This window comes from Pseudomonas fluorescens (assembly GCF_902497855.1).
GTDB classification, from domain to species: domain Bacteria; phylum Pseudomonadota; class Gammaproteobacteria; order Pseudomonadales; family Pseudomonadaceae; genus Aquipseudomonas; species Aquipseudomonas fluorescens_BI.
Genome location: NZ_CABVHU010000016.1, coordinates 1 through 115,343, shown reverse-complemented (window position 1 = coordinate 115,343; position 115,343 = coordinate 1). Strand labels below are relative to the sequence as shown.

Annotated in this window: 91 protein-coding genes, 1 tRNA gene and 5 pseudogenes (1 of these 97 running past the window's edge); 54 read left to right on the top strand and 43 right to left on the bottom strand. The window is 59.9% G+C overall.

Translation table 11 applies throughout. The features are described 5' to 3' along the window. The 9 genes from pdxA to F8N96_RS27090 form a co-directional block, all read left to right on the top strand. Positions 1-153, top strand: the end of a protein-coding gene (pdxA, locus tag F8N96_RS27130; RefSeq protein ID WP_064680096.1) for a 4-hydroxythreonine-4-phosphate dehydrogenase PdxA. The gene continues 837 nt to the left of window position 1, outside the view; the window shows 153 of its 990 coding nt (coding positions 838-990); its start codon lies beyond the left edge, outside the window; its stop codon occupies positions 151-153. After that, positions 150-968, top strand: coding sequence for a 16S rRNA (adenine(1518)-N(6)/adenine(1519)-N(6))-dimethyltransferase RsmA (gene rsmA / locus F8N96_RS27125; protein ID WP_150800407.1), 819 nt, complete (start codon positions 150-152; stop codon positions 966-968). Before pdxA ends, rsmA begins: the two co-directional genes overlap by 4 nt. Positions 969-1,091: 123 nt before the next feature. After that, on the top strand, positions 1,092-1,472 hold the full coding sequence (gene apaG, locus F8N96_RS27120; protein ID WP_150800406.1) for a Co2+/Mg2+ efflux protein ApaG: 381 nt from the start codon (positions 1,092-1,094) through the stop codon (positions 1,470-1,472). Further along, positions 1,472-2,356, top strand: coding sequence for a symmetrical bis(5'-nucleosyl)-tetraphosphatase (locus F8N96_RS27115; RefSeq protein WP_150800405.1), 885 nt, complete (start codon positions 1,472-1,474; stop codon positions 2,354-2,356). The genes apaG and F8N96_RS27115 overlap by 1 nt, the downstream gene beginning before the upstream one ends. Before the next feature lie 33 nt (positions 2,357-2,389). Continuing rightward, positions 2,390-2,719 carry a thiosulfate sulfurtransferase GlpE gene (glpE, locus tag F8N96_RS27110; RefSeq protein WP_150800404.1) on the top strand — a complete coding sequence of 110 codons (330 nt, stop codon included), beginning with the start codon at positions 2,390-2,392 and terminating at the stop codon, positions 2,717-2,719. Between the two features lie 297 nt (positions 2,720-3,016). Continuing rightward, a complete protein-coding gene (locus tag F8N96_RS27105; protein ID WP_045059965.1) occupies positions 3,017-4,939 on the top strand; it encodes a PrkA family serine protein kinase in 1,923 nt (640 codons plus the stop codon). 204 nt (positions 4,940-5,143) lie between these two features. After that, a complete protein-coding gene (locus F8N96_RS27100; protein ID WP_057713068.1) occupies positions 5,144-6,415 on the top strand; it encodes a YeaH/YhbH family protein in 1,272 nt (423 codons plus the stop codon). After that, on the top strand, positions 6,412-7,974 hold the full coding sequence (locus F8N96_RS27095; RefSeq protein ID WP_150767988.1) for a SpoVR family protein: 1,563 nt from the start codon (positions 6,412-6,414) through the stop codon (positions 7,972-7,974). The genes F8N96_RS27100 and F8N96_RS27095 overlap by 4 nt, the downstream gene beginning before the upstream one ends. 63 nt (positions 7,975-8,037) lie before the next feature. Beyond that, complete coding sequence (locus F8N96_RS27090; protein ID WP_150800403.1) at positions 8,038-9,267, top strand: multifunctional CCA addition/repair protein; 1,230 nt, start codon at positions 8,038-8,040, stop codon at positions 9,265-9,267. 95 nt (positions 9,268-9,362) lie between these two features. On the opposite strand, the gene folK is transcribed toward F8N96_RS27090, so the two are convergent. Together folK and folB are read right to left on the bottom strand one after the other, a co-directional pair. After that, on the bottom strand, positions 9,363-9,881 hold the full coding sequence (folK, locus tag F8N96_RS27085; RefSeq protein WP_150800402.1) for a 2-amino-4-hydroxy-6-hydroxymethyldihydropteridine diphosphokinase: 519 nt from the start codon (positions 9,879-9,881) through the stop codon (positions 9,363-9,365). Continuing rightward, positions 9,872-10,228 carry a dihydroneopterin aldolase gene (gene folB, locus F8N96_RS27080; protein WP_150800401.1) on the bottom strand — a complete coding sequence of 119 codons (357 nt, stop codon included), beginning with the start codon at positions 10,226-10,228 and terminating at the stop codon, positions 9,872-9,874. Before folB ends, folK begins: the two co-directional genes overlap by 10 nt. A gap of 74 nt (positions 10,229-10,302) precedes the next feature. Here folB and plsY point away from each other — a divergent pair, with 74 nt between their 5' ends. Then, on the top strand, positions 10,303-10,872 hold the full coding sequence (gene plsY / locus F8N96_RS27075; RefSeq protein ID WP_150800400.1) for a glycerol-3-phosphate 1-O-acyltransferase PlsY: 570 nt from the start codon (positions 10,303-10,305) through the stop codon (positions 10,870-10,872). Positions 10,873-10,894: 22 nt separating this feature from the next. Here the strand turns inward: plsY and tsaD are convergent, their stop codons facing one another. After that, a complete protein-coding gene (gene tsaD / locus F8N96_RS27070; protein ID WP_150800399.1) occupies positions 10,895-11,920 on the bottom strand; it encodes a tRNA (adenosine(37)-N6)-threonylcarbamoyltransferase complex transferase subunit TsaD in 1,026 nt (341 codons plus the stop codon). Between the two features lie 199 nt (positions 11,921-12,119). Between tsaD and rpsU the strand changes: the two genes are divergently transcribed. The 5 genes from rpsU to F8N96_RS27045 all read left to right on the top strand — a co-directional run bounded on the left by rpsU (position 12,120) and on the right by F8N96_RS27045 (position 20,661). Continuing rightward, the gene (gene rpsU, locus F8N96_RS27065; RefSeq protein WP_002551877.1) at positions 12,120-12,335 is read left to right on the top strand and encodes a 30S ribosomal protein S21; all 216 of its coding nucleotides are present in this window, start codon (positions 12,120-12,122) and stop codon (positions 12,333-12,335) included. Positions 12,336-12,817: 482 nt separating this feature from the next. Continuing rightward, positions 12,818-14,785, top strand: a complete 1,968-nt coding sequence (gene dnaG, locus F8N96_RS27060; RefSeq protein WP_150800398.1) for a DNA primase — start codon at positions 12,818-12,820, stop codon at positions 14,783-14,785. 67 nt (positions 14,786-14,852) lie between these two features. After that, positions 14,853-16,700 (top strand): RNA polymerase sigma factor RpoD, encoded by a 1,848-nt coding sequence (rpoD, locus tag F8N96_RS27055; protein WP_150800397.1) that lies wholly within the window; start codon positions 14,853-14,855, stop codon positions 16,698-16,700. Between the two features lie 122 nt (positions 16,701-16,822). Next, positions 16,823-20,569: a bifunctional diguanylate cyclase/phosphodiesterase gene (locus F8N96_RS27050; RefSeq protein ID WP_150800396.1), complete on the top strand. Its 3,747-nt coding sequence runs from the start codon at positions 16,823-16,825 to the stop codon at positions 20,567-20,569. A 15-nt stretch (positions 20,570-20,584) separates the two neighbouring features. Then, a tRNA-Ile gene (locus F8N96_RS27045) sits at positions 20,585-20,661 on the top strand. A gap of 218 nt (positions 20,662-20,879) precedes the next feature. Here F8N96_RS27045 and F8N96_RS27040 read toward each other — a convergent pair. Next, the gene (locus tag F8N96_RS27040; RefSeq protein ID WP_150800395.1) at positions 20,880-21,425 is read right to left on the bottom strand and encodes a hypothetical protein; all 546 of its coding nucleotides are present in this window, start codon (positions 21,423-21,425) and stop codon (positions 20,880-20,882) included. Between the two features lie 245 nt (positions 21,426-21,670). After that, positions 21,671-21,892 (bottom strand): annotated as a pseudogene (locus F8N96_RS27035) (helix-turn-helix domain-containing protein); the annotation flags it as partial. 640 nt (positions 21,893-22,532) lie between these two features. Between F8N96_RS27035 and F8N96_RS27030 the strand changes: the two are divergent. Next, positions 22,533-22,835: a DUF3077 domain-containing protein gene (locus F8N96_RS27030; RefSeq protein WP_150800394.1), complete on the top strand. Its 303-nt coding sequence runs from the start codon at positions 22,533-22,535 to the stop codon at positions 22,833-22,835. Between the two features lie 324 nt (positions 22,836-23,159). On the opposite strand, the gene F8N96_RS27025 is transcribed toward F8N96_RS27030, so the two are convergent. Further along, complete coding sequence (locus F8N96_RS27025) at positions 23,160-23,807, bottom strand: peptidase M41 (protein WP_150800393.1); 648 nt, start codon at positions 23,805-23,807, stop codon at positions 23,160-23,162. A gap of 147 nt (positions 23,808-23,954) precedes the next feature. Continuing rightward, positions 23,955-26,312 (bottom strand): annotated as a pseudogene (locus tag F8N96_RS27020) (glucose/quinate/shikimate family membrane-bound PQQ-dependent dehydrogenase). A 175-nt stretch (positions 26,313-26,487) separates the two neighbouring features. Between F8N96_RS27020 and F8N96_RS27015 the strand changes: the two are divergent. The 10 genes from F8N96_RS27015 (at position 26,488) to F8N96_RS26970 (ending at position 37,552) form a co-directional block, all read left to right on the top strand. Next, positions 26,488-26,949, top strand: coding sequence for an Lrp/AsnC family transcriptional regulator (locus tag F8N96_RS27015; protein ID WP_150800392.1), 462 nt, complete (start codon positions 26,488-26,490; stop codon positions 26,947-26,949). 236 nt (positions 26,950-27,185) lie between these two features. Further along, positions 27,186-28,868 (top strand): flavin monoamine oxidase family protein, encoded by a 1,683-nt coding sequence (locus F8N96_RS27010; protein ID WP_150800391.1) that lies wholly within the window; start codon positions 27,186-27,188, stop codon positions 28,866-28,868. A gap of 12 nt (positions 28,869-28,880) precedes the next feature. Next, positions 28,881-29,675 carry a carbon-nitrogen hydrolase family protein gene (locus tag F8N96_RS27005; RefSeq protein ID WP_150800390.1) on the top strand — a complete coding sequence of 265 codons (795 nt, stop codon included), beginning with the start codon at positions 28,881-28,883 and terminating at the stop codon, positions 29,673-29,675. A 106-nt stretch (positions 29,676-29,781) separates the two neighbouring features. Continuing rightward, a complete protein-coding gene (gene pqqF, locus F8N96_RS27000) occupies positions 29,782-32,214 on the top strand; it encodes a pyrroloquinoline quinone biosynthesis protein PqqF (RefSeq protein WP_150800389.1) in 2,433 nt (810 codons plus the stop codon). A gap of 156 nt (positions 32,215-32,370) precedes the next feature. Then, on the top strand, positions 32,371-32,445 hold the full coding sequence (pqqA, locus tag F8N96_RS26995) for a pyrroloquinoline quinone precursor peptide PqqA (RefSeq protein ID WP_003177660.1): 75 nt from the start codon (positions 32,371-32,373) through the stop codon (positions 32,443-32,445). Positions 32,446-32,531: 86 nt separating this feature from the next. Beyond that, positions 32,532-33,443: a pyrroloquinoline quinone biosynthesis protein PqqB gene (gene pqqB / locus F8N96_RS26990; protein ID WP_150800388.1), complete on the top strand. Its 912-nt coding sequence runs from the start codon at positions 32,532-32,534 to the stop codon at positions 33,441-33,443. Between the two features lie 148 nt (positions 33,444-33,591). Beyond that, positions 33,592-34,344 carry a pyrroloquinoline-quinone synthase PqqC gene (gene pqqC, locus F8N96_RS26985; protein WP_064680123.1) on the top strand — a complete coding sequence of 251 codons (753 nt, stop codon included), beginning with the start codon at positions 33,592-33,594 and terminating at the stop codon, positions 34,342-34,344. Then, positions 34,341-34,616: a pyrroloquinoline quinone biosynthesis peptide chaperone PqqD gene (gene pqqD / locus F8N96_RS26980; protein WP_150800387.1), complete on the top strand. Its 276-nt coding sequence runs from the start codon at positions 34,341-34,343 to the stop codon at positions 34,614-34,616. The genes pqqC and pqqD overlap by 4 nt, the downstream gene beginning before the upstream one ends. A 4-nt stretch (positions 34,617-34,620) precedes the next feature. After that, positions 34,621-35,763 (top strand): pyrroloquinoline quinone biosynthesis protein PqqE, encoded by a 1,143-nt coding sequence (gene pqqE, locus F8N96_RS26975; RefSeq protein WP_191635388.1) that lies wholly within the window; start codon positions 34,621-34,623, stop codon positions 35,761-35,763. After that, complete coding sequence (locus F8N96_RS26970; protein WP_150800385.1) at positions 35,729-37,552, top strand: alpha/beta hydrolase family protein; 1,824 nt, start codon at positions 35,729-35,731, stop codon at positions 37,550-37,552. The genes pqqE and F8N96_RS26970 overlap by 35 nt, the downstream gene beginning before the upstream one ends. Positions 37,553-37,692: 140 nt before the next feature. Here F8N96_RS26970 and F8N96_RS26965 read toward each other — a convergent pair whose 3' ends face one another. Continuing rightward, positions 37,693-37,851: a YqaE/Pmp3 family membrane protein gene (locus F8N96_RS26965; RefSeq protein ID WP_007904205.1), complete on the bottom strand. Its 159-nt coding sequence runs from the start codon at positions 37,849-37,851 to the stop codon at positions 37,693-37,695. Positions 37,852-38,054: 203 nt separating this feature from the next. Then, entirely contained in the window at positions 38,055-39,338 is a 1,284-nt protein-coding gene (locus F8N96_RS26960; protein WP_150800384.1) for an aspartate aminotransferase family protein, read from the bottom strand. A 169-nt stretch (positions 39,339-39,507) separates the two neighbouring features. Between F8N96_RS26960 and F8N96_RS26955 the strand changes: the two genes are divergently transcribed. Then, the gene (locus F8N96_RS26955) at positions 39,508-40,437 is read left to right on the top strand and encodes a LysR family transcriptional regulator (RefSeq protein ID WP_150800383.1); all 930 of its coding nucleotides are present in this window, start codon (positions 39,508-39,510) and stop codon (positions 40,435-40,437) included. 227 nt (positions 40,438-40,664) lie between these two features. Here F8N96_RS26955 and F8N96_RS26950 read toward each other — a convergent pair whose 3' ends face one another. The 8 genes from F8N96_RS26950 to bioB form a co-directional block, all read right to left on the bottom strand. After that, entirely contained in the window at positions 40,665-42,443 is a 1,779-nt protein-coding gene (locus F8N96_RS26950; protein ID WP_150800382.1) for an acyl-CoA dehydrogenase C-terminal domain-containing protein, read from the bottom strand. A gap of 268 nt (positions 42,444-42,711) precedes the next feature. Further along, on the bottom strand, positions 42,712-44,508 hold the full coding sequence (locus F8N96_RS26945) for an acyl-CoA dehydrogenase C-terminal domain-containing protein (RefSeq protein ID WP_150800381.1): 1,797 nt from the start codon (positions 44,506-44,508) through the stop codon (positions 42,712-42,714). Between the two features lie 265 nt (positions 44,509-44,773). After that, positions 44,774-46,579 (bottom strand): phenylacyl-CoA dehydrogenase, encoded by a 1,806-nt coding sequence (locus F8N96_RS26940; protein ID WP_150800380.1) that lies wholly within the window; start codon positions 46,577-46,579, stop codon positions 44,774-44,776. Positions 46,580-46,870: 291 nt separating this feature from the next. Then, positions 46,871-47,551 carry a dethiobiotin synthase gene (gene bioD, locus F8N96_RS26935; protein WP_150800379.1) on the bottom strand — a complete coding sequence of 227 codons (681 nt, stop codon included), beginning with the start codon at positions 47,549-47,551 and terminating at the stop codon, positions 46,871-46,873. Then, entirely contained in the window at positions 47,548-48,360 is an 813-nt protein-coding gene (gene bioC / locus F8N96_RS26930; protein WP_150800378.1) for a malonyl-ACP O-methyltransferase BioC, read from the bottom strand. The genes bioD and bioC overlap by 4 nt, the downstream gene beginning before the upstream one ends. Further along, on the bottom strand, positions 48,353-49,084 hold the full coding sequence (locus F8N96_RS26925) for an alpha/beta fold hydrolase (protein WP_150800377.1): 732 nt from the start codon (positions 49,082-49,084) through the stop codon (positions 48,353-48,355). The genes bioC and F8N96_RS26925 overlap by 8 nt, the downstream gene beginning before the upstream one ends. Continuing rightward, positions 49,077-50,255, bottom strand: a complete 1,179-nt coding sequence (bioF, locus tag F8N96_RS26920; RefSeq protein WP_150800376.1) for an 8-amino-7-oxononanoate synthase — start codon at positions 50,253-50,255, stop codon at positions 49,077-49,079. Before bioF ends, F8N96_RS26925 begins: the two co-directional genes overlap by 8 nt. Before the next feature lie 172 nt (positions 50,256-50,427). Further along, positions 50,428-51,483 carry a biotin synthase BioB gene (gene bioB, locus F8N96_RS26915; protein ID WP_150800375.1) on the bottom strand — a complete coding sequence of 352 codons (1,056 nt, stop codon included), beginning with the start codon at positions 51,481-51,483 and terminating at the stop codon, positions 50,428-50,430. Between the two features lie 93 nt (positions 51,484-51,576). On the opposite strand from bioB, the gene F8N96_RS26910 reads away from it, so the two are divergent. The 5 genes from F8N96_RS26910 to rarD all read left to right on the top strand — a co-directional run bounded on the left by F8N96_RS26910 (position 51,577) and on the right by rarD (position 57,510). Then, entirely contained in the window at positions 51,577-52,317 is a 741-nt protein-coding gene (locus F8N96_RS26910; RefSeq protein ID WP_150800374.1) for a ComF family protein, read from the top strand. 219 nt (positions 52,318-52,536) lie between these two features. Then, positions 52,537-53,301 (top strand): TOBE domain-containing protein, encoded by a 765-nt coding sequence (locus tag F8N96_RS26905; protein ID WP_150800373.1) that lies wholly within the window; start codon positions 52,537-52,539, stop codon positions 53,299-53,301. A gap of 58 nt (positions 53,302-53,359) precedes the next feature. Continuing rightward, the gene (locus F8N96_RS26900; protein ID WP_150800372.1) at positions 53,360-55,261 is read left to right on the top strand and encodes a PhoX family protein; all 1,902 of its coding nucleotides are present in this window, start codon (positions 53,360-53,362) and stop codon (positions 55,259-55,261) included. A gap of 225 nt (positions 55,262-55,486) precedes the next feature. After that, positions 55,487-56,461, top strand: a complete 975-nt coding sequence (locus F8N96_RS26895) for a serine/threonine protein kinase (protein ID WP_150765288.1) — start codon at positions 55,487-55,489, stop codon at positions 56,459-56,461. Positions 56,462-56,622: 161 nt separating this feature from the next. Next, a complete protein-coding gene (rarD, locus tag F8N96_RS26885) occupies positions 56,623-57,510 on the top strand; it encodes an EamA family transporter RarD (RefSeq protein ID WP_150800370.1) in 888 nt (295 codons plus the stop codon). A gap of 214 nt (positions 57,511-57,724) precedes the next feature. Here the strand turns inward: rarD and F8N96_RS26880 are convergent, their stop codons facing one another. Further along, positions 57,725-58,243 (bottom strand): glycine cleavage system protein R, encoded by a 519-nt coding sequence (locus F8N96_RS26880; protein ID WP_128874022.1) that lies wholly within the window; start codon positions 58,241-58,243, stop codon positions 57,725-57,727. Between the two features lie 559 nt (positions 58,244-58,802). Between F8N96_RS26880 and F8N96_RS26875 the strand changes: the two genes are divergently transcribed. Further along, positions 58,803-60,980 (top strand): malate synthase G, encoded by a 2,178-nt coding sequence (locus F8N96_RS26875; RefSeq protein ID WP_150800369.1) that lies wholly within the window; start codon positions 58,803-58,805, stop codon positions 60,978-60,980. 80 nt (positions 60,981-61,060) lie between these two features. On the opposite strand, the gene F8N96_RS26870 is transcribed toward F8N96_RS26875, so the two are convergent. After that, positions 61,061-61,501, bottom strand: a complete 441-nt coding sequence (locus F8N96_RS26870) for a response regulator (RefSeq protein ID WP_150800368.1) — start codon at positions 61,499-61,501, stop codon at positions 61,061-61,063. Positions 61,502-61,759: 258 nt separating this feature from the next. Between F8N96_RS26870 and F8N96_RS26865 the strand changes: the two genes are divergently transcribed. The 9 genes from F8N96_RS26865 to F8N96_RS26820 all read left to right on the top strand — a co-directional run bounded on the left by F8N96_RS26865 (position 61,760) and on the right by F8N96_RS26820 (position 72,208). Further along, positions 61,760-63,694: a putative nucleotidyltransferase substrate binding domain-containing protein gene (locus F8N96_RS26865; RefSeq protein WP_150800367.1), complete on the top strand. Its 1,935-nt coding sequence runs from the start codon at positions 61,760-61,762 to the stop codon at positions 63,692-63,694. Beyond that, on the top strand, positions 63,691-64,398 hold the full coding sequence (locus tag F8N96_RS26860) for a PolC-type DNA polymerase III (RefSeq protein WP_150800366.1): 708 nt from the start codon (positions 63,691-63,693) through the stop codon (positions 64,396-64,398). The genes F8N96_RS26865 and F8N96_RS26860 overlap by 4 nt, the downstream gene beginning before the upstream one ends. A gap of 252 nt (positions 64,399-64,650) precedes the next feature. After that, positions 64,651-65,169: an RNA polymerase sigma factor gene (locus tag F8N96_RS26855; RefSeq protein WP_150800365.1), complete on the top strand. Its 519-nt coding sequence runs from the start codon at positions 64,651-64,653 to the stop codon at positions 65,167-65,169. Beyond that, positions 65,166-66,137, top strand: a complete 972-nt coding sequence (locus tag F8N96_RS26850; protein ID WP_150800364.1) for a FecR domain-containing protein — start codon at positions 65,166-65,168, stop codon at positions 66,135-66,137. Before F8N96_RS26855 ends, F8N96_RS26850 begins: the two co-directional genes overlap by 4 nt. Before the next feature lie 318 nt (positions 66,138-66,455). Further along, positions 66,456-68,885 carry a TonB-dependent siderophore receptor gene (locus tag F8N96_RS26845; RefSeq protein WP_150800363.1) on the top strand — a complete coding sequence of 810 codons (2,430 nt, stop codon included), beginning with the start codon at positions 66,456-66,458 and terminating at the stop codon, positions 68,883-68,885. A 72-nt stretch (positions 68,886-68,957) separates the two neighbouring features. Next, positions 68,958-70,088: a PepSY-associated TM helix domain-containing protein gene (locus F8N96_RS26840; protein ID WP_150800362.1), complete on the top strand. Its 1,131-nt coding sequence runs from the start codon at positions 68,958-68,960 to the stop codon at positions 70,086-70,088. Then, the gene (locus F8N96_RS26835; protein WP_150800361.1) at positions 70,085-70,264 is read left to right on the top strand and encodes a hypothetical protein; all 180 of its coding nucleotides are present in this window, start codon (positions 70,085-70,087) and stop codon (positions 70,262-70,264) included. Before F8N96_RS26840 ends, F8N96_RS26835 begins: the two co-directional genes overlap by 4 nt. 172 nt (positions 70,265-70,436) lie before the next feature. Then, positions 70,437-71,066: a glutathione S-transferase gene (locus F8N96_RS26825; protein ID WP_150800360.1), complete on the top strand. Its 630-nt coding sequence runs from the start codon at positions 70,437-70,439 to the stop codon at positions 71,064-71,066. 104 nt (positions 71,067-71,170) lie between these two features. Beyond that, complete coding sequence (locus tag F8N96_RS26820; protein ID WP_150800359.1) at positions 71,171-72,208, top strand: RHS repeat-associated core domain-containing protein; 1,038 nt, start codon at positions 71,171-71,173, stop codon at positions 72,206-72,208. Between the two features lie 232 nt (positions 72,209-72,440). Here F8N96_RS26820 and F8N96_RS26815 read toward each other — a convergent pair whose 3' ends face one another. After that, complete coding sequence (locus tag F8N96_RS26815) at positions 72,441-72,803, bottom strand: DUF6124 family protein (RefSeq protein ID WP_150800358.1); 363 nt, start codon at positions 72,801-72,803, stop codon at positions 72,441-72,443. Positions 72,804-73,519: 716 nt separating this feature from the next. On the opposite strand from F8N96_RS26815, the gene F8N96_RS26810 reads away from it, so the two are divergent. Beyond that, the gene (locus F8N96_RS26810; protein WP_150800357.1) at positions 73,520-74,575 is read left to right on the top strand and encodes an RHS repeat-associated core domain-containing protein; all 1,056 of its coding nucleotides are present in this window, start codon (positions 73,520-73,522) and stop codon (positions 74,573-74,575) included. A gap of 178 nt (positions 74,576-74,753) precedes the next feature. Beyond that, complete coding sequence (locus F8N96_RS26805; RefSeq protein WP_150800356.1) at positions 74,754-75,530, top strand: RHS repeat-associated core domain-containing protein; 777 nt, start codon at positions 74,754-74,756, stop codon at positions 75,528-75,530. A 258-nt stretch (positions 75,531-75,788) separates the two neighbouring features. Here the strand turns inward: F8N96_RS26805 and F8N96_RS26800 are convergent, their stop codons facing one another. Then, the gene (locus F8N96_RS26800) at positions 75,789-76,295 is read right to left on the bottom strand and encodes an ATP-dependent zinc protease (RefSeq protein WP_064680154.1); all 507 of its coding nucleotides are present in this window, start codon (positions 76,293-76,295) and stop codon (positions 75,789-75,791) included. Between the two features lie 304 nt (positions 76,296-76,599). Here F8N96_RS26800 and F8N96_RS26795 point away from each other — a divergent pair, with 304 nt between their 5' ends. Next, positions 76,600-77,487 carry an acyltransferase gene (locus tag F8N96_RS26795; protein ID WP_150800355.1) on the top strand — a complete coding sequence of 296 codons (888 nt, stop codon included), beginning with the start codon at positions 76,600-76,602 and terminating at the stop codon, positions 77,485-77,487. A gap of 1 nt (position 77,488) precedes the next feature. Here F8N96_RS26795 and F8N96_RS26790 read toward each other — a convergent pair whose 3' ends face one another. After that, on the bottom strand, positions 77,489-78,049 hold the full coding sequence (locus tag F8N96_RS26790; RefSeq protein WP_150800354.1) for a DUF2780 domain-containing protein: 561 nt from the start codon (positions 78,047-78,049) through the stop codon (positions 77,489-77,491). Positions 78,050-78,307: 258 nt separating this feature from the next. On the opposite strand from F8N96_RS26790, the gene F8N96_RS26785 reads away from it, so the two are divergent. Beyond that, the gene (locus F8N96_RS26785; RefSeq protein WP_150800353.1) at positions 78,308-79,417 is read left to right on the top strand and encodes an RHS repeat-associated core domain-containing protein; all 1,110 of its coding nucleotides are present in this window, start codon (positions 78,308-78,310) and stop codon (positions 79,415-79,417) included. Between the two features lie 78 nt (positions 79,418-79,495). On the opposite strand, the pseudogene F8N96_RS35910 reads toward F8N96_RS26785, so the two are convergent. Next, positions 79,496-79,576, bottom strand: a pseudogene (locus F8N96_RS35910) (hypothetical protein); the annotation flags it as partial. A gap of 168 nt (positions 79,577-79,744) precedes the next feature. Between F8N96_RS35910 and F8N96_RS26780 the strand changes: the two are divergent. Next, positions 79,745-80,767, top strand: coding sequence for an RHS repeat-associated core domain-containing protein (locus F8N96_RS26780; protein WP_150800352.1), 1,023 nt, complete (start codon positions 79,745-79,747; stop codon positions 80,765-80,767). A gap of 42 nt (positions 80,768-80,809) precedes the next feature. On the opposite strand, the gene fdhA is transcribed toward F8N96_RS26780, so the two are convergent. From fdhA to F8N96_RS26740, 8 genes are all read right to left on the bottom strand, one after another. Next, positions 80,810-82,009 (bottom strand): formaldehyde dehydrogenase, glutathione-independent, encoded by a 1,200-nt coding sequence (gene fdhA / locus F8N96_RS26775; protein ID WP_150800351.1) that lies wholly within the window; start codon positions 82,007-82,009, stop codon positions 80,810-80,812. A gap of 240 nt (positions 82,010-82,249) precedes the next feature. Then, complete coding sequence (purU, locus tag F8N96_RS26770) at positions 82,250-83,107, bottom strand: formyltetrahydrofolate deformylase (protein ID WP_064680161.1); 858 nt, start codon at positions 83,105-83,107, stop codon at positions 82,250-82,252. A gap of 126 nt (positions 83,108-83,233) precedes the next feature. Continuing rightward, positions 83,234-83,866: a sarcosine oxidase subunit gamma gene (locus F8N96_RS26765; RefSeq protein WP_150800350.1), complete on the bottom strand. Its 633-nt coding sequence runs from the start codon at positions 83,864-83,866 to the stop codon at positions 83,234-83,236. Between the two features lie 138 nt (positions 83,867-84,004). Next, on the bottom strand, positions 84,005-87,022 hold the full coding sequence (locus F8N96_RS26760) for a sarcosine oxidase subunit alpha (protein ID WP_150800349.1): 3,018 nt from the start codon (positions 87,020-87,022) through the stop codon (positions 84,005-84,007). Further along, positions 87,019-87,348, bottom strand: coding sequence for a sarcosine oxidase subunit delta (locus tag F8N96_RS26755; protein ID WP_046818244.1), 330 nt, complete (start codon positions 87,346-87,348; stop codon positions 87,019-87,021). The genes F8N96_RS26760 and F8N96_RS26755 overlap by 4 nt, the downstream gene beginning before the upstream one ends. A 14-nt stretch (positions 87,349-87,362) precedes the next feature. Next, the gene (locus tag F8N96_RS26750) at positions 87,363-88,613 is read right to left on the bottom strand and encodes a sarcosine oxidase subunit beta (protein WP_038981138.1); all 1,251 of its coding nucleotides are present in this window, start codon (positions 88,611-88,613) and stop codon (positions 87,363-87,365) included. Between the two features lie 23 nt (positions 88,614-88,636). Further along, positions 88,637-89,890, bottom strand: coding sequence for a serine hydroxymethyltransferase (gene glyA / locus F8N96_RS26745; RefSeq protein ID WP_064680165.1), 1,254 nt, complete (start codon positions 89,888-89,890; stop codon positions 88,637-88,639). Between the two features lie 283 nt (positions 89,891-90,173). Continuing rightward, positions 90,174-90,890 carry a TraX family protein gene (locus tag F8N96_RS26740; protein WP_150800348.1) on the bottom strand — a complete coding sequence of 239 codons (717 nt, stop codon included), beginning with the start codon at positions 90,888-90,890 and terminating at the stop codon, positions 90,174-90,176. Between the two features lie 123 nt (positions 90,891-91,013). On the opposite strand from F8N96_RS26740, the gene F8N96_RS26735 reads away from it, so the two are divergent. Further along, positions 91,014-92,054 carry a low specificity L-threonine aldolase gene (locus F8N96_RS26735; protein WP_150800347.1) on the top strand — a complete coding sequence of 347 codons (1,041 nt, stop codon included), beginning with the start codon at positions 91,014-91,016 and terminating at the stop codon, positions 92,052-92,054. 294 nt (positions 92,055-92,348) lie between these two features. Next, complete coding sequence (locus tag F8N96_RS26730; RefSeq protein ID WP_150800346.1) at positions 92,349-92,882, top strand: REP-associated tyrosine transposase; 534 nt, start codon at positions 92,349-92,351, stop codon at positions 92,880-92,882. A 186-nt stretch (positions 92,883-93,068) separates the two neighbouring features. Here the strand turns inward: F8N96_RS26730 and gbcB are convergent, their stop codons facing one another. Next, positions 93,069-94,169: a glycine-betaine demethylase subunit GbcB gene (gene gbcB, locus F8N96_RS26725; protein ID WP_150800345.1), complete on the bottom strand. Its 1,101-nt coding sequence runs from the start codon at positions 94,167-94,169 to the stop codon at positions 93,069-93,071. A gap of 282 nt (positions 94,170-94,451) precedes the next feature. On the opposite strand from gbcB, the gene gbcA reads away from it, so the two are divergent. Then, the gene (gbcA, locus tag F8N96_RS26715) at positions 94,452-95,747 is read left to right on the top strand and encodes a glycine-betaine demethylase subunit GbcA (protein WP_150800433.1); all 1,296 of its coding nucleotides are present in this window, start codon (positions 94,452-94,454) and stop codon (positions 95,745-95,747) included. Positions 95,748-95,867: 120 nt separating this feature from the next. On the opposite strand, the gene F8N96_RS26710 is transcribed toward gbcA, so the two are convergent. The 10 genes from F8N96_RS26710 to F8N96_RS26660 form a co-directional block, all read right to left on the bottom strand. Beyond that, the gene (locus F8N96_RS26710; RefSeq protein WP_150800344.1) at positions 95,868-97,118 is read right to left on the bottom strand and encodes a metallophosphoesterase; all 1,251 of its coding nucleotides are present in this window, start codon (positions 97,116-97,118) and stop codon (positions 95,868-95,870) included. 27 nt (positions 97,119-97,145) lie between these two features. Further along, entirely contained in the window at positions 97,146-99,014 is a 1,869-nt protein-coding gene (locus tag F8N96_RS26705) for a hypothetical protein (RefSeq protein WP_150800343.1), read from the bottom strand. A 159-nt stretch (positions 99,015-99,173) separates the two neighbouring features. After that, positions 99,174-102,626, bottom strand: a complete 3,453-nt coding sequence (locus F8N96_RS26695; protein WP_150800342.1) for a GMC family oxidoreductase N-terminal domain-containing protein — start codon at positions 102,624-102,626, stop codon at positions 99,174-99,176. A 1,084-nt stretch (positions 102,627-103,710) separates the two neighbouring features. Then, complete coding sequence (locus F8N96_RS26690; protein ID WP_150800341.1) at positions 103,711-104,277, bottom strand: GNAT family N-acetyltransferase; 567 nt, start codon at positions 104,275-104,277, stop codon at positions 103,711-103,713. A 124-nt stretch (positions 104,278-104,401) separates the two neighbouring features. Then, entirely contained in the window at positions 104,402-105,172 is a 771-nt protein-coding gene (locus tag F8N96_RS26685) for an electron transfer flavoprotein subunit beta (RefSeq protein WP_150800340.1), read from the bottom strand. Positions 105,173-105,187: 15 nt separating this feature from the next. Further along, a complete protein-coding gene (locus F8N96_RS26680) occupies positions 105,188-106,408 on the bottom strand; it encodes an electron transfer flavoprotein subunit alpha/FixB family protein (RefSeq protein WP_150800339.1) in 1,221 nt (406 codons plus the stop codon). Further along, positions 106,408-108,360: a dimethylglycine demethylation protein DgcB gene (dgcB, locus tag F8N96_RS26675; protein ID WP_150800338.1), complete on the bottom strand. Its 1,953-nt coding sequence runs from the start codon at positions 108,358-108,360 to the stop codon at positions 106,408-106,410. The genes F8N96_RS26680 and dgcB overlap by 1 nt, the downstream gene beginning before the upstream one ends. Before the next feature lie 185 nt (positions 108,361-108,545). Further along, positions 108,546-110,606 carry a dimethylglycine demethylation protein DgcA gene (dgcA, locus tag F8N96_RS26670; protein ID WP_150800337.1) on the bottom strand — a complete coding sequence of 687 codons (2,061 nt, stop codon included), beginning with the start codon at positions 110,604-110,606 and terminating at the stop codon, positions 108,546-108,548. Positions 110,607-110,621: 15 nt separating this feature from the next. Then, positions 110,622-111,152: a DUF5943 domain-containing protein gene (locus F8N96_RS26665; RefSeq protein ID WP_150800336.1), complete on the bottom strand. Its 531-nt coding sequence runs from the start codon at positions 111,150-111,152 to the stop codon at positions 110,622-110,624. A gap of 78 nt (positions 111,153-111,230) precedes the next feature. Further along, positions 111,231-112,208, bottom strand: coding sequence for a dipeptidase (locus F8N96_RS26660; RefSeq protein WP_008033250.1), 978 nt, complete (start codon positions 112,206-112,208; stop codon positions 111,231-111,233). A 224-nt stretch (positions 112,209-112,432) separates the two neighbouring features. Between F8N96_RS26660 and F8N96_RS26650 the strand changes: the two genes are divergently transcribed. The 3 genes and pseudogenes from F8N96_RS26650 to F8N96_RS26640 all read left to right on the top strand — a co-directional run bounded on the left by F8N96_RS26650 (position 112,433) and on the right by F8N96_RS26640 (position 113,524). After that, a complete protein-coding gene (locus tag F8N96_RS26650; protein WP_150800335.1) occupies positions 112,433-112,834 on the top strand; it encodes a lysozyme inhibitor LprI family protein in 402 nt (133 codons plus the stop codon). Between the two features lie 10 nt (positions 112,835-112,844). Then, positions 112,845-113,075 (top strand): annotated as a pseudogene (locus tag F8N96_RS26645) (helix-turn-helix domain-containing protein); the annotation flags it as partial. Positions 113,076-113,107: 32 nt separating this feature from the next. Continuing rightward, on the top strand, positions 113,108-113,524 hold the full coding sequence (locus F8N96_RS26640) for a DUF3010 family protein (protein ID WP_150800333.1): 417 nt from the start codon (positions 113,108-113,110) through the stop codon (positions 113,522-113,524). Positions 113,525-113,756: 232 nt separating this feature from the next. Here the strand turns inward: F8N96_RS26640 and F8N96_RS26635 are convergent, their stop codons facing one another. Continuing rightward, positions 113,757-114,728: a tyrosinase family protein gene (locus F8N96_RS26635; RefSeq protein WP_150800332.1), complete on the bottom strand. Its 972-nt coding sequence runs from the start codon at positions 114,726-114,728 to the stop codon at positions 113,757-113,759. A 243-nt stretch (positions 114,729-114,971) separates the two neighbouring features. Between F8N96_RS26635 and F8N96_RS26630 the strand changes: the two are divergent. Further along, positions 114,972-115,139 (top strand): annotated as a pseudogene (locus F8N96_RS26630) (DUF3010 family protein); the annotation flags it as partial. Positions 115,140-115,343: the final 204 nt, after the last annotated feature.

The following is a 115,343-nucleotide window of genomic DNA, read 5'->3' as shown; positions in this document are numbered from 1 at the left end:
GCGGCAGTCAACGTGACCCTCGGCCTGCCGATCATCCGCACCTCGGTCGACCACGGCACCGCCCTGGATCTGGCCGGCAGCGGCAAGATTGACACCGGCAGCCTGCAAGTCGCCCTGGAAACCGCCTACCAGATGGCCGAGACCCGTTTATGACCGAGCATTACCAACACCGGGCGCGCAAGCGTTTCGGCCAGAACTTCCTGCATGATGCTGGCGTTATCGACCGCATCCTGCGCTCCATCCACGCCAAACCCGAAGACCGCCTGCTGGAAATCGGCCCGGGCCAGGGTGCGCTGACTCAAGGCCTGCTCAGCAGTGGTGCCCAGCTCGACGTGGTGGAACTGGACAAGGATCTGATCCCGATCCTTAACCAGCAATTTGCCGGCAAGAGCAACTTCAACCTGCACCAGGGCGACGCACTGAAGTTCGACTTCAACAGCCTTGGCGCCGTACCGAACAGCCTGCGAGTCGTCGGCAACCTGCCGTACAACATCTCTACGCCGCTGATTTTTCACCTGCTGCATAACGCCAGCCTGATCCGCGACATGCACTTCATGCTGCAAAAGGAAGTGGTCGAGCGCATGGCCGCAGGTCCTGGTGGCGGTGATTGGGGTCGGCTGTCGATCATGGTTCAGTACCACTGCCGGGTCGAGCATCTGTTCAACGTGGGCCCGGGGGCATTCAACCCGCCACCGAAAGTCGACTCGGCCATCGTGCGCCTGGTGCCCCACGCGGTGCTGCCGCACCCGGCCAAGGATCACAAGCTGCTGGAACGCGTCGTGCGTGAAGCCTTCAATCAACGACGCAAGACCCTGCGCAACACCCTCAAGCTGCTGCTGAGCAATGCCGAGATCGAAGCCGCCGGCGTCGATGGCAGCCTGCGCCCCGAGCAGCTCGACCTGGCCGCCTTCGTGCGCCTGGCCGACAAGCTGAGCGAACAAGTCCTAGCCACTCCCAGCGCCGACTGACAAGCGATAAGCATTATCGGGTAGGACACCAGCCTTCATGTCTGGTTTACTATCCGATACTTGGCCTAGACTGAGTTCCATCAGCTACGCCCCGCGTCCCGCTTCGTTTTTAAGGCCTCTTGCATGTCCGATCCTCGTTATCAGGTCGACGTCAGCGTCGTCACTCGCTATCTGGCAGAACAATCGCAACCCGAGCACAACCGTTTTGCCTTCGCCTACACCATTACCGTGCAGAACAATGGCGAGTTACCGGCCAAGCTGCTGTCGCGCCACTGGGTGATCACCGATGGCGACGGACATGTCGAAGAGGTTCGCGGAGCAGGCGTGGTTGGCCAGCAGCCGTTGATCCAAGCGGGCGAAAGCCATACCTACAGTAGCGGCACCGTCATGACCTCCAAGGTCGGTACGATGCAAGGCACTTATGAGATGGTCGCCGCAGACGGCAAACACTTCGACGCCATCATCGCTCCATTCCGCCTGGCGGTGCCCGGAGCCCTGCACTGATGGCGACGTATGCCGTCGGCGATCTGCAAGGCTGCCTTGCAGCCCTGCAATGCCTGCTCAAGCAGGTTGGCTTCGACCCAACGAAGGATCGCCTGTGGCTGGTGGGCGACCTGGTCAACCGCGGCCCTCAATCGCTCGAGACGCTGCGTTTTCTCTATGGCATCCGCGAATCGCTTGTGTGCGTGCTCGGCAACCACGACCTGCACCTGCTGGCCGCCGGGCAGAACATCGAGCGCCTGAAGAAAGCCGACACCCTGCGCGAGATCATCGAAGCACCTGATTGCGCCGAGCTGCTGGACTGGCTGCGCCAGCAAAAAATCATGCATTACGACGAACAACGAAATGTCGCGCTGGTGCACGCCGGCGTCCCGCCGCAATGGTCACTGCGCAAGGCCCTGAAGTGCGCGGCCGAGGTCGAGACCGCCCTGCGCGACGACAACCTGTTTCCAGCCTACCTCGATGGCATGTACGGCAACGATCCGGCGAAATGGGACAACGACCTCAAGGGCATAGCCCGCCTGCGAGTGATCACCAACTATTTCACCCGGATGCGCTTTTGCACCGCCGAGGGCAAGCTTGACCTCAAGAGCAAGGAAGGTCTCGATACTGCGCCGGCAGGGCACAAACCCTGGTTCCAGCACAAGGAACGCAAGACCAAGGGCCTGAGGATCATTTTCGGCCACTGGGCAGCGCTCGAAGGCCAATGCAGCGAGCCGGGGATCTCGGCCCTCGACACCGGCTGTGTCTGGGGCGGAGCCTTGACCCTGATGAATGTCGACAGTGGCGAACGCATTGCCTGCAAATGCGACGCGCAGGGTCATGCCGCCGTGCCGCCAGTCGCCCCACGAATTTCCGAACCATCGTCAGCCAGCGCCCCGCGCTAGACTGCGCTTTCAGCCGAGCCACAGGAGCCCGCCATGAGCGAATTCAAACGTATCCCCCCGGAGCAGGCCCAAGCCCTGCGCGAACAAGGCGCAGTGGTGGTCGACGTTCGCGACCCGGCGACCTTTGCCGCCCTGCACATCAGCGGCTCGAAGCACTTGGACAACCATTCGCTGCATGCCTTCATTCAAGGCGCCGACCTGGACGCACCGACCGTTGTGGTCTGCTATCACGGTAATTCCAGCCAGGGCGCCGCCGCCTACCTGATCAGCCAGGGCTTTTCCGACGTCTACAGCATGGATGGCGGATTCGAATTGTGGCGTACGGTTTATCCTGCGGAAACAGCGCAAGGCACCGGCGAATAATTTTTTTGTAATGCGCAAGGCCCCGGCCCCCGCGGCTTAGCGCGGTGGCAGACGAACGGTCTGCCACAACTAATTACGTATCTCGCCTTTACCTCCCGAATAAGCAACTATCCTTAAGCGCAGGCCATCCAAAACAGGGGAGAGCCGGTACACCGGCGCGCGGGTCATCGGGAGTAGCTTTCGGGGCACTAAGCCTTGAGAGGGTTCTGGGGGGTAAACAGCAACTGCATATCCGGTTGCTGCCAGCATCGACTGACTGATCCGGCGTCGGCTCCACGTATCGAGCGAGGTGACGTCATGAGTATCTTTAGCCACTTCCAACAACGCTTCGAGTCCACACGCCAGGAAGAACTCTCGCTGCAAGAGTATCTTGAACTGTGCAAACAGGACCGCAGTGCCTACGTTTCCGCAGCCGAGCGTCTGTTGCTGGCCATCGGTGAACCGGAACTGCTCGACACCTCGACCAACTCGAGACTGTCGCGAATCTTTTCCAACAAGGTGATCCGCCGCTATCCGGCCTTTGAAGACTTCCACGGGATGGAAGAATGCATCGACCAGATCGTGTCGTATTTCCGCCATGCCGCCCAGGGCCTGGAAGAAAAGAAACAGATCCTCTACCTGCTCGGTCCCGTCGGCGGTGGTAAATCGTCCCTGGCCGAGAAGCTGAAACAGCTGATCGAGAAAGTGCCCTTCTACGCGATCAAGGGCTCGCCGGTATTCGAATCGCCCCTGGGTCTGTTCAACGCCACTGAAGATGGCGCGATCCTCGAGGAAGACTTCGGCATTCCGCGGCGCTACCTCAACACCATCATGTCGCCATGGGCCACCAAGCGCCTGGCCGAATTCGGCGGGGACATCAGCCAGTTCCGCGTGGTGAAACTCTATCCGTCGATCCTGAACCAGATCGCGGTGGCCAAAACCGAACCGGGCGACGAGAACAACCAGGACATTTCTGCGCTGGTAGGCAAGGTCGATATCCGCAAGCTGGAAGAATTCCCGCAGAACGATGCCGACGCCTACAGCTACTCGGGCGCATTGTGCCGGGCCAACCAGGGCCTGATGGAATTCGTCGAAATGTTCAAGGCGCCAATCAAGGTGCTGCACCCATTGCTGACCGCCACCCAGGAAGGCAACTACAACAGTACCGAAGGTCTCGGCGCGATTCCGTTCACCGGTATCCTGCTGGCCCACTCCAACGAATCGGAATGGCATACCTTCCGCAACAACAAGAACAACGAAGCCTTCATCGACCGGATCTACATCGTCAAAGTGCCGTATTGCCTGCGGGTCAGCGACGAAGTGAAGATCTACGACAAGCTCCTGTTCAACAGTTCGTTGGCCAAGGCTCACTGCGCGCCCGACACCCTGAAGATGCTCGCCCAGTTCACCGTGCTCTCGCGCCTCAAGGAGCCGGAAAACTCCAACATCTACTCCAAGATGCGGGTGTATGACGGCGAGAACCTCAAGGACACCGATCCAAAGGCTAAATCGATTCAGGAATACCGCGACAACGCCGGCGTCGACGAAGGCATGAACGGGCTGTCGACCCGCTTCGCCTTCAAGATCCTGTCGAAGGTGTTCAACTTCGATCCGCACGAAATTGCCGCCAACCCGGTACACCTGCTCTACGTACTGGAACAACAGATCGAACAGGAACAGTTCCAGGCCGAAACCCGCGAACGCTACCTGCGCTTCCTCAAGGAGTATCTGGCACCGCGCTACATCGAATTCATCGGCAAGGAGATCCAGACAGCCTATCTCGAGTCTTACAGCGAGTACGGCCAGAACATCTTCGATCGCTACGTGCTGTACGCCGACTTCTGGATCCAGGACCAGGAATACCGCGACCCGGAAACCGGCGAAATCCTCAACCGCGTCGCGCTGAACGAAGAACTGGAAAAAATCGAAAAACCGGCCGGCATCAGCAATCCGAAGGATTTCCGCAACGAAATCGTCAACTTCGTACTGCGCGCCCGGGCCAACAACAATGGCAAGAATCCGACCTGGCTCAGCTACGAAAAACTGCGGGTGGTCATCGAGAAGAAAATGTTCTCCAATACCGAGGACCTCCTGCCAGTCATCAGTTTCAACGCCAAGGCCAGTAAAGAGGATCAGCAGAAGCACAACGACTTCGTCACACGGATGGTCGAGCGGGGCTACACCGACAAACAGGTGCGACTGCTGTCCGAGTGGTACCTGCGGGTCAGAAAATCACAATAACCCGCTGCCGGTCAGACCGGTTGTCGTCAGCCAGAGACCTGTGAGCGCTTTTTCTGTTACACAGGCCTCTGGAAGGTGTTCGAAAGTCGGTAGCGAGTTCAGGCAGCATCCAAAGCGCTTGGGGGAGCGTTCAACATCCCTCGGCTCTCGGTTCGATGCTGTATCACCGCTCGCCCCTTTCAGGACAGCTTCTAAGGAGCAGTCATGAGCTATGTGATCGACCGACGTCTCAATGGCAAGAACAAGAGCACGGTGAACCGCCAGCGGTTTCTGCGGCGCTACCGTGATCACATCAAGAAGGCTGTCGAAGAGGCGGTCAGCCGGCGCTCCATTACCGATATGGAACACGGCGAACAAATCAGCATCCCCGGTCGCGACATCGACGAGCCGGTGCTTCATCACGGCCGCGGTGGCAAGCAAACGGTCGTGCACCCGGGCAACAAGGAATTCACCAGCGGCGAGCATATTGCCCGACCACCGGGAGGTGGCGGCGGCAGAGGCCCCGGCAAGGCCGGCAATTCGGGCGAAGGGATGGACGAGTTCGTCTTCCAGATCACCCAGGAGGAATTCCTCGAATTCATGTTCGAGGACCTCGAGCTGCCGAACCTGGTCAAACGCAACCTGACCGGCACCGATACCTTCAAGACCGTGCGCGCCGGGATCAGCAACGAAGGCAACCCGTCGCGGATCAACATCATCCGCACCCTGCGTTCCGCCCACGCCCGGCGAATCGCCCTGTCCGGCAGCAGCCGGGCAAAACTGCGTGAAGCCAAGGAAGAACTTCTGCGACTCAAGCAGGAAGAACCGGACAATTTCGGCGATATCCAGGAAATCGAAGCAGAAATCGAAAAACTCAGCGCGCGTATTCACCGCATACCGTTTCTCGACACATTCGACCTCAAGTACAACCTGCTCATCAAGCAACCCAACCCCAGTTCCAAGGCCGTGATGTTCTGCCTGATGGACGTGTCCGGCTCGATGACCCAGGCCACCAAGGACATCGCCAAACGCTTTTTTATCCTGCTGTACCTGTTTCTCAAGCGCAACTACGACAAGATCGACGTTGTGTTCATCCGACACCACACCAGCGCCCGCGAAGTGGATGAAGAGGAGTTTTTCTACTCCCGGGAAACCGGCGGCACCATCGTCTCCAGCGCCTTGAAACTGATGCAGGAGATCATGGCCGAGCGCTATCCGAGCAACGAGTGGAACATCTATGCCGCCCAGGCCTCCGACGGTGACAACTGGAACGACGATTCTCCGATCTGCCGCGACATCCTGATCAACCAGATCATGCCGTTCGTGCAGTACTACACTTACGTTGAGATCACCCCACGCGAACACCAGGCCCTGTGGTTCGAATATGAACGCATCGCCGAAGCCTTTTCTGACACTTTTGCCCAGCAACAACTGGTCTCGGCCGGGGATATCTATCCGGTCTTCCGTGAACTCTTCCAGCGCAGGTTAGTGACATGACCGCCAAAGAGCAGAAGCGCCAACCCATTTCCACCGGTTCGGAATGGACGTTCGAGCTGATCCAGGCCTACGACAAGGAAATCAGTCGCCTGGCGGCTCGTTATGCCCTGGATACGTATCCCAACCAGATCGAAGTGATCACCGCCGAGCAGATGATGGACGCCTACGCCTCCGTCGGCATGCCGCTGGGCTATCACCATTGGTCCTACGGCAAACACTTCCTCAGCACTGAGAAATCCTACAGCCGTGGCCAGATGGGGCTGGCTTACGAGATTGTGATCAACTCGGACCCATGCATCGCCTATCTGATGGAAGAAAACACCATCTGCATGCAGGCACTGGTCGTCGCCCATGCCTGCTATGGGCATAACAGCTTCTTCAAGGGCAATTACCTCTTCCGCACCTGGACCGATGCCAGCTCGATCATCGACTACCTGGTGTTCGCCAAGCAATACATCATGCAGTGCGAAGAGCGCCACGGCATCGACGCAGTGGAGGACTTGCTCGATTCCTGCCATGCGCTGATGAACTACGGCGTTGACCGCTACAAACGCCCCTATCCGATTTCGGCCGAGGAAGAACGTCGCCGACAAAAGGATCGGGAAGAACATCTGCAGAAGCAGATCAACGACCTGTGGCGGACCATTCCCAAAGGCGCGGACAAATACAGCGACAAGGACAATGCACGCTTCCCCGCCGAACCTCAGGAAAACATCCTCTATTTCATCGAAAAACACGCACCGCTGCTCGAGCCCTGGCAACGGGAAATCGTGCGGATCGTGCGCAAGATCGCCCAGTATTTCTATCCACAACGCCAGACTCAGGTGATGAACGAGGGGTGGGCCACGTTCTGGCATTACACCCTGATGAACGACCTGTACGACGAAGGCCTGGTGACCGACGGCTTCATGATGGAATTTCTAACGTCCCACACTAGCGTGGTCTATCAGCCCGGTTTCGATAGCCCCTATTACAACGGCATCAACCCCTACACCCTGGGCTTTGCCATGTACCGCGACATCCGGCGCATGTGTGAAAACCCTACCGAGGAGGATTACCGCTGGTTCCCGGAAATTGCCGGCACCGACTGGCTGTCGAGCATCAAGTTCGCCATGAGCAGCTTCAAGGACGAGAGCTTCATCCTGCAGTACCTGTCACCCAAAGTGATCCGCGACCTGAAGCTGTTCAGCATTCTCGATGACGACCAGAAAGAAGACCTGCTGGTCCCGGCGATTCACGACGAAGGAGGTTACCGCATCATCCGGGAAACCCTGGCGGCGCAGTACAACCTGGGCAATCGCGAACCCAACGTGCAGATCTACAGCATCGACCGGCGAGGCGACCGCTCCCTGACCTTGCGCCACCAGCAACACGACCGAAAACCGCTGGGCGAGTCCACGGAGGAAGTCCTCAAGCACCTGCATCGCCTCTGGGGCTTCGACATTCACCTGGAAACCTTGCAAGGCGACCAAGTGATGAAAACCCACCATGTTCCGCCCAGAGGCGAGCACAGCGAGGGAGAATACGGCCGGCTGGATCTGGCGGTCATCCATCTTTGATCCTGTTTCTGCCTCCGGAAGTTCGACGCAAAGGTTATTCTGTCGAGCTAACGGAGGTTTTTTATGCAGATTTATAAAGTCGGTGGCGCCGTTCGCGATCGCCTGCTGGGCAAACCTGTCACCGATATCGATTGGGTCGTGGTGGGCGCGACCACCGAAGAAATGCTCGCCAAGGGCTTTCGCCCGGTGGGCGCGGACTTTCCGGTGTTTCTTCACCCAAAAAGCGGTGAGGAATACGCCCTCGCCCGGACCGAACGCAAAAGCGGGCGCGGTTACGGCGGCTTCACCTTTCACGCCAGCCCTGAAGTCACCCTCGAAGAAGACTTGATCCGTCGCGATTTGACGATCAATGCCATGGCTGAAGACGAGCAACAGCACCTGACGGATCCCTACCATGGCCGGCGCGATCTCGAGGCCCGCCTGCTTCGACACGTTTCCCCCGCGTTTGCCGAAGATCCCCTCAGGGTTCTACGTGTTGCCCGCTTTGCGGCGCGTTACGCCGATTTGGGTTTCACCGTTGCGCCCGAAACACTGGAATTGATGCGCCAACTCAGCGAGTCGGGCGAGTTGCAGGCCTTGACCGCGGAGCGGAGCTGGAAGGAAATTTCTCGCGCACTGCTGGAAGATCGGCCACAGGTGTTCATTGAGGTGCTGCGCGAGTGTGGCGCGCTCAAGGTGCTGATGCCGGAAGTCGATGCACTGTTCGGCGTACCGCAACCGCCAGCCCATCATCCGGAAATCGACACTGGCGTGCATACCCTGAGCGTGCTCGAGCAAGCTGCGCAGTACAAACAACCGCTGACGGTGCGCTGGGCCTGCCTGCTGCACGACCTGGGAAAAGGATTGACGCCCGAGGAAGAATGGCCCCGCCACATTGCCCATGAGCACAAGGGGTTAAAGCTGATCAAGGCGGTCAATCAACGCTTCAAGGCGCCGAGGGACTGCCAGGAACTGGCGATGCTGGTGGGCGAATATCATACTCATGGCCATCGCGCCCTCGAACTGAAGGCGTCGACCTTGCTGGAGCTGCTGCAGAGTTTCGACATCTACCGTCGACCGCAACGGTTCGAGGAATTTATCGCGGCGTGCGAAATGGACGCCCGTGGTCGCAAAGGGCTGGAGCAACGAAGTTATCCACAGGCGGATTATTTACGCGGGGCGGCGAATGCAGCCCGCAGCGTGGCGGTTCAGCCGTTGCTGGAGAAGGGATTCAAAGGGCCGGAGCTGGGCGAGGCGATCAAGCGTGAACGCCTCAAGGCACTGAAGGCTTACAAAGAGATGGCGTCTGTCTGAAAGCTATCGCGGGCAAGCCCGCTCCCACAGGTTTACGCCAACCCTGTGGGAGCGAGCCGGCTCCGGACGCAGATCCGACGAAGACGTCAGTCCGATCACAACAAATTCGAAGGCGTCAGCTGCTGACCACGCCACTCAAACGCCACCGGCGCCAACACCTGATCAATCCGCGCCTCACCCCACAACGTCGCAAAACTTTTGCCGACGCCCGGATGCACGCGATCCGGCGCTATCAACGACAACGGCCACAATACGAAGGCATTCTTCAGGATTTCCGCCCGCGGCAACATCAAACCATCGAAATTGCCCACCAGATCACCAAACAGCAGCACGTCGATGTCCAGCGGCAAACCCTTGCGGTCCGGCGCGTAACGGCCGTTGTCCGCCTCGATGAATTTCAATCGACGGTCCAGCTCCATCAGCGGCAGATCGGTGTAGGCCGAGACCACGAAGTTGAAAAACGGCCCGCTTTTGATCCCCACCGGCTGGCTTTCGAATACCGCCGAGCAGCGTATATCCACCAGAAAACCTGCCAAGGCCTCCAGGCCAGCCTGCAAATGGGATTCACGCTCGATATTGCTGCCGAGCCCGAGATACACCTGAGTCAGCGACATCCGCGCTCGATCTCCACGCCCACACCACCCGTGGCAGCCGGGACCGCACCTGGCTTGGTCAGCTTCAGGCGCATCCAGGTGATGTTGAACTCACCCATCAGGACCTCAACCAGGCGTTCGGCAAACGTCTCGACCAACTGGTACTGCGCCTGCTCGGCAAACGCCTGGATGCGCGAGGAAACGCTCGCGTAATCGAGCGCCAGGGTCAGGTCGTCACCGGCAGCGGCCGGGCGATTATCCCAGGCGAAGCTCAGATCAAGACGCAAGCACTGTCGGATGCCTCGCTCCCAGTCGTAGGCACCAATCACGGTGTCGACTTCCAGGCCCTCGATAAACACTCTGTCCAAGCACTCTTCTCCGCTGCACGACAAGGGCGCAATGCGCCGTTAGAATCAGGGCGTCCTCGCCCGGAATAGTTAGCATGTTTTGGTTACTGGCGACCCTCGCCTACCTGCTCGGCTCTCTGTCCTTTGCCATTTTGCTCAGCCGCCTGACCGGTACCCCCGACCCGCGAATGAGTGGCTCGGGCAATGCCGGTGCCACCAACATGCTGCGCCTGGCCGGCAAAAAGCTCGCCACCCTGACCCTGCTCGGCGACCTCTGCAAGGGCCTGCTGCCGGTGCTGATTGCAGGCGCTGCGGGGCTTTTGCTGCAGGAACAGGCCTGGATCGGCATCTGTGCCGTCATCGGCCACCTGTTCCCATTGTACTTCCGCTTTCGCGGTGGCAAGGGTGTCGCCACCGCTGCCGGAATGTTACTGGGCCTCTATCCGCCTGCAGCACTGCTGGCCGTCTGCGCCTGGCTGCTGACGTTCTACCTGACCCGCACCAGCTCGCTTGCCGCATTGATCGCCACGCCGCTGACCCTGCCATTGCTGGCCTGGCAAGAACCAGCAGCACTGCTGCCCATGAGCGCGCTCACAGGGCTGATCGTCTGGCGTCATCGCGGCAATCTACGCGACCTGCTTGCCGGGCGCGAACGGCATTTTTAATACCGCACGTGAACACCGCTCATCACAGCGCCGTCAATTGCTCCATCGGCCAGCGCGCCTGAACACTGATCGCCAGGCTTTCATGCTGGCCAGCCTGCAAGCGCTGGCAACCGGCAAAGGCAATCATCGCGCCATTATCCGTACAGAACTCCGGACGGGCATAGAACACATCGCCGCGCATGTCCCCGAGCATTTTCTCCAGAGAAGTGCGCAATGCCTTGTTGGCGCTGACGCCCCCAGCGATCACCAGGCGCTTCATACCTGCATGTTTCAGGGCACGCTTGCACTTGATGGTCAAAGTCTCCACCACGGCCTGCTGGAACGCCAGCGAGATGTCGCAACGGGCTTGCTCGCTGTCGTCCCCGGCGCTGACGCATTGCTGCCAAGTGTTCAGGGCGAAGGTTTTCAAGCCGCTGAAGCTGAACGCCAGGCCGGGACGGTCACACATCGGACGCGGAAAAGTGAATCGTCCTGCCACCCCTTGCTCCGCCAGACGCGCGATTTCCGGGCCACCCGGATAATTGAGACCCATCATCTTCGCGGTCTTGTCGAATGCTTCACCGGCAGCATCGTCGAGGGTCTCGCCCAAGAGCGTGTATTGACCGATACCGTCGACCTGAACCAGCTGCGTATGACCGCCCGACACCAACAAAGCGACGAACGGAAATTGCGGCGGTTGCGCCTCCAGCATCGGCGCCAGCAAATGGCCTTCCATGTGGTGCACGCCGAGAGCCGGAATGCCCCAGGCAAAGGCCAGCGCCTGGGCGCAGGAAGCGCCCACCAAAAGCGCACCGACCAGCCCGGGACCCGCGGTATAGGCGATTGCGTCGATTTCGGTCGGCACGCAGTCGGCTTCAGCCAACACCTGACGAATCAAGGGCAGCATGCGCTTGACGTGGTCACGCGAAGCCAGCTCCGGCACCACACCGCCATAGGCACGGTGCAGGTCGATCTGGCTGAACAGCGCGTCGGCCAGCAGGCCGCGTTCACTGTCGTAAAGTGCGACACCGGTTTCGTCGCAGGAGGTTTCTAATCCCAGTACTAGCATGGGTTTGCGCCTTGTTTAGGCTGAATTCGAAGGCGCGCATAATAGTCGCCACGGGATGCCCCGACCAGCGGTTTTCGATCAGAGGCTTTGCATTCCGAGCGATGAGGGGTTAACATCCGCAACCCTTAAAAACCGACGTCTTCAAGTGCTCTTTTGCCACGAGGATGTTGACCCCGGTAATGAATGAAGGTAGCTCTGGATGCCAGCCGTCAAAGTAAAAGAGAACGAACCCTTCGACGTAGCTCTGCGTCGTTTCAAGCGCTCCTGCGAAAAAGCCGGTGTACTGGCTGAAGTTCGTAGCCGCGAATTCTACGAGAAGCCTACTTCTGAGCGTAAGCGTAAAGCAGCAGCCGCTGTTAAGCGTCACGCCAAGAAAGTTCAGCGCGAACAGCGCCGCGCCGTTCGTCTGTACTAATACACAGACGTTCGTAGCAAGCTTCTGCCAAGCCCGGCCCTCAGCCGGGCTAATGGCATTTGCGGAATACGCTTGATGCTTCACCGTCAAAGCCGCAGACGCGACCGAGACAAACCTGCTTCACAGCGTCAGACCTGGCTCTTTTGCCAGCGGTGCACGTCTTTTCTGACGAGCCTTCCAAGGCTACTGACGAGCACACCCACTGATTCCTCTCACGACGATCAGCCCAAGGTACCTTCTTGCGTGCCCGCTTATGAGCGATCCGAGGCCATCGACTGGCCGCAGCGGATTTCAGCGCAATATTTTCAAATAGTCGAATACTGATTGGCACTAACGTCAGTGGATTTTCGGCAGATACACTTCCCGACAACGATTACGCAGACGACACTGGTCGAGCCGTATATTTTGCGCGCCTTCAACAATGACCCGCATTCGGCTGCCCTTTGTTTCGGGCCCATTTCAGCGCAGATGACGAGAACGCCATGGCCGGGCTAATTCCCCAGAGCTTCATTGACGACCTTCTGAACCGCACCGACATCGTCGATGTGGTCAGCTCGCGCCTGCAAATGAAAAAGGCCGGCAAGAACTACACCGCCTGCTGCCCCTTTCACAAAGAAAAAACCCCGTCATTCAGCGTCAGCCCCGACAAACAGTTCTATTACTGCTTCGGCTGCGGCGCTGGCGGCAATGCCCTCGGCTTCATGATGGACCACGACAACCTGGATTTCGTCCAGGCTGTCGAAGAACTGGCCAAAGCCGCCGGCATGGAGATCCCCCGCGAAGAAAGCGGCCGCCCGCACAAACCGCGACAGCCGACCGATTCGCCACTGTACCCGCTGCTCACGGCTGCCGCCGACTTTTACCGTCAGGCTCTCAAAAACCATCCATCGCGCAAAGCCGCTGTGGATTACTTGAAGGGACGCGGGCTAACGGGCGAAATCGCCCGGGACTTCGGCCTCGGCTTCGCCCCGCCCGGCTGGGACAACCTGTTCAAGCATTTGAGCAGCGACACCCTGCAACAAAAAGCCATGGTCGATGCCGGCCTGCTGATCGAAAACGCCGAAACCGGCAAACGCTATGACCGCTTTCGCGATCGCGTGATGTTTCCGATCCGCGACAGCCGCGGGCGCATCATTGCTTTCGGCGGCCGGGTATTGGGCGACGACAAGCCGAAATACCTGAACTCGCCGGAAACCCCGGTATTCCATAAAGGCCAGGAACTCTACGGCCTCTATGAAGCACGCAAGCACAACCGCAACCTCGACGAAATCATCGTCGTCGAAGGCTATATGGACGTTATTGCCCTGGCCCAGCAAGGCCTGCGCAATGCCGTAGCCACCTTGGGCACCGCCACCAGCGAAGAGCATTTGAAGCGCCTGTTTCGCGTCGTGCCCAACGTGCTGTTCTGCTTCGACGGCGACCAGGCGGGCCGTAACGCCGCGTGGCGGGCGCTGGAGGCCACCCTTCCCTGCCTGCAAGACGGGCGCCGGGCGCGCTTCCTGTTCCTGCCTGAGGGCGAGGACCCGGACACTTTGGTCCGCTCCGAAGGCACCGACGCTTTCCGCGCGCGCATCAACCAGCATGCCCAGCCATTGGCGGACTATTTTTTCCAGCAGCTGACAGAAGAATCGGACCCGCGCTCGCTCGAAGGCAAGGCCCACATGGCCACCCTCGCCGCGCCGCTGATCGACAAGGTCCCGGGCGCCAACCTGCGCATCCTCATGCGTCAACGACTGAGCGAAATCACCGGCCTTAGCGGTCAAGCGGTAAGCCAGCTGGTGCAAAGCGCCCCCCAGGAAGCGCCACCGGCGTACGACCCGGGCATCGATTACGACGCCACGCCGGATTACAGCGACTACCATCAGCCGCAGGCACAAGAAATGTATGTGCCGCAGCAGGAATGGACGCCGAAGAAACCCGGCGCCGGCGGAAAAAAATGGGACAAAAAACCCTGGGACAAGAACGGCAAGCGCGGCGGTGATCGCGATCAACCGCGTGCTCCACGGGTGCCGGCCGCCGTAGAACCGCCAACCCTGGCTGCGCTGCGAACGCTGCTGCATCACCCGCAACTGGCCAAAAAAGTCGAAGATGCCGGACACTTTGCCGCCGAAGATCACACCAATACACAATTGCTGGTGGCACTGCTCGAAGCCGTACAGAAGAATCCCAAGCTAAACTCATTTCAGTTGATCGCGCGTTGGCACGGTACCGAGCAAGGACGTTTGCTCAAGGCGCTGGCAGAAAAGGAATGGCTGATTGACGGAGATAACCTTGAACAACAGTTTTTCGACACCATTAATAGCTTGTCAGCCCGCCAACGCGAGCGAAACCTGGAACAACTGCTCAGGAAAGCACGTCAAAGTGAACTGACCAGCGACGAGAAAAATCAACTGCGCGACCTTTTAAGTCGCAATGTTTCCGCATCAAGCCCGACCTCAACTGGCGCGTGAGGTCATAGCTCAGGTATAATCCTCGGCTTGTTTTTTGCCCGCCAAGACCTTCAGTGGATAGGGTGTTATGTCCGGAAAAGCGCAACAGCAGTCTCGTATCAAAGAGTTGATCACACTTGGTCGTGAGCAGGGCTACCTGACTTACGCGGAGGTCAACGACCACCTGCCGGAGGATATTTCAGATCCGGAACAGGTGGAAGACATCATCCGCATGATCAATGACATGGGGATCAACGTATTCGAGGTTGCGCCAGATAAGGATTCCCTTATGCTGGCCGACGCCGATACCGACGAAGCCGCGGCCGAAGAGGCAGCAGCAGCGTTGGCAGCGGTCGAGACCGACATTGGTCGCACCACCGACCCAGTGCGCATGTACATGCGTGAAATGGGTACGGTAGAGCTCCTCACACGTGAAGGCGAAATTGAAATCGCCAAGCGTATTGAAGAGGGCATCCGCGAAGTGATGGGCGCAATCGCGCACTTCCCTGGCACGGTTGACCATATTCTCTCCGAATACACTCGCGTCACCACCGAAGGTGGCCGCCTGTCCGACGTCCTGAGCGGTTATATCGACCCGGACGACGGCATTGCGCCGCCTGCAGCCGAAGTGCCACCGCCTGTCGACCCGAAAGCCGTGAAAGCGGACGACGACACCGACGACGATGATGCCGACGCCACCGATGACGAAGAAGAAGCCGAAAGCGGTCCGGATCCGGTCATCGCCGCACAGCGCTTTGGCGCTGTCGCCGATCAGATGGAAATCACCCGCAAGGCGCTGAAAAAGCACGGTCGTGGCAACAAGCTGGCAATTGCCGAGCTGATTGCCCTGGCTGAGCTGTTCATGCCGATCAAACTGGTGCCGAAGCAATTCGAAGGCCTGGTCGAGCGTGTTCGCAGTGCCCTGGATCGTCTGCGTCAGCAAGAGCGCGCGATCATGCAACTGTGCGTGCGTGATGCCCGCATGCCGCGTGCAGACTTCCTGCGCCAGTTCCCGGGCAATGAAGTCGACGAAAGCTGGTCCGATGCATTGGCCAAAGGCAAAAGCAAATACGCTGAAGCCATTGGTCGCCTGCAACCGGACATCATTCGTTGCCAGCAGAAGCTGACCGCGCTGCAAACCGAAACCGGTTTGACGATCGCCGAGATCAAGGACATCAACCGTCGCATGTCGATCGGTGAGGCCAAGGCCCGCCGCGCGAAGAAAGAGATGGTTGAAGCCAACTTGCGTCTGGTGATCTCCATCGCCAAGAAGTACACCAACCGTGGCCTGCAATTCCTCGATCTGATCCAGGAAGGCAACATTGGCTTGATGAAAGCGGTAGACAAGTTCGAATACCGCCGCGGCTACAAATTCTCGACTTATGCCACCTGGTGGATCCGTCAGGCGATCACTCGCTCGATCGCCGACCAGGCCCGCACTATCCGTATTCCGGTGCACATGATCGAGACGATCAACAAGCTCAACCGCATTTCCCGGCAGATGTTGCAGGAAATGGGTCGCGAACCGACCCCGGAAGAGCTGGGCGAACGCATGGAAATGCCTGAGGACAAAATCCGCAAGGTATTGAAGATCGCTAAAGAGCCGATCTCCATGGAAACCCCGATCGGTGATGACGAAGACTCCCATTTGGGTGACTTCATCGAAGACTCGACCATGCAGTCGCCAATCGATGTCGCCACCGTTGAGAGCCTTAAAGAAGCGACTCGCGAAGTACTGTCCGGCCTCACTGCCCGTGAAGCCAAGGTACTGCGCATGCGCTTCGGTATCGACATGAATACCGACCACACCCTCGAGGAGGTTGGTAAGCAGTTCGACGTGACCCGTGAACGGATTCGTCAGATCGAAGCCAAGGCGCTGCGCAAGCTGCGCCACCCGACGAGAAGCGAGCATCTGCGCTCCTTCCTCGACGAGTGATCAAAAAACCCCCGGCCCAGGCCGGGGGTTTTGCTTTTTGCAGATAAAATTCCCCACGCTTCACTCCCGCCTGATTGCCCGTCTACACTCGACACATTCCCCCGTGCCGCAACGAGATTGTTATGCCCAGACTGCCGACCGTGCTTTTTTTGCTGTCGCTGATAACCTGGACCGCAACGGCTGGCGCGCTGACTCTGACCGACGAAGAACGTAGCTGGCTGGCGGCTCACCCGGACTTGCGCCTGGGCGTCGATGCGTCGTGGCCGCCCTTCGAGTTTCGCGACGATCAGGGCCGCTACCAGGGCCTGGCCGCGGACTACATCAACATGATTCGGCAACGCCTGGCCATCAAGCTCACGCCCATCGAGCCGGTCAGCTGGACGGTTGTCCTCGAGCAGGCCAAACAAGCGAAGCTGGACCTGCTGCCCGGCATCATGTCGACCCCGGAGCGTCAGACTTACCTGTCGTTCACCCGCCCCTACCTGGACTTTCCGATCGTCATTCTTGCCCATGTCGGAGGCCCCCAGCCGCGCAAACTGGCAGACCTGTACGGCCTGAAAATCGCCGTGGTGGACAATTACGCCCCCCATGAGCTGCTGCGTACGCACCACCCTGACCTGAACCTGGTGGCAATGCCCAATGTCAGCTCAGCCTTGCAGGCACTGGCCACCGATGAGGTGGACGCCGTAGTCGGCGATCTCGCCTCCAGCATCTGGAGCCTGCGCCAGCTCAAGCTCGACGGGCTTTATGTCAGCGGCGAGACCCCCTATCGCTATCAACTGGCCATGGGCGTGCCCAAGGACAACAAGATGCTGGTGGGCATCCTGGACAAGGTCCTGGCCGATATGACCCCGGAAGAAATCAGCGCAATCCAGGAGCACTGGGTCGGCAACGTCCTCGATCATCGAACGTTCTGGTCCGATGTACTGGTTTACGGCCTGCCCGGTTTACTGCTGTTGATCAGTGTGCTGGCCGTGGTGATACGGATCAACCGTCGGCTGAGTTCGGAAATCGCCCGCCGGGTCGATCTGGAACAGGAGTTGCGCAGCAGCGAATACCACTACCGCGGACTGGTAGAAAGTCTTTCGGCCATCGCCTGGGAAGCAAGGATCACCGATTTCACCTACAGCTACGTCTCGCCCCATGCCGAGGCCCTGCTAGGCTACCCCCTGTCCCACTGGCTGATTCCGGGCTTCTGGCGCAACATCATTCACCCCGCTGACCTGACCCGCGCCCAGACCTTCTGCGATCAGGAAGTCCTCGCCGGGCGCGATCATTCCCTCGATTACCGGGTCATCACCGCCGACGGCCGTTGTCTGTGGGTGCGTGACATCGTCAGCCTGATCGAGCACGGCCATGAACCGGTGATGCGCGGGCTGATGATCGACATCAGCGATGCCAAGCGCACCGAAGAAGCATTGCGCCTGTCGGAACAGAAGTTCGCCTCGGTATTCCAGCAATGCCCGGACATCCTGGTCATCGCGCGGCTTTCCGACGGCTGTTTGCTGGAGGTCAACAACGCGTTCGAAGAACAGATCGGCCTCAAGGCTGAAGACGTCATCGGCCGGTCCGCCACCGACCTGAACATCTGGGGCATCCCCGGCGTCGGGCCGGGCTTGTTGCAGCGGTTGCAGGCCGGCAGCATTCGTAACCTGGAGATGCCCTTTCGCCGCAACAATGGCCAAGTGTTTACCGGCCTGATTTCCGCCGAACCCTTCGACCTCGACACCACCCCTGCGCTGGTGGTCGTCGTGCGCGACATCAGTCAGCTCAAGGAAACCCAACAACAGCTGCAAACCTCCGAAGAGAAATTCGCCAAGGCTTTCCATGCCTCCCCCGACGGTTTGCTGCTGTCCCGGCAAAGCGACGGCTTGCTGCTGGAGGTCAACGAAGGGTTTAGTCGCATCACCGGCTTCAACAGCGCGATGTCCGTGGATCGCTCGGCGCTCGAGCTGGGGATCTGGGTCAACCTCAACGAACGCAAACAGATGCTCGACCTGCTGCACCGTGACGGTTTCGTCCGCGACTTCAGCTGCCACATCCGCCGCAGCGACGGCCAGATCCGCCTCTGCGAAGTCTCCAGCCGGCCACTGCCGATCGGCGACGAAGATTGCATGCTGACCATCGCCCGAGACATCACCGAGCGGCACTTGATGCAGGAGAAACTGCAACAGGCTGCCACCGTGTTCGAAAGCACGGCCGAAGGGGTGTTGATCACCGACACTCAACAACACATCAGCGCGGTCAATCGCGCGTTTACCGAAATCACCGGCTACAGCGAGAGCGAAGCATTGGGCCACACCCCTCGCCTGCTCGCCTCCGGCCTGCACGACAGCGCGTTCTATGCCGCCATGTGGCACCAACTGACCGCCGAAGGGCATTGGCAGGGCGAGATTTCCAATCGACGCAAGAACGGCGAGCTCTACCCGAGCTGGCTGACCATCAGCGCGGTGCGCAACCGGGACAAATTCATCACCCACTTTGTGGCCGTGTTCGCGGACATTTCCAGCCTCAAGCACGCCCAGGCCAAGCTCGATTACCAGGCGCACCACGACCCGTTGACCGGCCTGCCGAACCGCACCCTGTTCGAAAGCCGGCTGCTGACCGCGCTCAACAACCAACAGGAAAACGGGGGCCAGGGCGCCGTGCTGTTCCTCGACCTGGACCGCTTCAAACACATCAACGACAGCCTGGGGCACCCGGTCGGCGACCTGTTGCTCAAAGGCATCGCCGTGCGCCTCAAGGAACAGTTGCGCGACATCGATACCGTGGCGCGCCTGGGCGGCGACGAATTCATCATCCTGCTCCCCGGCCTGCAGCAATCCAGCGACGCCGACAACATCGCGACCAAGCTGCTCAATTGCTTCAGCGCGCCCTTCCAGGCCGGCGTGCACGAGTTTTTCATCAGTGCCAGCATTGGCACCAGCCTCTACCCCAAGGACGGCTGTGACGTCGCCACCCTGGTCAAGAACGCCGATGCGGCGATGTATCGCTCCAAAGCCAAGGGGCGCAATCGGGTCGAAAGCTACACCCGCGACCTCACCGCCCAAGCCAGCGAGCGCGTCGCGCTGGAGCACGAACTGCGACGCGCCATCGAACGCAATGAACTGTTCCTGCACTATCAGCCCAAGATCAGCCTGGACAACCATCGCCTGGTCGGCGCTGAAGCACTCATTCGCTGGCGTCATCCGACCTTCGGCGATGTGCCGCCGGAGCACTTCATTCCCCTGGCCGAAGAAAACGGCATGATCCTGCAAATCGGCGACTGGGTACTCGAGACCGCCTGCCGGCAGATGTACGAATGGAACCAGGTTTACGAATGCCTCGGCCCACTGTCGGTCAACCTCGCCGGCGCGCAACTGCGCCAGCCGAACCTGCTCGGCCGCATCGAACAATTGCTCAAGGACAACGGCCTGCGCCCTGATTTCCTGCAACTGGAAATCACCGAAAACTTCATCATGAGCCAGGCCGAAGAAGCGCTGGCAGTGCTGCATCAACTCAAACACCTGGGCGTGCAACTGGCGATCGACGACTTCGGCACCGGCTACTCGTCCCTGAGCTACCTCAAACGCCTGCCCCTGGACATCCTCAAGATCGACCAGTCCTTCGTCCGCGGCTTGCCGGACGATCCCCACGATGCAGCCATCGTTCGCGCCATCATCGCCCTGGGCCGCAGCATGCAATTCACCGTGATCGCCGAGGGCGTCGAGACCCTCGCGCAGCAGCAATTCCTCACCGCGGAGGGCTGTGAACAGATCCAGGGCTACATCGTCAGCCTGCCATTGCAACCAGCCGAATTCGCAGCGACGTTTCTTCGTACAGCCAAATTGGATTTTTCGGATAGCACAGCCGGGAAACCATCGCTATAATCCGCGGCCTACTGAGGGCCTATAGCTCAGTTGGTTAGAGCAGAGGACTCATAATCCTTTGGTCCACGGTTCAAGTCCGTGTGGGCCCACCAAACAAGAAAGCCGCGCAATGCGCGGCTTTCGACGAATTAATGATTGACGTGAATATTTACTTTCATTAGATTTGACTCGTCGAAGCGACTGACCGGATGAGATTGAGCGCTTCCCAGCAGCGAAAGCTGTAACCGCGCAAGGCGGTTCGCAAGTGGTGTCCGGATCTGCTTTACCGAATCGAAAAAGACGCCTACGGCGTCTTTTTTCGTTTCAGCCCCTAGCGCTTGGTCGAGCTCGCTTGCCGCAGGTAGACCTTACCGCACAGCAAAATAAACCCCATCTTGCCCAGCAGCCTCGGCGGCTGTTCGGTTTGGTGGTAAGCACTCTCAACTACCAGATTAAGATCCTGCGGCTTTTCCTTGGCGGCACGACGTATCTCAAAGAACACGTGGTAAGGCCCGGCCGGGTCCTGAATCGTCATAGAGTATGCCCAGTTGCGCCGCGCAGCGGTCTCACGGACTTTGGACCGGGGATGGTTTAACCCCTGGATCACCGTCGGCAGTTCCAATGACAACCGGAATCGGATTGCACAGAAAGTGCGCGGTCGTCCGGCACCGTCGAGAATGATCGGCTCCCCGACCGGATGCGTCGCCTGATCGTAACCCTGGCTGAAACAGTGGCTCGAAAAAGTGACGTGCACGCGCAAATCACGCCCGGCCAACTGACTCGCAATCGTGAAGGTGAACGGTTCAAGGTGAGCAAAATCGTAAGTCTGATCACCAATGATCAGCACTGGAAAATAGGCGGTCACTTCGGTCTCCATTCCGCCAACCTCTAGCCAAGGCTCGACGCCACGAAAAAGAACCAATGATCAACAAGAGACCGCCGCCGTGTATGTCAGACGCTTCCGAAAATGATGCCCATCACGCGTCCTGAAATAGATACGCATCTGATTTTTGGACGAGACAAACAAAAAAACCGCTAAATGCGCGGCTTTTTCGTATTTGGCGATTGGGTTTTGCAGATGCTTTTTTATTGCTCAGCTTGCAAAGTTTTCGATCTTTACCTGTCGCGCAGCGTACTGATGTACATGTCGGTACGTCGCTCCATCCTGGAGATCGTAGCCTGGTTGATGTGCAGCGTTTTGGCCAAGGTCTCTTGGCTCAACTCTTGGGCCTTACGCAACTGGTGCAGGGGCATTTCTTTCAGATGCTTTTGGTACTGCTGCTCTACATTAGCTCGAGATTCCGGCGTCATGCGAGCTTGAAGTTCAGCAAATTTCTTAGCCATCATTGCGGCCCTCTTTGCGCAGTGTTTTCAAATATGCATCAGACAATTTATCCGCCAGGCAATATGCCCTTCGAGAATATGATCTCAAGGGAATAACTTTATGAGCTAAAAAGGCCGTCCGACCACCCTCGCTCCGTGCTGAAATTGTTAACGAGAGTTTCGATCGATCCTGAACGTGGCGCCTGGCTCGCAATTGACTGCTGAGCGATGGCAGATCGATGACACGCGCGAAATGCTGTCAAGAAGCTTCAAATACAAGCCGTTTGCATGTTTTGCGTTTAAGTGTTGTTTACTGAAGGTGCCGAAATATCGGATGACGTCCTAGGACCTTGTAGGCAAACTCCGAAAATTGCATTTGGGCACTTTGATGCCTTGTTGGGCTTTTCTTCGGCGGGATACTCTCCGGACGTCGCTGACCATTCAGCGATCGGGCTTGGAAACCCGTCTAGTCAAGTCAAGCGCAACAGTCCCATCACGACTCCAGACGTTTTTACGGCTGCGACTCAGTGTTATGGCAGCTGTGCGTGGGACGTCTTCGGACGTGCCGGTTTCCTTGGCTCCCGGTTTCCAACCTGCGCACAGCTGCCACCCATTCGCTTGGAAACGAACGAGGCAGCTCTTTAAGCCAAGGAGTTACATCATGACAAAAGCAAATCCATCTGATCATTCAGAACTGAAAACCATCGGCTTCACCCCCTTCCTGTATCTCTCGGACCAACCGCTGTTCCACGTCTGCCGCAACGTCCCCATCGCCGACGCCCTGGCCCAAGCCTCCAACCTGCTGTTCCTCGCCAAATCCCTGACCGTCGATGCCGCCTACGCCCAAGACTCCGATCGCCACGCATGGGCCGCGCACTATCTGACAACGATGAGCAAAGCGGTGATTGATGATGTGGTGAAGGTGCTGACGCGGGAGCCGGCTCGGATGGCATCCGAAAAATAACGGTGAATCAAGCAGCGGGAAGAGCCCCGAAACGGTCGGGGCTTTCAAGTCATGATCGGGATTGCGACTGCTGCATCCCACTTCGGCAACGATCTAAATGCAACGCAATGACGCCTGATAGATAGCAAAAAGCCTCGATGCTTTCGCATCAAGGCTTCTTGTGAATCTGAATATCGGCCTCTCCTTTCACGGTTTCCCGCTTATCCCGCTCACTGGCTAGGAGTGGCTTGCGCCACCGAAATCAACACCCCTTGCTTCCAAGGTTCCGGTCTGTGCTGACGACGCAACAATAGCGTTGGTTTCAAACTGGAGCAACCAACGTTTCTACGTCCAAACCTTTAACGCCGGAATAGCCTGCACCGACCGCAGCCGTTCAAGCATTCCCCCCGTCAACACAACCTCATACGTATCCCCCGCCCTTCCCCACTGCTCCACCATGACCATGCCGTCCACCAACGCCAATGCCAATTCGGTAATCGTATCGGCCAACGCCTCCACGATTTCTTGAGTCCGCAGCCACACGCGATTAGTAATCTCTTTAAGCTCCGCCGTTATGCGATCAGACGACGCGAGATCTGTATCGGGGTAGGCGATGTTGCGTAGCAGTTGCTGCAACTCTCTTACTTTTGCGTAATCCTGCTCCGCCCCAAGGCCTCCTTTGAGGATGATTGTGGCTTTCGGCTTATCGACGAGTTTCCTGGGCGAATGTGTTGAAGATAAGGTCTGCCCCATGGCGCCCGCCAAGAGGACCATCATTCGGGCTTGCAAATACTCTTTCATCGCATCTACCGACGAAATTGACCGCGCCAAGGTGATGATAGCGCCCCCTTGATGCCTCAAGTCCATGGTCACTGTCAGGGTCACGCCACCCGTTGCAAACCCCAAGGCACGGGCCATGACGTAGTGCGCCATTTCGTGATGTGCAATCTGCAATGCATGGTCCCGTACAGCGGGAGGCATCTTTTTCGTCATTTGCGTCACCTCGCATCCCTGGATTTCGCATTCGACTACGAGTGACTGTCGCTGTCCATCCTGACGTCCCGTTGATGGCGTCAGGTCAATTCGCACAGCAAAAAAAGCCGCGCAATTGCGCGGCTTTTTCGTACAGGGGCTCAGCCTTTATTTAGGCAAGGCGTAAGCAATCACATAATCCCCACGATCCGGCGACTGCCGCGCACCGCCAACAGTCAGCAGAATGTACTGCTTGCCCGTTTTCGGCGAAACATAGGTCATCGGCCCTGACTGACTCCCCACCGGCAAACGCGACTTCCAGATCTCATTACCATTGCCCGTATCGAAAGCACGCAGGTAGAAATCCTGAGTGCCCGCGAAGAACAACAGACCCGACTGAGTCGCCAAAGAGGCACCCAGGGTCGGCATACCAATCGGAATCGGCAGGTGCATGCGAATACCCAACGGGCCGGTGTCCTGCACGGTACCAACCGGTACCTGCCACATCAGCTTGTGAGTCTTGAGGTCGATGGCGGACATGGTACCAAACGGTGGTTTCTGGCACGGAATGCCGGCCGCCGAGAGGAAGCGTTCGCGCATGGCACCGAACGGTGTGCCTTCCTGCGGCACCACGCCCATTTCGATTCCGCTGGCCCCGGCGGCGATCTTGTCGCGGGGGATCATGTAGTTGGCCAGGCCCAGGCGCATGTCGTTGACGAACATGTAGTTCGTGTTCGGATCCACCGAGACGCTGCCCCAGTTCATGCCACCCAGGGAACCGGGGAACTGCAAGGCGCGGTCCATGCCCGGCGGGGTGTAGACGCCTTCGTGGCGCATGCCTTTGAACTGGATGCGGCACATCAACTGGTCAAACGGCGTGGCGCCCCACATGTCGGATTCGGTCAGGGTCTTGTTGCCGATGGACGGCATGTCCACCGAGAACGGCTGGGTCGGCGAGTAGCGTTCGCCGGGCACGTTGCCTTGCGGGACAGGGCGCTCTTCGACGCGGGCGATCGGCACGCCGGTTTCGCGGTTGAGCAGGAAGATTTCGCCCTGTTTGGTGACTTGCGCCAGGGCTGGCTGGGTGCCGCCCTTGTCGTCAGGCACGTCGTACAGCAGCGGCTGGGCCGGCAGGTCGAAGTCCCACAGGTCGTGGTGCGTGGTCTGGAAGTGCCAGCGCACCTGACCGGTCTTCACGTCGATGGCGACGATGGACGAACTCCACTTGTCGTCAAATTCCGTGCGTTGGCCGGCGAAGAAGTCTGGCGTGGCGTTGCCGGTTGGCAGGTAAACCAGACCGAGACGGGCATCGTAGGACATGGCCGACCAGACGTTCGGGGTGCCACGGGTATAGGTTTCGCCGGCTGGCGGACGTTTGGTGGTGTTCGGGTTACCCGGATCCCAGGCCCATACCAGCTCACCGCTGCGCACGTCGTAGGCACGCACCACACCTGGAGGCTCGCCGATGGAGTAGTTATCGGCCACGCGGCCGCCGATGATCACCACGTCCCCTGCCACCAGCGGGGTCGAGGTCTGCTGGTAATAACCGGGCTTCACTTCGCCCATGTCGGTGGTCAGGTCGACCGTGCCTTTGTTGCCAAACTCTTCACACGGCTGGCCGGTTTCGGCGTTGAGCGCGATCAGGCGGGCATCGCCGGTTGGCAGGAACAGACGTTTGGTACAGGCAGATGGCTGCTCGGCTGCAGGCGCGGCACTCGCGTCGGAGTAACCCAGCCCCCGGCAGCGCTGCCAGTTGGGCGCGGTACCTTGCGGATCGAACTTCCAGCGCTGGGCGCCGGTGTCGGCATCCAGGGCAAAGACTTTGCCGTAGGCGGTGCAGGTGTAGACCGTGTCGCCGATTTGCAGCGGCGTGTTCTGGTCTTCGGCGCCGGCACCGGTGCTTTGCGGAATGTCGCCGGTGCGGAAGGTCCAGGCCACCTGCAGTTTGTCGATGTTGCCTTTGTTGATCTGGTCCAGCGCGGCAAAGCGGTTGCCGGCGGTGGTGTTGCCCCAATGCGCCCAGTCTTTCTGTTCAGTGCCCGCAGCGACCGGCGTCACCGCGGGCTCACTGCTGGCCTTGACCACAGGGGTCGGCACGAACATGTAGGCCAGCGTCGCAACGACACCCACCCCCAGAATGCCAGCCAGGCCGTAGGCGCCACGGCCTGCAGTCGTGCCCGAGGCACGCACCAGGGTCGGGTAGATCAACGCGACAACCAGGCCGATCACCGCGAAGGTCAGCACCCGCGAAACGAGCGGCCAGTATTCGAACCCGGCGTCCTATACGGCCCAGATCGCCGTCAGGATCAGCGCCAGGCCATACAGCCATGCGCCCTGCGGTTTTCGCCGGGCGATCATCAGCCCGGACACCAGCATCGCCAGGCCCATCAGCAGGAAGTACGCGCTGCCGCCGAGCGAAATCAGATAACCACCGCCGCCGGCCAAGCCAAGCCCGATCAAGGCGATCAGGACACCCAGCCCCAATAGCAACCATTTGCTGCCGCCGGCAGCCCCAGAATTATTCATGTCGAAAATTTTCCCCATTTGTGACAAGCGCGGAATAATGTACGAACTAGTTACTTATGGCAAATTGTCGCAGGCAAAAATGGCATGAACGGTATTGAGCCTAGATCAAACATCCGGGTAACGAGATGTGCCTGTAACATGCATGCCCATTGCTTTGTGCCGCTGGAGCCCGCCCTTGCCTGACATCCGTCCGCCCGTCCTTGACGAAATCGACCGCCAATTGATCGCGGCCCTGCAAATCAATGCTCGCGAAAGCGTGGCCACGCTTGCCCGGCAACTGGGCATCGCCCGCACGACCGTGACCTCGCGGCTGGCGCGACTGGAAAAGGCCAAAGTGATCACCGGTTACGGCGTGCGTTTGGGGCAGCGCGTGGTGGATGGCGGATTGCAGGCGTATGTCGGGATCACGGTGCAGCCGCGATCCGGCAAGGAAGTGTTGCGTCGTCTCAGCACCATGGCTCAGGTACAGCAGTTGTGTGCGGTGAGTGGCGAATTTGATTATGTGGCGTGGCTGCGCACTGACTCGCCGGAGCAGCTGGACCAGTTGCTGGATCAGATTGGCAGTGTGGATGGGGTGGAGAAGACGACGACTTCGATCATCTTGAGCAGCAAGATTGATCGAGGGCAGCCGGTTTGAATGGCCGGCCTGCTTTCACGGGTGGTTGAGCTGACGCCTTCGCCGGCAAGCCGGTCTCGCTCCCACAAGGACCGAAGATTGTCAGTCTGCATCGCGCCATCGTCATAATGCGAAAACAACCTGCAAAACGACGACACTTTGCGTCTTATTAACGTGTTCTGCGCTCTCTAGAATGGCTGTCATCTTTTCCTATACTCAGATGCGCATTCCGCGTCGGGTCGCCAGCAAGGTCAGCCATGAACAACAACAATCGCCATCCTGCAGACGGTAAAAAACCAGTCACCATTTTCGGCCCGGACTTTCCTTTCGCTTTCGACGACTGGATTGAGCACCCGGCGGGCCTGGGCAGCATTCCTGCGCACAATCACGGTGCCGAAGTGGCGATTGTCGGTGCCGGTATCGCCGGTCTGGTGGCGGCTTACGAATTGATGAAGCTGGGCCTCAAGCCCGTCGTCTACGAAGCCTCGAAAATGGGCGGTCGCCTGCGCTCCCAGGCCTTCAACGGCGCCGAAGGCATCATCGCCGAACTCGGCGGCATGCGTTTCCCGGTGTCGTCCACCGCGTTTTATCACTACGTCGACAAACTAGGTCTGCAGACCAAACCCTTCCCGAACCCGCTGACCCCTGCTTCGGGCAGCACCGTGATCGATCTGGAAGGCAAAACCCATTACGCCCAGAAACTGTCAGATCTTCCTGCACTGTTCCAGGAAGTGGCCGACGCCTGGGCCGATGCCCTGGAGGCCGGCTCGCAGTTCTCCGATATCCAGCAGGCGATCCGCGACCGCGACGTGCCACGCCTCAAGGAACTGTGGAACACCCTGGTGCCACTCTGGGACGACCGCACCTTCTATGACTTCGTCGCGACCTCCGAAGCGTTCGCCAAACTGTCGTTCCATCACCGTGAAGTATTCGGCCAGGTCGGTTTCGGCACCGGCGGCTGGGATTCGGACTTCCCCAACTCGATGCTGGAAATCTTCCGCGTGGTGATGACCAACTGCGACGATCACCAGCACCTGGTGGTCGGCGGTGTGGAACAAGTGCCGCTGGGCATCTGGCGCCATGTGCCGGAACGCTGCGTGCACTGGCCCGAGGGCACCAGCCTCAGTTCGTTGCACAGGGGCGCGCCGCGTTCCGGCGTGAAGAAAATCGCCCACGCAGCGAACGGCCGTTTTACGGTCACCGACAACTACGGCGACACCCGCGAATACGCGGCAGTGCTGACCACCTGCCAGAGCTGGCTGTTGACCACCCAGATCGAGTGCGACGAAACCCTGTTCTCGCAAAAGATGTGGATGGCCCTGGACCGCACCCGCTACATGCAGTCGTCAAAAACCTTCGTGATGGTCGACCGTCCGTTCTGGAAGGACAAGGACCCGGAAACCGGCCGCGACCTGATGAGCATGACCCTCACCGATCGCCTGACCCGTGGCACCTATCTGTTCGACAACGGCGACGACAAGCCGGGGGTGATTTGCCTGTCGTATTCATGGATGAGCGACGCGCTGAAAATGCTGCCGCACCCCGTGGAAAAACGCGTAAAACTGGCGCTGGATGCCTTGAAGAAGATCTACCCGAAAGTCGACATTGCCGCACGGATCATCGGCGACCCGATCACCGTGTCCTGGGAAGCCGACCCGCATTTCCTCGGTGCTTTCAAAGGTGCCCTGCCCGGCCACTACCGCTACAACCAGCGGATGTATGCGCATTTCATGCAGTCCGACATGCCGGCCGAGCAGCGCGGGATTTTCATCGCCGGCGACGACGTTTCCTGGACGCCGGCCTGGGTCGAGGGCGCGGTGCAGACCTCGCTCAATGCGGTGTGGGGCATCATGAAACACTTCGGCGGTGAAACTCACGCCGAGAACCCGGGTCCAGGAGATGTGTTCAACGAGATCGGTCCGATCGCCCTGCCCGAGTAAGAGGAATCCGAAATGCGCGTAGCTCTTTACCAGTGTCCACCCTTGCCCCTGGACGTTGCAGGCAATTTGCAACGCCTGCATCAACTGGCGCTGGAGGCCAAGGGCGCCGACTTGCTGGTGCTGCCGGAGATGTTCCTGACCGGCTACAACATCGGCCTCGATGCGGTCAATGTGCTGGCGGAGGTGTACAACGGTGAGTCGGCGCAGCAGATCGCGCGCATCGCCAAGACCGCGGGGATTGCCATTCTGTATGGCTATCCCGAGCGCACCGAAGACGGACAGATCTACAACGCCGTGCAGTTGATCGACGCCCATGGCGAACGCCTGTGCAACTACCGCAAGACACATCTGTTCGGCGATCTCGATCGCTCGATGTTCAGCGCAGGCAAGGATGATTTGCCCCTGGTCGAGCTCAACGGCTGGAAGCTCGGCTTTTTGATCTGTTACGACCTGGAATTTCCGGAAAACGCCCGGCGCCTGGCCCTGGCCGGTGCCGAGCTGATTCTGGTGCCCACGGCGAACATGATTCCCTACGACTTCGTTGCCGACGTCACCGTCCGCGCCAGGGCCTTCGAAAACCAGTGTTATGTGGCCTATGCCAACTACTGCGGACAAGAAGGCGACATCCACTACTGCGGCCAGAGCAGTATCGCCGCGCCGGATGGCAGCCGCATTGCCCAGGCCGGCCTCGATGAAGCACTGATCGTCGGCGAGCTGGATCGCCAGTTGATGGTCGATTCCCGCGCCGCCAATCGCTACCTTCTCGATCGCCGCCCCGAGCTCTACGGCGACCTGCACAAGCGCTGATCCACTTGGCGGCGTTCTCGATGAGTTTCCCCGCCGCGGTGTGGAAACTCATTGAGAACGCCCCCTGATCCGCTAGCATTAGCGCTTCTCTGTTCTGGAAGTGCTCATGCCTGCGCTGAATCCCCCCCGCCTTCACACTGAAACCCTGGCCAACGGCCTGCGGGTGACGTTGCGTCATGCTCCCGAGTTGAAGCGTTGCGCTGCGGCGTTGCGCGTCGCCGCGGGCAGCCATGATGTGCCGCTGGCCTGGCCTGGGTTGGCGCACTTTCTTGAACACTTGTTGTTCCTCGGCACCGAGCGCTTTCCTGCAGGCCAAGGCCTGATGGCCTACGTACAAGGTCACGGCGGGCAGGTGAACGCGCAAACCTGTGAACGCACAACCGACTTCTTTTTTGAAGTGCCCCCTCAGGCGTTTGGCGGTGGGCTGCAGCGTCTGTCAGACATGCTCGCTCACCCGCGGATGGATCCGGACGATCAGCGGCGGGAACGGGAAGTGCTGCACGCAGAGTTTGTCGCCTGGTCCCGGGATGCCGCAGCCCGGCAGCAATTTTCGCTGTTTGACGGTGTTTCAGCCGCTCACCCGTTGCGCGCGTTTCATGCGGGCAATCGCTACAGTTTGCCGCTGCCGCAGACCGGGTTCCAGCAAGCGCTGAAGGATTTTCATCAACGATTTTATCAGGCCGGGCAGATGACGTTGAACCTGGCGGGGCCGCAGAGTATCGATGAGTTGAAGTCGATGGCGCAAAGCGTTGGCGCTGTCTTTGTGGCAGGGAAAAAAGTCCCGCAACACCCCCCTGTGCCGCTGATGGCGTCTTCCAGCAAGAGTTATCAACAGGCCGGCGAGGGTCGGCTGGACCTGTTGTTTGCCTTCGAAGCGCTGCCCGCTTCATCGGCCGAAGCCCTGGCATTCCTGTGCCATTGGTTGAACGCGGCTAAACCCGGCGGGCTGCTGGCAGTATTGCGCGCCGGCGGGATGGCCGACAGCCTGAAAGCCGCGCCGCTGTACCGGTTCGCCGGGCAAGCGTTGCTGCACATCGAGTTCACCTTGCCCACCCCTGCAGCCCACACCGGGATCCGCGAGCAGCTACTGGACTGGCTGGGCTTTTTTGCCTCTGGGCAAGACTGGAGCCCATTGCGCGAAGAGTACACTGCCCTGATGCGACGCCAGCAGCAAGTCAGCTCAGCCCTGCAGCTGGCCCGACTGGACAGCGAGCAGCTTGAGAGTGGTTTATCCGACCAGGGTGTCGTCGCCCTGAAGCAGATCCTCCAGCAGATGGGCGCTGTGGATAACTTCAGCGGCCAATGGCAATTGCCGTCAGCCAATCCGTTTTTATGCGCCGAACCTCAAGCACCGAGCGCCGGACTGATCCGCGGCCAGACCAGCAAACACCGCGGTCTGCGAACCTTTGCCCAGGACCGCACGCGCAGTCGCCGCGAACACTCGCCGATGCACTTCAGCCAGGCATTGCCGGATAACACCGCGGAAGGCGCCGTATACCTGCGCTGGCGCCTGGACTCGGCGCCTGGCAGCAAGCTTCAATCCGCACTGGAAAGCCGCCTGCAACCCTTGCGCGACGATGCTCGGCAGGCGGGTGTCGAGTGTTCTCTCAGCGCTTCGGGCAATGAATGGCTGCTGAAAATGACCGGGCTGCAGGAGCCAATGCCGGTAGTCCTCGAGCATGCGCTGAAAGAACTGACAAAGGCTGATATCGCTGTCTCACAAGCAGCATCGACAAGCGCCCCGCTGATGCCGATTCGACAGCTGCTCAAGGCACTGCCTGAGCACTGCCTTGCGCACACCCCCGAATCTGACGACTGGCAGCAGCTGTGGGTGAATGCGCGCTGGGATGGCCTGGCGACCGGTCTGTCCGCCCGGACTCAAGCGGCGATGGGCCTGGTCTTGAGCCGAGTGCCGGGCAGCCCGGACAATCAACTGACGCCACTGTCATCGATCTGCGCACAGCGCCTCTGGCACTGCATCGACACCGGCTCCAGCGAGCATGCGTTATTGCTCTTCTGCCCGAACGCAACCCGGGACATCGCCGACGAAGCCGCCTGGCGCTTGCTCGCTCACCTGTGCCAGACACCCTTCTACCAGCGCCTGCGAGTAGAGCTGCAACTGGGCTATGCCGTATTCAGCGGCCTGCGCCAGGTTCATGGGCAAACCGGGCTGTTATTCGGCGTGCAATCACCCAGCGTGGCGCCTGTGGAGCTGCTGGGGCATATCGAACAATTCCTGAACGCCTTGCCGGGGATGATCGATGGCATCGATGACTTGGCCTTCGCCGCCCAACGCCAGGCCTTGGCCGATCAGTTCCTTAGCAGCGCGCTGCCTGTCGCTCAGGCCGCCGAACTGTTGTGGCAGGGCAAACTGGCCGGCCACTCGTCGGATTATCTGACGCAACTTCCCGAGGCGATTCTGAAGATTGACCGCCCAGCCCTGTTCCACGCCGCCCAGCGACTGAATCAGGCAGACGGTGGCTGGCGCTGCCTGGCCAGCAGTCCGGGGCCGAACGCGCCCTGGCAAGCGGTAAACTGATCATTACCGGTACTGCAATGAGCTTTCTCAAAGATTCGCGGCCAATTATTCTGAAATTTTGAGTAACATAGCCGCCTAACTATCTGAACATCTCCGACTGGAGGTGGACTATATGTATAGGTATCAGCTGTCCCATCTACCTGAAAGGAGCATTCCATGTCCTGGTCCAAACCTGCTTACATCGACCTGCGTATCGGCTTCGAAGTCACCATGTACTTCGCAAGCCGCTAAGTTCTGCCGTTTAGGTGGAGAATGATGTGCAACGCCTCGGTTCGCCGAGGCGTTTTTATTTTCAGTGTAGAAATGATGGAGCAGCCATGTTTGTCCAGATTTTAGGTTCCGCCGCTGGCGGCGGCTTCCCCCAGTGGAACTGCAATTGCGCGAATTGCGCAGGTTTTCGTGACGGCAGCCTGCGGGCCAAGGCACGGACCCAGTCGTCCATCGCGATTTCCGATGACGGCGTGAACTGGGTCCTGTGCAATGCCTCGCCAGACATCCGCGCCCAGCTCCAGAGCTTCGCGCCCATGCAACCGGGTCGTGCCCTGCGCGATACCGGGATCAGCGCGATCATCCTAATGGACAGCCAGATCGACCACACCACCGGCCTGCTAAGCCTGCGCGAAGGTTGCCCGCATCAGGTCTGGTGCACCGACATGGTCCACGAAGACCTGACGACCGGCTTTCCGCTGTTTACCATGCTGACCCACTGGAATGGCGGGCTGAGCTGGAACCGCATCGAACTCGACCGCAGCTTCACCATCCCGGCCTGCCCGAGCCTGCGCTTTACCCCGCTGCCCCTGCGCAGCGCCGCGCCACCGTATTCGCCGCACCGCTTCGACCCGCACCCGGGCGACAACATCGGCCTGATCGTCGAAGACCTGAACACCGGCGGCAAGCTGTTCTACGCCCCGGGCCTGGGTAAGGTCGATGCGCCGCTGCTGGAAATGATGGCCGGCAGCGATTGCCTGCTGGTGGACGGCACGATGTGGGACGACGATGAAATGCAGCGTCGGGGCGTCGGCACTCGCACCGGTCGGGAAATGGGCCACCTGGCGCAGAACGGCCCCGGCGGCATGCTGGAAGTGCTGGAGCAACTGCCCAAGCCGCGCAAAGTGCTGATTCACATCAACAACACCAACCCGATTCTCGATGAGGACTCGCCGGAGCGTGCCGAGCTGGGTCGGCGCAAGGTTGAAGTGGCCTACGACGGCATGAGTATTGTGTTGTAAGTAGCCGAGACCGCTTTGCGGTCTATCGCTGGCAAGCCAGCTCCTACAGGGTTTTGTGTACACCGAAGATCACTGTAGGAGCTGGCTTGCCAGCGAAGAGGCCCGACCAAACGACATCAACTTCGCGGCTGTTACCCGGAGACCCCCAATGACTGACACCCCAATGTCCCCCGCCGAATTCGAAGCGGCGCTGCGCGCCAAAGGCGCCTACTACCACATCTACCACCCCTATCACGTGGCGATGTACGAAGGCCGGGCGACCCGCGAGCAGATCCAGGGCTGGGTCGCCAACCGCTTCTACTATCAGGTGAACATCCCCCTGAAGGACGCGGCCATCCTCGCCAACTGCCCGGACCGCGAGATCCGCCGCGAGTGGATTCAGCGCCTGCTGGACCATGACGGCGCACCCGGCGAAGACGGCGGCATCGAAGCCTGGCTGCGTCTGGGCCAGGCCGTCGGCCTCGACCCGGATCAGCTGCGCTCCCAGGAACTGGTGCTGCCCGGCGTGCGTTTCGCCGTGGACGCCTACGTCAACTTCGCCCGCCGGGCCAGTTGGCAGGAAGCTGCCAGCAGCTCGCTGACCGAACTGTTCGCGCCGCAGATCCATCAGTCACGCCTCGACAGCTGGCCGCAGCATTACCCATGGATCGACCCGGCCGGCTACGAGTATTTCCGCACCCGCCTGGGTCAGGCGCGGCGGGATGTCGAACATGGTCTGGCGATCACGCTCGAGCACTACAAGACCCGGGAAGGCCAGGAACGCATGCTGGAAATTCTCCAGTTCAAACTGGACATTCTTTGGAGCATGCTCGATGCCATGAGCATGGCCTACGAACTGAACCGCCCGCCGTATCACAGCGTGACCGGGCAACGGGTCTGGCATAAAGGAATCACCTTATGAGTTTCGACCGCAGCAAGACCCCGACCTGGCGTCCCGGCTACCGCTTCCAGTACGAGCCGGCGCAGAAAGGCCACGTGTTGCTCTATCCGGAAGGCATGATCAAACTCAATGAAAGCGCCGCGATGATCGGCGGCCTGATCGACGGCCAGCGCGATGTCGCGGCGATCATTGCCGAACTGGACGCGCAATTCCCCGGCGTGCCCGAACTCGGTGACGACATCGAGCAATTCATGGAGGTCGCCCGTGCTCAGCACTGGATCGAACTTGCCTGATTCCGTGTCAGCCAAGTTACCGCCCAAACCGGAAATCGGCCTGCCGCTGTGGCTGCTGGCCGAACTGACGTACCGCTGCCCGCTGCAATGCCCGTACTGCTCCAACCCGCTGGATTTTGCCGAGCAAGGCAAGGAACTGAGCACCGAGCAGTGGATCAAGGTGTTCCGCGAAGCACGGGAAATGGGCGCGGCGCAGTTGGGGTTTTCCGGGGGCGAACCGCTGGTGCGCCAGGACCTCGCCGAGTTGATCTTTGAGGCGCGCAAGCTGGGTTTCTACACCAACCTGATTACCTCGGGCATCGGCCTCACCGAGCAGAAAATCAGCGACTTCAAGAAGGCTGGCCTGGACCATATCCAGATCAGCTTCCAGGCCAGCGACGAGCAGGTGAACAACCTGCTGGCCGGTTCGAAAAAAGCCTTCGCGCAGAAACTGGAAATGGCCCGCGCGGTGAAAGCCCACGGCTATCCGATGGTGTTGAACTTCGTGACCCACCGGCACAACATCGACAAGATCGACCGCATCATCGAGCTGTGCATCGCCCTTGAAGCCGATTTCGTCGAACTCGCCACCTGCCAGTTTTACGGTTGGGCGCAGCTCAATCGGGTCGGCTTGTTGCCGACCAAGGAACAACTGGTCCGCGCCGAACGTATCACCAACGAATACCGCGCCAGGCTGGAAGCCGAAGGGCATCCGTGCAAGTTGATTTTCGTCACCCCGGACTATTATGAAGAACGCCCGAAAGCCTGCATGAACGGCTGGGGCAGTATTTTCCTGACCGTCACACCGGACGGAACCGCCCTGCCTTGCCACGGCGCCCGACAGCTGCCGGTGCAGTTTCCCAATGTGCGCGACCACAGCATGCAGCACATCTGGTATGACTCGTTCGGCTTCAACCGCTTTCGCGGCTACGACTGGATGCCCGAGCCATGCCGCTCCTGCGATGAAAAAGAAAAAGACTTCGGCGGCTGTCGCTGCCAGGCGTTCATGCTCACCGGCGATGCGAGCAACGCCGATCCGGTGTGCAGCAAGTCGCACCATCACGACGTGATCCTCAAGGCCCGCGAAGAAGCCGAGCACGCCACCCAGACCATCGAACAACTGGCCTTTCGCAATGAACGAAATTCACGCCTCATCGCCAAAAGCTGAACCCTTCAGCGCCGCCAGAGCCGTCGCCGCCGGTGTCGACTTTGCCGAATTGCAGCTCGGTCGGCATGGCCTGTTCTGGAACGAGTACCGCCCCGAAGATGCCGCCTGCCGCATCTGGCAGTGGCGCGACGGCCAGGCCCATTGCCTGACACCGCCAGGTTTCAGTGTGCGCAGTCGAGTGTACGAATACGGCGGTGGAGCGTTTTGCCTGACCGACGACGGCGTCGTTTTCGTCAACGAGGCCGACCAGCAGTTGTATCGACAGTCGCTCACAGGCGAGCCTGAGGCGCTGACTTCAAACGAGTGCCGCTACGGCGATCTGCAGTTCGCCGACGGGCGGGTTCTAGCGGTTGAAGAGAACCGTGACCGCCATCGTCTGGTCGCCATAGACCTGCTGGACGGGGCCCGACATGTGCTGGCCGAAGGTGCGGATTTTTACGCCGCACCGACCCTGAGCCCGGATGCTCGCCGCCTGGCCTGGATCGAATGGCGCCGCCCGGAGCAGCCATGGACCGCGACCCGCCTGATGGTTGCCGAACGCCAGGGCGATGGCGGTTATGCGCAGCCGCGTTGCGTGGCCGGCGATGGCGTTCAGGAGTCGCTGCAACAGCCTCGGTTCGATGCCGGCGGCCGGCTGTTTTGCCTGACCGATCGCGCTGGCTATTGGCAGCCCTGGATGGAGTCGGGCGATGATCTGAGCCCTCTGCCCAGCGCCGCCGCCGACCATGGGCCGGCACCGTGGCAACTGGGCGGATGCACCTGGCTGCCATTGGGCGAAGGCCGCTATCTGGCAAGCTGGACCGAAGGCGGTTTTGGCCGGCTGGGCGTTGGCGGCGACAACGGTGAGGATTTCACCGGCGACTACAGCCGCTTCCGCCATCTCGCCCTGGACGAGCAATTCATTTACTGCATCGCCGCCTCGCCGGTCAGCCCTGCGGCGGTGATTGCCATCGACCGCGGCACCGGCCAGGTCAAGGTGCTGGCCGGCGGTATCGCGCCATTGCCTGCCGCGCAGATCAGCCTGCCGCAAACCCTGCGCTATCCGAGCGGCTCGGGCCAAGCCCATGGCTTCTTCTACCCGGCGATGAGCGGGGAGGCGAAACCGCCCCTCGTGGTGTTCATCCACGGCGGCCCGACCTCGGCCTGCTACCCGATGCTCGACCCCCGCATCCAGTACTGGGCACAACGCGGCTTCGCCGTGGCCGACCTCAATTACCGCGGCAGCAGCGGCTACGGTCGGGCTTACCGCCAGGCGCTGCATTTGAGCTGGGGCGATGTCGATGTCGAAGATGCTTGCGCGGTCGTCAGCTATCTCGCCGAGCGCGGGCTGATCGACGGTGACCAGGCATTCATTCGCGGTGGCAGCGCCGGCGGCTACACCACCCTTTGCGCACTGGCCTTCCACAAGGTCTTCCGCGCCGGTGCCAGCCTGTATGGCGTCAGCGACCCTGTCGCTCTCGGCCATGCGACCCACAAGTTCGAAGGTGACTATCTGGATTGGCTGATCGGTGATCCGGTCGTGGATGCCGAACGTTACGCCGCACGAACGCCGCTGCTGCACGCGGGCAACATCAGTGTCCCGGTGATTTTCTTTCAGGGTGAACTGGATGCCGTGGTGGTGCCGCAACAGACCCGCGACATGGTCGAGGCGCTGCAGAAAAACGGCATTCTGGTTGAAGCGCATTATTACGCGGACGAACGTCATGGTTTCCGCAAGGCCGGTAATCAGGCCCATGCGCTGGAGCAGGAGTGGTTGTTTTATCGGCGGGTGATGGCGCTGGCGGACTGAAGTCTGCGCTCCGATCAAAATCGTGGCGCCCCCTTCGCGAGCAGGCTCGCTCCCACATCTAATCGAGTTCCTCTGGGAAGTCTCGGTCAACTGTGGGAGCGAGCCTGCTCGCGAATGCGATCTACAAGACGCCGCAAATATCAGCGCTTGGCGATGATGTAAACCGCATGCACGATCCCGGGAATATAACCGCACAACGTCAGCAGAATATTCAGCCAGAACGCGCCAGCGAAACCGACCTGCAGGAACACACCCAGTGGCGGCAACAGAATGGCGATGATGATTCGAATAAAGTCCATGGGGCAGCTCCTGGTTGAGGTTGGCTCGTGTGAGCCTACACCTAATCGACCCATACCGTTCGTCAGGGTTCAGTATCGTCACAGTCCGAGCGTTAAAGCCCGATTTGTGCCGACAAAAAAACGCCCCACGCCAAAAAAATCAGGCATGGGGCGATGCGTTATACCGCGAGACGGTTCGGGAATTCGTGCGGGACCGGGTCTGATCAGACGGCAATCCCTTTGCGGCATTGCAGTTGCGCAGTACGCACACGGGAGAAGCCACGCGCCAGGCGCAGGAGCATTTCGTCGATATTGGCCTTGCTGACGGTGAGGGCCGGGGTAAAGCGCAGGCAATCGGGTTGCGGGGCGTTGAGCAGCAGGCCTTCGTGCAGCGCAGCTTTGACGACGGCATCCGCCGAATCGTCAGACAACGTCAGCCCCCAAAGCAGCCCCTGCCCGCGTAATTCGCCGTGCCCGTAGCGATGGGCCAATCGAGCCAGACCTTCACGCAGGTGCTGGCCGCTTTCCCGGACATGCTCGAGAAAAGCCTTGTCCTGCACACTGTCGAGCACGGCAAGACCGGCAGCCGTCATCAGGGCATTGCCATGGTGAGTCCCCATCAGCTCGCCGATATCGAAACAGCAAGCCTTGCCCCGCGCCAGCAACGCCGCCAATGGCACGCCCCCGCCCAGGCCTTTGCCGAGCACGACGATATCGGCCCGCACTCCGTAGGACTGTTCGGCGAGCAGCGTGCCACAGCGACCGACCCCGGTTTGCACTTCGTCAAGGATCAGCAGGATGCCCAGTTCACGGCACAGCCGTTCGACCCCCTTGAGGTAATGCTCGGTGGCCGGCATCACCCCGGCTTCGCTCTGGATCGGCTCGAGCATGATTGCCACGGTCCGGGCATCCACGGCCGCATGCAGCGCCGCAAGATCATTGAACGGAACGTGGCTGAAGCCTGGCAGTTGCGGCTCGAATCGATTGATCAAGCTGGAACTGTCCGACGCCGATATCGTCGCGAGACTACGCCCGTGGCAACCGTTATTGGCAACGATGATTCGCGAGGCACCACCGCGATGCCGCTGCCCCCACTTGCGTGCCAGTTTGATCGCCGCTTCGCAGGCTTCACTGCCACTGTTGAGCAGGTACGCCTGATCACTGCCGGTACTGGCACACAATCGCTGGGCGAGGTTGAGCATCCCGCGGTTATGCAGACCGAAACCGGGGTTGATCAGCGACTGGGCTTGCGACGCGAGGGCATTGACCAGTGCCGAAGGGCTGTGCCCGAGGCTATTGGCGCCCACACCCTGTGAGAAATCCAGGTACGCGCGATCGTCGCTGTCCCACAACCAGGAGCCCTGGCCGCGCACAAAAACCTGTTTCGGCCGCTCGACACTGGGCATCAGGCACTCGCTGGAAAGGTTGTCGCCCTTGGACGACAGGTGGTCGTCAACGGCCAGGTCTTCGAGACTCGGTGGGTTGCGCCGCAAGTTGAACAAATTCATCTGCTCAAACCTCGTGTGAGGTTTTTTGCCTTACCTATGTAAACACCATCAATATAAACGGTATTCATCGCGCTCTATGGCCCTGTAAGCCTTGTGAATGCGGTTAGACTAGGCTCAGACAAGGCGTTGAACCATTTCGATTTCACAGCATTTTCGATAAGTATTACTTATGGATTTCAAGCAACTGCGTTATTTCGTCGCGGTCTATGAAGAGGGTCATGTGGGCCGGGCCGCCGAGCGCCTATCAATCTCCCAGCCGGCGCTGTCCCAACAGATTCGCCACCTCGAACAGAACCTCGATGTGAGCCTGTTCGAACGCAGCAGCAAACGCCTGCTGCCAACCCTGGCCGCCCACACGTTGTACAACCACGCGCTGCCGTTGCTTGATGGCCTGCAACGGGCGCGCGAAGCCTTGGGTAACTTCAAGGGACAAGCGCTACGGACCCTGGCCATTGGCGTGTTGCAAACGGTTCACACCAGCCTGGTGCCACAGATGCTCGAACGCGTGCGCAAGGCGCAGCCGCATCTGGTGGTGCAGATCTATGAACTGACGGGGCTGGAGATCGAGCGGCGGCTGCTCAACGGTTCGCTGGATATCGGCATCAGCTACTTGCCGCCCCGTCAGCCAGGCCTGCACGGTGTGATGCTCTACGAAGACGAACTGACCCTGGTCATCCCGGCGGATCATCCATTGCGCGAATTCAAGAAAGTGTCCATGAGTCAGGCCGCCGAGTTGCCGATGTTGCTGCTGGGTGAAGAGTTCCAGGTGCGACAAATCTGGCAGACGCAACTGGCCAGCCTGGGGCGACGTCCGCAGGTGCAGGCCGAACTGAACAACATGGCGGGGATTCTCGACAGCCTGCCCCACACCCGACTGGCGACGGTTCTTCCCGGACGCTCGCAGAAGGCACTTGGCAACACCGGCTTGCTGTGGAAACCCCTGACCGAGCCGCGGGTGCCGCTGAAAGTCGGATTGGTGTGTCGGGATGTGCAGCGGCAACAAGCCTCGCTGGCGTTGTTGCGAACCTTGCTGGAAGAAGTGATGAACGGCCCGGATGATCGCTCGAACAGCTCGACCACCCTCGACGGGCTGAGCTGAACACTTTTCTTTGAAGCAAAGAAAACCCCGCCGAAGCGGGGCTTTGCAGACTGTTTCCCTGACATCCATTTCATTCCGCCGTCCTGGCAGAATCCTACGTGTCCTTGTTGTTGCTTTGCGCTTCCTGCGCGACGTCCATAAGCAGTAGATTAGCTGTGGATCCAATCTTCGACTATGGGAAAACAGCATCACGCATTGTAAGAGATTGCTTACATGGCGTTACATTGTCAGAACTGGGCCGCATCCAGCAAAAACAGCGATTCGCTACCGGCCCTGACCGACGCGCTCAACGAATGAATACGCGGCAGCAGCCGGGCGAAATAGAACCGCGCCGTGCCCAGCTTGCTGGCGTAGAAATCGTCCTTTTCTTCTTTGCCCAGGGCCGCCTTGGCCATCAGTGCCCACATGTAGGCATAAGCCACGTAGCCGAAGGTTTGCAGGTACTCGACCGAGGCGGCGCCGATTTCGTTCGGGTTGTTTTTCGCCCGGTCCAGCAGCCATGCGGTCAGTCCGTCGAGGGTGGTCACCGCGTCGTTCAGCGGCTGGGTGAACTCGGCGAGGTTAGCGTCGGCGGTCGCGGTGAAATGGCGGATTTCGTCGGCGAACAGGGTGTAGAACGCCCCGCCCGTGCCGACGATCTTGCGGCCGACCAGGTCCAGCGCCTGAATGCCGTTGGTGCCTTCGTAGATCTGGGTGATGCGCACGTCACGCACCAGTTGCTCCTGGCCCCATTCGCGGATGTAGCCGTGGCCGCCGAACACCTGCTGGCCGTGGACCGTGGTTTCCAGGCCGAGGTCGGTGAGGAAGGCCTTGGCCACCGGGGTCAGCAAGGCCACCAGGTCTTCGGCGCGTTTGCGGGTGGTGGGGTCTTCGCTGAACTTGGCCGTGTCCAGTTGCATCGCCACGTAGGTCGAGAAGGCTCGACCGCCTTCGTTCGAGGCTTTCATGGTCAGCAGCATGCGCCGCACGTCCGGGTGGACGATGATCGGGTCGGCGACCTTGTCCTGGTTCTGCGCGCCGCTCGGCGAACGGCTTTGCAGGCGATCGCGAGCGTATTCCACGGCGTTCTGGTAGGAGCGCTCGCCGCTGGCCAGGCCCTGGATGCCGACGCCCAGGCGTTCGTAGTTCATCATGGTGAACATCGCCGCCAGGCCCTTGTTTGGCTCGCCGACCAGGTAACCCACGGCTTCGTCGAAGTTCATCACACAGGTCGAGGAACCCTGGATGCCCATCTTGTGTTCGATCGAACCACAGTTGGCCGGGTTGCGCGCGCCCAGGCTGCCATCGGCATTGACCATGAATTTCGGCACCAGGAACAGCGAAATGCCTTTCGGACCCGCCGGTGCGTCCGGCAGCTTGGCCAGCACCAGGTGGATGATGTTCTCGGTCAGGTCGTGCTCGCCGCCGGTGATGAAGATCTTGGTGCCGCTGACCTTGTAGGAACCGTCGGCCTGGGGCTCGGCCTTGGTGCGGATGATCCCCAGGTCGGTCCCGGCGTGCGGTTCGGTCAGGCACATGGAACCGGCCCAGACCCCGGCGTACATGTTCGGCAGGTAGGCGGCTTTCAGTTCGTCACTGGCGTGGGCGTTGATCGACAGGCAAGCGCCGGCCGTCAGCATCGGGTACAGACCGAACGACAGGCTGGCGGAGTTGACCATTTCCTCGACCTGGGCCGAGACCGCCTTGGGCATGCCCATGCCACCGTAGGCGGGATCGCCACCAACTCCGACCCAACCGCCTTGCGCGTAAGTCTGGTACGCCTGCAGGAAACCGGCCGGGGTGGTGACGGCACCGTCCGCCCAGTGGCAGCCCTCTTCGTCTGCCGCACGGCTCAGCGGCGCGATGCTTTTGCTGGTGACCTTGCCGGCTTCTTCGAGGATGGCTTCGACGGTTTCGGCATCCACGGTCTCGGCCAGCGCCGGCAGTTCGGCCCAGAGTCTGGCGACCTCGAATACTTCATTGAGGACGAAGCGCATATCGCGCAGGGGCGCTTTGTAGTCAGCCATGGCAAACCTCGCAAGATCTAAACAGGTGAGTCGTAGGGATGTTGCTTTCGTTGAGGCCGAGTGTACCTCAACAACTTTTACGACACATAGGGTCAGTCAGTGACTATTTTGTTATTTTTGGTCACCGAATATCCACAGATGAAAACAGCCCGCTGTAGGAGCAAGCTTGCTCGCGATGGTCGTTAACGATAACGCGTGATTACTGGATAACCGCGGCGCTCTTGAGTCCATTGTCGGAACGACGTCCGGAGCAAGCTCGCGCCTACATTTAAAGCGCGAATAATTCCGCCGGCAGCTTCATCAGGCAATCGCTACCCGCCTCAATGGCGGCCCGGTGAGCAGCGGTGCGTGGCAACAATCGCTTGAAGTAAAACTCGCTGGTCGCCAGTTTGCCCTGACAGTAATCAGCGTCTGCACAGCCCTCTTCGAGCTGCGCCTGAGCCACCAGCGCCATACGCAGCCACAGATAACCAAGGATGATGTAACCGCTGTACATCAGATAATCCACCGACGCGGCGCCGATTTCATCCGGATTTTTCATCGCCGCCATGCCGACCTTGGTGGTCAATTCGCCCCATTGCTGATTCAACTCGTTGAGCTGCGCCACATAGCTGGCGAGCTGCGGATGCCCGGCGTTGGCGGCGCAGAACTTGTGGACGATTCTGGTGAAACCACGCAGCAGCTTGCCCTGGCTACCGAGCACTTTTCGTCCGAGCAGGTCTAGCGCCTGAATCCCGTTGGTGCCCTCGTAAATAGGCGCGATCCGGCAGTCGCGGACCAACTGCTCCATACCCCATTCACGAATGAAACCGTGACCACCGAATACCTGCATGCCGTGGTTGGTCACCTCCAGGCCAGTGTCGGTCATGAAGGCTTTGCAGATCGGCGTCAGGAACGCCAACACGTCTTCGGCCTCTTGCCGTGCGCCAGCGTCCGGGCTCATGTGCGCGGTATCCAGCCATTGCGCGGTGAAGTAGGTCAGCGCCCGATTGCCTTCGTTGAAGGCTTTCATGGTCAGCAACATGCGGCGCACATCGGGATGAACGATGATCGGGTCGGCGACTTTTTCCGGTGCTTTCGGGCCGGTCAGCGAGCGCATCTGCAAACGGTCATTGGCGTATTGGATGGCCCCCTGGAAGCTGGCCTCCCCCAGGCACAGACCCTGCATCCCGGTGCCAAGGCGCGCATGGTTCATCATGGTGAACATGCAGTTCAGGCCCTTGTTCGGCTCACCGATCAAAAAGCCCTTGGCCCCGTCGAAGTTCAGCACGCAGGTGGCCGAGGCCTTGATCCCCATTTTGTGTTCGATCGAACCGCAGGACACCCCGTTGCGCTCGCCCGCCTCGCCTAGTGCATCGGGCAGGAACTTGGGCACGATGAACAGCGAAATGCCCTTGGTCCCCGCGGGCGCCTCCGGCAGCTTCGCCAGCACCAGGTGAATGATGTTATCGCTCATGTCGTGCTCGCCGGCGGAGATGAAAATCTTGCTGCCGGAGATCGCATAACTGCCATCGGCCGCAGGCACGGCGCGGGTCTTGATGATGCCCAGGTCAGTACCGCAATGGGCCTCGGTCAGGCACATGGTGCCGGTCCATTGGCCGGCGGTGAGCTTGCTCAGGTAGGTGTGCTTTTGCGCTTGCGTACCGTGCGCGTGGATCGCCGACATCGCGCCGTGGGTCAGGCCAGGGTACATGCCCCAGGACGTGTTGCTGGAGCCGACCATTTCACTGATGACCAGGCCCAGGGAGCCGGGCAGGCCCTGGCCGCCGTAAGTCGGATCCGCCGCCAAGCCATGCCACCCGCCTTCAACATACTGAGCGAATGCCTGCTTGAACCCCGCAGGCGTCGTCACCACGCCGTTGTCGAAACGGCAGCCTTCTTCGTCACCACTGCGATTGAGCGGTGCGAGCACGTTCTCACAGAATCTTGCGCCCTCTTCGAGGATCGCATTGATCATGTCCGGGCTGGCATCGGCGGCGCCCAGCGCGGCGTAGTGGCGGTGAAAGTCGAAGACATGGTCGATCAGAAAGCGCATGTCGCGCAGGGGAGCTTTGTACTCGGGCATGGTTGTTTCTCCGGCAGCAGATGGCTCAAAGCTACTGCCGCCTGCCAGGCCCCACAATCACAGTCCAGACGCTGAATGCGCGATCATCACTCAACCCGTAGCGGCGTTTTTCGTGCTCTGGCGTGTGAGCCGGATTTTGCGACTGCAGCGGCGCATCTGATTCACCGCGGCGCCTGGTTCGCCAGCAAGCCGGCGCCTGCAGGGGGCACAAAAAAAGGCCGCTGCTCCCGAAGAAGCAGCGGCCTTGTGAAGAAGCGCGTGAGGCTTAGTAGCCCAGTGCGAAGTCTTCTTCTTTCATGTCCATCAGGTTGCTGGCGCCCGACAGCATGGTTGCCACGTGGCTGCGGGTACGCGGCAGGATGCGCTGGAAGTAGAAGCGTGCGGTCTGCAGCTTGGCGGTGTAGAACGCCTCTTCGGAGGTGCCGGCAGCCAGTTTCTCGGCAGCCAGGCGCGCCATGTCAGCCCAGAAGTAAGCCAGGCAGGCGTAACCGGAATACATCAGGTAGTCCACCGACGCCGCGCCGACTTCTTCGCGGTCTTTCATGGCCGCCATTCCGACCTTCATGGTCAGCTCGCCCCACTCTTTGTTCAGCGCCGCCAATGGCTCGACGAACGCTTTGATCGCTTCGTTGCCTTCGTTGGTCTGGCAGAACTTGTGGACGATCCTGGTGAAGCCTTTCAGGGCCTCGCCTTGAGTCATCAGCACTTTGCGGCCCAGCAGGTCGAGTGCCTGGATCCCGGTGGTGCCTTCGTACAGCATCGAAATGCGGCTGTCGCGAACGTTCTGCTCCATGCCCCACTCGGCGATGAAGCCGTGGCCGCCGTAGATTTGTACGCCGTGGTTGGCGGACTCGAAACCGACTTCAGTCATGAAGGCTTTGGCGATCGGTGTCATGAACGCCAGCAGTGCGTCGGCCTTCTTCTTTTCTTCTTCGTCCACGCCGTATTTGACGATGTCGACTTGCTTGGCGGTGAAGTAAACCATCGCACGGTTGCCTTCGGCGAAGGCTTTCATGGTCAACAGCATGCGACGCACGTCTGGGTGCACGATGATCGGGTCAGCGGCTTTTTCCGGCGCTTTAGGGCCCGTCAGGGAGCGCATTTGCAGGCGGTCGCGAGCGTATTTCAGGCCGCCCTGGAAGCCGATCTCGGCGTGTGCCAGACCTTGCAGCGCAGTGCCCAAACGTGCGGTGTTCATGAAGGTGAACATGCAGTTCAGGCCTTTGTTCGCCGGGCCGATCAGGTAACCGGTGGCTGCATCAAAGTTCATCACACAGGTGGCGTTGCCGTGGATGCCCATCTTGTGTTCCAGGGAACCACAGGTCACGGCGTTACGGGCGCCGATCGAGCCGTCTGCGTTCGGCAGGAATTTCGGAACGATGAACAGCGAAATGCCTTTGGTGCCAGCCGGTGCATCCGGCAGACGTGCCAGCACGATGTGGACGATGTTGTCGGCCATGTCGTGTTCACCGGCCGAGATGAAGATCTTGGTACCGGACACTTTGTAGGAACCGTCGGCCTGAGGGTCGGCCTTGGTGCGCAGCATGCCCAGGTCGGTGCCGCAATGCGGTTCGGTCAGGCACATGGTGCCGGTCCATTCGCCGGATACCAGTTTGGTCAGGTAAGCCTCTTGCTGCTCAGGCGTGCCGTGTTCGGAAATGGTGTTCATCGCGCCGTGGGACAGGCCTGGGTACATGCCCCACGACCAGTTGGCCTCGCCAACCATTTCGCTGACCGCCAGACCCAGAGACTCCGGCAGGCCTTGACCACCGTGCTCCACGTCATGGGCCAGGCTTGGCCAGCCGCCTTCGACGAATTGTTTGTAGGCTTCTTTAAAGCCCGTCGGGGTTTTAACGCCGGACTCGCTCCAGGTGCAGCCTTCGGTGTCACCCACGCGGTTCAGCGGAGCCAGTACCTGCTCACAAAACTTGGCGCCTTCTTCGAGAATGGCGTCAACCATGTCCGGAGTTGCGTCTGCACAAGCCGGAAGGCTCTGATAGTGCGCTTCGTAGCCGAGCAGTTCGTCACGAACGAAGCGAATATCACGCAAGGGGGCCTTGTAGTCAGGCATAGCGATAAACCTCTGCTGATGTAACCGGGAATGAACGACCGCGTTGATGTGTTGTGACGGTCAAACAGTTGTTTGAAACATACGTTTACCGCCAAACCTTGTCAAGCGCCGATCTTTTGCCGTTCGTCATCACACCCCGGGAATGGCGGGCGCGCAGCCAGACAACAGCGTCGATGTGATCGCTGGGCAATAGGGAAAGATTAGTTGAGGGATAAGGACTTACGCAGAAAAACGCCGCGAATGATCGCGGCGCTGGCAGGTGGATTCAGCCAGGTGGCAGCGAGGCGCAGCCTAGTCCAGCAGGTCCAACTGAAGATGTTCGGCCACCGCTTCGGCCGTCACCGATTTGAGTTTCGGCACGCGTCCAAGGCATGGCGCCGGGATTCGCTCGGCGAGTGTCGCGAGGTTCTCTTCCAGGCGCGCGGTTTTCGAATCGATGATATTGGCCACCCAACCCGCCAATTGCAGACCGTCCCGCGCAATGGACTCTGCGGTCAGCAGCGCATGATTGATGCAGCCCAGGCGCACGCCAACCACCAGAATCACCGGCAGGTCCAGCGCCATCGCCAGATCCGACAGGTTGTCCTGGTCCGCCAGGGGTACCCGCCAGCCACCGGCGCCTTCGATCAGGGTGAAGTCAGCCTGCAGGTCGAGGAGCTGCTGCATCGGCGTCAACAGTGATTGCACGGTCAATGCCACGCCAGCCTCCCGCGCCGCCAGATGCGGAGCGATCGCCGGTTCAAATGCCATCGGGTTGACCTGGGCATAGGTCAAAGGCACCGAACATTGCGCCATCAACGCCAGTGCGTCGGCATTGCGCAAGCCCTTGGGAGTGACATCGCAGCCGGAGGCCACCGGCTTGCCCGCCGCCGTGCTCAAGCCCGCCAACCGCGCGGCATGCAGCAGGCCTGCGGCAATGGTGGTCTTGCCGATATCGGTGTCCGTGCCGGTGATGAAATAGGCTGCACTCATAAGGGTTTCTCCAAAACGGCGTACACCACTTGGTAAGTCGCCGGCAGGCCTTTGGCCTGGCGAAACTGCTCATAGGCCTCGACCAAGCCGAGGATTCGCGCTCTGCCGGTCAAACCGCCCGGCCGACCGGGGTTCAGGTTGTGCGCACCCAGCGCCTTGAGTTCATGGGTCAGGCTGCGCACATCCGGGTAATGCAACACATGGGGACGGGTTTGCAGCTGCGCGACGGTCAATCCACTGCCCGCGCAAAGCTGTTGATAAACCCCGAACTCACGGAAGCGATTGACGTGCACCATGCCGTCCACCTGACGCCAACTGTCTCGCAGTTCGTACAACGTACCCACGCACAGACTAGCAAATGCGAAAATTCCGCCAGGTTTCAGCACTCGATGCGCCTCGCTGAGCACCGAGGCGAAGTCTGCGCACCACTGCACCGCCAGGCTGGAAAAGATCAAATCGCAGGTCGAAGCCTGCAATGGCAGTCGCTCGGCATCCCCGGCGATGAAATGCGTGGCCCCACCCAATGGCCGTGCGTGATTGAGCATGCCTTCGGCGATGTCCAGCGCCACGCCGTGGCTGGCAGGGTAACGCTCGCTCAACGCCCGACTGAAGTGTCCGGTGCCGCACCCCAGGTCCAGCCAGCGACCCGGTACGAAGTCTTTCGGCAAGCGGTCCGACAACTGGCTGCCAACATCGCGCTGCAATTGGGCAACGCTGTCATAACTGGCCGCGGCGCGGGAAAAGGAGGCTGCCACCTGGCGCTTGTCAGGCAAGCCGCCGGGCAGGTTGGGAAGGGATAGATCAGTCATCGCCGAACTCATGCAAAAAGGTCTGGATCGCCCCCGCCACACCGTGGGGATCTTCCAGAAGAAACGCGTGGCCGGCCCGTTCGATCAGACCGATTTCTACATCCGGCAGCAACCCCAGCAGGGCTTGTGCGGCTTCGGCCGGAACCAGCCCGTCGAGCCCGGCGAACAGGTGCAACTGCGGGCCGCGGAATGTTTGCAACGCTTGACGGGTATCCAGTTGCGCGAGCACCTGCAGACCGCTTATCGCCACCGACGCAGTGGTATGCGGCGCACCACCGAGCAACAGCCTCGATAACCCGCGCGGGTCTGCAGAACCCTGAGCGCAGAGCAGCGAAAAGCGTTTCAAGGTCGTGCGCGGTTCTGCCTTGCAGCCGGCCAGAAACGCGTCGAAGGTCTCGCCGGGCATCGCACTCGGCCACTGCTCATGGGCGACGAAGCAAGGATTGCTCGCCAGGGTCAGCAAGCCGCAGCAACGATCGCCGCGTCGGGCTGCCAACTCGGCGGCGAGCATACCGCCGAGGGACCAGCCACCCAGCCAGGTATCCTCAGGCAGGGTCGAATCCAACTCATCGAGCCATTCTTCAAGATCGCTCGATTCCAGTTCCGGCAAGGGTTCGATCTCGACCCGCAAGTGTTCATCCAGCCCTTGCAATGCCGCCGCCAATGGCTCCAGCGGTGAAATCCCCAGGCCCCAGCCGGGCAGCAGAATCAGATGATCACGCATGGCTTGGCTCCGGTCCCAGTTGTTGAAAGCAATCGGCCAATCCATTCAACAATAGCTGCACTTGCGCCTCGCTGTGGGCAGCGCTGAGAGTCACGCGCAGACGGGCGCTGCCGGCGGGCACGGTCGGCGGGCGAATCGCCGTCACCATCAGCCCGCGTTCGCGCAGCATCTGTGACAGTCGAACCGCACGCCCGGCATCGCCGATCATGATCGGCTGGATCGGCGTGAAGCTGTCCATCAATTCCAGGCCAATCTGCTCGGCACCCTGGCGGAACTGGCGGATCAGCGTGTTCAGATGCTCACGTCGCCAGTGTTCGCTGCGCAGCAGCTCCAGGCTTTTCAACGTAGCGCAGGCGAGGGCCGGTGGCTGGCTGGTGGTGTAAATGTAGGGGCGGGCGAACTGGATCAGCGTCTCGATCAACTCTTCACTGCCGGCGACAAAAGCACCGGCCGTACCGAACGCCTTGCCGAGGGTGCCGACCAATACCGGCACCTCGTCCTGGCTCAGGCCGAAATGCTCGACGATCCCACCGCCATTGGCACCCAGCGGACCAAAACCGTGGGCGTCATCGACCATCAGCCACGCGCCTTTGGCCTTGGCCTCCCGGGCCAGCGCCGGCAGGTCGGCGATGTCGCCGTCCATGCTGAACACGCCGTCGGTGACCACCAGCGTGTTACCGGTGGCCTTCTCGAGACGATTGGCCAGACTCGCCGCGTCGTTATGCAGATAGCGATTGAAGCGCGCACCGGACAGCAGGCCCGCGTCCAGCAGGGAGGCGTGATTGAGGCGGTCTTCGAGCACCGTATCGCCCTGCCCCACCAGTGCGGTGACCGCGCCAAGGTTGGCCATGTAGCCGGTGGTAAACAACAGCGCACGCGGGCGACCGGTCAGGTCGGCCAGCGCTTCTTCCAGCGCGTGATGCGGGCTGCTGTGGCCAATGACCAGGTGCGAAGCCCCGCCGCCGACGCCCCAACGGGTCGCACCGGCGCGCCAGGCTTCGATCACTTGCGGGTGATTGGCCAGGCCCAGGTAATCGTTGTTGCAGAACGCCAGCAACGGCTGCCCATCGACCACCACTTCCGGGCCTTGAGGGCTGTCGAGCAGGGGGCGATGGCGATAAAGGTTTTCGGCACGACGGGCAGCAAGGCGTGCGGCGAGATCGAAAGACATGCAGGCCTCGGGTGTCAGATCAGATAAATCAAGGTAAACACAGATCCTTGTGGGAGCTGGCTTGCCTGCGATGACGGAGTCACATTCAACATAGATGTCGACTGAGAGATCGCTATCGCGAGCAAGCTTGCTCCTGCAGGGTTTTGCATTTTTTCAGCAAGAGCGGGGAGGATCAAACAGCCGCGTTATAAAACTGCTCGCTGCTCTTCTGCTCCACCAGCGCCTGCTCGATCGCCGCCTGATGCACCTCGTCGGCGTGCTCTTCGCGCGCTTCCGGCAGGATGCCCAGGCGCGAGAACAGCTGCATGTCCTTGTCGGCCTGCGGGTTGGCGGTGGTCAGCAATTTCTCACCATAGAAAATCGAGTTGGCGCCGGCGAAGAACGCCAGGGCCTGCATCTGCTCGTTCATGGCTTCACGGCCAGCGGACAGGCGCACGTGGGACTGCGGCATCAGGATACGGGCGACGGCGAGCATGCGGATGAAGTCGAACGGGTCGATGTCGTCGGCATTTTCCAGCGGCGTGCCGGCAACCTTCACCAGCATGTTGATCGGCACCGACTCCGGATGCTCCGGCAGGTTGGCCAGCTGGATCAGCAGGTTGGCGCGGTCATCCAGGGACTCACCCATGCCGAGGATGCCGCCGGAGCAGATCTTCATCCCCGATTCACGCACGTAGGCCAGGGTTTGCAGGCGCTCGCTGTAGGTACGGGTGGTGATGATGCTGCCGTAGAATTCCGGCGAGGTGTCGAGGTTGTGGTTGTAGTAGTCGAGGCCAGCCTGGGCCAGCGCTTCGGTCTGGTCCTGATCCAGGCGACCGAGGGTCATGCAGGTTTCCAGGCCCATGGCCTTGACGCCTTTGACCATTTCCAGCACGTACGGCATGTCTTTGGCCGACGGGTGCTTCCAGGCAGCGCCCATGCAGAAACGAGTCGAGCCGATGGCCTTGGCGCGAGCGGCCTCTTCGAGGACCTTCTGCACTTCCATCAGTTTTTCTTTTTCCAGGCCGGTGTTGTAGTGACCGGACTGCGGACAATATTTGCAATCTTCCGGGCAGGCGCCGGTTTTGATCGACAGCAGCGTCGAAACCTGGACCCGGTTAGCGTCGAAATGCGCGCGGTGCACCGTCTGCGCCTGGAACAACAGGTCATTGAATGGCTGAACGAAGAGTGCTTTGACTTCAGCCAAAGACCAGTCATGACGCAGGGTTGCAGTGGTGCTGGCGCTCATGGGCGATTCCTTTGTTTTATGCTTGGCAAGCGGCTGGGGGAAGGCAATACCCACAGACGCGATACGGATGTTCGGCATATTTAAGGAAGACTTATGCGCTGTCAACCACAATACGATGGACCGGTTTACATCTGGTTAAAAAACAACCAATCCTGTTTGCTGTGCGGCGAAGCGTCCGATGATGTGACACCCATATGCATTGCCTGTGAAACCGACCTCCCCTGGCTCGGCGACCAATGTCAGAGCTGCGCCCTGCCCTTGCCCGCCGCCGGCATGACGTGCGGCCCGTGCTTGAAGCAACCGCCGGCCTTCGAACGCGTCGCCGTTCCCTGGACCTACAGTTTTCCGGTCGACAGCCTGATCACCCGTTTCAAGCACAGCGCGAAATGGCCGTCCGGTCACCTGCTCGCCGAACTGCTTGCCCGATTTCTGCTGCATCGGTTCGATGAGGACCTGGATCGACCCGACACGCTGGTGCCGGTACCACTGGCTGTCAAACGCCTGCGCCAGCGGGGTTTCAACCAGGCGGCGATGCTTGCCCGCTGGCTCGGCAACCGCCTCGACATTGCCTGCGATGAAAAGCTGTTGCTGAGGGTCCAGGACACCAGCGCGCAACAGGAGCTGAAGGCCGACGCCCGCAAAAAAAACCTGCGCCATGCCTTCGCACTGGCGCCCGATGCACTGATCAAGGGTCGGCACCTGGCGCTGGTGGATGACGTGCTGACCACCGGCGCCACGACCCAGGCTCTGGCCCGGCTGTTGATGGACGCCGGCGCTGCGCGGGTCGACGTCTACTGCCTGGCCCGCACCCCCAAGCCTGGCGACGCCGATTGACTTGAGGACACACAGAACCTGCGGGCTTGCTCGCGAAGACGGCGGCTCAGTCAATATTGATGTCGCCTGACCCACCGCTTTCGGGAGCAAGCCCGCTCCCACAAGAATTACGCTTAACTGACTGGCCCCTTGCCACAGAGGCTCGCACAGGGTCCTGCTTGACTCCCGCAGCCCAAGCCGCCAACGTCCTCCCATCGCCACCGTCCAAAGCGTCCTGCCATGTCCTTGCCTACGTTGTTATCCCAGCACATCGTCCGTCGCCCACAGCGCATTGCCTTGCTGCAACACATCGCCGAACAGGGCTCGATCACCCGTGCCGCAAAAAGCGCAGGCCTGAGTTACAAAGCGGCGTGGGATGCCATCGACGAACTGAACAACCTCGCGCAAAAGCCGCTGGTGGAGCGCAGTGTCGGCGGCAAGGGCGGCGGGGGCGCCAGACTGTCCAGCGAAGGCGAGCGCGTCTTGCGCCTCTATCAAAAGCTGCAAGCGCTGCAGGCTCAGGTGCTGGAAGCTGCCGAAGAGGCCAGCGATCTCGACCTGCTCGGCCGCCTGATGCTCCGGACCAGCGCGCGCAATCAGTTGCATGGCAAGGTCGTGGCGATCGCTAGCCAGGGTCGCAACGACCTGATTCACTTGGAACTGGCCGCAGGTTTGACCATCGATGCGCAGATCACCCACGACAGTACCCTGCGCCTGGAGCTGGAAAACGGTACCGAAGTGGTGGCGCTGATCAAGGCCGGCTGGCTCGAGCTACTCGGCATCACGGATGCCGTGACGCCAGGACACAATGACCTGACAGGCATCATCGAAGAAATCCTCGACGCCGAAGACGGTCCCAGCGAAGTGCGCATCGGCCTGCCCAATGGCCAGACCCTCTGTGCGCTGGCCGAACCGCTGCACTTGCGGACCCTGGGCCTGGCCACGGATAAAGCGGTACGGGTGCAGTTCGCGCCATCCAACGTATTGCTGGGTACACCACTCTGAAACATTAACGTCATGATTGCTCTTTAAGGTGGCTGCAAAAACCCGCAGGGAGCCTGATGTGAGCCTATTGGAAGAAAACCAGTCCACCGATCTTGAAAAAATGGTCGGCCTCAGCCGTCGCGGTTTTATCAGCGCCGGCGCCCTGTGCGGTGCAGCGATGTTCCTCGGCGGCAATCTGCTGAGCCGCAGCGTGCTCGCTGCCAGTGTCAGTGCAGGTACCGGCAAACTGTTGGGTTTCGACAGTATCGCCGCCGCCACCAGCGACACCATCAGCCTGCCGCCCGGCTATAAATCCTCGGTGTTGATCAGCTGGGGCCAGCCGTTGCAAAAGGACGGCCCGGCCTTCGACCCGAGCGGCAACGGCACCGCCGAGCAGCAAGAAGCCCAGTTCGGTGACAACAACGACGGCATGAGCCTGTTCGAGTTTCCCGCCGAGCAAGACCGGGCGTTGATGGCGATCAACAACGAGTACACCAACTACCGCTACCTCTATCCCCACGGTGGCATGCCGCAATCGGCCGACGATGTGCGCAAGGCACTGGCCTGCGAAGGCGTGTCGGTGATCGAGGTTCAGCGCAAGGACGGCCAGTGGCACTTCGTCCAGGGTTCGCGCTACAACCGGCGCATTCACGGCAACGCGCCGATCAGCCTGAGCGGCCCGGTCGCCGGCCACACACTGGTGAAAACCAGCGCCGACCCCCAGGGCAAGAACGTCCTCGGCACCTTCCAGAACTGCGCCAATGGCAAGACGCCGTGGGGCACTTACCTGACCTGCGAAGAGAACTTCACCGATTGCTTCGGCAGCAGCCATGCCGAACAAACATTCGATGCCGCGCAGAAACGCTACGGTGTGGTGGCGGCCAGCAAAGAGATCAACTGGCATCAGCACGACGAGCGTTTCGACCTGGCGAAGAACCCGAACGAGCTCAATCGTCATGGCTGGGTGGTGGAAATCGACCCCTTCGATCCGCAATCGACCCCGGTCAAGCGCACGGCCCTGGGCCGTTTCAAGCATGAAAACGCTGCCCTGGCCGAAACCAAAGACGGTCACGCCGTGGTGTACATGGGTGACGATGAACGCGGCGAATTCATCTACAAATTCGTCAGCCGCGACAAGATCAACCACCAAGCCCCCAAGGCCAACCGCGACTTGCTGGACCATGGCACCCTGTACGTGGCGCGCTTCGACGCAGGCGACGGCAATGCCGATCACCCCAAGGGCCAGGGCGAATGGATCGAACTGACCCACGGTAAAAACGGCATCGATGCCGGCAGCGGTTTTGCCGATCAGGCCGAAGTGCTGATTCACGCACGCCTCGCCGCCAGTGTGGTGAAAGCCACGCGCATGGATCGCCCGGAATGGATCGTCGTCAGCCCCAAGGATGGCCAGGTCTATTGCACCCTCACCAACAACGCCAAGCGCGGCGAGGACGGCCAACCGGTGGGCGGGCCGAACCCGCGTGAGAAGAACATCTACGGGCAGATCCTGCGCTGGCGCACTGACCGTGACGATCACGGTGCCAAGACCTTCTCCTGGGACTTGTTCGTGGTGGCCGGCAACCCGGGCGTGCATGCCGGCACGCCGAAGGGCGGCTCGTCCAACATTACGCCGCAGAACATGTTCAACAGCCCGGATGGCCTGGGCTTCGACAACGCCGGGCGGCTGTGGATTCTGACGGACGGTGATTCGAGCAATGCGGGTGATTTTGCCGGCATGGGCAACAACCAGATGCTGTGTGCCGACCCGGCGACCGGGGAGATTCGGCGTTTCATGGTCGGGCCGGTGGGTTGCGAAGTGACGGGGATCAGCTTTTCGCCGGATCAGAAGACTTTGTTTGTGGGGATTCAGCATCCGGGGGAGAACGGTGGGTCGACGTTCCCTGAGCATCTGCCGAATGGCAAGCCGCGGTCTTCGGTGATGGCAATCTCCCGGGAAGATGGCGGGATCGTCGGCGCCTGACAGGGCCTCTTCGCGAGCAAGCCCGCTCCCACAGGGATCTCTTGTCTGATCGTTCCCACGCTCCGCGCGGGAATGCAGCCCGGGACGCTCTGCGTTCCAGAAACGGACGCGGAGCGTCCGGTGAGGCATTCCCACGCAGAGCGTGGGAACGATCCCCCTAAAGATACCCCGTCTGCGCTACCATGTCTGGCCGGACGCGGCAGCCTGCTGCGCGCAGGAGTCAGCATGGCCCACCCGTTTGCAACCCTCACCCCAGACCTCGTGCTCGATGCCGTCGAAAGCATCGGCTTTCTCAGCGACGCGCGCATCCTGGCGCTCAACAGCTACGAAAACCGTGTCTATCAGGTCGGCATCGAAGACTCCGAACCGCTGATCGCCAAGTTCTATCGTCCGCAACGCTGGACCAACGAGGCGATTCTCGAGGAGCACCAGTTCACCTTCGAACTCGCCGAGTGCGATGTGCCAGTGGTGGCGCCGATGATTCACAACGGTGCCAGCCTGCACGAACACAACGGTTTTCGCTTCACCCTGTTCCCCCGCCGTGGCGGCCGCGCGCCGGAGCCGGGCAATCTCGATCAGCTGTATCGCCTCGGCCAACTGCTCGGTCGTTTGCACGCCGTGGGCGCGACCAAGCCGTTCGAACACCGTGAAGCCCTCGGTGTGAAAAACTTCGGTCACGACTCACTGACGACGTTGCTCGAAGGCAACTTCGTACCCAAAAGCCTGCTGCCGGCCTACGAGTCCGTGGCCCGCGACCTGCTCAAGCGGGTGGAAGAGGTCTACAAGGCGACACCGCACCAGAACATCCGCATGCACGGCGATTGCCACCCCGGCAACATGATGTGTCGCGACGAGATGTTCCATATCGTCGACCTCGATGACTGTCGAATGGGCCCGGCGGTGCAGGACATCTGGATGATGCTTGCCGGCGACCGCCAGGAATGTCTCGGCCAGTTGTCGGAACTGATGGACGGCTACAACGAATTCCACGACTTCGACCCGCGGGAACTGGCGCTGATCGAACCGCTGCGCGCCCTGCGCCTGATGCATTACAGCGCCTGGCTCGCCCGCCGCTGGGACGATCCGGCGTTCCCCCACAGCTTTCCGTGGTTCGGCAGCGAGCGGTACTGGGGCGATCAGGTGTTGGCGTTGCGCGAACAACTGGCTGCGCTGAATGAAGAACCCCTAAAAATCTTCTGATTCACACAGCGAGGCTTGCCCGCGAAGAACGATAACGCGGTCTGCCTGATATACCGAATTATCGTTCTTCGCGGGCAAGCCTCGCTCCTACAGGGATCAGCACGTCGAGACAAATCTCCTTACAATCCCCTCTTTGTTAGCTGCCTAAGCAAGGATTCTGCATGCAAGCCGCCAACCCGCGTCGCGGGTACATTCTGGGCCTGAGTGCCTACATCATCTGGGGACTATTCCCGCTCTACTTCAAAGCCATCGCCAACGTACCCGCCGTGGAGATCATCATCCACCGCGTGCTCTGGTCCGCCCTGTTCGGTGCCTTGCTGCTGATGGTCTGGAAACATCCAGGCTGGTGGCGCGAGCTGCGTGACAACCCGAAACGCCTGGCGATCCTGGCCCTGAGCGGCACGCTGATCGCGGCCAACTGGCTGACCTACGTCTGGTCGGTGAACAACGGGCGCATGCTCGAGGCCAGCCTCGGTTACTACATCAACCCATTGGTGAATGTGCTCTTGGGCATGCTGATCCTCGGCGAACGGCTGCGGCGCATGCAGTGGCTGGCCGTGGGTCTGGCGGCGGTGGGCGTGGCGCAACAGGTGTGGCAAGTCGGCAGCCTGCCGTGGGTGTCGCTGGTGCTGGCGCTGACGTTCGGCTTCTACGGGTTGATCCGCAAGCAAGCGCCCGTCAAGGCGCTGCCCGGCCTGGTGGTGGAAACCTGGATGCTGGTGCCGATTGCCATTGCCTGGTTGCTTTTCAATCAGACGGCCACAAGCGTTCAGCCTGAGTTCTGGACCACATCCGAAGCCTGGTGGCTGGTTGCAGCCGGGCCGGTGACATTGGTGCCGCTGGTATGTTTCAACGCCGCCGCACGGCATTTGCCCTACACGACGCTGGGATTTCTACAGTACCTGGCGCCGACGCTGGTGCTGTTGCAAGCCGTCCTGCTGTTTGGTGAACAGCTGTCGTCGAGCACACTGCTGGCGTTCATCTTTATCTGGGCCGGTCTGGCGGTCTACAGCCTCGATGCGTGGATAAGTCTGCGTCGTCGCAGTTGATCAGAAAACGTACAACTCTCCACAGGCCACGTCGTTCGTGGCCTGCATCGATCCTTCCCAAGGTTATCCACAGCGTGATCCCCGCCGTTTGTGCGCAACTCGTTGAAACTGCTGGTTTTTTGATCAGTTGCTGCAGAAGCCCGGTCGGCGTGGCCTGGCGGGCTGTCTCTACAGGTTATCCACAGGCAGGTGCACCTTTAAACTGGATAACCTTTCAAGGCTCACTGCGCAGCACCAATTCCACCATCAGGTCGTCGGCCAGGGTCTCCAGGCGCGACTGCAATACGTCCAGCGACAACGTCAACGGCACCGCAAGAATCGCTTCGGCATGGAACAACGGCTCGCTGCTCATCGGCGCCGGGCGGACTTCGGTCACCAGTTGCTCGAGGTTCACCCCCTGTTCGCTCAGCAAACGGGTAATGTCACGGACGATTCCCGGACGATCATTGCCCACCAGTTCCATCGCGATCGGTTTCCAGGTGCAGGATTGTTCGATGCCACTTTCGGCGATCAGCACCCGAATGCCGTGGGCAGATAATGCCTGCAGGGCGTCCACCAGTTCGTCGTAGGCTTCGGCTGGCACGCCCACCCGAAGAATCCCGGCAAACTGCCCGGCCATGCGCGACATTCGGCTTTCCAGCCAGTTTCCGCCGTGCTCGGCAATGCACTGGGCGATGCGCTCGACCTGCCCAGGCTTGTCCGGAGCGATTACAGTGAGTACGAGGTGGTCCATGGCGCAGCCCTCTTTTGTTATAGAAAAAGAAGTATAGGCAAGGGTTGGTCCTGCGCTGAGTCGTCTGACGCCTTCGCGGGCAAGCCTCGCTCCTACGGGTTTTGTGCCGTTCACAAAATTGCCGACCGACACAAAACCCGTAGGAGCGAGGCTTGCCCGCGAATGGAGCACCACCAATGAACCTGCCGAACAAAAATCGTGTACAAGTTTTGATATTTAACTGGAACAATCCATTAGTTTTTTGAGAACATCCTGCTCCCCGACCTGACCGCAATGCGTCATAGGGTCGCAGAACGACGTAATTAGTCTAATTTTCACAAGCGCAATTCATCATGTAGTATGCCGCAGCGCGCACTACATAACGTGGATCGATGTCTGCCACAGGCGCAATCGCAACCCTGAAAGCCCCGTCAGCAAGGCCCCAAGCCGTTGATTGGTCAAAACCCAGCCGCCCGCATGGCATGTACTGGTAGACGGGTTTGTGGTTTAAATGGCCAGAGGCTTCATTGTTAAATTGAAGAGCTGAAAAGCGAAATAGCTGAGCAGAGTGAGGCAAGCAATGACTGAACACGTTCAAGTCGGTGGCCTGCAGGTCGCCAAAGTCCTGTTCGACTTCGTGAACAACGAAGCCATTCCCGGTACCGGCCTCACCGCCGATAAGTTCTGGGCCGGTGCCGACAAGGTCATTCATGACCTGGCACCGAAGAACAAAGCCCTACTCGCCAAACGCGATGATTTCCAGGCTCGCATCGATGGCTGGCACCAATCCCGTGCCGGTCAACCGCATGACGCCGTGGCCTATAAAGCCTTCCTGCAAGACCTCGGTTATCTGCTGCCAGAAGCGGCCGATTTCCAGGTGACGACGCAAAACGTCGATGACGAAATCGCCCGCATGGCCGGCCCACAGCTGGTGGTGCCGGTGATGAACGCCCGTTTCGCCCTCAACGCTTCGAACGCCCGCTGGGGTTCGCTGTATGACGCGCTCTACGGCACCGATGCCATCAGCGAAGCTGACGGCGCGGAAAAAGGCAAAGGCTACAACAAGGTCCGTGGCGACAAGGTCATCGCCTTCGCCCGCGCCTTCCTCGACGAAGCCGCGCCATTGGCTGCCGGCACTCACGTCGATTCCACCGGCTACAAGATCGTCGACGGCAAACTGGTGATCGCCCTTAAAGGCGGCAGCAACACCGGCCTGCGCAACGATGCGCAACTGATCGGTTTCCACGGCGATGTCAGCGCCCCGACCGCGATCCTGCTGAAAAACAACGGCCTGCACTTCGAAATCCAGGTTGACGCCAGCACCCCGGTCGGCCAGACCGACCCGGCCGGCGTCAAAGACATCCTGATGGAAGCTGCGCTGACCACCATCATGGACTGCGAAGACTCGGTCGCCGCCGTCGATGCCGACGACAAAGTGGTGATCTACCGCAACTGGCTCGGCCTGATGAAGGGCGATCTGTCGGAAGAAGTCTCCAAGGGCGGTCAGACCTTCACCCGCACTATGAACGCCGACCGCACCTACACCGGCATCGATGGCAAGGAACTGAGCCTGCACGGTCGTTCGCTGTTGTTCGTGCGTAACGTCGGTCACCTGATGACCATCGACGCGATCCTCGACAAAGACGGCAACGAAGTACCGGAAGGCATCCTCGACGGTCTGTTGACCAGCCTGGCGGCCATCCACAGCCTCAACGGCAACAACTCGCGCAAGAACAGCCGCACCGGTTCGGTCTATATCGTGAAGCCGAAGATGCACGGCCCGGAAGAAGCCGCGTTCACCAACGAGCTGTTCGGTCGCATCGAAGACGTGCTCGGCCTGCCGCGCAATACCCTGAAAGTCGGGATCATGGACGAGGAGCGCCGGACCACGGTCAACCTCAAGGCCTGCATCAAGGCGGCCAGCGAGCGCGTGGTGTTCATCAACACCGGTTTCCTCGACCGCACCGGCGATGAAATCCACACGTCCATGGAAGCCGGCCCGATGGTGCGCAAGGCGGACATGAAGGCTGAGAAGTGGATTGGCGCCTACGAAAACTGGAACGTCGATATTGGCCTGAGCACTGGCCTGCAAGGCCGCGCGCAGATCGGTAAAGGCATGTGGGCCATGCCCGACCTGATGGCGGCGATGCTCGAACAGAAAATCGCCCACCCGCTGGCCGGCGCCAATACCGCCTGGGTACCCTCGCCGACCGCCGCGGCATTGCACGCGCTGCATTACCACAAGGTCGATGTATTCGCCCGTCAGGCCGAACTGGCCAAGCGTGCCCGCGCGTCGGTGGACGACATCCTGACCATCCCGCTGGCGGTGAACCCGGGCTGGACCCCGGAACAGATCAAGAACGAACTGGACAACAACGCCCAGGGCATTCTCGGTTACGTGGTGCGCTGGATCGATCAGGGCGTGGGTTGTTCGAAGGTGCCGGACATCAACGACATCGGCCTGATGGAAGACCGTGCGACCCTGCGTATTTCCAGCCAGCACATCGCCAACTGGCTGCGCCATGGCATCGTCACTGAAGATCAAGTGATGGAAAGCCTCAAGCGCATGGCGCCGGTGGTTGACCGCCAGAACGCCAATGACCCGCTGTACCGCCCGCTGGCACCGGACTTCGACAGCAACGTCGCCTTCCAGGCGGCGGTCGAACTGGTGGTCGAAGGCAGCAAGCAACCGAACGGCTACACCGAACCGGTTCTGCACCGTCGTCGTCGCGAGTTCAAGGCTGCCAATGGCCTTTGAATAAGCGTTAGCGCCGAAGCAAAAAAAGGCCCCGATCGAAAGATCGGGGCCTTTTTGTTGGAGCAAGATCTTTTAGCAGCTCACATCCCCAACTCATGCTTGACCAGCTCCACCAGCTTGCCGGTATCGACAGGCTTGAGCAAAAAGTCCACCACGCTCAGATGCATGGCGGCGATCGCGTCTTTCACATCGGCGTCACCGGAAACGATGATGAACGGCATGGCCGCCCGTACCGACTCCCGGACCTGGCGGATCAAGTCCAGGCCATCGACATGTCCCATCCGCAGATCGGTGATCACCAGGCCAATCGACGGCTTCTCGCTCAACATCTTGAGTGCGGTTTCGCCACTGGCTGCGGTCATGCACCGGATGCCTTCCAGGCCGAGGATCTCTGACAACAGCTCTCGCGCGTCTTTATCGTCGTCGACGATCAGCACCCGCTGCGGCGGCAAGTCAGGTTCGAGCATGACCGCACTCAGCGCCTCGCGCTCGGCGTCAGTCAAAATATCGTGGTCGGACATGGCTTACTCTACATTCGAATTCAATCGCCTGACTCACTAGTCAGACATCACCAACAAGACCTTCAATGTGCACTTCGTCGGATAGTTGTTCTATAGCCAATGTAGGAGGCTTTTCCGATAGTTGCGTCAGATATTTCCTAACTTTCATCAGCTGCACCTGCCGACCTAGACTTACGTCCAATGGGCACCCAGGGCGCAGGGGCCGACCATGGGTCAGTCATCCGACAACAACAATTCAAAAAGACTGCGGTATTGGTTATGAGTAAAGCGGACGCCTTCACCCAGGCAGGGAAAACCGCGGTGTTGCAGAACATCCAGGGTACTTTGCAATTTCTTCAGCGCTTCCCGCCCTTCAATCAAATGGAACACGCTCACCTGGCGTACCTGGTCGAACAATGTCAGCTGCGTTTTTATGCGCCCGGCGAGAGCATCATCAAGCCCGCCGATGGCCCGGTTGAGCATTTTTACATCGTCAAACAAGGCCAGGTCGTGGGTGAGCGTCCCCACACGGCCAAGGGCGGGACTGAAACCACCTTCGAGATCACCACCGGCGAGTGTTTCCCCCTCGCCGCGCTGCTGGGCGAGCGTGCGACCCGCACTGAACACCGGGCCGCCGAAGACACCTTTTGCCTGCAGCTGAACAAACTGGCGTTCATCAAACTGTTCGCGCTGTCCAACGCGTTTCGCGACTTTGCCCTGCGCGGCGTCAGCAGCCTGCTGGATCAGGTCAACCAGCAAGTCCAGCAAAAAGCCGTGGAGACCCTGGGGACCCAGTACTCGCTGAACACTCGACTGGGTGAACTGGCGATGCGCCACCCAGTGACCTGCAGCCCCGCCACACCCCTGCGCGAAGCCGTGACCCTGATGCACGAGCAGCAAGTCGGCAGCATCGTCATCGTCGACGAGCAGAAAGCCCCACTGGGTATTTTCACCCTGCGCGACCTGCGCCATGTGGTGGCCGACGGCACGGACGACTTCAACGAAGCCATCGAACGCCACATGACCCAGGCGCCGTTCTACCTGTCGCCGGACCACAGCGCGTTCGACGCGGCGATCGCCATGACCGAACGGCACATCGCGCATGTCTGCCTGGTCAAGGACCATCGCCTGTGCGGCGTAGTGTCCGAGCGGGATCTGTTTTCCCTGCAGCGGGTCGATCTGGTGCATCTGGCACGGACCATCCGCAGCGCCCAGCGCGTGGAAAACCTGGTGGCACTGCGCGGCGAGATTGGCCAACTGGTGGAGCGCATGCTGGCCCATGGCGCGTCGTCGACCCAGATCACCCACATCATCACCCTGCTCAACGACCATACCGTGTGCCGGGTCATCGAGTTGACGCTCGCCGAGAAAGGCGACCCCGGGATTCCATTCAGCTGGCTGTGCTTCGGCAGCGAAGGCCGCCGCGAGCAGACGCTGCACACCGATCAGGACAACGGCATTCTGTTCGAAGCCCGGGACGCGGCCCATGCCGCCGAGATCCGCGGCAAGCTGTTGCCCATCGCCCAGCAGATCAACCAGAGCCTGGCGCTCTGCGGCTTTACCCTGTGCAAGGGCAACATCATGGCCGGCAACCCCGAACTGTGTCTGTCCCGTGCCGAGTGGGCTCGGCGTTTTGCGGCGTTCATCCGCGAAGCAACGCCGGAGAATCTGCTGGGTTCGAGCATTTACTTCGACTTGCGCGTGGTCTGGGGCGATGAGGATGGCTGTGAGCAACTGCGCCGGGGGATTCTTGACCAGGTTGACGACAACCGGTTGTTCCAGCGCATGCTGGCCGAGAACGCCCTGCGCAATCGTCCGCCCGTAGGACGTTTCCGGGATTTCGTGCTGGCTCGCAAGAATGGCGAGAAAGCCACGCTGGACCTGAAAATCCAGGGCCTGACGCCGTTCGTCGACGGTGCCCGCTTGCTGGCACTGGCCCACGGGATCGAAGCGAACAATACCCTGGAGCGCTTCCGCCAACTGGTAGACAAAGAGGTCATCGAACGACTGGACGGTGCGGCGTACGAAGAGGCTTATCACTTCATTCAACAAACCCGCATGCAGCAACATCAGCTCCAGACCCGGGAGAATCTGCCCCACTCCAACCGGGTCGACCCGGACAGTCTCAATCATCTTGATCGACGGATCCTGCGTGAATCCCTGCGTCAGGCTCAGCGACTGCAAAGCAGCCTGGCCCTGCGGTATCAGCTATGAGCCTGTTTTCATGGCTGCGCCCGTCAGGCCCAATGTTGTCCGGCGACCTTCAACTGCGCCTGCAACGCTTACCGACGGCCGCCGAGCCGAGCGAATGCAGCCTGCGCGAACAACGCTGGGTGGTGCTCGACCTGGAAACCACCGGGCTGAACCTGAACAAGGATCGAGTACTGTCCATCGGCGCGGTGGTGATCGAAGACGGGGCGATCGACTTCAGCCAGCAATTCGAACGCACCTTGCAATGCAGCGAGCTCAAACTCGGTCCCAGCGTATTGATTCACGGCCTGGGCCCGAGCGCGATTGCCGCCGGCAGCGACCCGGCCCAGGCCTTGCTCGACTTCATGGAGTTTGTCGGTGACAGTCCCGTGCTGGCCTTTCATGCGCCGTTCGATCAGCACATGCTCGGGCGCGCATTGAAAGATCATCTGGGTTACAAGTTGCAGCATCTGTTTCTGGATGTCGCGGATATCGCGCCGCTGCTGTGTCCGCAGGCGCCTATTCGCGAGGCCGGGCTGGATGAGTGGATCGACTGGTTCAAGCTGGAGGTGTTCGAGCGGCACAACGCCAGTGCCGACGCGCTGGCCACGGCAGAACTGGCGCTGATTTTGTTCAGCCGGGCGCGGCAGCAGCAGATTCATAGTCCGTTGGAACTGCTGCAGCGGGTGAGGCAGTGGAAACGCAGGCAGCGCGCGCCGTCCTTCTAGATCTGCGGCGCCTGTTCCGGCCTCTTCGCCGGCAAGCCTGGCTCCTACGGGGGGTTTGGGTCGCCCACGAAATCGGCGAACGACTCAACATCCCTGTAGGAGCCAGGCTTGCCGGCGAAGAACGATAACGCGATCCCACTGAACACATACCATCCAAACCACCCGACCAGTGGCCAATTGCTTACCTCCCCCGCCTCTGCCACAATCGCGAACAATTCTCGTTAGTTAACACTTCCCAATCGGTGATACGGCGTGCCGTCAGTCCAAAGCCCCCAGAGTGAGCTCGTTGGTGCGTTGTATCGCGACCATCGCAGCTGGCTATTGGCCTGGCTGCGGCGCAACGTGGCCTGTCCGCAACGGGCCGAAGACCTGAGCCAGGACACCTTCGTCCGCCTGTTGGGCCGTGATGAACTCAAGGAACCTCGCGAGCCGCGGGCGTTTCTGGTGGCGATCGCCAAAGGCCTGCTGTTCGACTATTTCCGCCGCGCCGCGCTGGAACAGGCCTACCTGACCGAACTGATGCTGATCCCCGAAGCCGAACAACCTTCAGTGGAAGAGCAACAGCTTATCCTCGAAGACCTGAAAAACATCGACCGCCTGCTCGGCCAACTCTCGAGCAAGGCCCGGGCAGCGTTTCTCTATAACCGCCTCGACGGCCTCGGCCACGCGCAGATCGCCGAGCGTCTGGGCGTGTCGGTGTCGCGGGTGCGTCAATACCTGGCCCAGGGCATTCGTCAGTGCTACATCGCGCTGTACGGTGAGCCGCTGTGAGCCCGGCCAGCTCAAGACCGGTGTCGGCGCAGGTGCTGGATGCCGCCATCGCCTGGCAACTGACCCTGGACTCCGGCAACCCGGTCGATCGCGAAGAATTCGCCAAGTGGCACGCCGCCCACGAAGAACATGCCCGGGCCTGGCGCCAACTGGGCCTGCTCGATGCGCGTTTCAGCGCCGCCAGCGGTCCGGCCCGCACCGCGTTGCTGCAATCGCGCACCAGCATTCGCCGCGGGATGCGCAAACTGGGCAGTGGCGTGGCGAGCGTCGTGGCAGTGATCGGCCTGGCGCTGTTCGCCGGTGATCGTTATCTGCCGCTCGACTATTGGCTGGCAGACCAGCGCACCGTCACCGGCGAACAACGCACCCTGCGCCTGAGCGACGGTACGCTGGTCAGCCTCAACACCCACAGTGCCATGGACGTACGCTTCGATGAAAAGCAGCGGCTGATCATTTTGCAGGAAGGGGAAATCCTCGTCGAAACCAGCCATGGCGATGCCCGGCCCTTCATCGTCGAAACCCGCGAAGGCAGCATGCGCGCACTCGGCACGCGGTTCCTGGTCAAACGCGAGGAAGAAGGCACGCGCCTGAGCGTGCTGCAATCGGCGGTGGCCGCCCATCCGCAATCAAGCCCTGAAGAACAGATTCTGCGCGAAGGCCAGCAAGTGCTGATGAGCAACAACGGCCTCGGACCGATCCTCGCGCTCAACCTCGGCGCCGATGCCTGGACCCGCGGCATGCTGGTGGTGGATAACGCGCGACTGGAGGACCTGATCAACGAACTTGGCCGTTATCGCCGCGGGCATCTGGGCGTTGCACCGGAAGTTGCCGACCTGCGAATCACTGGCAGTTTCCCGCTGAACGACACCGACCTGGCCCTGAGCGCCCTGCTGCCGACATTGCCGGTGCAGATCGAACAGCACACGCCGTGGTGGGTGACGGTGGTGAAGGCTGAAGCCAAGCCCTGAGGAATGTTGTGCCTGCCAAGCCGCTTGTGTCTTGCGGTCAACACCAAACCTGTAGGAGCCGGCTTGCCGGCGAAGGCGTCCTCATTGGCTATGCAAAGCTCGAGGCCGCCTTCGCTGGCAAGCCAGCTCCTACCGGGTTTTGCGTAGAACAGTAACGCTGTGAACACCACAGAACCTGTGGGAGCGTGGCTGCCCGCGAAGAGGCCGCCAGCATCACCGCAAATAATGAAACGAATTATTTTCACCTACCCCTATCACTTTTCGATTCTCGTCCGGCACCTAGGCAATTGAGAAATATTCCCCTTCAGGAGCCGCTGTATGTCCCGCTCGCTAGACACCTTGTTGCGCCCCGGTTTGCTGGCCGCCGCCATTGCCCTCTGCACCCCGCTGGCCTGCGGTCAACTGATCGCCGCCGAACAGGCGTCCAGCGTTCGCGCCTACAATCTGCCGGCCGCGCCCCTGGCCAGCACGCTTAATCAGATCGCCAGCCAGGCGGGCCTGGCGCTGGCGCTGAACCCATCCCTGGCGGCCGGCAAAACCTCGGCCCCGGTCCAAGGCCAGTTCGATGCCGCCGGCGCCCTGCGCGAAGCCCTGCGCGGCACCGGCCTGCAACTGGAACAGAGCAGCGCTGGCACCTACAGCCTGGTGGCCGTGCCCGAGGGTGTGATGGCGCTGCCGGAAACCGCCGTCATCGGCGTGGAAAACACTGAGAGCGCCTGGGGTCCGGTGGAAGGCTACGTGGCCACTCGCACCGCCGCCGGCACCAAGACCGACACCGCCCTGGTCGAAGCCCCGCGTTCGATTTCGGTCGCCACCCGGCAGCAGATGGACGACCGCAAAGTGCAAAACATCGATGACGCCGTGCGCTACATGCCCGGCATCGTCGCCAGCAGCTACGGCAGCGACACCCGCGCCGACTGGCTGCGGGTGCGCGGTTTCGAACCGACGCAATTCCTTGACGGCCTGCCGCTGCCCAAAGGCGTGTACGCCAACCCGAAACAGGAAACCTGGAACCTGGATCGCCTCGCCCTGCTGCGTGGCCCGGCTTCGTCGGTGTACGGCCAGACCCCGCCGGGCGGCTTGCTGGACATGGTCAGTCGCCGTCCCAGCGCCGAGTCGAGCAGTGAAATCCAGGTGCAATACGGCAGTGACAACCATCGCCAGATCAACTTCGCCAGCACCGGCAAGATCGACGATGAAGGTCGGTTCCTCTACGGCCTGAGCGGGGTGATACGCGACAGCGGCACCCAGATCGATCACGTCGACAACAAGCGCTACAACATTGCGCCGAGCCTGACCTGGAACATCGACGACGACACCCGACTCACCCTGCTCACGCAATTCACCCGTGACGATACCGGGATCACCAGCCAGTTCCTGCCGGTGCAGGGCACGAAAATCCGTTCGCCACTGGGCAAGATTTCCCATCACAAGAACCTGGGCGACCCGGACTGGGAATACTACGACCGCACCTATTACGCACTGGGCTACGCCTTTGAACATCGCCTCAACGATGTCTGGCAGTTCAAGCAGAACCTGCGCTACACCAAGTCGGACCTGTCGTTCCAGGCCCTCACTCCCGGTGCCTATCCGTTCACCCAGGTCGACGCCGAAGGCAACGTCGGCCGTTCGAGCACCAGTACCGACGAAGACATCAGCCAGTTCGCCGTGGATAACAACTTCCAGGGCGACTTCGCCACTGGCGATATTCGTCACACCCTGTTGATCGGCCTTGATCACCAACGCAGCAACACCAACTACACCTCGATTTTCGGTGACGGCAAGACCACCAACGTCAACAACCCGATCTATGGCCAGCCCATCGTTCGTCCTGCCCGTTCAACGGCGTTCTACGACTACGATCAAAAAACCTACCAGACCGGCTTGTACGTCCAGGACCAGATGGCTCTGGACCAATGGCGCCTGACCCTGGGCGGGCGTGAAGATTGGGTCCACACCGGTACCAAATTCTTCAACAAAGGCGATGCCACCAACACCGAGCGGGACAAGAATTTCAGCGGCAACGCAGCGATCAGCTACGTGTTCGACAACGGCATCGTGCCCTACCTGTCCTACGCCGAATCGTTCCAGCCAACCAGCAACGCCACCGCCTCGCCAACCGACTCGTTCAAGCCGACCGAAGGCAAGCAATGGGAACTGGGTATCAAGTACCAACCGCCTGGCAGCAACACGCTATTGACCGCTGCGGTGTACGACCTGACCCAGAAAAACGTCTCAGTCACCACCACCAACTCGGACAACGTTTCGATCACCAGCCAGACCGGTGAAGTGAAAGTCAAAGGCCTGGAACTGGAAGCCGTGTCCGACGTGACCGAAAACCTCAAGGTTATCGCCGCGTACACCCTGGCCAAATCCGAAGTACAAGATGGCACTTTCAAGGGCAATCGCCTGCAACTGATGCCGAATCAACAAGCGTCGCTGTGGACCGCTTACACCTGGCACAACGGCGTGCTGGACGGCTTCGGCGTCGGCGGCGGTGTTCGCTACACCGGCAACACCTATGGTGACCAGGCCAACACCGAGCTGGGCAAGGCTGACGCCTACACGGTGTTCGACGCCGCTGTTCACTACGACCTCGGCCGCCTGAACAACAGCCTCAAAGGTGCCTCAGTGGCACTCAACGCGACCAACCTGTTCGACAAGGACTACATCTCTACCTGCGACAGTTTTTATTGCTACTACGGCGACCAACGCAGTGTCGTCGCCAGTGCCACCTACAAGTGGTAATTGCTTGATCTGACACGCTCAATACCCAGGCCGTCCTTCGAGGACGGCTTTGGTATTTTCGAAGGCCATGAAATGAAAAGTAAAACAATTCGCCGCTGGTCCTTCGTCCATACCTGGACCAGCCTGATCTGCACCCTGTTCCTGCTGATGCTGGCACTGACCGGCCTGCCGCTGATCTTCCATCACGAGATCGACCACCTGCTGGGCGATGCCGCCGAGTTGCAGCCCATGCCGGCGGACACCCCGCAGCTGAATCTGCAGCAGTTGGTGCAGGCGGCAGAAAAACATCGTCCCGGCGAAGTCATGCAGTACTTCGGCTTCGAGGAAGACGAGCCCAACGCCGCGATCGCAATCATGGCGGCCACTGCCGGCACCGAGCCGAACTCGTCGCACACCTTCATGCTCGACGCCCGCACGGGGCAAGCGCTGGAAATGCCGTCGGCCAACGGCGGCTTCATGATGGTGATGCTGCGCCTGCACGTGGACATGTTCGCCGGCCTGCCGGGCAAGTTGTTGTTGGCGTTCATGGGGCTGCTGTTCGTGATCGCGATCGTCTCCGGAGCCGTGCTGTATCTGCCGTTCATGCGGCGCTTGAAATTCGCCACCGTGCGCCAGGACAAATCCACCCGCCTGCGCTGGCTCGACTTGCACAACCTGATCGGCGTGGTGACGCTGACCTGGGCGCTTGTAGTCGGCGTGACCGGCGTCATCAGCGCCTGCGCCGACCTGCTGATCGCCGCCTGGCGCAACGACAGCCTCAGCGCAATGATCGCACCCTACCGCGACGCACCAGCGCTGACGCAACTGGCGCCTGCCACCCGTCTGCTCGAGATCGCCAAAGACGTCGCGCCCGGCATGCAACCGGACTTCATCGCCTTCCCCGGGACCCGCTTTTCCAGCGAACACCATTACGCCGTGTTCATGAAAGGCAGCACCCACCTGACTTCGCATCTGCTGACGCCGGTGCTGATCGACGCCAGCACCCTGCAAGTCACCGCCGTGGCCGAACGGCCGTGGTACATGGACGCCATGGGCATGTCGCAGCCGCTGCACTTCGGTGACTACGGCGGCATGCCGATGAAAATCCTCTGGGCGACCCTGGATGTGCTGACCATCATCGTGCTCGGCAGCGGCGTTTACCTGTGGGTGGTACGGCGCAAGGCGGCCAAACCTGTGCTTGAACAGGCGGAGGCTCAAGCATGAAGCCGCGGCAGTCGAACTTCTGGAAAGTCTTCGCCACCCCGACCGTCATCGCCCTGCTCAGCGGCGCAGGGTTGTTCGCCGCGTTGCTGGGCGATGGCGTATGGGATGCCCTGAGCTGGCTGGGCCTGGGCGTCCCCGCAATCCTCGCCCTGCGCGGCTTGCTGCAACGCCCCTGACGTTATGTGTCATCATCACCCCCCCCTGTAGGAGCCGGCTTGCCGGCGAAAGCGCCCTCAAGCCTGGCGCAAGATTCGAAGACGCCTTCGCCGGCAAGCCGGCTCCTACAGAGTTCGGTTCGCAAAAATTACGCGCTATGCTGCCGACACTCCCCCCGACCGAGACGCCGCCATGTCCGCCCCCAGCATGACCCTCTACCACAACCCCCTATCCCCCTTCGTTCGCAAAGTCATGGTGTTGCTCCACGAAACCGGTCAACAAAACCGCGTGGCCCTGCAAAACTGCGTGCTGACGCCCGTCGAACCGGACCTTGCACTTATCGACGACAACCCCCTGGGCAAAATCCCCGCCCTGCGCCTGGCCGACGGCAACGTCATCCATGACAGCCGGGTCATCCTCGATTACCTCGATCACCAGCACGTCGGCAACCCGCTGATCCCCCGCGACGGCTCGGCCCGCTGGCGCCGCATGACCCTGGCGTCCATGGCCGACGGCATCATGGACGCCGCGGTGCTGACCCGCTACGAAGTGGCCCTGCGCGCCCCGGAGAAACACTGGAACGAATGGCTGGACGGCCAACGCGACAAAATCCGCCGTACGCTGGCGCTGCTGGAAAAAGACGCGATTGCCGAGCTGACCAGTCATTTCGATGTGGCCGCGATCAGCGTGGCCTGTGCGTTGGGATATCTGGATTTGCGCCACCCGGACCTGGACTGGCGTGAAGCGAATCCCAAGCTGGCGGGCTGGTACTTCGAGGTGAGTCAGCGGGCGTCGATGCTGGCGACGATGCCGAAGGTTTGAAGCCGGACAGGGCCAAACCCTAGCACTTCTGATAGGTAGGCATAGATTGAAAAAGGCTTGATGCTGAAGGCTCGGCTTTTTCGACCTTGCACGGAGCTCAGTCAATGCCTACCTCTACTTGCGAAATACTCTTGGGTCGCTACCACTACGACCCGCTCGATCGCCTGGTCGATTGCGCGCCGCTTGAACAGGCGGCTATCCAGCGCTATTACTGCAAGACACGCCTGTCCACCGAACTTCAAGGCACAACGCAACGCACAATTGTGCAGCACGACGATCAACTGTTGGCGCAACAGCAGCGCGAGGGCGACAAGATGACCGCCTCGCTGCTGGCGACCGATCAACAACGTTCGGTATTGAATGCACTCGACGCGGACCGGCCTCATCCCCTTGCTTACACACCCTACGGTCATCGACCACCGGAAAATGGATTGCTCAGCTTGCTCGGATTCACCGGCGAACGGCCGGATGCGGTGACCGGGCATTATCATTTGGGCAATGGTTATCGGCAGTTCAATCCGGTGTTGATGCGGTTTAACAGTCCGGACAGCTGGAGTCCGTTTAAGGAGGGTGGATTGAATACGTATACGTATTGCGTGGGAGATCCCGTTAACAAAGCGGATCCAAATGGACATTCATTCTTGAGCCTTGTTCTACTTGCTGGGGGTATTGGCAGTATCGTGGGAGGTTCCATAATATTGTCTGACAAAGACCCCTCACCGCTATCTTTTGTTGCCGGTGTAGCACTGATCGGTTTTGGTGTGTTCCTGACAGCTGGGGGATTAATGCCGGTTTTGTCAAAATCGGGAGGCTTATCGCGTGCCCCTTATACGCCGCCTCCACGACGTTCTTCATTTCCTTTGCAGGATTTAACTCCACCAGCCGCCCCCTATAGGCCGACCGCAAGAAAACCTCCATCCTCCCGGGGTGATTCAATTCGATCCCGCTCAAACTTCGTAGCCACTTATGTTAGTGAAACAGAACCAACCACATTAACTAGAAACAGCGCCAATATCGGTGCTAGCCACTCGACAGGGAACCGAAATATTACTTTTGATACAAACTCAAGTTACAGAGAGTATTACAGCTCCTCTCGTAACTCTACGCACACCACAACAACAACAAACATCCGCACCTCTTAAAACACATGAAGCACAAACATCAACTCAACCAACAAAAGAATTAAGAGTCATTAAGTGGGCAGATTTATTTAAATACTAGAGCAAAGCAGCGGGACAGATTTTAACCCAACAAATCTGTCCTGCTTTGTTTTCCGTAAAAGTCATTTCCTATATTATTTTTTGCCTGCCTCAAGTTTTCTGTGGGAGCGAGCCTGCTCGCGAAAGCAATATCAGCAACAACCAACGACTTGAATCAGTCCCGGGTGTGCTTCATCCCCAGACAATCAATCGATCGATCAACCATGGCCTTGGCGATCTCCAGCAAATGCCAGACAGAAAACACCATGGCCCTGTCCGCGCCTTTGAGGTGATCGCCGCATTGATAGGCGGTGACCGAGGCACAACGCAGCAGGTCGGCGATATAGAGTTGGGTATCTTCGAAGCTCACGTCGTCGCTGACGTTGTAGAACCGCAGTTCATCCGGTGCCGAAGGCTGTTCTCCGGTAAGGTAGAAATCGATCGCACGATAAAGGGCGGAACGGTCTCTTGGCGGATCGTCGGTGGGTTTGCCTTGGGTGGACGTTTCTAGAGGTGGATCGGGGACAGATTTTTTCATTGGTAAAACTCCTAGAGCTAATTGGAGCCAACCGATATCGCGACTAAACGAACAGGGGTGGCGGCTGCACGCAGGTTAGTCGACCGGTCTCTAGGCAACCCGGCGCACCCGAGGGTGCCCTGCGCACAGCCACCATAACTTTCAGGCAATGAAAACACCTGGAATGAGGTGGCGCTGTGCGCCTAGAAAGATCCGGGCGACTAAACCCGATCACTGATGAGCAGTGACGGACGAAGACTAGGCACGGAAATCTGTCGGCGCAAGCGTGCGGAATAATCTAGGAAACGTCCTGCAAAAGGAAGGGATTTGCCCTGTAGGAGGCCAGTTTTTCCTGTAGGAAAACTTACTTTTTGACGAGAGAAATCCCCTGTGCGGACCCTGGACGGGAAAGACTCATTGAATCAAAAAAGCGGTCACCTTCCGCGATCGCAACAGACACGAAGAGATCCGCAGCTCGCCGCGCCGTATTTTTAAGTTCTCCAGCGATGGTTGACGCCAACGACGATGCCGGGGCCAAGATCTGCGCTGTTTATACCGGCCTTATCGCGAGCAAGCTCGCACACATTTGTTCGCAGAAGTACGCCCCTCTTCTGTTCAGTTGAGGTGCAAGAGTACCGAAAGGGCCAATCCCCTAGCAGTTCTGATAGGTAGGCAACGACTGAAAAAGAATTGATGCTGAAGGCTCGGCTTTTTCGACCCTGCACGGAGCTCAGTCAATGCCTACCTCCATTCGTGAAACCCTCCTGGCTCGCTACCACTACGACCCGCTTGATCGCCTGGTCAATAGCACACCCTTTGAACAATCCGCCATCCGGCGCTATTACTGCAAAACCCGTCTGGCCACCGAAACACAAGGCGGTGTGCAGCGCAGCATCGTGCAGCACGACGACCAACTATTGGCGCAACAGCAGCACGAGAACGGCAAAGCGTTCGCCACGCTACTGGCGACTGATCAACAACGTTCAGTATTGAATGCACTCGACGCGACCCAGCCTCGTCACCTTGCCTACACGCCTTATGGTCATCGTCCGACGGAGAATGGCTTACTCAGTTTGCTCGGGTTTAACGGTGAACAGCCGGATCCGGTGACTGGGCATTATCACCTGGGGAATGGATATCGGCAGTTCAATCCGGTGTTGATGCGCTTTAACAGCCCGGACAGCTGGAGCCCATTTGGGAAAGGTGGATTGAACGCCTACGCCTATTGTGCTGGCAACCCGATTAGTCAAAGAGATCCAAGTGGTCACTCTGGAATTTTTCTCGCAATGCAATTCGATGATATCTTTTTTAATAGTTACAAATTAATGAAAGCCCCTCACTTAGGAAAATCACAGTTACAAAAAGCAGCAAACAAAATAGTGGATACTACATTCCTAGGAAAAGCCAAGCTTGACCAAATTGCTAAAGGAGCTGGCAAAGATCCGAAAGCCATCCTCGCCAGCGAGTTATCCCTTCGAAAAAAAGTCGGCTTTCTGGAGGAGTTAAAACCAGGAGAAAATGGTACTGAATATCTCCTCAGAGCCGACAGACACATTAGAAAAACTCTCAAAAACAAAAATATAACTAATGAGTTACTCACGGATGAAAGCTATTCTAAACATCTGACCGACAACGAACGCTGGAACGTGGAGTTATCCCGACAAGAAAGCCAAAACGAGCTCAAACGTGCAGTTTCATATTTGTTGACTCTTCGTAAGAACACTCCGAGTCGTATGAGCAATTTCAACCCAGACAAATGGCCGAAGATTGCTTACGACATAAGAAAGCAATGAAGGAACACCGCGACCGCCTTATCCATACTGATCCTGCCACAATCCAGCAGATCCACTCATGGATCTCCTCCGACTCCACCGCCTAGCCGATCCCCTAGCAGTTCTGATAGTAGGCAACGACAGAAAAAATAACGATGCTAAAGGCTTGGCTTTTTGGACCTTGCACGGAGCTCAGTCAATGCCTACCTCTATCCGCGAAACGCTGTTGTGTCGCTACCACTACGACTCGCTCAATCGCCTGGTCGAATGCACGCCCTTCGAACAGGCGACCATCCAGCGCTATTACTGCAAGAAACGCCTAGCCACTGAAATGCGGGGCGCGGTGCAACGCACCATCGTGCAGTACAACGACCAGCTGTTGGCGCAGCAACAGCGCGAGGGTGGCAAGATGGCCGCCGCGCTGCTGGCGACGGATCAACAACGTTCGGTATTGAGTGTACTCGACGCGACCCAGCCTCATCCCCTTGCTTACACACCCTATGGTCATCGTCCGATGGAGAATGGTTTACTCAGTTTGCTGGGTTTCAATGGCGAACGGCCGGATCCGGTGACCGGGCACTATCATTTGGGCAGTGGGTATCGGCAGTACAACCCAGTATTGATGCGATTCAACAGTCCGGACAGTTGGAGTCCGTTTGGAGAAGGGGGGGTGAATGCGTTTTCATATTGCGCAGGAGAACCGGTACTTGGAAGCGATCCTTCAGGGCATTCGCACCTATTTAGAAGTCTGTGGAAGGGGATTAAAAACATATTCGGTAGAACACCAAAAAAATTTAGAAACCCGACTACTGTCGCTGCACCGATCTCTGCAAGCCAACATACAAGCGATGCGAAATATGAAGCTAACCTTGCAAAATTCACATCTGAATTTCCGGGCACTAGCCAACCTGGTCGCAAAAATTCACTTGACCTGACTACCCATCCCCAGAAACACCCAAACCTAATAAACAGGTAGAAAAACTCCTTAATTCGCCTGAAAACAACCCGCAGGATGGACGATTAGTTCTCAATCTAGCCAGAGATCGAACGGGCCGCCATTTGAACTACCTTGCCGCCTCGCGATCGGAGTTGTCCTTTCCCCCCGATGCGCAAACCAGAAAGATAGTTAACACAGGAATCTCAAACACCAAAATCAGGCAAGACACATAGAGGTTGGCTACTCACATCCGGGCCTGAATGAAATCTGTAGACGCAGCATCGTCAAAGAACCTGCTCAACAATCCGGCTTATCCGCCGTAAACCGCCGAGCCGGATTCACCGCCGCCCCAAACTCACGCAACGCCTTTGCCCCAATCAGCAACGGATAGTTAAAGCTGCTGCGATCGGTCAGGTTGACCTCGACCGTGCGCTTGACGTTGCCCAGGCACAACTCCAGATCAACCACTGGCCGCTTGGTGGGGGCGACGTCTTCGTCATCATCGTCGCCCTCTTCCGAGCGGGTCTTGATCTTGCTGATCCGCGCAACCTTGTGTTCGTAGACCTTGTTGCTCGCATCTTTGGTGCCAAGGCGGAAACGTACCCACTCGTCGCCGTCGCGGGTGAAGGTTTCGATGTCCTTGGCCGACAGCGACGCGGTCAGGGCGCCGGTGTCCATTTTGGCCTTGAGCACTTCGCCGCCGATTTCCGGCAAGGCGATGTATTCGTAGCGGCCGTAAAGGGTCGGCTCGGCGGCCAGGATGGGCAGGGCCACCAGGGAGAGCAGTGCAAGGAGGGATTTCACGTAATGGGCTTCCTTGAAGAGTGGGCAGCGGGATTTTAGACCGTTATCGATTAGATCGTTCCCACGCTCTGCGTGGGAATGCAGTTGGGGACGCTCCGCGTACCAAAGCGTGACGCAGAGCGTCACAAGAGGCATTCCCACGCAGAGCGTGGGAACGATCGGTAAGCAGCCTTCCACACGGCGCGAGGGAACGATCAGTGGAGGGAGGTTAGCGGGTCAAAGGTGAAACATTTGTCAGCGTCGATTTGGCCTCTCGACCGAAGCTGCCTATCATGGCGCGCCCAAACGCTTTCAAGAGTTACCTATGCGCCGCCTGCTCACCGGCTGTTTCGTTACCCTGCTGCTGTTGCTCAACACCCTGGTCCTGTTCGGGCCGCTGATGGCGTTCGCCTTGCTCAAGCTGGTGCTGCCCGGGCGTTTTCGCGATTACGCTTCCTGGGCGGTGATGTGGATCGCCGAGACCTGGGCCGAGGTCGACAAGCTGATCTTCCAGCTGTGCATCCCCACCCGATGGGACATTCGCGGCGGCGAGAACCTGCGCCGCGACACCTCGTACCTGGTGATCAGCAACCATCAATCCTGGGTCGATATCCCCGCGCTGATCCAGACCCTGAATCGACGAACGCCGTTCTTCAAATTCTTCCTCAAGAAAGAATTGATCTGGGTGCCCTTCCTCGGGCTGGCCTGGTGGGCGCTGGATTACCCGTTCATGAAGCGCTACACCAAGGCGTTCCTGGCGAAGAACCCGGAGCTGGCCGGCAAGGACCTGGAGATCACCAAGGCTGCCTGCGAGCTGTTCAAGCGCCAGCCGGTGACGGTGGTCAATTACCTGGAAGGCACGCGATTCACCGCCGCGAAAAGCACCCGGCAGCAATCACCCTTCAGCCACCTGCTCCAACCCAAGGCGGGTGGCGTGGCGTTCGTGCTGGCGGCGATGGGCGAACAGCTGGACGCCATTCTCGATGTGACGGTGGTGTACCCGCAGCAGCAGATTCCGGGGTTCTGGGACTTGATCAGCGGCAACGTGCCAAGGGTGATCGTCGACATCCAGACCCGCGAACTCGACCCGGCGCTGTGGCGGGGCGACTACCAGAACGATCCGGTGTTTCGCGAAACGCTCCAGAACTGGGTCAACCAGCTCTGGATCGAAAAGGACCGGCGTATCGACGCCTTGCGCGCCGAGCGCCGCTGAATCAGCTACCGATGCCGGTGCCGGCGCCCCAGATCCCGCCCAGGCTTTGCAGCAACGAACCGCCGACGCCCTGTTGACCAAAGTATTGCAGGATTAGCGGGGCAAACTGGGCGATCATGCCAGTGTCCATGCCCAAGGCGCTGAAGGCGTTGTTCAGGTCATTGGTGCTCTTGACGGCGCCCAGCGCGTTGTCCAGGCCGGCCGCCTTGCCGGACGAGCCGAGCAAACCGGCGAGCGCGCCCAGTTCACCACCACCCGACAGCTTGTCGATGCCCGGTACGCTTTTGGCCAGCTCGGAATAGTCGGTCGAACTCAATTGATTCTTCGCCAGCCCCAGCATCGCACTGGTGCCGCCAACGGCTTGTTGTGGCGTGACGTTCAATTGGCTGAGCGCACTCAGCAGGCTGGCCGTTTCGGAGGTGGGCGCGGCCGCGGCGGCGGTGTTATCGCCTTTCATGCCGGAAATGGCATCGGCCGCGTCGCTCAGGCTGAACTGAGCAAAGACCGGGCTGGCGGCCAGGGTCATGAGCGATGCCAGTGCAAAACCGCGTGAAATCTTCATTCAGACATCCTCTTGTGCCATGAAAACCGCCTGTTGATAGACGGAAAAACTGCCGGTTTGACCGGGTATTGGCCGGCATGTTCCTCAGCGCTGCGCCCATTTTTTACGCCCACTCACGTGAAGACAACGTGAAACCAGGAATGCCGCTCGATGAAACGGTTTTCACCGTTCGAACCTAGCAGTTCTGCTAGTAGGCAGCCCGGGCCGATTGCATCACAGTGGAAGCCTTGATAGATGGATCCTTCAGGAGCCCTAGTCATGACTGCTCGCCGCGAAATCCCACTCTGCCATTACCGGTACGACCCACTGGATCAACTGATTAGTTGCGCGACGTCCGCGCAAGCCAACATTCAGCGTTTCTACCTCAAGGATCGTCTGGCTACCGAGGTTCAAGGCGCGGTGCAGCGTTCGATCATGCAGCATGGGGATCAACTGCTGGCGGAACATCGCTGTGAAGGCGGCACCCTGGAAACCACCATGCTCGCCACCGATCAGCAGCGTTCAGTGTTGACTGCCCTCGACTCAACCAGACCGCATAGGCTCGCTTACACACCGTATGGTCACCGTATTCCGGAAAACGGCTTGCTCAGCCTGCTCGGCTTCAGCGGCGAACGGCCAGATCCAGTGACGGGGTGCTATTTGTTGGGCAATGGTTATCGGGCGTTTAACCCGGTGTTAATGCGCTTTAACAGCCCGGATAATTTAAGTCCATTCGGGGATGGAGGTTTGAATGCCTATACATATTGCGCGGGGGATCCGGTAAATCGGAGCGATCCGAGTGGGCATTATTTCACGAGTTTACGGAAGTGGCTCCAAGGCGCCTATATACGCTATTTTGGAAACTCCCCGACCATATCCTCTGCTGTTGTAAATAAATCGAGCGACATAATTCGGGTTGCTGCCCCCCCTCCTGCCCCTTTCAATGCCGCCGCGTCATGGTCAACTCAAGCTCACAGTCTGCCCCCTATTTCAGGAAAGCGGAATTCGCCAAATAAAGCAAGACTTTATTCAAGTCAAGTAGACGCCCCTTCCAAACTATCCCCCGCCAATAAAACGGCCAGAAGCCATAAAGCGAGTGTATCTGAAAAACCGCAGCGGGGTCCGTGGAATTACTCAAAAAAGGGCGCTAAATTTAGTCAACTTACAACAGCAGAACAAAATAAATTTGATGAATTTCAGAATGCCATTCACAACGACGGAAAAAGCTATATTGAGGCAGCAAAATTATTAGGCGCCGTCCGCCTGACAAAAACCAAAGTCGCCATCAAACGTAATACGTATCAAATAAGACTAAGTGACAGTGAACGAGTAATATTCTCAGTACACGATAAAACTGTGACCATACTTCAAGTTGGAGGTCACGTATAAAAAATCACAGATTTCTTCGGCGCTCCCGGAGCAAAATCACCCTAACCACGGATGCACACCCGAGGCCGATCAACTCAAATGACCACGCGCTTCGAAGCCTACGGTGTCGCTGGCGCAATCCCCTTCCGGCTCGCCCAGCAGTGCGGCGATCTGTTCGTGCGGCTAATGGCATTTGTGGCAACGAGGCTTGTTCGAACCGCACAAGGTTGTGAAGGCCATGAATAGCCGCAAAGCTCCAGTCGACCTATCAGTTCTTCTAGTAGGCAAACGTGGTCGATTTCGTCACAGTGAAACCCTGAATCGGCGGTCCTTCAAGGAACTCTGCTCATGGACAGACACCGCGAACCCTTGCTCTGCCGTTATCAGTACGATCCACTGGACCGACTGGTTGGTTGCATGCCGTCAGCACAAGCAAATACCCGACGCTTCTACTTAAAAGATCACCTGGCTACCGAGGTTCAGGGTGTGGTGCAACGTTCGATCATGCAGCACGAAGAACAACTGCTGGCGCAGAAACTGCACCAGAACGGCGGTGTAAACACAACTTTGTTCGCTACCGACAAACATCGTTCAGTGTTGAACGCTCTCGACGCAGCGCCACCTCATTCTTTCGTCTACACACCTTATGGCCATAGTTCTCCGAAAGACGGCATGTTGAGCCTGCTCGGCTTCAACGGTGAGCGACCCGATCCGGTGACCGCGCATTATCTATTGGGAAATGGCTATCGGGCGTTTAATCCGGTGTTGATGCGATTCAATAGTCCGGACAGTTGGAGTCCGTTTGGGGAGGGAGGGTTGAATGGGTATGTGTATTGTGTGGGGGACCCGGTGAATCGAAGGGACCCTACTGGGCATACACCGGCTTCGGTGAAAGCTTTTCTGCGTTACATAGGATTGATGAGAAAAAAAATACACCCAAAAACTCCAGCCTGGACGACCCAAGGTTCTTTGGCTTTCGCTGTGACAGAATCACGCCCCCCTGGAGCGCCCCGCCCTGCCATTTTACAAGTTCTATTAACTACGTCTGAAAGTGGTCGTCCTAACTTGCCTCCACCCGTACGCGTACAAAGAAGACCTTTTGCGCACACCGTTGAAGGGGGAGAATACATACTTCAGCATGGTAACAATCGAACTACAAATCCTATAAATCCTATAAATCCTATAAATCCTATAAATAGCATTGGATCTGCTTCAAGCGGTAGTTCCGATCTTCCCCCTCCCTACTCTGCATCTTTGCCACCCCAAAAATATGAAGATAACGGGCTACCTTCTTACCACCAATCCTTATGGTTGTATGAACCCTCCGAGAGACAAAGCAGCATAAGACGAGGTCCGTCATCTATAGATTAAAAAAACGGCGAACAAAAGTTCGCCGTTTTTTTTCGTTAGGCCTTACGCCGCACTAAACAACCTATGCGGATCAATCACAAACTTCTTCGGCACACCCGCATCAAACTCACCATACCCCTGTGGTGCCTGATCCAGGCTGATCACCTGAACGCCCACCACTTCGGCGATGTTGATACGGTCCCACATGATCGCCTGCATCAACTGACGGTTGTACTTCATCACCGGCGTCTGCCCGGTGTGGAAGCTGTGGGATTTAGCCCAACCCAAACCGAAACGAATGCTCAGGGCGCCCATTTTCGCGGCCGCATCCACTGCACCTGGATCTTCGGTCACGTACAGGCCTGGAATACCGATCTTGCCAGCCACACGCACCACGCCCATCAACGAGTTGAGCACGGTGGCCGGAGCCTCGTGCTTCACGCCGTCATGGCCATGACCACGCGCTTCGAAGCCTACGGCGTCGATGGCGCAATCCACTTCCGGCTCGCCCAGCAATGCGGCGATCTGTTCGTGCAGCGGAGTATCGAGGGACAGGTCGGCGATTTCGAAACCCTGGGCCTTGGCGTGTGCCAGGCGGACGGTGTTGACGTCACCGATGATCACCACCGCCGCGCCCAGCAGGCGAGCGGAAGCGGCGGCTGCCAGACCAACCGGGCCGGCGCCCGCGATGTACACGGTGCTGCCCGGGCCAACGCCGGCGGTGACTGCGCCGTGGTAACCGGTGGGCAGGATGTCGGAGAGGCAGGTCAGGTCACGGATTTTTTCCATGGCGCGATCGCGATCCGGCAGTTTCAGCAGGTTGAAGTCGGCGTACGGCACCATGGCGTATTCGGCCTGGCCACCGGTCCAGTCGCCCATGTCGACATAGCCGTAGGCACCGCCTGGACGGGCTGGGTTGACGCTGAGGCAGACACCGGTGTGCATTTCCTTGCAGGAACGGCAGCGCCCGCAAGCGACGTTGAACGGCACCGAGACCAGGTCGCCGATTTGCAGGTTCTCGACGTCGCTGCCCTTCTCGATCACTTCACCAGTAATTTCGTGACCCAGTACCAGGCCGGTCTGGGCGGTGGTGCGACCGCGCACCATGTGCTGATCGGAACCACAGATGTTGGTCGAAACCACACGCAGGATGACGGCGTGATTGATCTTCCTGCCACGCGGGTCCTGCATTTTGGGATAGTCGATTTTCTGTACTTCGACCTGGCCATTGCCGAGATACACGACACCACGATTACCAGACATGCTTTCACCTCGCTGTTGTTTTTATGTAGCGGTCGCGTCGCCCGGGATCGGCGGCGCGTTGTTTGCTTGGGTTGTTGCTTGTGGCTTTGTGTTGTTTGTTACGGCCTCTTCGCTGCGATGCGGCGACCCGACAAGCCAGCTCCTACAGGGTTTTTGGTGTGTTTGAGATGTGTGTCCAGGCACAAATCCCCTGTAGGAGCCGGCTTGCTGGCGATGGGCTGCGCAGCAGCCCCCAAAAATCTAAAGAACGACGGTGCGATTGGCGTTCAAGAACACCCGTCGTTCAATGTGATAACCCACCGCCCGCGCCAATGTCAGCCCTTCGATATCCCGCCCCTTGGCAATCAGGTCTTCAGGGTAATGACTATGGTCCACAGCCTCCACGCCCTGGGCGATGATCGGGCCTTCGTCCAGGTCGTTGTTGATGTAGTGCGCGGTGGCGCCCACCAGTTTCACGCCCTTGTTGTAGGCCTGGTGATACGGCTTGGCGCCCTTGAAACCCGGCAGCAGGGAGTGGTGGATGTTGATTGCCTTGCCGTCGAGTTTGCGGCACAGCTCTGGCGACAGGACCTGCATGTAACGAGCAAGAATGACCAGCTCGGCGCCGGACTCTTCGATCACTTGCCAGACCTGACGCTCCTGGGACGGCTTGTCGTTCGGGTCCAGGGGGAAGTGGTAATAGGGAATCTGGTGCCAGTCGGCCAACGGCTTGAGGTCCGGGTGATTGGACACCACGGCGGCCACGTCCATGGACAGCTGGCCGATGCGCTGGCGGTAGAGCAAGTCGTTGAGGCAGTGATCGGCCTTGGAGACCATGATCACCACTTTCGGCCGGTAGTTCGGCGCGGTCAGCTCGAAGATCATGCCGAAGGCCTGGCCACGCTCTTCCAAGCCGGCGCGGAACGACTGTTCGTCGAAGCCGTCGGGTTGGCGGAACTCGACACGAATGAAGAAACGGCCCGAGAGCCGGTCATCGAAGGAGTGGTGTTCGGTGACGTAGCAGCCCTGCTCGAACAGAAAGCGGGTCACCGCATCCACGGTGCCGAGGACGCTTGGGCAATCGGCGGTCAGAATCCATGTGTCTGGGGCGCGGCTCATAGTGCGGTGACTCCTATCTGATCGTTCCCACGCTCTGCGTGGGAACGCCGCCATGGACGCTCTGCGTCCGCTTTGGGACGCGGAGCGTCCGGGGATGCATTCCCACGCAGCGCGTGGGAACGATCGTTACGCTTGGACGCTAAGCCCGTATTCAGCGGCGGCATCCTGCAACCACAACCACCAGTAATCCGAGAAGCTGCGACGGATCAGCAGTTCCCAGGTGTCTTCGGCGGTGTGGCGGATCATCAGTTGCGATTTGGCAAACACCGTGCCCACCGCCTTGCCTACCGGAAAGCTGTTGGGGTGCACGTCGTAGCTGGTGGATTTCATCAGCACCTGGCGCACGTTCGGGCCGCTCAGTTCGAGCAGCTGCTGGCCGCCGCTGACGTTGACGATGGCGATGTGCAGGTTGCCCAGCGCTTTACGCAGTTTTTGCTCGACGGCGAATTCTTCGCCAGTCGGCACGATCAGCAACCATTCATCCGGCCCCATCCATTGCAGGCTGGTTTCGCCTTTGACGATGACGGTCAGCGCGCCTGGCAATTCAATGCCCAGCGCTTTTTGCACGCCAGCGGCAAACGCAGCATCGTGGCCATCGCCACGAATGGTCAGGTGGCCGAGGAGTTTTTTCTCGCGCACGATCACGCCGGCGCTTTTACGGCCCTTGCCCACCAGGCTGGCGAGGTCGGCATGATGCAACGACGACTCGGCCTTGGCCCCGGTGGTTGGGCGTTGTTGGTACACATTGGCTGTGGTCATAAAGCACCTGTTCCTGAATTCGCATGTTGATCGTTCCCACGCTCTGCGTGGGAATGCCGCCATGGACGCTCTGCGTCCGCTCTTGGGACGCGGAGCGTCCCGGGATGCATTCCCACGCAGAGCGTGGGAACGATCGACTTACACGTTCTGGCGATCACCCTTTGGATCGAAGAACACCGAAGAAACGATTTCCGCCTCGATCACGCTGCCATCGGCCAGCGGTGCGAACACTCGCTCGCCCATGCGCTTCAGGCCGCCCTTGACCACACCCATGGCAAATGAATAGCCCAGGGAGTTGTGCAGGTAGCTGGACGTCACGTGACCAACCATCGTCATCGGAATCGCCTGCTTGGTGTTGAACACCAACTGCGCACCCTCTGGCAGCCATTTGGTCGGATCGATCGGCTTCAGGCCCACCAGCTGCTTACGTTGATCACGCACGCAGTCTTCACGGTTCATGCCACGCTGACCGATCCAGGAGAACGGTTTGGTGCGACCGACGCACCAGCCCATGTTCAGGTCGTCCGGGGTCATCGAGCTGTCAGTGTCCTGACCGACGATGATGAAGCCCTTCTCTGCCCGCAACACGTGCATGGTTTCGGTGCCATATGGCGTCAGGTTGTACTTCTTGCCGGCATCAACAATTTTTTCCAGGACACCCATCGCATAGTCGGCCTGCACGTTGACTTCGTACGACAGTTCACCGGTAAACGAAATCCGGAACACCCGTGCCGGCACACCACCGACCAGACCTTCTTTCCAGGTCATGAACGGGAAGGCTTCGTTGCTGATATCGATGTCGGTGACTTCGCCCAGCAGCTTGCGGCTGTTCGGCCCGGACAGGGTCATGGTTGCCCAGTGGTCCGTCACGGAAGTGAAGTACACCTTCAGGTCTGGCCATTCGGTCTGGTGGTAGATTTCCAGCCATTGCAGCACGCGTGCAGCGCCGCCGGTGGTGGTGGTCATCACGAAATGGTTGTCGGCCAGGCACGCGGTTACGCCGTCGTCGAACACCATGCCGTCTTCTTTGCACATCAGGCCGTAGCGGGCCTTGCCCACGTCGAGCTTGGTCCAGGCGTTGGTGTAGATGCGGTTGAGGAACTCGCGGGAATCCGGGCCCTGGATGTCGATCTTGCCCAGGGTCGAAGCGTCCAGCAGGCCGACGCTGTCGCGCACGGCTTTGCATTCGCGCTTCACGGCGGTATGCAGGTCTTCACCGTTTTTCGGGAAGTACCATGGACGTTTCCACTGACCGACGTCTTCGAACTCGGCGCCGTTCTTCACGTGCCAATGATGCAGCGCGGTGAAACGAACCGGCTCGAAGATGTGCCCGCAGTGACGACCGGCCACGGCGCCGAAGGTCACCGGCGTGTAGTTCGGACGGAACATGGTGGTGCCCATCTGCGGGATGGTCACGTTCAGCGAACGGGCGGCGATGGCCAGGCCGTTGACGTTGCCCAGCTTGCCCTGGTCGGTACCGAAGCCCAGTGCGGTGTAGCGTTTGACGTGCTCGACCGATTCGAAGCCTTCGCGGGTCGCCAGTTCGATGCCGCCAGCGGTGACGTCGTTCTGGAAGTCGACGAATTGCTTCGGCGCGCGTGCAGAGTTCTTTTCATGGGGCACCTGGAACAGCGCCAGCGTCGGTTCTTCGACACGGCTCAGGGCTTTGGGCAAGGTGCCTTCGACCCCACTGAAACCGGCTTCGCTGGCCGCGCGAGCGCCACCTTCGAAACCATCGGCCAGGGAATCGCCGAGACCGTAGACGCCGTTGATGCCACCGACACACACGCGTTTCTGCGGTGCTTCACCCGGTACGAAACCGAGGATATCGTCGCGCCAGATCGGCTTGCCGCCCAAGTGCGAGGCCAGGTGAACCACCGGGCTGTAGCCGCCGGAGCTGGCAACCAGGTCGCACTCGAGCCACTCACCAGGACTGGTCACGGTGTGCGCCTTGACATCGATCGCGGCAACGCGAGCGGCGGTCACGTGCTTGCTGCCACGCGCTTCGATCACGGCGCTGCCGGTCAGGATGCGGATGCCTTTGGCGCGCGCTTCTTCAACCAGCGCACCGCGCGGATTGCTGCGGGCATCGGCGATGGCGACGACTTGCAGGCTGGCGTCGAGCCAATCCAGTGCCACGCGATAGGCGTGGTCGTTGTTGGTCGACAGCACCAGTTTTTTGCCCGGTGCCACGCCGTAACGGCGCACGTAAGTCGATACAGCGCCGGCGAGCATGTTGCCCGGCACGTCGTTGTTGCCGTAGACCAGTGGACGCTCGTGAGTGCCGGTTGCCAGCACGACACGCTTGGCGCGAACCCGGTGGATGCGCTGACGCACCTGGCCAATCGGTGCGCGGTCGCCGAGGTGATCGGTCAGGCGCTCATGAATGGTCAGGAAGTTATGGTCGTGGTAACCGTTGACCGTGGCGCGCGGCAACAGCAGCACGTCCGGGGTATTTTTCAATTCGTCGATGACGCTGGCGACCCATTCCACGGCCGGTTTGCCGTCGAGGCTTTCGCGGGAATCGAGCAGGCTGCCGCCGAACTCTTCCTGTTCATCGGCGAGAATCACCCGGGCACCGCTGCGGGCAGCCGCCAGTGCAGCGGCCAGGCCAGCAGGGCCACCGCCGACGATCAGCACGTCACAGTGCTGGTTCATGTAGTCGTAGGTGTCCGGATCGTTCTCGGTCGGCGAGCGGCCAAGGCCGGCAGCCTTACGGATGTACTTCTCGTAAGTCATCCAGAACGATTGCGGGTACATGAAGGTTTTGTAGTAGAAGCCCGGCGGCATCAGCTTGCCGCCGACCTTGCCGAGAATCCCCATCATGTCGTTGTTCACGCTTGGCCAGCCGTTGGTGCTGGTGGCGACCAGGCCTTGGTACAGCGCCTGTTGCGTGGCGCGCACGTTCGGAATCTGCGTGGCTTCGGTAGCGCCGATCTGCAGCACCGCGTTCGGCTCTTCGGCACCGGCGGCGAAGATGCCGCGCGGACGCGAATACTTGAAGCTGCGACCGATGATATCCACACCGTTGGCGATCAGGGCGGCGGCCAGGGAGTCGCCTTCAAAGCCTTTGTAGCTCTGGCCGTTGAAGGTGAAGCTCAGCACTTTGTTGCGGTCGATCCGTCCGCCGTTGGACAGGCGATTGATCTGGCTCATACCTTCTCTCCCAGAGCCGTGGCGGCCGCTTTCGGGCTGTCGGTCTTGTCGGTGAATTGTGGCTTGGTGCCGATCTTGTAGGTTTCGAGAATCTCGTAGGTCACGGTGTCACGGGTGGCGTTGAAGTACTGACGGCAACCGGCGACGTGATCCCACAGCTCGTGGTGCAGACCGCGAGGGTTATCGCGGAAGAACATGTAGTCGCCCCACTCCTCGTCGGTGCAGCTGTTCGGATCCAGTGGGCGCGGGATGTGCGCCTGGCCGGATGCGTGGAATTCCTCTTCGGAGCGCAGTTCGCCACAGTGAGGACAGAAGATATGCAACATAGGGATTTCTCCTGTTAGTGGGCGACTGCTGCAGCGCCGTGTTCGTCGATCAACGCACCGTTGTGGAAACGGTCGATGGAGAAAGGTGCGGCCAACGGGTGCATTTCACCCTTGGCCAGGCTTGCGGCAAACACGTTGCCCGAGCCAGGTGTGGCCTTGAAGCCGCCGGTGCCCCAACCGCAGTTGAAGAACATGTTCGGGACCGGGGTTTTCGAGATGATCGGGCAGGCGTCCGGCGTGGTGTCGACGATGCCGCCCCACTGACGGTTCATGCGTACGCGGGACAACACTGGGAACATCTCGACGATGGCCTGGACGGTGTGCTCGATCACCGGGTACGAACCACGCTGACCGTAGCCGTTGTAGCCGTCGATCCCGGCGCCGATCACCAGGTCGCCCTTGTCGGACTGGCTGATGTAACCGTGTACGGCGTTGGACATGATCACGCTGTCGATAATCGGCTTGATCGGCTCGGACACCAGCGCTTGCAGCGGGTGGGATTCGATCGGCAGACGGAAACCGGCCAGCTTGGCCATGTGCCCGGAGTTACCGGCAGTGACCACACCGACGCGCTTGGCGCCGATGAAGCCCTTGTTGGTTTCAACACCGATGCACACGCCGTTTTCCTTGCGGAAACCGATCACTTCGGTCTGTTGAATCAGGTCGACGCCCAATGCGTCAGCGGCACGGGCAAAGCCCCAGGCCACGGCATCGTGACGGGCCACGCCGCCGCGACGCTGGACGGTGGCGCCCATCACCGGGTAGCGGGTGTTCTTCGAGCAGTCGAGGTACGGAATCTCGTCGGCAACCTGCTTGGCATCGAGCAGTTCACCGTCGACGCCGTTGAGGCGGTTGGCGCTGACCCGACGCTCGGAATCACGAATGTCCTGCAGGGTGTGACACAGGTTGTAGACGCCGCGCTGGGAGAACATCACGTTGTAGTTCAGGTCCTGGGACAGGCCTTCCCACAATTTCATCGCGTGTTCGTACAGGTGCGCCGACTCGTCCCACAGGTAGTTGGAGCGAACGATGGTGGTGTTGCGCGCGGTGTTACCGCCGCCCAGCCAGCCTTTCTCGACCACGGCCACGTTGGTGATGCCGTGCTCTTTTGCCAGGTAGTAGGCGGTCGCCAGACCATGCCCGCCACCGCCGACGATGACCACGTCATAGACCTTTTTCGGGGTCGGCGTGCGCCACATCTTCTGCCAGTTTTCATGATGGCTGAGGGAGTGTTTGAAGAGGCCGAAGCCTGAATAGCGTTGCATAGTCATTTACTCCAAAACCGCGCTCAGCGATAAACCGGGAAGTCCGCGCACAGTGCCGACACTTGCTGGGCGACATTGGCTTCGACATCGGCGTCGCCGAGATTGTCGAGGATGTCGCAGATCCAGCCGGCCAGTTCCACGCACTGGGTCACCTTGAAGCCGCGGGTGGTTACCGCCGGGGTGCCGATGCGCAGGCCGGAGGTCACGAACGGCGATTGTGGATCGTTCGGGACAGCGTTCTTGTTCACGGTGATGTGGGCGCGACCGAGTGCTGCATCCGCCTCTTTGCCGGTGAGGCCCTGACGGATCAGGCTGACCAGGAACAGGTGGTTATCGGTACCGCCGGACACTACATCGTAGCCGCGTTTGATAAATACGCCGGCCATGGCCTGGGCGTTGTCGATCACTTGTTGCTGATAGGCCTTGAAGCCAGGCTCCAACGCTTCCTTGAAGCACACCGCTTTACCAGCGATCACGTGCATCAGCGGGCCGCCCTGGGCACCCGGGAAGACTGCCGCGTTGAGCTTCTTCTCGATTTCTTCGTTGGACTTGCACAGGATCAGACCGCCACGCGGACCGCGCAGGGTCTTGTGGGTGGTGGTGGTGACCACATCGGCGTACGGCAGCGGATTCGGGTACAGACCTGCAGCGACCAGGCCGGCGACGTGGGCCATGTCGACGAACAGCAGGGCACCGACCTTGTCGGCGATCTGACGGAAGCGTGGGAAGTCCAGGGTCTTGGAGTAGGCAGAGAAGCCGGCAACGATCATCTTCGGCTTGCACTCGACCGCCAGGCGCTCGACTTCGTCGTAATCGATCAGGCCGGTCTTGGTGTCGATGCCGTACTGCACGGCGTTGTACAGCTTGCCCGAGGACGAAACCTTGGCGCCGTGGGTCAGGTGACCGCCGTGGGCCAGGCTCATGCCCAGAATGGTGTCGCCGGCTTGCAGCAGGGCCAGGTACACGGCGCTGTTGGCCGAGGAACCGGAGTGCGGCTGGACGTTGGCGTAATCGGCACCGAACAGTTGCTTGGCGCGTTCGATGGCCAGCGCTTCGACCTTGTCGACGTGCTCGCAGCCACCGTAGTAGCGCTTGCCCGGATAGCCTTCGGCGTATTTGTTGGTCAGACCACTGCCTTGCGCTTCCATGACGCGTTTGCTGGTGTAGTTCTCTGACGCGATCAGCTCGATGTGATCTTCCTGGCGTTGTTCCTCGGCATTCATCGCCGCCAGCAGTGCATCGTCGTAGCCTTTGATCTGGTCTTGCTTGCTGAACATCGCGTCTCTCCCAGCGGCGGTGGTGCGCCATTCGTCTCGGTGAGGCACTGGCGTTTCGGCAGTGCCCTTTGAATGCGATGGTATGGCCGGCGCAGACACGCCAAATGCCTACGGACGCCACGCAAAGGTGCGTTTACGACATGGCCTGAATTGGCACACCGAACACAATCTCCAATTCAGCAGAGAACCTTGTAGGAGCTGGCTTGCCAGCGAAAGCGGTGTGTCAGTCGACACATGTACTAACTGACACGCCGCCTTCGCTGGCAAGCCAGCTCCTACAGGGTCAGGCGGCGAGCTTGCGGATGAGTAGCAGCAGTAAGAAATGCAGTGGATACAAGGCATACGCCCAACGCCGCATCGGCGGTGGCTGGACGCCTCGGGCATGTCGCAACAAGACCAGCCCCAGCAATGGCGCGATCAGACAAACGGCGATGCCGAGGAGGGCTGCACGGTTGCCGAGCCGGGCCGAGTAATACAGCACTTCCCATTGATTGGCTCCCAGGCAGATCAATCCCGGCAACAGGCTGTAATACCAGGGCTGCCTGATCACCAGCAGCATCACCAACGGCAACATCACCCCAAAAAAGCCGAACATCAGTCGCTCCGGGAACAGTGCCGCCAACACCACTGCAGCGGCCGCCAGCAGTCGCGATTGCAGCAGTGGTTGCTGCCAGCCACGAGCCACCAGCAGGCCCAAGGCCAGCGTGGGCAGCACATTGAAGGTGTCGGGGTCAGGAATGAACAGTCGGTAGGGAATTTCACTGGCGGCGCTGAACAGCAACAACCACCCCAGATACCGCCAATGGCCGTCGGTCGTGACGCTTCGGGTGCGCGACAGATTGGCCGCCATCGCCAGGCAGAACCACGGGAACGCCAGACGCCCCGGCACATACAGAATATCGACGGAATAACCGATATATCGCAGATGATCGAGCACCATGCTCAACAGTGCCAGCCACTTCAGCAGATCCAGTGCACCGTCCCGTTGAGTCATGTGCATAATTGCCCTGTATTTTTCTGACAGAAAGATCCCGTGCGCTCCCCGGACGACCTTCGGTAGAGTGCGCACCATCATTGACCACGAGGCTCTTCACCATAAGAGTCTCGATCACGGAAGCCGGCCATGACCGACAAGAGCCAACAATTCGCCAGCGACAACTACTCCGGTATCTGCCCTGAAGCCTGGGCGGCCATGGAACAGGCCAACCACGGCCACCAGCGCGCGTATGGCGACGATGAATGGACCGCCCGCGCGGCTGATCAATTCCGCAAACTGTTCGAAACCGACTGCGAAGTGTTTTTCGCCTTCAACGGCACCGCCGCCAACTCCCTGGCCCTGTCGTCGCTGTGCCAGAGTTACCACAGCGTGATCTGCTCGGAAACCGCCCACGTCGAAACCGACGAATGCGGCGCGCCGGAGTTCTTCTCCAACGGCTCCAAATTGCTCGTCGCCCGCACCGAAAACGGCAAGCTGACCCCGGAATCGATCCGCGAAATCGCCCTCAAGCGCCAGGACATCCACTACCCGAAACCGCGCGTCGTGACCCTGACCCAGGCCACCGAAGTCGGCAGCGTCTACACCCCCGAAGAAATCCGCGCCATCAGCGTCACCTGCAAGGAACTGGGCCTGAACCTGCACATGGACGGCGCACGCTTCTCCAATGCCTGCGCATTCCTTGGCTGCTCACCCGCTGACCTGACCTGGAAGGCCGGTGTCGATGTGTTGTGCTTTGGCGGTACGAAAAACGGCATGGCGGTCGGTGAGGCCATCCTGTTCTTCAATCACAAACTGGCCGAAGACTTTGACTACCGATGCAAACAGGCAGGCCAGCTGGCTTCCAAAATGCGCTTCCTCTCGGCCCCGTGGGTCGGGATCCTGGAAAACGACGCCTGGCTCAAATACGCCCGCCACGCCAACCACTGCGCCCAATTGCTGGCGGAACTGGTCAGCGACATTGCGGGCGTGGAACTGATGTTCCCGGTGCAGGCCAACGGCGTATTCCTGCAACTCTCGGAACCGGCGATCGCCGCATTGACCGCCAAGGGCTGGCGCTTCTACACCTTCATCGGCAACGGCGGCGCACGCTTCATGTGCTCGTGGGACACCGAAGAAGAGCGTGTGCGGGAATTGGCGGCGGATATTCGTGAAGTGATGGCCCGCTAATTCCGCCGCATGATCGTTCCCACGCTTCGCGTGGGAACGTCTCCCGGGACGCTCCGCGTTCCAGCCTCACCCTCGGCGCAGAGCCAGACACCGTTGTGACGCAGAGCGTCACGGGATGCATTCCCACGCGGAGCGTGGGAATGATCATGAATCCTACGTTTCTTTCAGAAGTTGACGCCTAGCCACCTCATAAAAACCCCCGCAATCTGATCGTTCCCACGCTCCGCGTGGGAACGTCTCCCGGGACGCTCCGCGCTCCTCTCTCCCGCACCACAAGATTCAAGGACGAATCCCATGGGCCGTAGTCGCTACACCATTACAGAACCTGACAAACCCCACTTCATGACCTGCACGATCATGGAATGGCTCCCGCTGTTCGTTCGCCCCTACATCGTCGATCATTTGCTCAACTGCTGGCGCTATCAGCAGATGCATCAAGATCTAAAACTGTATGGCTATGTGGTTCTGGAAAATCATCTGCACTTTGTTGCCGAAGCTCCGGATCTCGGCAAAAGCCTCAGCCAGTTCAAATCCTTTACCGCTCGGCAAATTATCGATGATCTGCGAGACAAAGGCGCTGAGCGCGCTTTGCAACGACTGCGCTTCAGCAAGCGTGCTCATAAGAAAGATCGGGTGTATCAGCTGTGGCAAGAAGGCTCACACACGGAGATGGTGTACAGCGAAACAGTGATGCGCCAGAAACTGGATTACATCCACTACAACCCGGTGAAGCGTGGCTATGTGGATATGCCGGAGCACTGGAGGTATTCAAGTGCCCGTAATTACGCGGGCATGGAAGGACTAATCGAAATTCAACGCTGGTTCTGAGCCGTTGATTGTTCCCACGTCGAGGCGTCGAACCGTCCGCGTGGGAATGCATCCAGGGGCGCTCCGCGTTCCAGCTTCACCGCTGGCGCAGAGCCCGACACCGTTGTGACGCAGAGCGTCACGGGCGGCGTTCCCACGCGGAGCGTGGGAACGATCAACAGCTCCTACAGGGTTACTGTGCAACCATCAAAACTCGATACGAACGTCGCCCTTCGGCACGCTGCAGCACGACAGGATGAACCCTTCGGCTTCGTCTTCCTCGGTGATCCCGCCGTTGTGGTCCATGTCGACCTCGCCACCCAGTTTCATCACCTTGCATGTCCCGCAGATCCCCATCCCGCACGCTTTCGGAATCAACAGGCCCAACTTGGCGGCAGCGGCGTGAACGGTTTCCCCCGGTGCAACACGAATGCTCTTGCCGGACGCCGTGAACTCCACCTGATGCAGGTCCGCCGCGTCGATGTCCGGTGCGTCTGCGGCGATTTCGGCTTGCTCCACCGCATCGGCGCGGGCTTCCGGCGGCGTGGCGCCGAAAGACTCCTCGTGATAACGCGACATGTCGAAGCCGATCGTTTCGAGCATGCGCTTCACCGCATTCATGTACGGCGTCGGGCCGCAGCAGAACACTTCGCGCTCCATGAAGTCCGGCGTCATCAACTCGAGCATCTTCTGGTTCAGGTAACCGCGATAACCGGCCCATGGTTCACCCAGGCCATGCTTCTCGCAGATCAGGTGCAGGCTGAAGTTGTCGATCCGCGACGCCATGTGTTCCAGCTCGCGGTGGTAAATGATGTCTTTGGGCGAACGGGCGCTGTGGATAAACACCATGTCGACGTTGCCGTTGGTGTCGTAGAACCAGCGCGCCATCGACATGACCGGCGTGATGCCGACGCCGCCGCTGAGGTACAGCACTTTCGGCGCGGTGAAGTCCATGGCGTTGAACAGCCCGACCGGTCCGTGCACCGCCAGTTCCTGGCCTTCGTGCAGGGTGTCGTGCAACCAGTTGGAAACCTTGCCGCCCGGCACGCGCTTGATGGTCACCGAAAAGCTGTACGGCACCGACGGCGAGCTGGAAATGGTGTAGGAGCGCATGATCGGCACGCCTTCGATTTCCAGCTCCAGGGTGACAAACTGCCCGGGCTTGAAAAAGAACAGGATCGGCTGGTCGGCCATGAAGCAGAAGGTGCGCACATCCCAGGTTTCCTGGATGACTTTGACGCAACGGACGATATGTCGGCCATTGGCCCAGGTCTGGGTGGTTACCGGATTCAGGAAGCTGTTGGACATGCTGTTCTCCACCGCCGATGGTCGGCCTTATGTTGGCGATTCTGCGTATACCGCGAACCACCCATTTACCTATCTGCGACATTCACATACTTATCGCGACCAGCCCCCAACTACCGGGGGTTGCGCGTCGGGAACAGATTGGGCCATGTCGCCCATGGATAAGGTTCCCGGCAGCGCCGGCCCCACACTCGCCACAACAGATAAATGCTGTTTGTGTCTTGCGTAGCAACCGTATCAGCCACTATTCGCCGGCCACACAGAATGGCCATGAGGATCAAAACGATGGACGTCACCGCAAAAATCAGCCTGGGCGATCCGCTGGAACCCGCACGCAAGGCCACCGCGCAGATGCTGCAAGAGCGCGAGCGTACTTTCTCGCTGCCGCAGCCGTTTTACTCTGACGAGCGGCTGTTTGATATCGACATGCAGGAAATCTTCCAGAAAGAGTGGTTGATCGCCGGCATGACCTGCGAGATCCCGGCCAAAGGCAACTACCTGACCCTGCAAATCGGCAAGAACCCGATCATCGTGATCCGCGGCGCCGAAGGTGTGGTGCATGCGTTCCACAACGTCTGTCGTCACCGTGGTTCGCGGCTGTGCACCAGTGAAAAAGGCAAGGTCGCCAAGCTGGTCTGCCACTACCACCAGTGGACCTACGAGCTGGACGGTCGCCTGCTGTTCGCCGGCACCGAAATGGGCGCCGACTTCGACATGAAGCAATACGGCCTCAAGCCGGTGAACGTGAAGACCGCCGGCGGCTACATTTTCATCAGCCTGTCTTCGACCCCGCCAGCCATCGATGACTTCCTGGCGACACTGAACCATTACATGGAACCGTACGACATGGAGAACACCAAGGTGGCGATTACCACCACCTTGATGGAAAAGGCCAACTGGAAGCTGGTGCTGGAGAACAACCGCGAGTGCTACCACTGCAACGCCTCGCACCCGGAACTGCTCAAAACCCTGCTGGAATGGGACGACGTCACCGACCCGCGGGCCGACCAGGCGTTCAAGGACCACGTCGCCGCCTCCGCCGCCGCCTGGGAAGCCGAAAAAATCCCTTACGCTCACGCCAGCTTTGGCCTGCGTAACCGTATCGTGCGCATGCCGCTGCTCAAGGGCACCGTGTCGATGACCTTGGACGGCAAGCAGGGTTGCGCCAAACTCATGGGCCGCATCAAGAACCCGGACCTGGGCTCGATGCGTATCCTGCACCTGCCGCATTCGTGGAACCACTGCATGGGCGACCATATCATCGTCTTCACGGTGTGGCCGATCAGCGCCCAGGAAACCATGGTCACCACCAAGTGGGTCGTGCACAAGGACGCGGTCGAAGGCGTGGACTACGACGTGGAGCGCATGCGCCAGGTCTGGGATGCGACCAACGACCAGGACCGTCGCCTGGCCGAAGAGAACCAGCGCGGGATCAACTCCACGGCGTACCAGCCAGGACCTTATTCCAAGACCTATGAGTTTGGTGTGGTGAATTTTGTGGACTGGTACAGCGAGCGGTTGCTGAATAACCTTGGGGCTGAGCCTGCGCCTTACCTCAAAGGCGTTCCAGTTCAAGGCTGACTCCACCCGACTGATCGTTCCCACGCTCTGCGTGGGAATGCCTCCTGTGACGCTCTGCGTCACGCGGCAAAGGGACGCGGAGCGTCCCTGGCTGCATTCCCACGCAGAGCGTGGGAACGATCATTGAGCTGCTGAAGACCACCGCACCGACCCATCCTCCCCAACAAACTCCTCAATAATGCTTTCCCCCACCAGCCGCACCTTCACATAACCATTCAACACCCGATCCGGGTACGCCTCATCCCGCGCATTTTGCGTTTCCGACCACAACACCCGCGAATGGCCGTCCAGTTCACTGGCGTTACCATAGGGAATCGCCCCATGCCCGGCACAACGCGCATGCAGCCCGCCCTGGGCGGCGTAGCAGATGCCATTGTGCAAATGCCCCCAATACCAGTAATCCGGCTCCCGGCCCAGCGCGTCACATACCGGCTGGTACAGCGCCGTCTTGTTGTGCCCGGAAATATCGAACCCCTGGTGATGACTGAGCACCATGATCTTCTTGCGCAGCGGCAGGCCTTTCATCCAGTCGATCTGCTGCTGGTTCAGCGTGCCGTCCATGTACAGGTTGATGGCGTCCGAGGCATACGCGGTATCGAGCCCGACCACCAGCCAGTCGTCGTTGTACAACGCGAAATAGCTGGTGCCCTGCTGCGCCGGGAAACGCTTGGCCAGTTCCTTGAAGTAACCATGGGCGCCGCTGTACATCTCGTGATTGGAGTTGAGGGTAAACGAGCCATGTTTGCCCATCGGCCAGCCGACCATGTCGACGTCTTCCTGGGAATGGGTGCCGGCGTAATACACATCCCCCAGGTGAATGGTGAAATCGGCCTGGGCCAGTTGCATCTGATTGGCCACCGCCACTGCCGGGGCATGGCTGTCGAACGGCCCGGTGCCCCAGTCGCCGGCGATCGCCAGCACCACGTCGCTGTCCATTCGCATCAGCGCCGGGTTGGTGGCGAACGGGGCGTGATGACGCAGGTTTTCGATCCACTTGAGCAGGGCCTCGCTCCACAACAAGTCCAGCAGTTCCCATTTACGACACCCCAGCAGGCTGCCGTCCTTGAGCACCCGGGTTTGCAACTCTTCTACCGATTGCGGCAAGGGACTCGCGTTGCCGATGTGCAGGATCGACAAACCGTGGGACAACTCCCAGGGCACGCTCGGCTGGTCGTCCGGCAGGTCACCGTGCTTGAGCACGTACTGCGCCTGATCATGACCCCGTTGCAACAGCGCGACGATGGCCTGGAACTCCTCGGGTTCGAGTTCGCTGACCCGCTTCTTCCAGGCCATTTCCAGCCGGGTGAGCAGGCCGTGCAGGCGCACTTTGACCTTGTCGTATTCATGTTCCCAATGAGCGGCTAATGACATGTTCGCATTCCTCCATCCGTAGTGGGATCACAGGGTTTTCATGAACTCGATGAGCGCCCGTTTATCGACGTCCGACAACTGCGTGCCATACAGGTGGCCGCTGTTGTGATTGCCTTCCAGACGCGTGTCGTATTTGAAGTCGGCCGAGGCTTTCGCCTGGGCGCCGCTGGTGACGAAGCCGACCTTGTCCTGGTCGTACACGTCGGAACCGGTGAAGAACACCTGTGGCCGCTGTTCCGGTGCTTGCAGCAAATCCCACAGGGTCGGCACCGAACCGTTATGCAGGTAGGGAGCGCGCAGCCAGATGCCATCGGTCGGCGTGTTGCTGTAGCTCTGGGTCTTGCGATAGGCGTTGAAGTCGAACGGCGGTTTCTTGAAGGTGTGGAAGGCGGCCACCAGCCCCGTGGTAAACGAGTCCAGGCGATGGGGGTCGGTGCCCAGTTCGTCGATACTCGTGGTGACCTGTCCGGTGTCGGTGCGACCGAAGTCATGGCAAGCGGCGCAGTTCTGGTCCCAGATCGGCTTGCCTTGGGCAACCTTGGCCTGATCCAGCGCGAACGGCCAGGCGGGCGGCTTGGTCGCCAGCAACCAATTGGTCACGCGATTGAAGCTGTCCGGCAGCACCGATTCCGGCGTCGCGCCCACGGCCATGGCCGCTGCGTAGTTGCGTTCGTGGATGTCGTTGTTGTTGCCGTCCCAGTGCAAGTACAACGATTCCCGGGGTTTCTGGTTCCACACTTGCGGCAGGTCGACGGTGCCGATGGTCGAGTCATCCGGGAAGCCGAACACCACCATTTTCGTCGGGTTGAAGGTATCGGTGCGACCGGGTCCTTGTGGCGGACGCAGCTTCTGCCAGGCGTAGGCCTGTTTCTGTTTGAGCAAGGCGCTCCTGGCCATCGGGATGATCAGGTAACGGTTGTACAGCCGCTCGAAAAACCCGAGCTGGAACTTGCCGTTGATCGCGGTCATGACCGCGTCGGTGGTGAATGTCGGGTCGCTGGCGCAATCGTAGGCAAACCATTGGAAGGCCTGCAGTTGCAGGGTGTTGGCCGGCGCAGTGGCTACGGCTGTGGCGACGTCGCTGGCAGTGGCGCGGTAGGAACCGGTGTGGCACAGGGCGCAGTTGGGCTCCACGGTGGGGTAGCCGATCTGGCGCCTGGCCATGCCGATGGGCAGGTCCTTGCCGTTTTCATAGAGGAAACCGAAAACTTCATAGCCACCGGGCTTGGGCAGCTTCTGCGGGCACATCTGCGGCAGCACGGCGAACAAGTAGTAAGGGATGCGCGCTTCGATGCCCAGACCGATGGCGGCGTATTTGTAATGGTCTTCGTCGGAGGCGTATTTCTCGGCCGGCACCACCCGCAGCATCTGGTACCAGGTTTGGTAACCGATGAATCCAAGCAGCGCCACCACGATCAACGTGCCGACCTTGAAGCTGTGCCGTTGCCAGCGCAGCGCCCAACCTGCACGCCATTCGCGCCAGCCGTCACAGAGCAATGCCAACGGCCGATTGGCCGGTGTGCTGCCCAGGTACAGCAATATCCCCAGGATCAGGAACATGCTCAGATCGCCCATCAGCATCGGCACGAACACCGGTGCCTGGCTGCTGGTGTTGATCAGGTAGATCCAGAACACCACGGCGATCAGACGGGTCAGCACGCACAACCAGGAATGCACCACGAACCGCGGCGCGTTGAAGCCCGATGGCATGTAGAACACGCTAATGCCGACCAGCAGCATGCCGGCGTTTTCCAGCCAGGGATCGGAGAGTTGCGGCGGCAGGCCGAGCATCGAGGTCAGCAACGCCGGGGCGAACAGCGCCGGGATCGCGAAGACCATGTTCATCACGATGCCTAGCCAGATGAAGCGTTGAAACCAGCGGATGTAGCTGTCCATGTCATCCATTTCCTTCTAATCCTGAACACAATCCACTGTGGGAGCGAGCCTGCTCGCGAAGGCGGCGGCGCAGTCAACATCACCGTCGTTTGATACACCGCTTTCGCGAGCAGGCTCGCTCCCACAGGTTATGCGACAAATCTCCAGCCACCGCGGGTATTAGCCGAGGGCGGTTTTCTCCAGGTGTTGCAGGATGATCGGGTACACATCGACCACGGCATCCTTGCCGAACATGCAATCGATATGGCCATACCCCGGCACCACATGCCGGCTGTAACGCTCCGGACCATGCACCTTGCACACCCGTTCGTAAGTCTTGAGCGTGCTTTGCGGCAGGTAGCACTGGTTGTCCGCCCCGCTGATGAAGCAGATCGGCATGCTCAGCCGGTCGATGTGCGGCATGTAGACATCCTCGCCCTTGAAGTCCACCAGATGCCCTTTGCGCACGATCAGCGCCAGGTGCTCGAAGGTGTGCATGTTCGACTCGCCGAACAGCTCGTGCAGGTTGTCGTGCAAGGTTTCGTTGAGCGTGTCGTGGCGGTACAGCGATGCATACATGAAGGTGATGCGGTGGCACACCGGGTTGGTGCAATAGCCTTGGGCCTCGATCCGCGCGTAGCCATTGAGGGCCTTGTCATAGAGTTTGTTGAACCAGTTCTCCCTGTTGTCGGCGTACGCCGTGAGGGATTTGATGCCGATCGCATCGAGCATCCCCGGCAGGTGCAAACCGGCCTTGAGCCCGGTGGCCGCGGCAACCACCGTGTCGGCGGCAATTTGCGAACAGACCACCGAACGCACGCCCTGCAGTCCGGCCAGCAACGACATGAAGAAGGTCGTCGCGCCGTAGCAATGCACCACGCATTGCACGTCCGACGCCTGAGTCGCTTGCTGGATCTGCGCGATGGCGGCCTTGAAGTCGTATTGGGCGATCTGGTCGCCATTCCACTCCTGCTTGCTCGCCGGCAGCAGGATGCTGACCCGTAAATCCAGGAGCCAGACGTCATATTCGTGCTTGCACAGGTATTCCAGCAGGTTGGTCTGGATGGTATCGGTGGAGAAAATATTCGAGCCCACACCCAGGCCGTGAACCAGCATCACCGGGCCCTTGCTGCCGCCCTGATAGCGGGTCAGGCGCAACTCGACGCGGTCTTCGGTCTCGAAGAAATGCACCACTGGCGTCGGCGCATCCAGCGGCCGCTTCAGCCGTGGCGGCGCGTCCGGATTGAAGTAGATGTCGCCCGCAAACACCCCGCCGTAACTCTCCCAGAGAATCCCGGCGAAGAACTTGCCGAACCGCGCCAGGCCTTCAATGCGTTCGCGTTCGTTGCGCGCGTTGAGCACCTTCATGGTGGTCATCTGCTTGGCGAAATCGGTCGGATGGATGTGCATCACCCCGGTGCCAATGACCTCGCCAGTCTTGTCCGGTCCGCGATAGAGCGTCACATAGAGGGTGCTGGTGTCATGCCAGATGTTCAGCACGCCGTTGTCTTCGGGCACGGTTTTGAACGCACTGAAAAAATAGTCGTTGCCGTCCTCGGCGGTCAGCTTCATGTCGTAGTTCATATGGCGTACGCCGACCTGTTGCTGGTACTGCTCGAACAGGTTGAACACGCCGTTGCTAGCGGTCAGAGGCTGCGGTGACAGGCTCGGCGCGCTGACCGTGCCGACCAGGGTGGCCGCATGTTCCGGTTCCTTGATCATGCGGTTGAGATCGGCGGCGGTGATGGTGAGGGTGAAGTCGATTGGCGAGTTATCGGTCTCGCCGCGCTTGGCTGCGGCTTCATACACTTTCAGGTCGGTGCTTTGTGCCGGGGTGAAGGCGCGGGAGAAATAGCCTTTCATGGTTTCGGTGAACTGCACGCCAAGGGTTGGCGCTGCCACTTGTTTGCGTGGCGCTGACGGCAGTGTGTAGTCGATCCGCCACCCGCGATCGGTGGCCAGCAGGCTCATGTTGCGTTCGCTTACAGCGGAGATGGTCAGCAGCGGGTTGACCGCCAGGGACGTCGGAATCACTGCGCCGTCGGTCACGTACAAACTCGCATACACGTCGGTGCCGGCGTCGCCGCTGAACACCTGGCCCTTGTGATTGACCACGCCCTGCCCCGCGTCTTCTCCCATGACGCAACCGCCCAAGGGGTGAACCGACACGATGCTGTGCTGGAGCAGCGTGGTCCATATCGGGTTTTCGACCCAGATCCCGCCCAGCGCCTTGGTGCTCAGATGCAGCCGCTCATTGCCGATCTTGACGTTTTCCTGCTCACCAACACCCGGCCAGTCGATGCGCAGCTGATCCTTGCTGTCCAGCACCATCCGCCCCTTGCCGTCGTCGTGGCTCATGATCAGGTAGGTCTGCATGTTGTGCAGCGCACCGTAGTACGGGCCGCGCAGGAAACTTTCGGCTTCACGCTCCTTGTACTTCAACTTGCCGGTAAAACTGTCGTCGGTGGGTTGGCCGATCAGCTCGGCGAAGCCTGCCATGCTTGGCACCATTGGTCGACCCAGGGCGCCGGGGATCGAGCCTTCTTCGATGACCATGCGGCTGCGCCAGTCACCTTCGGTACGCATGTCGATGACCGAGGTGATGCACGGCCCGACCGGTTGCAGCTCCTTGGCCGGATGTGCGCCGAATCCAATGCCATTGATCGGCTGTTCACAATTGTGGCCAAACCCGAGGATGTCGCCATTACCGCTCATGTGCTCGCCGAGCTGGCCGGACATCGCCAGGCCTTTGTCCCGGGAGCGCAGGAGAATCTCTGTCGACCCCAGGGTGCCGGCGGAAACGACCACGATGTCGGCTTTGACGAACAACGTCGGCGCCGAGAACTTCTCGCGACCACTGTCCAGGTACTGGAAGTGCACGATCCAGCCATCGCCCTCTCGCTCCAGATGCCGCACTTGGGCCTGGCAGAAAATCTCCGCGCCGTGGTTCCAGGCGTCCGGCAGATAGTTCATCAGCGTAGTGTTCTTCGCCTTGTTGTTGCAGCCCGAGACGCAGTCGCCGCAATGGTTGCAAGGCAATTGCTCGACGCCGACATGGTTGAGATTGTTCGGCAGCTTGTCGAAGGTCACGTTGATCGGCGGCCGGTAGAAATGCGCGCCTTGCTTGAGGTAATCCGCCGACTTCCGGTTGGCTTCGAGTTTCGGCAATACCGGTGAGGTGCTCGGGTAGGGAGTGGGCTTGAGCATTTCCCGAGCCCGGGCATACCCCTCCTTGAGCAAGGTGTCGCGGTGTTCACGCACCGCCAGCGGCCAGCGCGGATCGTCGAACACCCCGGGTTCCGGTTCCAGGGCGACGTTGGCGTTGATCAGCGAGGTCCCGCCCAGGCCGCAACCGACCACCACGTTCTGCTGCGCGTTGACGTGCAGGTCAAACAAACCGGTGCGCGAGCCGATGTGGCCGTCCGGGTCATGCACCTGTAATTCTTCGGTGGCCGCCAACATCGTGTTGGGGTATTCACCGGGCTGCATTTCGCGACCACGCTCCAGCAGGCAGACCCGCTTGCCGGCGCGGGACAGGCGTGAAGCGGCGATCCCGCCGCCATAACCCGAGCCTATGACGATCACGTCGTAATGTTCCTTGATCTCGCTGATGGGCGTTGCGATCCGTGTCATGAGACTTGTCCTCTGTCAGGCAGATAGGGCAACTCTGCGGTTGCCTGCAATCGATGGGCGAGCGGATACCTGGCCACTGAGTGAACTCAGCGGCAGCAAGCCGGTGTCATTGGAAGGGGCAAGCGCTATAGACGGGCACGCTGATTCGCGGCCCGGCGATGGATTCGTCTACGCAACGAAGTCGCGGGCGCCGGAACGCAAGTGGTGCAGGAAATCGGAGGCGAAGAATGTTGCTGGCTATCCATCGCGCGTTCTCCCTGAACCGGATGTGGATAAGTGACGGCTGTCCTTGTGCCCTGTGAGTGAAGACAGGTGACTGGTTGAAGTCAAGACAGGCCTTAGAACTGTATGAAATCTGATCTATTGCGTTCAGGCCTATGCGGACCGTGGCTTGCAGGGTTTGGCGAACAAGTTATCCACAACTCCACCCACAGCTAATGGGGACAAGTGTGCAATCGGGGGAAATTTTATTCACAGAATGCGAAGAAAATCCGTGACTTATCCGAAATCAGGGTTCCTGGCGTCTATTGGTTAGTTTTTGATCTAAAGCCTGTAAGCCACGATTTACCAGGCCCCCAGAGGATGGCGAACACCTTATCCACAGAAGCGCCAACAGACTTTGGGGGCAACTATGGCCGCTCTGTGGAAAACCACGGAAACCCGCGATAAATCGGGCTTTGAGCAGGTATTCCAGAATAAAACGCCGATTTGACTGTTTTTTAATCAGACGCCTGACAAGCCCGGTTTATATAGCCTGCAGCCGACAGCAAACATCTTATCCACAGAAGCGCCAACAGAGATTGGGGGCAAGTAGAAGCCTGCCAGTAAACTTATCCTCTGGAAAAAGCTCGAGAAAGCCGTGAGTTAGGCTGGTTGTTTTTTGTACGAAGGGTTGCAGGGCTTGTTTTACATGGGGTGCAGCGAGGGGCGAACATGTTATCCACAGAAGCGCTAACAGGGATTGTGGGTAAATGATCCCTGTAGGAGCTGGCTTGCCAGCGAAGGTGTATCAGTCACCATTAATATTGAATGTGCCGCCGCTTTCGCTGGCAAGCCAGCTCCTACAGGGGGTTGTGGGTAACGGCTACGGCCGGTACATCAGATAGGCTTCACCCGTGACCCGAATCATCGGGTGCGGCGTGATCTGGCAGGTATCGACGATACGGAAGCCATTGCGCTCGTAAAACCGGCGGGCGCCGGTGTTTGCCGCGTAGTCGATCAGGCTCAAGCCGTTGAGGCCGAGCTGGTTGGCACGGTCATAGGCGTAAGCGAGGAATTGCTTGCCCAGCCCCTGATTGCGCCAGCCCTCATGCAGCGCCAGGCTGGAAATGTAGAGGGTGTCGGGAATTTCCATCGTCGCGTAGGGCGCCAGGACCGGATCGGTCACCGGCGTAGCCAGCGGATCGTGACGCATCACGTAGCTGTGCATCATGCCAATGATCTGGTCGTTCGCCTGTGCGATAAGGCAGTTCTGCCAGGAGAAGTCCACGTCGTCACGGGCATATCGGTTGGCGCCGACGTCCAGCAGATCCTGGCCGGGCTGTGCCAATTGGCTCCAGATATAATCCGCAGCCCCTTCTGATGTGATCTGAAACAAACGCGCAATTTCCCGCGCATCCGCACGCACGGCGGAACGAAATTCAACTGTCATTGCTTTTCCCCCTGTGGGAGCGAGCCCGCTCGCGAAAGCGGTGGGTCAGTCGCCGATGAGGCTGACTGATCCACCGCCTTCGCGAGCGGGCTCGCTCCCACATTTAGATCTGTGTTAGTGTTGACTAGCGGACCACGCCTTCTTCGATCAGCAATTTGAGAATTGCTTCCGCACCTGCTTGCGCCGTGACGCCTTTAAGCACCTGCCCACCGCCGCCACTGGCCTTGGCCGTGGCCGCCTTCATCCGGTCCGCACCGCTCTTGGCCTTGATCACCTTCAGGCGTTTGGGCCGTGGTTTGGCCGGTTGCAGCGTCGCAACAGCCAGCAACTCGTCATCGACCACTTCAACTTCATCCGCCTGCAGCACCCCTCGCCGAGCCGGGCCGTAGGCGCTCTGCCGAGGCTTGGGCGCGGCGTTATCCACAGTCGCGAGAAACGGCAAGCGCACTTTCAACCGACGGCGCTGACCCCGGGGCAAGGCTTGCAGCACCAAGGCCGAGCTGCCGTCGATGGATTCGACCTGAGCCAGCCCCACCACCAGCGGCCAGCCCAGACTTTCCGCCAGCAGGAATGGCAGCATCCCCGAGCCTTCGCCGGTTTCCGCCTGGCTGCCGGTCAATACGACCTGGGCACCGGTTTCACGCAGATAGGCGGTCAATGCGGGCAATGCATCGGCGCCGACCGGTTGTTCCAGCACATGCAGCTGTTCCAGGCCCATGCCCAGATAAGCGCGCAGCGCCGGTTCCGCGACGTCGCCGGCATGCAGCACTTGCAGGTTATCCCCAGCCAGTTGCAACCCCAGTTCCACCGCCCGCGCATCCTGCTCCGCGCGACGCGGCCGGCCGGAGGTCGGGTGGGCGCCGATGGACACCAGGCTGATGATTTTCGTGCTCATAACCCTTTCCTTCCCTTAAGCCGCATCGCGCCTGGCTTCGTTGCGGTAAGCCTCTACCGCCGCGATCAAGGCTTGAAGTATCTCGGCGCTCTCGCCGATCACCGACAGGTCGGCCCGTTTGATCATGTCGCAGCCAGGGTCGAGGTTGATCGCCACCACCTTGTCGCAGGCACCGATGCCTTGCAGGTGCTGGATCGCCCCGGAAATCCCCACCGCCACGTAGACCCGCGCGGTAACCCAGGTGCCGGACGCGCCGACTTGGCGGTCGCGGGCCATGAAGCCGTCATCCACCGCCACTCGGGAGGCGCCTTCGGTCGCGCCCAACGCTTCGGCGGTCCTGTGGAAAAGTGCCCAGTCCTTGACCCCATTGCCGCCGGAGAAAATGAACTCGGCTTCGGCCATCGGAATGGCCGCCGGATCGACTGCCACCGCGCCCAAGTCTTCGATGCGCGACAGACTACGGGCGACGGCTGTGGATAACTCCACGGGCAAAACTTCGTGACGGGTTTCGCTGACCGGCTCGGCGCATTCCACGGCGGCCAGAATCAAGCGCGCAACCGGACGTGCGAGGTCTTGCAAGCCAGCACCAGCGCGGCCGATGCACGCCTGATCCTTGACCTGCCAGACCCGCGTCGCCGGGCGTTCGCCCAATGCTGCGGCAAAGCGTCGACCCAGTTCCCCGCCGCCACTGCGGCTGTCAGGCAGCAGCCAATGACGCGGGCTGAACTGGTTATCCACAGCCCGCAGGCCCTGGACCCGTTGTTCCGGTGCATAACCGCTGAATTCCTCACCTTCCAGCACCAACAGGCGATCGACGCCCGCGGTGGCAAAGGCATTTTCCTTGTGTTCGCCAAAGACCACGGCCAATACCGCGCCATCCTTGCCCGCCAATTGGTGAGCGAGGCCCAGCAAGTCGCGGTCGTGGCTGCTCAAGCGGCCACCGACCATGTCCGGCACCACGCTGATGTAGAACGCGGGTGCAGGCACCTGATGCAACGGCAATTGCACTTCAACCGCGGCCGAGCGTTTGCTCGCCCCGCCCTGCTGGGCGCCGCTGCGGTCGATGCGCTTGATGCCGTTGGGACCGATGAAACCGATGCCATGGGGATTCTTGCGGATGACGCCATTAGGCCCCATCCAGCTGTGTTGCACCGGTTGCATCGCCGCATGCAGCGGATGCAGGCGGTTGCGGGCGATCCATTCGGCGCGTGGGTCGCGGCGGATAATGTCGCTCATCAGTGGGCCTCCGCAGGTTCTTCACGTTTGGCCGGCGCATTGGGTTTGCTCGGGGCAGCGTCTTCGAGCAAGGCATCGGCGACCAGTTCGGCGATGTCCTTGATCAGCGGACGGGGTTCGACCACACCTTCAAGCATCGCGGTACATTGTGGACAACCCACGGCCACCAGTTCGGCGCCGGTTTCGCGGATGTCGTCCATGCGCATGTCGGGGATCCGCTGCTTGCCCGGAATGTCGGTGATCGGCGCACCGCCGCCACCACCGCAGCAGCGCGAGCGGAAACCGGAGCGTTGCATCTCTTTCACTTCAATCCCGAGGGCGCGCAGCACTTCACGCGGTGCCTCGTATTCGCCGTTGTAGCGACCGAGGTAGCACGGGTCGTGATACGTCACACTGCTGCCTTTGTGTTGGCCGAGGTTCAGGGCGCCAGCGCCGATGATTTCCGCCATGTAGGTGCTGTGGTGCTGCACAAGGTAGTTGCCGTCGAAAGCGCCGTACTCGTTTTTCAGCACGTGGAAGCTGTGCGGGTCGCAGGTGACGATGCGGTTGAAGCTGTATTTGGCCAGGGTCTGGATGTTGCGTTTGGCCAACAGCTGGAAGGTCGCTTCGTCGCCCAGGCGTCGCGCCACGTCACCGCTGTCGCGTTCTTCGAGCCCCAGTACCGCGAAGTTGACCTTGGCCGCTTTCAGCACTTTGACGAAGGCGCGCAAGGTGCGCTGGTTACGCATGTCGAAGGCTCCGTCGCCGACCCAGAACAGCACGTCGACCGACTTCTTCTCGCTGAGCAGGTCCAGGTTCAAGTCCGCCGCCCAGTTCATCCGCCCGCCCGGGGCGAAGCCGCCAGGGTTGTCGGTGGCGATCAGGTTCTCCAGGACTTCGGCGCCCTTGTTCGGGGTCGCGCCTTTTTCCAGGGTCAGATGGCGGCGCATGTCGACGATGGCATCGACGTGCTCGATCATCATCGGGCATTCCTCGACGCAGGCGCGGCAGGTGGTGCAGGACCACAGCGTTTCGGCGTCCACCAGGCCGTTGACGATCGGTTGATGCGGGTTGCCGGCGTGCTCGCCAATGGCTTTGCCGGGATAGGGGCTGCCGGCGAACTTGGCGTCGGTGCCACCCGCAAGGCCGACCACCATGTCCTGGATCAGTTTTTTCGGGTTCAGCGGCTGGCCGGCGGCGAATGCCGGGCACGCGGCTTCGCATTTACCGCACTGCACACAGGCGTCGAAGCCGAGCAACTGGTTCCAGGTGAAATCCTTGGGTTTTTCCACGCCCAGCGGCGCGTTCGGGTCATTCAGATCCAGCGGCTTCAAACCGGTGGAACGACCACCGCCAAAACGCTCGGCGCGACGGTGCCAGGCCAGGTGCAATGCGCCGGCGAAGGCGTGCTTCATCGGCCCGCCCCAGGTCATGCCGAAGAATAATTCCGAGACGCCCCACAGCACACCGACGCCGAGGATCGCCGCCACTACCCAGCCGCCGAAGTTTTCCGGAAGGATGCCGGCAACCGGCAGGGTCAACAGGAAGAAGCTGACCGAGAACGCCAACAGGCTTTTCGGCAGGCGCATCCACGGGCCTTTGGACAAGCGGGCCGGTGGGTTGCGGCGACGCAGGTAGACAAAAATCGCCCCGACGAACATCACGGCCGTCATCAACAGCAGCGCATAACCGAGGATGCGGTTATGCAGGCCAAAACCGTGAACCAGAATCGCCAGTACGATGGACGCTACCGCGCCGCCTGCCGTGGCGACGTGGGTATTGGCGATGTATTTGTCCCGCGCGACAACATGGTGCAAGTCGACCATGTAGCGCTTGGGCATGGCAAATAAGCCGCCGATCAGGTCGACTTTCGAAGCCCGGCCCCGACGCCACATGGCCACCCGCCGCAACGCGCCCAGGACAGCCAGGCCCAGGGCAGCGAACAACAGGATTGGAAGAAGGGTGTTCAACATGGTGGAGCTCCCAAAGACCGCACGGTCTTGCAGGCCAAACTACCTGGATGCCTTGCCCGATGCCCTGTGTAGGAGCGAGCTTGCTCGCGAAAAACCTGAGAACGTCGCGTTAAAACAGACTCCCCGCGTCATCGTTCACGTCCATCGCGAGCAAGCTCGCTCCTACAAGGGTTATCCACAAGCTCTTAGAAATCCTTGCACAGCCGCAGTGCGTCATAGATGGCGGCGTGAATGTTCCGCTGGGCCACGCAGTCGCCGATGCGGAACAGCAAGTAGCCGTCGCCCGGTTGGCTCAACGAAGGTTGCGGCTTGATCGCAAACAAGGCTTCGACGTCGATCTGGCCTTTGTTGCGTGAACCTTCCTTCATCGCGTAGTAGATCTCTTCGTCCGGGCGCACGCCGTTTTCGACGACCACCTGGTCCACCACCCGCTCCTCTTTGGCGCCGGTGTATTCGTTTTCCAGTACCGCGATCAGCTTGTCGCCTTCGCGGTAGACCTTCTCCAGCATCATGTCGCCGGTCATGATCACTTCTTTGGGGTACATGCTGCGGTAGTAGGTCGGGAACGAGGTGCCGCCAATCGCCACGCCGGGCTTGATGTCGTCGGTGACGATTTCGACCTGGCTGCCTTTGTCGGCCAGGAAGTCGGCCGCCGACATGCCGGTGAATTCGCAAATGGTGTCATAGACCAGCACGTTCTTGCCCGGCGCCACCTTGCCATCGAGGATGTCCCAGCTGCTGACCACCAGACCTTCGGCCGCGCCCCAGTGCTCGTTCTGCTCCAGGTAGGAATGACCGCCGACGGCGAGCACCACCACATCCGGACGCAGGTCGAGAATGGTCGGCGCATCGGCCGCCACGCCCAGGCGCAGGTCGACTTTCAACCTCGCCAGTTCCAGCTGGTACCAGCGCGTGATACCGGCGATCTGGTCCCGTTGCGGGGCTTTCGACGCGGTGGTGATCTGCCCGCCGATGAATTCCTTTTTCTCGAACAGGGTCACATCGTGGCCTCGTTCGGCGGCCACACGAGCGGCTTCCATCCCCGCAGGGCCGGCGCCGACCACCACGACCTTGCGTTTCACGCCGGTAGTCTTCTCAATGATGTGCGGCAGGCCCATGTACTCGCGGGAGGTCGCAGCGTTCTGGATGCACAGCACATCCAGGCCCTGGTATTGCCGGTCGATGCAGTAGTTGGCGCCGACGCATTGTTTGATCTGGTCAATCTGGCCCATTTTGATCTTGGCGATCAGGTGCGGGTCGGCGATGTGGGCACGGGTCATGCCGACCATGTCGACGTAACCGCCTTCCAGGATACGGGTCGCCTGGTTCGGGTCCTTGATGTTCTGCGCGTGCAACACCGGCGCCTTGACCACTTCCTTGATACCGGCCGCCAGGTGCAGGAACGGCTCCGGTGGATAACTCATGTTCGGAATCACGTTGGCCAGGGTGTTGTGGGTGTCGCAACCCGAACCCACGACGCCGATGAAGTCCAGCATGCCGGTGTCGTCGTAATACTTGGCGATCTGTTTCATGTCCTCATGGGACAAGCCGTCCGGGTGGAATTCGTCACCGCACAGACGGATGCCGACGCAGAAATCCGGCCCGACTTCGGCACGCACGGCCTTGAGCACTTCCAGGCCGAACCGCATGCGATTTTCGAAACTGCCGCCCCATTCATCGGTACGCTTGTTGACGCGCGGGCTCCAGAACTGGTCGATCATGTGCTGGTGCACAGCGGACAGTTCGACGCCATCCAGCCCCCCGGCCTTGGCCCGGCGTGCGGCCTGCGCGTAGTTACCGATCACCCGCCAGATTTCTTCCGGCTCGATGGTTTTGCAGGTGGCACGGTGCACCGGCTCGCGCACGCCCGAAGGCGACATCAGCGTCGGCCAGTTAAAGCCGTCCCAACGCGAGCGGCGGCCCATGTGGGTAATCTGGATCATGATCTTGGCGCCGTGCTTGTGCATGGCGTCGGCGAGATTCTGGAAGTGCGGAATGATGCGGTCGGTGGAGAGGTTCACCGAACTCCACCATTCCTGCGGGCTGTCGATGGCCACCACGGAGGAACCACCGCAAATCGCCAGGCCGATCCCGCCCTTGGCTTTCTCTTCGTAATACTTGACGTACCGCTCGGTGGTCATGCCACCGTCGGTCGCGTAGACCTCGGCATGCGCGGTGCTGAGCACGCGGTTGCGGATGGTCAGTTTGCCGATCTGGATCGGCTGGAACATTGCTTCGAAAGCCATGGCGGGATCCTCGACTTACAACGGCTTGACGGTGAACAAACCGTCGTCGTGGCCTTCTTCGGAGCCACCGTAGACTTGTTCGGCAACGGTGCGGATCTTGCTGCCGCGGGCTTGCAGAATCTGGTCCATGGCACCGGCAAACCAGCCAGTGAACATGTAGTCGACCTTGCGCCCGACCTTGCCGTACACGTAGACGAATGCGGAGTGTTCGAGCTTGACGCTGGCGGTGCCTTTGTCGAGGTCGATATCCTGGATCTTGAACAGCCCCCAGCCGCGTTGCGACAGGCGCTTCATGTAGTGTTCGAACACCGCGACGCCTTCCAGGCCATGGCACTCGGCTTCTTTTTCACACCAGTGCCAGGCGGACTTGTAGCCGGCCTTGTAGAGGATGTCGGCGTAGGCGTCGGCGCCCAGCACTTCCTCGATGCCCATGTGGTTGTTGACGAAGAAATGTCGCGGTACGTACAGCATCGGCAGGGCGTCGGAAGTCCAGACACCGGTCTCGCTGTCGACTTCGATAGGTAATTGCGGGGCGATCTTGGCCATGGAAACTTAACTCCAGAAAAATTTTGGTGTTGCCTGCGGCGCGGATGGCCGCAGGAAAGGATTCAGAAGTGCAGTGGCTTATTCGCCCCAGACGTCTTTGAGCACGTTGACCCAGTTCTCGCCCATGATCTTGCGCACCACGCGCTCGGAATGGCCGCGCTTGAGCAGGGTTTCGGTCAGGTTCGGGAACTCGCCAACGGTGCGGATGCCCAGCGGGTTGATGATCTTGCCGAAGCTGGTCAGGCGGCGGGCGTAGCCCTTGTCATGGGTCAGGTATTCGAAGAAGTCCTGGCCATGGCCCTGGGTGAAGTCGGTGCCGATGCCGATGGCGTCTTCGCCGACGATGTTCATGGTGTATTCGATGGCTTCGGCGTAATCGTCGATGGTCGAATCGATGCCCTTGGCCAGGAACGGGGCGAACATGGTCACGCCGACGAAACCGCCGTGGTCAGCAATAAACTTAAGCTCTTCATCGGACTTGTTGCGCGGGTGGATTTTCAGGCCCGACGGCAGGCAATGGGAGTAGCAGACCGGCTTCTTCGATTCGAGGATGACTTCCTCGGAGGTCTTGGAGCCGACGTGGGACAGGTCGCACATGACGCCGACGCGGTTCATCTCGGCGACGATTTCGCGACCGAAGCCCGACAGGCCGCCATCACGCTCGTAGCAACCGGTACCGACCAGGTTCTGGGTGTTGTAGCACATCTGCACAATACCGACGCCCAGTTGCTTGAACACCTCGACGTAGCCGATCTGGTCTTCAAACGCGTGGGCATTCTGGAAACCGAAGAGGATGCCGGTCTTGCCCTGCTCTTTGGCCTTGCGGATATCAGCGGTGGTACGCACCGGAATCACCAGGTCGCTGTTCTCGCGGATCAGTTTCTGGCTGGCGGCGATGTTGTTGACGGTGGCCTGGAAGCCCTCCCACACCGACACGGTGCAGTTGGCCGCGGTCAGACCGCCCTTGCGCATGTCTTCAAACAGCTCGCGGTTCCACTTGGCAATAATCAGCCCGTCGATAACGATGCTGTCGGCGTGCAATTCGGCTGGGCTCATCAGGCTGTCCCCTATTGGCGATTCATGCGCCGAATCGTGTGCCGGCGCTTTGGGGCCAGCATATGCCTCGGTGCACTGGCAGCCGGGTGCAAAAACGACAGGGGAATTGCCGAAAGCGTCAATCCGCGACAAAGGGTCGTCAGCCGGCCGGATAAGCGACCTGTTCAAGCCCGTCCGCATACGCGAGAATCCATCGCATCACTGGATTTAGGGGCGGCGACGCGATGAAATCGATCTTTCTGGCTTTGGCATTGATAGCGACCGGCGCGCAGGCGGCTGAAGAGGCCGACGACAACCCCTGCGATGCCGTCGAAAACGAAATCCAGACCCTGGAATGCTCGGCCTACAGCAGAACCACTGCCGAAGACCTGCTGAGTGAAAACTACAAAAGCCTGACCGAGCGCCTGCAGATGCTCTACGGCAAGAACCCGGCGCAACTGACCGACGTCACCACCAGGCTCAAGGCGGCCCAGCAACAGTGGCTGAAGACCCGGGACGCGGATTGCGCACTGGAGGCGTTCCCGGCGACCAGTGGCAGCAAGGCGTTCACCATTGCGCAGAATGATTGCGTGGCACGGATGAGCGATGAGCGGTCGGAGTTTTTGGAGTCGATCGGGCAGGAGTAAGAACATAAGCATGGAGAATAATTTGATCCCTCACGAAGTAGTCAGCCTTATCGTTGACGGTGCAACGCCTATTCGCGCCTGGCGCGAACACCTCAGCCTTACACAGGACGAAGTGGCCAAACGCATGGGCATTTCCCAGCCGGCCTTCGCCCAGCAAGAAACCGTCGCCAAGCCTCGCAGGGCGACCCGTGAGAAAATTGCCGCGGCGTTTGGCATCACCGCCAACCAGTTAGAGCTGTAACCTGTACGCCAGCATCGGAAAAAGGGATTGAAATGAACATCTGCGGCATCGAAATCAAAGGCAGCGAAGCGATTATCGCGTTGGCCTCCCTCGACGGTCTGGCGCTGAGCCATGTCGCCCTGGCCACCAAAAAAATTGCCTTGGAGGATGACGACGAGGCGGCAAACGTCAAAGTGTTTGCGGCTCAGGTGGCGTCGTTTGTGCGTGAGCATTCCATCGATCGGATCGCGATCAAGAAACGCAGCAAGAAAGGCGAATTTGCCGGTGGGCCGACCACGTTCAAGATCGAAGGGGTTTTCCAGTTGCTGGAGAATTGCGAGGTGACGCTGTTGTCGCCGCAGACGATCAATGCGCAGAACAAGAAGTTCGATTTTGAGCTGCCGGCGACGTTGAACAAGTATCAGCATGAGGCTTACAAAGCCGCGTGTTCGGTACTGATGAAGAAGTAACGGGTAGGAGCGAGGCTTGCCCGCGAAGACGGAGTATCAGTCGACAATGATTTCGAATGTGCCTTCCTCTTCCCGGACAAGCCTCAAAAATAGTATCAACGCCAGCTAGAGCTGTAAGAGATAGAGCAACACGACAAGGGCCTTCGGCGATTCCCACGTCGACACATTCTCTTGAGTTGTCGCTGCCTGCGGGCCGCTTGCCCCACTCATCGATTAATTGATTTGACCCGTGTCATGCCAAGCAGGGCGATTGATTGACCCGCTGTGGTACCACCAGCGAATCTGATGCCTGCTCGTACTCGTAATCCAACGCGTCAATGTCCATGACTTCGCTGATCTTCAGCGTCCAGGGTTTGAGCACGTCATGGTAATTGTGGCCCTCGGGGCCATTCTGCAGTGGCGCGTAGTGTGGTGCCCATTGACCATTGTCTCGCACCATCCGCGCTTGCCAGTCGGCCCAGACTTTGTCGACGAAACAATGATGAAGAAAGAACACCGGGTCATCTGGAGAAGTCATCGGCAACATGTTGCCCCCCACCCAAAGATGAACCCGATTATGCAACTGGGAACTCGAGGTTGTGACCTGAGGGTCGCCTCGTTGGGTGATCCAGCCCTCCAGGCGGTTTCTGAAACCGCGCACGCAATGACTGGAGTCATACGGCGGCGTGTCATACAGACTTTCGCGCATGGCCATCTGCAGATCTTCAGGGGTTGGCAAGGAATTCACCACCAGACTGAACTGTCGCTTCAATCCAGGCCCTGGCAGACCGTCATCAGGATATGACGGAACGTGCCACTCCCCGTTCTTGTAGGCAAAAGGCCCGCTCGCCACCCGCCATTCGTCGCTCTCCACACCATTACCGCCCATGAAGTCGTCTTTCCACACCGGAGAGTTCAGCGGATCGGCGAAATCCTGCGTCCAGTCCCAATAGGGAATAGTGATCGAAGAGTCGATGGCCTGAAGGTCCGCTTCAAACTGAAGCAGGAAGGCTCGATGCCAGGGCAGGAAAGAGGGCCCCCGATGTGCACCGTTTCTGTAATTGGGGTCATTCGGCTCATGGGGTAGAACGGTGGGTACCATGACGTGATGATGCTGATGCACGTACCGATCGTATTGCCCTGTCGCCTTGAGCTGAAGACAGGCAGCGACAAATTTCTGTTTTTCAACACTGCTCAACGATCGAATATTTTTCCGAAGTTTCATCTGACTTGATCCTTAAGTGATACCAGAACTGATGTCCCTGAAATGGGCCTGGCACCGATAAAAATAAGGGTGGCAGCGATAGGCGTCTACTCTCAGAAATGATAGGTCAACGTGGTTTGCCGACCAACGGTCGAGGGTTCGCGGCTACCACGCCTTGGGATAATTTCATGCCTCGACTACGTCAACATCAAGGCTTTGCGGTTCGCTCATAGGGACATCAGTTCATGAATATCTGCGGTATCGAAATCAAAAGGGGTCTTCCAGTTGCTGGAGAATTGCGAGGTGACGCTGTTGTCGCCGCAGACGATCAATGCGCAGAACAAGAAGTTCGATTTTGAGCTGCCGGGGACGTTGAACAAGTATCAGCATGAGGCATACAAGGCGGCGTGTTCGGCGTTGATGAAAAAGTAACGACACACATCCTGTAGGAGCTGGCTTGCCAGCGAAGGCGGCGTAACAGTCAACATCGATGTTGAATGTGATGGCCTCTTCGCTGGCAAGCCAGCTCCTTGTATCTCGACTATCGCTCCATCAGGAGCGATAGTTCTCGACTGATCATCGAGGGAGGGACCTGGAAGCCGTGCAGCTCCTTAGGCTTTGTGCCTGTGATGTAGA

Coding starts and splice junctions, on each gene's coding strand:
- rsmA (WP_150800407.1), top strand. CDS start 150: ATGACCGAGCATTACCAACACCGGGCGCGCAAGCGTTTCGGCCAGAAC.
- apaG (WP_150800406.1), top strand. CDS start 1,092: ATGTCCGATCCTCGTTATCAGGTCGACGTCAGCGTCGTCACTCGCTAT.
- F8N96_RS27115 (WP_150800405.1), top strand. CDS start 1,472: ATGGCGACGTATGCCGTCGGCGATCTGCAAGGCTGCCTTGCAGCCCTG.
- glpE (WP_150800404.1), top strand. CDS start 2,390: ATGAGCGAATTCAAACGTATCCCCCCGGAGCAGGCCCAAGCCCTGCGC.
- F8N96_RS27105 (WP_045059965.1), top strand. CDS start 3,017: ATGAGTATCTTTAGCCACTTCCAACAACGCTTCGAGTCCACACGCCAG.
- F8N96_RS27100 (WP_057713068.1), top strand. CDS start 5,144: ATGAGCTATGTGATCGACCGACGTCTCAATGGCAAGAACAAGAGCACG.
- F8N96_RS27095 (WP_150767988.1), top strand. CDS start 6,412: ATGACCGCCAAAGAGCAGAAGCGCCAACCCATTTCCACCGGTTCGGAA.
- F8N96_RS27090 (WP_150800403.1), top strand. CDS start 8,038: ATGCAGATTTATAAAGTCGGTGGCGCCGTTCGCGATCGCCTGCTGGGC.
- folK (WP_150800402.1), bottom strand. CDS start 9,881: ATGTCGCTGACTCAGGTGTATCTCGGGCTCGGCAGCAATATCGAGCGT.
- plsY (WP_150800400.1), top strand. CDS start 10,303: ATGTTTTGGTTACTGGCGACCCTCGCCTACCTGCTCGGCTCTCTGTCC.
- tsaD (WP_150800399.1), bottom strand. CDS start 11,920: ATGCTAGTACTGGGATTAGAAACCTCCTGCGACGAAACCGGTGTCGCA.
- rpsU (WP_002551877.1), top strand. CDS start 12,120: ATGCCAGCCGTCAAAGTAAAAGAGAACGAACCCTTCGACGTAGCTCTG.
- dnaG (WP_150800398.1), top strand. CDS start 12,818: ATGGCCGGGCTAATTCCCCAGAGCTTCATTGACGACCTTCTGAACCGC.
- rpoD (WP_150800397.1), top strand. CDS start 14,853: ATGTCCGGAAAAGCGCAACAGCAGTCTCGTATCAAAGAGTTGATCACA.
- F8N96_RS27050 (WP_150800396.1), top strand. CDS start 16,823: ATGCCCAGACTGCCGACCGTGCTTTTTTTGCTGTCGCTGATAACCTGG.
- F8N96_RS27040 (WP_150800395.1), bottom strand. CDS start 21,425: ATGGAGACCGAAGTGACCGCCTATTTTCCAGTGCTGATCATTGGTGAT.
- F8N96_RS27030 (WP_150800394.1), top strand. CDS start 22,533: ATGACAAAAGCAAATCCATCTGATCATTCAGAACTGAAAACCATCGGC.
- F8N96_RS27025 (WP_150800393.1), bottom strand. CDS start 23,807: ATGACGAAAAAGATGCCTCCCGCTGTACGGGACCATGCATTGCAGATT.
- F8N96_RS27010 (WP_150800391.1), top strand. CDS start 27,186: ATGAACAACAACAATCGCCATCCTGCAGACGGTAAAAAACCAGTCACC.
- F8N96_RS27005 (WP_150800390.1), top strand. CDS start 28,881: ATGCGCGTAGCTCTTTACCAGTGTCCACCCTTGCCCCTGGACGTTGCA.
- pqqF (WP_150800389.1), top strand. CDS start 29,782: ATGCCTGCGCTGAATCCCCCCCGCCTTCACACTGAAACCCTGGCCAAC.
- pqqB (WP_150800388.1), top strand. CDS start 32,532: ATGTTTGTCCAGATTTTAGGTTCCGCCGCTGGCGGCGGCTTCCCCCAG.
- pqqC (WP_064680123.1), top strand. CDS start 33,592: ATGACTGACACCCCAATGTCCCCCGCCGAATTCGAAGCGGCGCTGCGC.
- pqqD (WP_150800387.1), top strand. CDS start 34,341: ATGAGTTTCGACCGCAGCAAGACCCCGACCTGGCGTCCCGGCTACCGC.
- F8N96_RS26970 (WP_150800385.1), top strand. CDS start 35,729: ATGAACGAAATTCACGCCTCATCGCCAAAAGCTGAACCCTTCAGCGCC.
- F8N96_RS26965 (WP_007904205.1), bottom strand. CDS start 37,851: ATGGACTTTATTCGAATCATCATCGCCATTCTGTTGCCGCCACTGGGT.
- F8N96_RS26960 (WP_150800384.1), bottom strand. CDS start 39,338: ATGAATTTGTTCAACTTGCGGCGCAACCCACCGAGTCTCGAAGACCTG.
- F8N96_RS26955 (WP_150800383.1), top strand. CDS start 39,508: ATGGATTTCAAGCAACTGCGTTATTTCGTCGCGGTCTATGAAGAGGGT.
- F8N96_RS26950 (WP_150800382.1), bottom strand. CDS start 42,443: ATGGCTGACTACAAAGCGCCCCTGCGCGATATGCGCTTCGTCCTCAAT.
- F8N96_RS26945 (WP_150800381.1), bottom strand. CDS start 44,508: ATGCCCGAGTACAAAGCTCCCCTGCGCGACATGCGCTTTCTGATCGAC.
- F8N96_RS26940 (WP_150800380.1), bottom strand. CDS start 46,579: ATGCCTGACTACAAGGCCCCCTTGCGTGATATTCGCTTCGTTCGTGAC.
- bioD (WP_150800379.1), bottom strand. CDS start 47,551: ATGAGTGCAGCCTATTTCATCACCGGCACGGACACCGATATCGGCAAG.
- bioC (WP_150800378.1), bottom strand. CDS start 48,360: ATGACTGATCTATCCCTTCCCAACCTGCCCGGCGGCTTGCCTGACAAG.
- F8N96_RS26925 (WP_150800377.1), bottom strand. CDS start 49,084: ATGCGTGATCATCTGATTCTGCTGCCCGGCTGGGGCCTGGGGATTTCA.
- bioF (WP_150800376.1), bottom strand. CDS start 50,255: ATGTCTTTCGATCTCGCCGCACGCCTTGCTGCCCGTCGTGCCGAAAAC.
- bioB (WP_150800375.1), bottom strand. CDS start 51,483: ATGAGCGCCAGCACCACTGCAACCCTGCGTCATGACTGGTCTTTGGCT.
- F8N96_RS26910 (WP_150800374.1), top strand. CDS start 51,577: ATGCGCTGTCAACCACAATACGATGGACCGGTTTACATCTGGTTAAAA.
- F8N96_RS26905 (WP_150800373.1), top strand. CDS start 52,537: ATGTCCTTGCCTACGTTGTTATCCCAGCACATCGTCCGTCGCCCACAG.
- F8N96_RS26895 (WP_150765288.1), top strand. CDS start 55,487: ATGGCCCACCCGTTTGCAACCCTCACCCCAGACCTCGTGCTCGATGCC.
- rarD (WP_150800370.1), top strand. CDS start 56,623: ATGCAAGCCGCCAACCCGCGTCGCGGGTACATTCTGGGCCTGAGTGCC.
- F8N96_RS26880 (WP_128874022.1), bottom strand. CDS start 58,243: ATGGACCACCTCGTACTCACTGTAATCGCTCCGGACAAGCCTGGGCAG.
- F8N96_RS26875 (WP_150800369.1), top strand. CDS start 58,803: ATGACTGAACACGTTCAAGTCGGTGGCCTGCAGGTCGCCAAAGTCCTG.
- F8N96_RS26870 (WP_150800368.1), bottom strand. CDS start 61,501: ATGTCCGACCACGATATTTTGACTGACGCCGAGCGCGAGGCGCTGAGT.
- F8N96_RS26865 (WP_150800367.1), top strand. CDS start 61,760: ATGAGTAAAGCGGACGCCTTCACCCAGGCAGGGAAAACCGCGGTGTTG.
- F8N96_RS26860 (WP_150800366.1), top strand. CDS start 63,691: ATGAGCCTGTTTTCATGGCTGCGCCCGTCAGGCCCAATGTTGTCCGGC.
- F8N96_RS26845 (WP_150800363.1), top strand. CDS start 66,456: ATGTCCCGCTCGCTAGACACCTTGTTGCGCCCCGGTTTGCTGGCCGCC.
- F8N96_RS26840 (WP_150800362.1), top strand. CDS start 68,958: ATGAAAAGTAAAACAATTCGCCGCTGGTCCTTCGTCCATACCTGGACC.
- F8N96_RS26835 (WP_150800361.1), top strand. CDS start 70,085: ATGAAGCCGCGGCAGTCGAACTTCTGGAAAGTCTTCGCCACCCCGACC.
- F8N96_RS26825 (WP_150800360.1), top strand. CDS start 70,437: ATGTCCGCCCCCAGCATGACCCTCTACCACAACCCCCTATCCCCCTTC.
- F8N96_RS26820 (WP_150800359.1), top strand. CDS start 71,171: ATGCCTACCTCTACTTGCGAAATACTCTTGGGTCGCTACCACTACGAC.
- F8N96_RS26815 (WP_150800358.1), bottom strand. CDS start 72,803: ATGAAAAAATCTGTCCCCGATCCACCTCTAGAAACGTCCACCCAAGGC.
- F8N96_RS26810 (WP_150800357.1), top strand. CDS start 73,520: ATGCCTACCTCCATTCGTGAAACCCTCCTGGCTCGCTACCACTACGAC.
- F8N96_RS26805 (WP_150800356.1), top strand. CDS start 74,754: ATGCCTACCTCTATCCGCGAAACGCTGTTGTGTCGCTACCACTACGAC.
- F8N96_RS26795 (WP_150800355.1), top strand. CDS start 76,600: ATGCGCCGCCTGCTCACCGGCTGTTTCGTTACCCTGCTGCTGTTGCTC.
- F8N96_RS26790 (WP_150800354.1), bottom strand. CDS start 78,049: ATGAAGATTTCACGCGGTTTTGCACTGGCATCGCTCATGACCCTGGCC.
- F8N96_RS26785 (WP_150800353.1), top strand. CDS start 78,308: ATGACTGCTCGCCGCGAAATCCCACTCTGCCATTACCGGTACGACCCA.
- F8N96_RS26780 (WP_150800352.1), top strand. CDS start 79,745: ATGGACAGACACCGCGAACCCTTGCTCTGCCGTTATCAGTACGATCCA.
- fdhA (WP_150800351.1), bottom strand. CDS start 82,009: ATGTCTGGTAATCGTGGTGTCGTGTATCTCGGCAATGGCCAGGTCGAA.
- purU (WP_064680161.1), bottom strand. CDS start 83,107: ATGAGCCGCGCCCCAGACACATGGATTCTGACCGCCGATTGCCCAAGC.
- F8N96_RS26765 (WP_150800350.1), bottom strand. CDS start 83,866: ATGACCACAGCCAATGTGTACCAACAACGCCCAACCACCGGGGCCAAG.
- F8N96_RS26760 (WP_150800349.1), bottom strand. CDS start 87,022: ATGAGCCAGATCAATCGCCTGTCCAACGGCGGACGGATCGACCGCAAC.
- F8N96_RS26755 (WP_046818244.1), bottom strand. CDS start 87,348: ATGTTGCATATCTTCTGTCCTCACTGTGGCGAACTGCGCTCCGAAGAG.
- F8N96_RS26750 (WP_038981138.1), bottom strand. CDS start 88,613: ATGCAACGCTATTCAGGCTTCGGCCTCTTCAAACACTCCCTCAGCCAT.
- glyA (WP_064680165.1), bottom strand. CDS start 89,890: ATGTTCAGCAAGCAAGACCAGATCAAAGGCTACGACGATGCACTGCTG.
- F8N96_RS26740 (WP_150800348.1), bottom strand. CDS start 90,890: ATGCACATGACTCAACGGGACGGTGCACTGGATCTGCTGAAGTGGCTG.
- F8N96_RS26735 (WP_150800347.1), top strand. CDS start 91,014: ATGACCGACAAGAGCCAACAATTCGCCAGCGACAACTACTCCGGTATC.
- F8N96_RS26730 (WP_150800346.1), top strand. CDS start 92,349: ATGGGCCGTAGTCGCTACACCATTACAGAACCTGACAAACCCCACTTC.
- gbcB (WP_150800345.1), bottom strand. CDS start 94,169: ATGTCCAACAGCTTCCTGAATCCGGTAACCACCCAGACCTGGGCCAAT.
- gbcA (WP_150800433.1), top strand. CDS start 94,452: ATGGACGTCACCGCAAAAATCAGCCTGGGCGATCCGCTGGAACCCGCA.
- F8N96_RS26710 (WP_150800344.1), bottom strand. CDS start 97,118: ATGTCATTAGCCGCTCATTGGGAACATGAATACGACAAGGTCAAAGTG.
- F8N96_RS26705 (WP_150800343.1), bottom strand. CDS start 99,014: ATGGACAGCTACATCCGCTGGTTTCAACGCTTCATCTGGCTAGGCATC.
- F8N96_RS26695 (WP_150800342.1), bottom strand. CDS start 102,626: ATGACACGGATCGCAACGCCCATCAGCGAGATCAAGGAACATTACGAC.
- F8N96_RS26690 (WP_150800341.1), bottom strand. CDS start 104,277: ATGACAGTTGAATTTCGTTCCGCCGTGCGTGCGGATGCGCGGGAAATT.
- F8N96_RS26685 (WP_150800340.1), bottom strand. CDS start 105,172: ATGAGCACGAAAATCATCAGCCTGGTGTCCATCGGCGCCCACCCGACC.
- F8N96_RS26680 (WP_150800339.1), bottom strand. CDS start 106,408: ATGAGCGACATTATCCGCCGCGACCCACGCGCCGAATGGATCGCCCGC.
- dgcB (WP_150800338.1), bottom strand. CDS start 108,360: ATGTTGAACACCCTTCTTCCAATCCTGTTGTTCGCTGCCCTGGGCCTG.
- dgcA (WP_150800337.1), bottom strand. CDS start 110,606: ATGGCTTTCGAAGCAATGTTCCAGCCGATCCAGATCGGCAAACTGACC.
- F8N96_RS26665 (WP_150800336.1), bottom strand. CDS start 111,152: ATGGCCAAGATCGCCCCGCAATTACCTATCGAAGTCGACAGCGAGACC.
- F8N96_RS26660 (WP_008033250.1), bottom strand. CDS start 112,208: ATGAGCCCAGCCGAATTGCACGCCGACAGCATCGTTATCGACGGGCTG.
- F8N96_RS26650 (WP_150800335.1), top strand. CDS start 112,433: ATGAAATCGATCTTTCTGGCTTTGGCATTGATAGCGACCGGCGCGCAG.
- F8N96_RS26640 (WP_150800333.1), top strand. CDS start 113,108: ATGAACATCTGCGGCATCGAAATCAAAGGCAGCGAAGCGATTATCGCG.
- F8N96_RS26635 (WP_150800332.1), bottom strand. CDS start 114,728: ATGAAACTTCGGAAAAATATTCGATCGTTGAGCAGTGTTGAAAAACAG.